Source organism: Candidatus Methylomirabilota bacterium (genome assembly GCA_035709005.1).
GTDB lineage: Bacteria > Methylomirabilota > Methylomirabilia > Rokubacteriales > CSP1-6 > 40CM-4-69-5.
Window position 1 is genome coordinate 1 of sequence record DASTFB010000071.1, and the last position, 111,732, is coordinate 111,732.

The 111,732-nt window shown below is 70.0% G+C and carries 118 protein-coding genes and 1 riboswitch (1 of these 119 only partly in view); of the genes, 77 read left to right on the plus strand and 41 right to left on the minus strand.

Translation table 11 applies throughout. The features are described from left to right. The 16 genes from VFR64_11010 to VFR64_11085 form a co-directional block, all read right to left on the minus strand. A partial coding sequence (locus tag VFR64_11010; protein HET9490269.1) for a cytochrome b N-terminal domain-containing protein occupies positions 1-1,344 on the minus strand: 1,344 nt, incomplete at its 3' end. Between the two features lie 2 nt (positions 1,345-1,346). Further along, positions 1,347-2,213 (minus strand): SCO family protein, encoded by an 867-nt coding sequence (locus VFR64_11015; protein HET9490270.1) that lies wholly within the window; start codon positions 2,211-2,213, stop codon positions 1,347-1,349. After that, a complete protein-coding gene (gene cyoE / locus VFR64_11020; GenBank protein HET9490271.1) occupies positions 2,210-3,076 on the minus strand; it encodes a heme o synthase in 867 nt (288 codons plus the stop codon). The genes VFR64_11015 and cyoE overlap by 4 nt, the downstream gene beginning before the upstream one ends. After that, the gene (locus VFR64_11025; protein ID HET9490272.1) at positions 3,073-4,503 is read right to left on the minus strand and encodes a cbb3-type cytochrome c oxidase subunit I; all 1,431 of its coding nucleotides are present in this window, start codon (positions 4,501-4,503) and stop codon (positions 3,073-3,075) included. The genes cyoE and VFR64_11025 overlap by 4 nt, the downstream gene beginning before the upstream one ends. Then, the gene (locus VFR64_11030; GenBank protein ID HET9490273.1) at positions 4,503-6,170 is read right to left on the minus strand and encodes a cbb3-type cytochrome c oxidase subunit I; all 1,668 of its coding nucleotides are present in this window, start codon (positions 6,168-6,170) and stop codon (positions 4,503-4,505) included. The genes VFR64_11025 and VFR64_11030 overlap by 1 nt, the downstream gene beginning before the upstream one ends. A 10-nt stretch (positions 6,171-6,180) precedes the next feature. Next, a complete protein-coding gene (locus VFR64_11035) occupies positions 6,181-6,705 on the minus strand; it encodes a cytochrome C oxidase subunit II (protein HET9490274.1) in 525 nt (174 codons plus the stop codon). A 10-nt stretch (positions 6,706-6,715) separates the two neighbouring features. After that, positions 6,716-6,874 carry a hypothetical protein gene (locus VFR64_11040; protein HET9490275.1) on the minus strand — a complete coding sequence of 53 codons (159 nt, stop codon included), beginning with the start codon at positions 6,872-6,874 and terminating at the stop codon, positions 6,716-6,718. A gap of 124 nt (positions 6,875-6,998) precedes the next feature. Further along, positions 6,999-7,646, minus strand: coding sequence for a LuxR C-terminal-related transcriptional regulator (locus tag VFR64_11045; GenBank protein ID HET9490276.1), 648 nt, complete (start codon positions 7,644-7,646; stop codon positions 6,999-7,001). A 190-nt stretch (positions 7,647-7,836) separates the two neighbouring features. Further along, complete coding sequence (locus tag VFR64_11050) at positions 7,837-9,510, minus strand: multiheme c-type cytochrome (protein ID HET9490277.1); 1,674 nt, start codon at positions 9,508-9,510, stop codon at positions 7,837-7,839. 94 nt (positions 9,511-9,604) lie between these two features. Next, positions 9,605-10,003 carry a response regulator gene (locus VFR64_11055; GenBank protein HET9490278.1) on the minus strand — a complete coding sequence of 133 codons (399 nt, stop codon included), beginning with the start codon at positions 10,001-10,003 and terminating at the stop codon, positions 9,605-9,607. Next, entirely contained in the window at positions 10,000-11,124 is a 1,125-nt protein-coding gene (locus VFR64_11060) for an adenylyl-sulfate kinase (GenBank protein HET9490279.1), read from the minus strand. Before VFR64_11060 ends, VFR64_11055 begins: the two co-directional genes overlap by 4 nt. Before the next feature lie 104 nt (positions 11,125-11,228). After that, positions 11,229-11,678: a universal stress protein gene (locus tag VFR64_11065; protein ID HET9490280.1), complete on the minus strand. Its 450-nt coding sequence runs from the start codon at positions 11,676-11,678 to the stop codon at positions 11,229-11,231. Between the two features lie 24 nt (positions 11,679-11,702). Continuing rightward, positions 11,703-12,524 (minus strand): biotin--[acetyl-CoA-carboxylase] ligase, encoded by an 822-nt coding sequence (locus VFR64_11070; GenBank protein ID HET9490281.1) that lies wholly within the window; start codon positions 12,522-12,524, stop codon positions 11,703-11,705. Continuing rightward, the gene (locus tag VFR64_11075) at positions 12,521-12,997 is read right to left on the minus strand and encodes a universal stress protein (protein ID HET9490282.1); all 477 of its coding nucleotides are present in this window, start codon (positions 12,995-12,997) and stop codon (positions 12,521-12,523) included. The genes VFR64_11070 and VFR64_11075 overlap by 4 nt, the downstream gene beginning before the upstream one ends. After that, on the minus strand, positions 12,990-13,475 hold the full coding sequence (locus tag VFR64_11080) for a universal stress protein (protein HET9490283.1): 486 nt from the start codon (positions 13,473-13,475) through the stop codon (positions 12,990-12,992). The genes VFR64_11075 and VFR64_11080 overlap by 8 nt, the downstream gene beginning before the upstream one ends. A 181-nt stretch (positions 13,476-13,656) precedes the next feature. After that, the gene (locus VFR64_11085) at positions 13,657-15,057 is read right to left on the minus strand and encodes a sigma-54 dependent transcriptional regulator (GenBank protein ID HET9490284.1); all 1,401 of its coding nucleotides are present in this window, start codon (positions 15,055-15,057) and stop codon (positions 13,657-13,659) included. A 332-nt stretch (positions 15,058-15,389) separates the two neighbouring features. Between VFR64_11085 and VFR64_11090 the strand changes: the two genes are divergently transcribed. The 7 genes from VFR64_11090 to VFR64_11120 are packed head-to-tail and all read left to right on the plus strand — an operon-like array spanning position 15,390 to position 19,807. Continuing rightward, positions 15,390-15,827 carry a universal stress protein gene (locus VFR64_11090; protein HET9490285.1) on the plus strand — a complete coding sequence of 146 codons (438 nt, stop codon included), beginning with the start codon at positions 15,390-15,392 and terminating at the stop codon, positions 15,825-15,827. Further along, entirely contained in the window at positions 15,824-16,366 is a 543-nt protein-coding gene (locus VFR64_11095; GenBank protein HET9490286.1) for a universal stress protein, read from the plus strand. Before VFR64_11090 ends, VFR64_11095 begins: the two co-directional genes overlap by 4 nt. Beyond that, positions 16,363-17,775 carry an MBL fold metallo-hydrolase gene (locus tag VFR64_11100; GenBank protein HET9490287.1) on the plus strand — a complete coding sequence of 471 codons (1,413 nt, stop codon included), beginning with the start codon at positions 16,363-16,365 and terminating at the stop codon, positions 17,773-17,775. The genes VFR64_11095 and VFR64_11100 overlap by 4 nt, the downstream gene beginning before the upstream one ends. Continuing rightward, positions 17,768-18,265 carry a YeeE/YedE thiosulfate transporter family protein gene (locus tag VFR64_11105; GenBank protein HET9490288.1) on the plus strand — a complete coding sequence of 166 codons (498 nt, stop codon included), beginning with the start codon at positions 17,768-17,770 and terminating at the stop codon, positions 18,263-18,265. Before VFR64_11100 ends, VFR64_11105 begins: the two co-directional genes overlap by 8 nt. Positions 18,266-18,268: 3 nt before the next feature. Then, entirely contained in the window at positions 18,269-18,715 is a 447-nt protein-coding gene (locus VFR64_11110) for a DUF6691 family protein (protein HET9490289.1), read from the plus strand. A 38-nt stretch (positions 18,716-18,753) separates the two neighbouring features. Beyond that, complete coding sequence (locus tag VFR64_11115; protein HET9490290.1) at positions 18,754-19,155, plus strand: DUF2267 domain-containing protein; 402 nt, start codon at positions 18,754-18,756, stop codon at positions 19,153-19,155. Between the two features lie 7 nt (positions 19,156-19,162). Next, positions 19,163-19,807 carry a CBS and ACT domain-containing protein gene (locus VFR64_11120; protein ID HET9490291.1) on the plus strand — a complete coding sequence of 215 codons (645 nt, stop codon included), beginning with the start codon at positions 19,163-19,165 and terminating at the stop codon, positions 19,805-19,807. Between the two features lie 19 nt (positions 19,808-19,826). On the opposite strand, the gene VFR64_11125 is transcribed toward VFR64_11120, so the two are convergent. Further along, a complete protein-coding gene (locus VFR64_11125) occupies positions 19,827-20,414 on the minus strand; it encodes a GNAT family N-acetyltransferase (GenBank protein HET9490292.1) in 588 nt (195 codons plus the stop codon). Between the two features lie 74 nt (positions 20,415-20,488). Here VFR64_11125 and VFR64_11130 point away from each other — a divergent pair, with 74 nt between their 5' ends. Genes VFR64_11130 through VFR64_11140 form a run of 3 tightly spaced genes read left to right on the plus strand, consistent with a single transcriptional unit; the run spans position 20,489 to position 23,855 of the window. Further along, positions 20,489-20,812 (plus strand): cytochrome c, encoded by a 324-nt coding sequence (locus VFR64_11130; protein HET9490293.1) that lies wholly within the window; start codon positions 20,489-20,491, stop codon positions 20,810-20,812. After that, positions 20,809-22,974 carry an acetate--CoA ligase family protein gene (locus VFR64_11135; GenBank protein ID HET9490294.1) on the plus strand — a complete coding sequence of 722 codons (2,166 nt, stop codon included), beginning with the start codon at positions 20,809-20,811 and terminating at the stop codon, positions 22,972-22,974. The genes VFR64_11130 and VFR64_11135 overlap by 4 nt, the downstream gene beginning before the upstream one ends. Then, on the plus strand, positions 22,974-23,855 hold the full coding sequence (locus VFR64_11140; GenBank protein HET9490295.1) for a universal stress protein: 882 nt from the start codon (positions 22,974-22,976) through the stop codon (positions 23,853-23,855). Before VFR64_11135 ends, VFR64_11140 begins: the two co-directional genes overlap by 1 nt. A 4-nt stretch (positions 23,856-23,859) precedes the next feature. On the opposite strand, the gene VFR64_11145 is transcribed toward VFR64_11140, so the two are convergent. Both VFR64_11145 and VFR64_11150 read right to left on the minus strand, forming a co-directional pair. Then, a complete protein-coding gene (locus VFR64_11145; protein HET9490296.1) occupies positions 23,860-24,444 on the minus strand; it encodes an ABC transporter substrate-binding protein in 585 nt (194 codons plus the stop codon). A gap of 270 nt (positions 24,445-24,714) precedes the next feature. Then, the gene (locus VFR64_11150; GenBank protein ID HET9490297.1) at positions 24,715-25,149 is read right to left on the minus strand and encodes a hypothetical protein; all 435 of its coding nucleotides are present in this window, start codon (positions 25,147-25,149) and stop codon (positions 24,715-24,717) included. 216 nt (positions 25,150-25,365) lie between these two features. On the opposite strand from VFR64_11150, the gene VFR64_11155 reads away from it, so the two are divergent. Then, complete coding sequence (locus VFR64_11155) at positions 25,366-25,797, plus strand: septal ring lytic transglycosylase RlpA family protein (GenBank protein HET9490298.1); 432 nt, start codon at positions 25,366-25,368, stop codon at positions 25,795-25,797. A gap of 104 nt (positions 25,798-25,901) precedes the next feature. Beyond that, a complete protein-coding gene (locus tag VFR64_11160; GenBank protein ID HET9490299.1) occupies positions 25,902-27,272 on the plus strand; it encodes an IS1380 family transposase in 1,371 nt (456 codons plus the stop codon). 214 nt (positions 27,273-27,486) lie between these two features. On the opposite strand, the gene VFR64_11165 is transcribed toward VFR64_11160, so the two are convergent. After that, positions 27,487-27,861 carry a response regulator gene (locus VFR64_11165; protein ID HET9490300.1) on the minus strand — a complete coding sequence of 125 codons (375 nt, stop codon included), beginning with the start codon at positions 27,859-27,861 and terminating at the stop codon, positions 27,487-27,489. A gap of 171 nt (positions 27,862-28,032) precedes the next feature. On the opposite strand from VFR64_11165, the gene VFR64_11170 reads away from it, so the two are divergent. The 4 genes from VFR64_11170 to VFR64_11185 all read left to right on the plus strand — a co-directional run bounded on the left by VFR64_11170 (position 28,033) and on the right by VFR64_11185 (position 30,526). Beyond that, positions 28,033-28,479, plus strand: a complete 447-nt coding sequence (locus VFR64_11170; GenBank protein HET9490301.1) for a RidA family protein — start codon at positions 28,033-28,035, stop codon at positions 28,477-28,479. A 170-nt stretch (positions 28,480-28,649) separates the two neighbouring features. Continuing rightward, positions 28,650-29,045 carry a hypothetical protein gene (locus VFR64_11175; GenBank protein ID HET9490302.1) on the plus strand — a complete coding sequence of 132 codons (396 nt, stop codon included), beginning with the start codon at positions 28,650-28,652 and terminating at the stop codon, positions 29,043-29,045. 16 nt (positions 29,046-29,061) lie between these two features. Next, entirely contained in the window at positions 29,062-29,631 is a 570-nt protein-coding gene (locus VFR64_11180) for a PHP domain-containing protein (GenBank protein HET9490303.1), read from the plus strand. Positions 29,632-29,695: 64 nt separating this feature from the next. Then, positions 29,696-30,526: an MqnA/MqnD/SBP family protein gene (locus tag VFR64_11185; protein HET9490304.1), complete on the plus strand. Its 831-nt coding sequence runs from the start codon at positions 29,696-29,698 to the stop codon at positions 30,524-30,526. A gap of 18 nt (positions 30,527-30,544) precedes the next feature. Here the strand turns inward: VFR64_11185 and mqnC are convergent, their stop codons facing one another. The 5 genes from mqnC to VFR64_11210 all read right to left on the minus strand — a co-directional run bounded on the left by mqnC (position 30,545) and on the right by VFR64_11210 (position 36,030). Next, positions 30,545-31,627, minus strand: a complete 1,083-nt coding sequence (gene mqnC / locus VFR64_11190) for a cyclic dehypoxanthinyl futalosine synthase (protein ID HET9490305.1) — start codon at positions 31,625-31,627, stop codon at positions 30,545-30,547. A gap of 78 nt (positions 31,628-31,705) precedes the next feature. Beyond that, positions 31,706-32,785 carry an aminofutalosine synthase MqnE gene (mqnE, locus tag VFR64_11195; protein HET9490306.1) on the minus strand — a complete coding sequence of 360 codons (1,080 nt, stop codon included), beginning with the start codon at positions 32,783-32,785 and terminating at the stop codon, positions 31,706-31,708. 104 nt (positions 32,786-32,889) lie between these two features. Beyond that, on the minus strand, positions 32,890-34,209 hold the full coding sequence (locus tag VFR64_11200) for a TRAP transporter large permease subunit (protein ID HET9490307.1): 1,320 nt from the start codon (positions 34,207-34,209) through the stop codon (positions 32,890-32,892). Continuing rightward, a complete protein-coding gene (locus tag VFR64_11205) occupies positions 34,206-34,757 on the minus strand; it encodes a TRAP transporter small permease subunit (protein ID HET9490308.1) in 552 nt (183 codons plus the stop codon). The genes VFR64_11200 and VFR64_11205 overlap by 4 nt, the downstream gene beginning before the upstream one ends. A gap of 97 nt (positions 34,758-34,854) precedes the next feature. Further along, positions 34,855-36,030, minus strand: a complete 1,176-nt coding sequence (locus tag VFR64_11210) for a TRAP transporter substrate-binding protein (protein HET9490309.1) — start codon at positions 36,028-36,030, stop codon at positions 34,855-34,857. Between the two features lie 145 nt (positions 36,031-36,175). Between VFR64_11210 and VFR64_11215 the strand changes: the two genes are divergently transcribed. From VFR64_11215 to VFR64_11270, 12 genes are all read left to right on the plus strand, one after another. Then, positions 36,176-36,634, plus strand: a complete 459-nt coding sequence (locus VFR64_11215) for a MaoC/PaaZ C-terminal domain-containing protein (protein HET9490310.1) — start codon at positions 36,176-36,178, stop codon at positions 36,632-36,634. An 11-nt stretch (positions 36,635-36,645) separates the two neighbouring features. After that, positions 36,646-37,059, plus strand: coding sequence for a hypothetical protein (locus tag VFR64_11220; GenBank protein ID HET9490311.1), 414 nt, complete (start codon positions 36,646-36,648; stop codon positions 37,057-37,059). 54 nt (positions 37,060-37,113) lie between these two features. Beyond that, complete coding sequence (gene ilvD, locus VFR64_11225) at positions 37,114-38,787, plus strand: dihydroxy-acid dehydratase (protein ID HET9490312.1); 1,674 nt, start codon at positions 37,114-37,116, stop codon at positions 38,785-38,787. Positions 38,788-38,890: 103 nt separating this feature from the next. Beyond that, positions 38,891-39,541: a class I SAM-dependent methyltransferase gene (locus VFR64_11230; protein ID HET9490313.1), complete on the plus strand. Its 651-nt coding sequence runs from the start codon at positions 38,891-38,893 to the stop codon at positions 39,539-39,541. After that, the gene (queG, locus tag VFR64_11235; protein ID HET9490314.1) at positions 39,538-40,563 is read left to right on the plus strand and encodes a tRNA epoxyqueuosine(34) reductase QueG; all 1,026 of its coding nucleotides are present in this window, start codon (positions 39,538-39,540) and stop codon (positions 40,561-40,563) included. The genes VFR64_11230 and queG overlap by 4 nt, the downstream gene beginning before the upstream one ends. 15 nt (positions 40,564-40,578) lie before the next feature. Further along, complete coding sequence (locus tag VFR64_11240) at positions 40,579-40,965, plus strand: VOC family protein (protein HET9490315.1); 387 nt, start codon at positions 40,579-40,581, stop codon at positions 40,963-40,965. A 52-nt stretch (positions 40,966-41,017) separates the two neighbouring features. Next, positions 41,018-41,566, plus strand: coding sequence for a peptide deformylase (gene def / locus VFR64_11245; protein ID HET9490316.1), 549 nt, complete (start codon positions 41,018-41,020; stop codon positions 41,564-41,566). Between the two features lie 130 nt (positions 41,567-41,696). Beyond that, positions 41,697-42,050: a hypothetical protein gene (locus VFR64_11250; GenBank protein ID HET9490317.1), complete on the plus strand. Its 354-nt coding sequence runs from the start codon at positions 41,697-41,699 to the stop codon at positions 42,048-42,050. Beyond that, positions 42,047-42,706, plus strand: coding sequence for a ferritin-like domain-containing protein (locus VFR64_11255; GenBank protein ID HET9490318.1), 660 nt, complete (start codon positions 42,047-42,049; stop codon positions 42,704-42,706). The genes VFR64_11250 and VFR64_11255 overlap by 4 nt, the downstream gene beginning before the upstream one ends. Next, on the plus strand, positions 42,706-43,524 hold the full coding sequence (locus VFR64_11260; protein HET9490319.1) for a transglutaminase-like domain-containing protein: 819 nt from the start codon (positions 42,706-42,708) through the stop codon (positions 43,522-43,524). Before VFR64_11255 ends, VFR64_11260 begins: the two co-directional genes overlap by 1 nt. Positions 43,525-43,626: 102 nt before the next feature. Continuing rightward, positions 43,627-44,916, plus strand: a complete 1,290-nt coding sequence (locus VFR64_11265; GenBank protein HET9490320.1) for a tetratricopeptide repeat protein — start codon at positions 43,627-43,629, stop codon at positions 44,914-44,916. Between the two features lie 49 nt (positions 44,917-44,965). Next, entirely contained in the window at positions 44,966-45,505 is a 540-nt protein-coding gene (locus VFR64_11270; protein ID HET9490321.1) for a hypothetical protein, read from the plus strand. Here the strand turns inward: VFR64_11270 and mutT are convergent. Further along, positions 45,499-45,891: an 8-oxo-dGTP diphosphatase MutT gene (gene mutT, locus VFR64_11275; GenBank protein HET9490322.1), complete on the minus strand. Its 393-nt coding sequence runs from the start codon at positions 45,889-45,891 to the stop codon at positions 45,499-45,501. The genes VFR64_11270 and mutT overlap by 7 nt on opposite strands. A 2-nt stretch (positions 45,892-45,893) precedes the next feature. Next, on the minus strand, positions 45,894-46,568 hold the full coding sequence (locus VFR64_11280; protein HET9490323.1) for an A/G-specific adenine glycosylase: 675 nt from the start codon (positions 46,566-46,568) through the stop codon (positions 45,894-45,896). A 37-nt stretch (positions 46,569-46,605) separates the two neighbouring features. On the opposite strand from VFR64_11280, the gene VFR64_11285 reads away from it, so the two are divergent. The 6 genes from VFR64_11285 to VFR64_11310 all read left to right on the plus strand — a co-directional run bounded on the left by VFR64_11285 (position 46,606) and on the right by VFR64_11310 (position 52,850). Further along, the gene (locus tag VFR64_11285) at positions 46,606-47,679 is read left to right on the plus strand and encodes an aminomethyltransferase family protein (GenBank protein ID HET9490324.1); all 1,074 of its coding nucleotides are present in this window, start codon (positions 46,606-46,608) and stop codon (positions 47,677-47,679) included. 13 nt (positions 47,680-47,692) lie between these two features. Further along, positions 47,693-49,699, plus strand: a complete 2,007-nt coding sequence (locus tag VFR64_11290) for a thioredoxin domain-containing protein (GenBank protein HET9490325.1) — start codon at positions 47,693-47,695, stop codon at positions 49,697-49,699. Positions 49,700-49,792: 93 nt separating this feature from the next. Beyond that, a complete protein-coding gene (locus VFR64_11295) occupies positions 49,793-50,083 on the plus strand; it encodes a hypothetical protein (protein ID HET9490326.1) in 291 nt (96 codons plus the stop codon). Next, complete coding sequence (locus tag VFR64_11300; protein ID HET9490327.1) at positions 50,080-51,513, plus strand: SEC-C metal-binding domain-containing protein; 1,434 nt, start codon at positions 50,080-50,082, stop codon at positions 51,511-51,513. The genes VFR64_11295 and VFR64_11300 overlap by 4 nt, the downstream gene beginning before the upstream one ends. Positions 51,514-51,591: 78 nt before the next feature. After that, a complete protein-coding gene (locus VFR64_11305; protein ID HET9490328.1) occupies positions 51,592-52,137 on the plus strand; it encodes a hypothetical protein in 546 nt (181 codons plus the stop codon). After that, the gene (locus tag VFR64_11310) at positions 52,134-52,850 is read left to right on the plus strand and encodes a UPF0158 family protein (protein ID HET9490329.1); all 717 of its coding nucleotides are present in this window, start codon (positions 52,134-52,136) and stop codon (positions 52,848-52,850) included. Before VFR64_11305 ends, VFR64_11310 begins: the two co-directional genes overlap by 4 nt. Positions 52,851-52,931: 81 nt before the next feature. Here VFR64_11310 and VFR64_11315 read toward each other — a convergent pair whose 3' ends face one another. Continuing rightward, the gene (locus VFR64_11315; protein ID HET9490330.1) at positions 52,932-53,081 is read right to left on the minus strand and encodes a hypothetical protein; all 150 of its coding nucleotides are present in this window, start codon (positions 53,079-53,081) and stop codon (positions 52,932-52,934) included. 191 nt (positions 53,082-53,272) lie between these two features. Further along, positions 53,273-53,373: riboswitch (TPP riboswitch) on the plus strand. Positions 53,374-53,489: 116 nt separating this feature from the next. Here VFR64_11315 and thiS point away from each other — a divergent pair. The 12 genes from thiS to VFR64_11375 all read left to right on the plus strand — a co-directional run bounded on the left by thiS (position 53,490) and on the right by VFR64_11375 (position 67,639). After that, positions 53,490-53,690 carry a sulfur carrier protein ThiS gene (gene thiS, locus VFR64_11320; GenBank protein HET9490331.1) on the plus strand — a complete coding sequence of 67 codons (201 nt, stop codon included), beginning with the start codon at positions 53,490-53,492 and terminating at the stop codon, positions 53,688-53,690. 3 nt (positions 53,691-53,693) lie between these two features. Then, a complete protein-coding gene (locus VFR64_11325) occupies positions 53,694-54,476 on the plus strand; it encodes a thiazole synthase (protein HET9490332.1) in 783 nt (260 codons plus the stop codon). Beyond that, a complete protein-coding gene (gene thiE, locus VFR64_11330) occupies positions 54,464-55,090 on the plus strand; it encodes a thiamine phosphate synthase (protein HET9490333.1) in 627 nt (208 codons plus the stop codon). The genes VFR64_11325 and thiE overlap by 13 nt, the downstream gene beginning before the upstream one ends. A 124-nt stretch (positions 55,091-55,214) precedes the next feature. Next, complete coding sequence (thiO, locus tag VFR64_11335) at positions 55,215-56,327, plus strand: glycine oxidase ThiO (GenBank protein HET9490334.1); 1,113 nt, start codon at positions 55,215-55,217, stop codon at positions 56,325-56,327. Continuing rightward, on the plus strand, positions 56,324-57,652 hold the full coding sequence (locus tag VFR64_11340) for an amidohydrolase (protein ID HET9490335.1): 1,329 nt from the start codon (positions 56,324-56,326) through the stop codon (positions 57,650-57,652). Before thiO ends, VFR64_11340 begins: the two co-directional genes overlap by 4 nt. 5 nt (positions 57,653-57,657) lie before the next feature. Next, positions 57,658-58,461: a cobalamin-binding protein gene (locus VFR64_11345; protein ID HET9490336.1), complete on the plus strand. Its 804-nt coding sequence runs from the start codon at positions 57,658-57,660 to the stop codon at positions 58,459-58,461. Positions 58,462-58,568: 107 nt separating this feature from the next. Then, positions 58,569-60,014, plus strand: a complete 1,446-nt coding sequence (gene tldD, locus VFR64_11350) for a metalloprotease TldD (GenBank protein HET9490337.1) — start codon at positions 58,569-58,571, stop codon at positions 60,012-60,014. Next, positions 60,011-61,357, plus strand: coding sequence for a TldD/PmbA family protein (locus VFR64_11355; protein HET9490338.1), 1,347 nt, complete (start codon positions 60,011-60,013; stop codon positions 61,355-61,357). Before tldD ends, VFR64_11355 begins: the two co-directional genes overlap by 4 nt. 8 nt (positions 61,358-61,365) lie before the next feature. Beyond that, positions 61,366-62,151, plus strand: a complete 786-nt coding sequence (locus VFR64_11360) for a TatD family hydrolase (GenBank protein HET9490339.1) — start codon at positions 61,366-61,368, stop codon at positions 62,149-62,151. A gap of 223 nt (positions 62,152-62,374) precedes the next feature. Further along, entirely contained in the window at positions 62,375-63,649 is a 1,275-nt protein-coding gene (locus VFR64_11365) for an HlyD family secretion protein (GenBank protein HET9490340.1), read from the plus strand. Between the two features lie 115 nt (positions 63,650-63,764). Next, complete coding sequence (locus tag VFR64_11370) at positions 63,765-65,306, plus strand: ATP-binding protein (GenBank protein ID HET9490341.1); 1,542 nt, start codon at positions 63,765-63,767, stop codon at positions 65,304-65,306. Further along, positions 65,303-67,639 carry a response regulator gene (locus tag VFR64_11375; GenBank protein ID HET9490342.1) on the plus strand — a complete coding sequence of 779 codons (2,337 nt, stop codon included), beginning with the start codon at positions 65,303-65,305 and terminating at the stop codon, positions 67,637-67,639. Before VFR64_11370 ends, VFR64_11375 begins: the two co-directional genes overlap by 4 nt. A 164-nt stretch (positions 67,640-67,803) precedes the next feature. Here the strand turns inward: VFR64_11375 and VFR64_11380 are convergent, their stop codons facing one another. Further along, positions 67,804-68,589: an undecaprenyl-diphosphate phosphatase gene (locus VFR64_11380; GenBank protein HET9490343.1), complete on the minus strand. Its 786-nt coding sequence runs from the start codon at positions 68,587-68,589 to the stop codon at positions 67,804-67,806. An 89-nt stretch (positions 68,590-68,678) separates the two neighbouring features. Between VFR64_11380 and VFR64_11385 the strand changes: the two genes are divergently transcribed. After that, complete coding sequence (locus tag VFR64_11385; protein ID HET9490344.1) at positions 68,679-69,407, plus strand: molybdopterin-binding protein; 729 nt, start codon at positions 68,679-68,681, stop codon at positions 69,405-69,407. On the opposite strand, the gene VFR64_11390 is transcribed toward VFR64_11385, so the two are convergent. Then, positions 69,400-69,702 (minus strand): nuclear transport factor 2 family protein, encoded by a 303-nt coding sequence (locus VFR64_11390; protein HET9490345.1) that lies wholly within the window; start codon positions 69,700-69,702, stop codon positions 69,400-69,402. The two genes, VFR64_11385 and VFR64_11390, sit on opposite strands and share 8 nt — an antisense overlap. Positions 69,703-69,814: 112 nt before the next feature. Further along, positions 69,815-70,174 (minus strand): Rieske (2Fe-2S) protein, encoded by a 360-nt coding sequence (locus VFR64_11395; protein ID HET9490346.1) that lies wholly within the window; start codon positions 70,172-70,174, stop codon positions 69,815-69,817. 16 nt (positions 70,175-70,190) lie between these two features. Between VFR64_11395 and VFR64_11400 the strand changes: the two genes are divergently transcribed. From VFR64_11400 to VFR64_11410, 3 genes are read left to right on the plus strand one after another with little or no spacing between them, the layout of a single operon-like run. Beyond that, on the plus strand, positions 70,191-71,126 hold the full coding sequence (locus tag VFR64_11400) for an ABC transporter ATP-binding protein (protein ID HET9490347.1): 936 nt from the start codon (positions 70,191-70,193) through the stop codon (positions 71,124-71,126). Further along, on the plus strand, positions 71,110-71,904 hold the full coding sequence (locus tag VFR64_11405) for an ABC transporter permease (protein ID HET9490348.1): 795 nt from the start codon (positions 71,110-71,112) through the stop codon (positions 71,902-71,904). Before VFR64_11400 ends, VFR64_11405 begins: the two co-directional genes overlap by 17 nt. Positions 71,905-71,916: 12 nt before the next feature. Continuing rightward, on the plus strand, positions 71,917-72,663 hold the full coding sequence (locus tag VFR64_11410) for a hypothetical protein (GenBank protein HET9490349.1): 747 nt from the start codon (positions 71,917-71,919) through the stop codon (positions 72,661-72,663). A gap of 1 nt (position 72,664) precedes the next feature. Here the strand turns inward: VFR64_11410 and VFR64_11415 are convergent, their stop codons facing one another. The 8 genes from VFR64_11415 to glp form a co-directional block, all read right to left on the minus strand. Next, a complete protein-coding gene (locus VFR64_11415; GenBank protein ID HET9490350.1) occupies positions 72,665-74,845 on the minus strand; it encodes a glycogen debranching N-terminal domain-containing protein in 2,181 nt (726 codons plus the stop codon). Continuing rightward, positions 74,842-76,008, minus strand: coding sequence for a glycosyltransferase family 4 protein (locus tag VFR64_11420; protein ID HET9490351.1), 1,167 nt, complete (start codon positions 76,006-76,008; stop codon positions 74,842-74,844). Before VFR64_11420 ends, VFR64_11415 begins: the two co-directional genes overlap by 4 nt. Before the next feature lie 55 nt (positions 76,009-76,063). Next, entirely contained in the window at positions 76,064-76,990 is a 927-nt protein-coding gene (locus tag VFR64_11425) for a transketolase C-terminal domain-containing protein (protein HET9490352.1), read from the minus strand. A gap of 2 nt (positions 76,991-76,992) precedes the next feature. Further along, entirely contained in the window at positions 76,993-77,910 is a 918-nt protein-coding gene (locus VFR64_11430; GenBank protein ID HET9490353.1) for a transketolase, read from the minus strand. Beyond that, the gene (locus tag VFR64_11435; GenBank protein ID HET9490354.1) at positions 77,910-79,469 is read right to left on the minus strand and encodes a metallopeptidase TldD-related protein; all 1,560 of its coding nucleotides are present in this window, start codon (positions 79,467-79,469) and stop codon (positions 77,910-77,912) included. The genes VFR64_11430 and VFR64_11435 overlap by 1 nt, the downstream gene beginning before the upstream one ends. Positions 79,470-79,600: 131 nt before the next feature. Beyond that, positions 79,601-79,870 carry a rhodanese-like domain-containing protein gene (locus VFR64_11440; GenBank protein ID HET9490355.1) on the minus strand — a complete coding sequence of 90 codons (270 nt, stop codon included), beginning with the start codon at positions 79,868-79,870 and terminating at the stop codon, positions 79,601-79,603. Between the two features lies 1 nt (position 79,871). Next, the gene (locus VFR64_11445; protein ID HET9490356.1) at positions 79,872-81,440 is read right to left on the minus strand and encodes a TldD/PmbA family protein; all 1,569 of its coding nucleotides are present in this window, start codon (positions 81,438-81,440) and stop codon (positions 79,872-79,874) included. Continuing rightward, positions 81,437-82,642 (minus strand): gephyrin-like molybdotransferase Glp, encoded by a 1,206-nt coding sequence (gene glp / locus VFR64_11450; GenBank protein HET9490357.1) that lies wholly within the window; start codon positions 82,640-82,642, stop codon positions 81,437-81,439. The genes VFR64_11445 and glp overlap by 4 nt, the downstream gene beginning before the upstream one ends. An 18-nt stretch (positions 82,643-82,660) precedes the next feature. On the opposite strand from glp, the gene VFR64_11455 reads away from it, so the two are divergent. Together VFR64_11455 and VFR64_11460 are read left to right on the plus strand one after the other, a co-directional pair. Then, positions 82,661-83,152, plus strand: a complete 492-nt coding sequence (locus tag VFR64_11455) for an RDD family protein (protein ID HET9490358.1) — start codon at positions 82,661-82,663, stop codon at positions 83,150-83,152. A gap of 112 nt (positions 83,153-83,264) precedes the next feature. Further along, complete coding sequence (locus VFR64_11460; protein HET9490359.1) at positions 83,265-83,603, plus strand: RNA-binding protein; 339 nt, start codon at positions 83,265-83,267, stop codon at positions 83,601-83,603. Between the two features lie 30 nt (positions 83,604-83,633). Here the strand turns inward: VFR64_11460 and VFR64_11465 are convergent, their stop codons facing one another. Continuing rightward, complete coding sequence (locus tag VFR64_11465) at positions 83,634-85,811, minus strand: DNA polymerase domain-containing protein (protein ID HET9490360.1); 2,178 nt, start codon at positions 85,809-85,811, stop codon at positions 83,634-83,636. Between the two features lie 177 nt (positions 85,812-85,988). Here VFR64_11465 and VFR64_11470 point away from each other — a divergent pair, with 177 nt between their 5' ends. The 7 genes from VFR64_11470 to VFR64_11500 all read left to right on the plus strand — a co-directional run bounded on the left by VFR64_11470 (position 85,989) and on the right by VFR64_11500 (position 92,288). Then, complete coding sequence (locus VFR64_11470; GenBank protein HET9490361.1) at positions 85,989-86,843, plus strand: dienelactone hydrolase family protein; 855 nt, start codon at positions 85,989-85,991, stop codon at positions 86,841-86,843. 87 nt (positions 86,844-86,930) lie between these two features. Beyond that, positions 86,931-87,710 (plus strand): SDR family oxidoreductase, encoded by a 780-nt coding sequence (locus tag VFR64_11475; protein ID HET9490362.1) that lies wholly within the window; start codon positions 86,931-86,933, stop codon positions 87,708-87,710. A gap of 10 nt (positions 87,711-87,720) precedes the next feature. Further along, positions 87,721-88,521: a YihY/virulence factor BrkB family protein gene (locus tag VFR64_11480; protein ID HET9490363.1), complete on the plus strand. Its 801-nt coding sequence runs from the start codon at positions 87,721-87,723 to the stop codon at positions 88,519-88,521. Positions 88,522-88,584: 63 nt separating this feature from the next. Next, positions 88,585-89,496: an SDR family NAD(P)-dependent oxidoreductase gene (locus VFR64_11485; GenBank protein HET9490364.1), complete on the plus strand. Its 912-nt coding sequence runs from the start codon at positions 88,585-88,587 to the stop codon at positions 89,494-89,496. Between the two features lie 162 nt (positions 89,497-89,658). Beyond that, positions 89,659-90,510, plus strand: coding sequence for a hypothetical protein (locus VFR64_11490; GenBank protein ID HET9490365.1), 852 nt, complete (start codon positions 89,659-89,661; stop codon positions 90,508-90,510). A 91-nt stretch (positions 90,511-90,601) separates the two neighbouring features. After that, positions 90,602-91,867 (plus strand): alkaline phosphatase D family protein, encoded by a 1,266-nt coding sequence (locus VFR64_11495; protein HET9490366.1) that lies wholly within the window; start codon positions 90,602-90,604, stop codon positions 91,865-91,867. A gap of 10 nt (positions 91,868-91,877) precedes the next feature. Then, complete coding sequence (locus tag VFR64_11500) at positions 91,878-92,288, plus strand: heme-binding protein (GenBank protein HET9490367.1); 411 nt, start codon at positions 91,878-91,880, stop codon at positions 92,286-92,288. On the opposite strand, the gene VFR64_11505 is transcribed toward VFR64_11500, so the two are convergent. Beyond that, positions 92,278-94,179: a hypothetical protein gene (locus VFR64_11505; protein ID HET9490368.1), complete on the minus strand. Its 1,902-nt coding sequence runs from the start codon at positions 94,177-94,179 to the stop codon at positions 92,278-92,280. The genes VFR64_11500 and VFR64_11505 overlap by 11 nt on opposite strands. Positions 94,180-94,296: 117 nt before the next feature. On the opposite strand from VFR64_11505, the gene thrC reads away from it, so the two are divergent. The 18 genes from thrC to VFR64_11595 form a co-directional block, all read left to right on the plus strand. Then, positions 94,297-95,544, plus strand: a complete 1,248-nt coding sequence (thrC, locus tag VFR64_11510) for a threonine synthase (protein HET9490369.1) — start codon at positions 94,297-94,299, stop codon at positions 95,542-95,544. 11 nt (positions 95,545-95,555) lie between these two features. Further along, the gene (locus tag VFR64_11515) at positions 95,556-95,834 is read left to right on the plus strand and encodes a ubiquitin-like small modifier protein 1 (protein HET9490370.1); all 279 of its coding nucleotides are present in this window, start codon (positions 95,556-95,558) and stop codon (positions 95,832-95,834) included. Positions 95,835-95,846: 12 nt separating this feature from the next. Further along, on the plus strand, positions 95,847-96,089 hold the full coding sequence (locus tag VFR64_11520; protein ID HET9490371.1) for an NIL domain-containing protein: 243 nt from the start codon (positions 95,847-95,849) through the stop codon (positions 96,087-96,089). Between the two features lie 16 nt (positions 96,090-96,105). After that, the gene (locus tag VFR64_11525) at positions 96,106-97,440 is read left to right on the plus strand and encodes a DUF4147 domain-containing protein (protein ID HET9490372.1); all 1,335 of its coding nucleotides are present in this window, start codon (positions 96,106-96,108) and stop codon (positions 97,438-97,440) included. A gap of 147 nt (positions 97,441-97,587) precedes the next feature. After that, positions 97,588-98,625 carry a 23S rRNA (adenine(2503)-C(2))-methyltransferase RlmN gene (gene rlmN, locus VFR64_11530; protein HET9490373.1) on the plus strand — a complete coding sequence of 346 codons (1,038 nt, stop codon included), beginning with the start codon at positions 97,588-97,590 and terminating at the stop codon, positions 98,623-98,625. Beyond that, positions 98,622-99,959, plus strand: a complete 1,338-nt coding sequence (mtaB, locus tag VFR64_11535; protein HET9490374.1) for a tRNA (N(6)-L-threonylcarbamoyladenosine(37)-C(2))-methylthiotransferase MtaB — start codon at positions 98,622-98,624, stop codon at positions 99,957-99,959. The genes rlmN and mtaB overlap by 4 nt, the downstream gene beginning before the upstream one ends. Then, complete coding sequence (gene mtnP / locus VFR64_11540; GenBank protein ID HET9490375.1) at positions 99,956-100,867, plus strand: S-methyl-5'-thioadenosine phosphorylase; 912 nt, start codon at positions 99,956-99,958, stop codon at positions 100,865-100,867. The genes mtaB and mtnP overlap by 4 nt, the downstream gene beginning before the upstream one ends. Further along, positions 100,860-101,771, plus strand: a complete 912-nt coding sequence (locus tag VFR64_11545) for a PfkB family carbohydrate kinase (protein HET9490376.1) — start codon at positions 100,860-100,862, stop codon at positions 101,769-101,771. Before mtnP ends, VFR64_11545 begins: the two co-directional genes overlap by 8 nt. A gap of 6 nt (positions 101,772-101,777) precedes the next feature. Beyond that, complete coding sequence (gene larE, locus VFR64_11550; GenBank protein HET9490377.1) at positions 101,778-102,725, plus strand: ATP-dependent sacrificial sulfur transferase LarE; 948 nt, start codon at positions 101,778-101,780, stop codon at positions 102,723-102,725. Continuing rightward, positions 102,718-103,473 (plus strand): nickel pincer cofactor biosynthesis protein LarB, encoded by a 756-nt coding sequence (gene larB / locus VFR64_11555; protein HET9490378.1) that lies wholly within the window; start codon positions 102,718-102,720, stop codon positions 103,471-103,473. The genes larE and larB overlap by 8 nt, the downstream gene beginning before the upstream one ends. Positions 103,474-103,601: 128 nt before the next feature. Further along, the gene (gene larC / locus VFR64_11560) at positions 103,602-104,777 is read left to right on the plus strand and encodes a nickel pincer cofactor biosynthesis protein LarC (protein ID HET9490379.1); all 1,176 of its coding nucleotides are present in this window, start codon (positions 103,602-103,604) and stop codon (positions 104,775-104,777) included. Between the two features lie 127 nt (positions 104,778-104,904). Next, positions 104,905-105,366 (plus strand): (2Fe-2S)-binding protein, encoded by a 462-nt coding sequence (locus tag VFR64_11565; GenBank protein HET9490380.1) that lies wholly within the window; start codon positions 104,905-104,907, stop codon positions 105,364-105,366. 9 nt (positions 105,367-105,375) lie between these two features. Next, entirely contained in the window at positions 105,376-107,736 is a 2,361-nt protein-coding gene (locus tag VFR64_11570) for a molybdopterin cofactor-binding domain-containing protein (protein ID HET9490381.1), read from the plus strand. Positions 107,737-107,745: 9 nt separating this feature from the next. Continuing rightward, positions 107,746-108,615 carry a xanthine dehydrogenase family protein subunit M gene (locus tag VFR64_11575; GenBank protein ID HET9490382.1) on the plus strand — a complete coding sequence of 290 codons (870 nt, stop codon included), beginning with the start codon at positions 107,746-107,748 and terminating at the stop codon, positions 108,613-108,615. A 57-nt stretch (positions 108,616-108,672) separates the two neighbouring features. Next, positions 108,673-109,248: a nucleotidyltransferase family protein gene (locus tag VFR64_11580; protein ID HET9490383.1), complete on the plus strand. Its 576-nt coding sequence runs from the start codon at positions 108,673-108,675 to the stop codon at positions 109,246-109,248. 39 nt (positions 109,249-109,287) lie between these two features. Further along, positions 109,288-110,151, plus strand: coding sequence for a MoxR family ATPase (locus VFR64_11585; GenBank protein HET9490384.1), 864 nt, complete (start codon positions 109,288-109,290; stop codon positions 110,149-110,151). A gap of 4 nt (positions 110,152-110,155) precedes the next feature. Next, positions 110,156-111,298, plus strand: a complete 1,143-nt coding sequence (locus tag VFR64_11590) for a VWA domain-containing protein (protein HET9490385.1) — start codon at positions 110,156-110,158, stop codon at positions 111,296-111,298. Between the two features lie 97 nt (positions 111,299-111,395). Then, positions 111,396-111,732, plus strand: the 5' portion of a protein-coding gene (locus VFR64_11595) for an XdhC/CoxI family protein (GenBank protein HET9490386.1). It continues 719 nt past the right edge of the window; only the first 337 of its 1,056 coding nucleotides appear in the window; the start codon lies at positions 111,396-111,398; its stop codon lies beyond the right edge, outside the window.

Here is a 111,732-nt window from a genome sequence, read left to right on the forward strand (position 1 = left end):
AATCATGTCCGGGTGCAAGAGCCCGACGCAGGGCAAGCCCAGCGCGGTCGCCCCGGGGACCGGCAAGCCCCCGTCGGCCTGCATCCGCGGCGCCAGGTGGGGCATGAGCCGGCAGGCGAAGACCAGGACGGGTTTCTGGACGGCGTCGGCGCGCGTCTTGACCAGGCGACCCGTGACCGCGCCGGTGAGCACCCGCACGGATTCGCCGCCGAGGAGGATCCCGCCCGTGTCACAGGCGCCGACACAGATCCCGCACCCCACGCAGCGCCCCGGGTCGACGACGGCCTGGGTCTTGTACCGCACGCCGTCACGGCGGGGGACCATCATGATCGCGTCGTACGGGCAGTCCTTGTAGCAGCGGGTGCACCCGGTGCAGGCCGACGTCTCCACGCGAGCCACGGCCCGGCGGCGGCCGCCCAGGAGCCAGGGGAGCGAGAAGGCGAGGACTCCGGCGCCGGTCACGATCGCCCACCCGGCGCGCGCATCCATGCGGGTGAGCGGGAAGTAGGCGAAGTAGAACCAGTCCACGGGAATCGTGCCGGGCAGGAGCGCGGGGTCGGCCGGTGGTCCGGAGAGCGCGGGGCGCAGAAGGCTCGCCAGGAGCAGCGCTACGCCGGTCACGGCCAACACGACCCGCGGGGGGAGGAAGCGCGCGCGGCTCAGCCGCATCACGTGCAACCAGAAGAAGGCGCCGATCAGGAGCGGTACCGTGATGTGCAGGAACAGGACGATGAAGAACAAGAAGCTCTGGATCCGGTCGTTACTGAGGAACGTCTGGACGATGGGCTCGGCGAAGAACGGCAGCACGTCGAGAAAGCGGGCCGTCGTCATCGACAGCACGAGCGCCTGCACGTCCCACACGAGCCAGTAGCCCGTGGCGCCGGTGAACCACACGAGCGCCATCAACGCCAGCCCGGTGACCCACCCGATCCAGCGGGCGCCGCCGAACCGGTCGTTGAGCAGCATCTTGAGCCCGTGCAGCGCGGCGGCGAGGAGGGCGGCGTCCGAGCTGTAGCGGTGGAGCGAGCGTATCAGCGCACCGATGCCCAGCGGCTGGGCGACGATGGCTTCCACCGAGGCGTGAGCCGCGCCGGTGCCGACCCGGTAGAAGACGAAGAGGTAGATCCCCGTGACGGTCGCCACGGCCAGCGAGAACACGGCGATCGTCCCCGTGTGGTAGAGCGGATTGAGCGGCGCCGAGACGATCCGGTCCACCGTGGCTTCGAGGTGCTGGTAGAGGCTGCCGGCCTGGAACAGCGCCCGGCGCGGCCAGGGCTCGGGCGGCCGGGGCGCCAGCATCGAGGGGGCTCTGGGGAGTACCGGCACCTGGCCGGGCTGAAACACGATCAGCTCCGCTCGGCGACCAGGCGTTCGAGGGCCTGCGCCAGCTCGGCGGGCGGGTAGCTCAGGCCGCGGTACGTGAAGGCCACACGACCGGCGCGGTCGATGAGGACGACGACGTTCTCGTGTGCGATGCTCCCACCGGCCAGTCGCTCGGCGCCGACGCGGTGAGCGGCGAGGAGGCGGTCGATGGCGGTCCGATCGCCAGTGAGCAGGCGCCAGGCGTCCCCCAGCGCCCACCGGGCGGCGGTGTCGGCGAGCGCGGAGACGGTGTCGCGCTCGGGGTCCAGCGTGACGGCGGTGAACAGAGCGCGCCCGGCAACCCGGGCCTCGACCGCCTTCAGCCTCGCGATGAGGGCCGGGCACGAGGCGTGGCAGTCCGCGTACACGAACGTCAGCGCCACGGGCCGGCCCAGCGGGGCACCAAGCTCGAAGCGCTCGCCCCGGTGATCGGTCAGCACGGCCCGGGGCGCGGGCCGGCCCTCCCTGACGGGAACCCGACCCGCCGCCGCCACTCCGCCCGCCACGCCGCCGCCGAGCAGGAGGGCCACGACTGCGATCAGGAAGCCGAGCGCGGCCACACTGCTCACCGCGCGGCCGCCCGGGCGGCGCGCGAAGGCGCGGAGCTCCTCGCTGTAGAAGGCGGCGACGACGAGGGCGAACAGCGGAGGCTCCAGCGTTGTCAACAGTATTGCGTCCATCCGGTAGGCGCGCGTGCTCGCATTCCAGCCGAAGCAGGTGGTCAGCACCGTGTGGGCCCAGCCACCCATGTCCGGGCCGATGAGAAGGAAGACGATGACGCCGGTGCCCCACGCCAGCGCGGCCAGCGCGAGGACGGGCGCGAACAGGGGATGGCGCAACCAGCGGGTCACGCCAACCGCCACCAGGTGTCGGCGACGACACCCGCGAAGAGCAGCACCAGCCAGAGATTGGCCGCGTGAAAGGCGTGCAGCGCGAGCCGCCGGTCGGCGGGCGACTTCAACAGTTGGACGTTACGTCCGAGGAGGTAGACGCTGCCCAGCGCCGTCGGCACGACATACGCGGCGCCGGCGAGGCCGAGCACGGGCGGCAGGGCGGCGAGCCCGACGAGGCCGAGCGTGTTGACGAGAATCGACCGGGCCGTCCGCGCTTCCCCTTTGACCGCCGGCAGCATCGGGATTCGAGCTCCCGCGTACTCGTTCTTGTACGCGATGGCCAGACTCCAGAAGTGCGACGGGCTCCAGAAGAACAGGACGCCGGCGAAAATCACCGGGGGCAGGCAGAGCTCGGGCCGGGCCAGGGAGCCGCCGCCCAGGACGGCGAAGCTGCCAGCCAGCCCGCCGATGACGACGTTGAGCCAGGACCGGCGCTTCAACCAGACGGTGTAGATCACGACGTAGGTGAAGGCGCCCAGGAAGACGTGCAGGGCGACCAGCGGATGCAGGGCCCACGCCGCGGCAGCCACGGCCATCACGACCAGCCCCAGGCCGAGCGCCACCACGTGCCAGGGGTGAGCGATCCGCCCCGAGGGCAATGGCCGCCGGGCGGTGCGGCGCATCAGGGCATCGATATCGCGGTCCAGGTAGTGGTTCAGGGCCCCGGCGCCGGCGGCGGCGGCGACGGTGATCACGAAGAGCAGCCCGAGAGCACCGGGCGCCGGCGTGCCGGGGACCGTGCCCAGATAGCCCAGCACCGCGGCCATCCCGATGAAGACGCCGATCCGAAGCTTCAGCGACTCGACGTAAGCGGCGATCATCGCGTGCCGGCCCGGGCCGGGACAGGCGGCCTGCGGAGTAGCGGCAAGCCGATGTTGAGGACGAAGGCGAGGCCCCCCAGGATGGCCAGCGCGGAGCCTAGCCCCATGAGGTTCATGGCGACGAGGGCCTGGGCGTCGGCCCAGGAAAACCCCACGCTCTTGCGGGGAGCGCCGCGCGCGCCCGCCCAGTGCAGACCGATCATGATCCCGAGCAGGCCGAGGCCGTAGAGGTAGGGCTGCAGCTTCGTGAGCCATGGCTTCCACGGTTGCCGGCCCGTCAGCGCGAGCAGGGCCGGCGCGAGCCCCATGTAGGCGAGGGTCACGGCGCCCACCATCCCGTGGTAGTGGGCGGGCACGCGCGTGTCCTGGCTGAACCCGATCACGCCCATCACGCCCCCCACGGCGAAGAGCGCGAAACAGAGCAGGGTACCCGAGAAAAGCGGGCTGGCCCACGGCAGCGGCCGGGGCGCGCGGGCCATCGCCACTGCGACGGCGAGGGCCAGGGGAAGCGTGGGCCCGCCCAGGCCGGAGAACGTCACCCACGTGACCACGCGATTGGTGAGTAGCGCCTCCGGAGACCAGACGAGGTACGCGCCGGCGACGGCGAGGATGAAGGGCGCGTAGGCCCACAGGGCCCCGCGGGCGCGGGCCGGCCCCTGCGGAGCGCCCAGGGCGATCGACGTCGCGATGCCCCAGGCCGCGATCATCCCGGCCGTGTGCGTGAACTGGAAGAGGTGGCCGGCGCCCCAGAACAGCGCGCGGAGCTGGAGCATCCGGGGCTGGGCAAAGTCGAGCCGGATCCAGGTAACCCCGAGCATCACCGTGGCAACGATCACGGCGATCGCGGCGATGGCCAGCGCCGTGGCCTCCAGCGGCTCGACGGTGGCGGCGCGACGGCGCCCGCGCCGCCAGGCGGCGAGATACGCGCCTGCCTGGAGCGCGGCGCCGGCGAAGGCCGCCCACAGCCCGGTCCAGAAGAGAGGGTGGTCGATCACGGGGATGTAATCGTTCAGATAAGGGGCGCCCATCGCCATGGCCGCGGGCACGGCGATGAGCGCCGCCCCGCCGGCCGCGGCGCCCCAGCCCGCCCACGACAGCGCGCCCGACAGCTCGTAGTTGGAGCGCCAGGCGGCGTAGACCCACAGCACGCCGGCGAAGGCGACGAACCAGATGGTGAGCGCGAAGGTCACGTGCGCGACCAGGGCCAGGTGGAACAGGCCCGCCGACGAGCCGAGCAGCTGCACGGCCGGAGTGCGCGCGAAGGCGACGAGGATGGCGAAGATCCCTGCCGCCACCAGGGAGCCCAGGGCCAGGCTGAGCCAGGCCGTGAGGAGCCGTCGCGTAGCGGCCGGAACGGCGCGCGGCAGTTGGCCAGCCGCCGAGCGCGAGGGCTTCTCGAGCTCGATCGCCGCGAGCCGGGGCGCCATCACTGCACCATCCAGATGGCAGCCAGCCACTTCCAGTTGAGGAAGTAGTAGATGACGAACGCGGCCAGGAAGACGAGGACGAGCACCATCGTGCCCGACATGGGCGTGTGGCGCATGGAAGAGGGGATCGCGGCCAGGGGCACCTGCCCGGCCTGGTCGGGGATGCGGCGGCCGAAGAAGACAGAGGCCACGGTGAGGCCGACGTAGAGAGCCCCGCCCAGCGCGGCCAGGAGCCCACCCAGCCCCATGATCCCGAGGAAGACAAAGGCGGCGGCCTCGACGGGTGGCTGGAACATCGCGCCGGTGAACTGCACGTCCCAGTGGCGCCGGGGCACGGCGTACGATCCGGCCGTCGTCATGCCCGCGGAGAAGACGGCCACCCCGAGCCCGAAGGCGTAGACCTGGAACGTGGCCAGCCGCGGAGCCACGATGCGCCGGCGCCAGATCAGCGGCACGACGTAGTAGGTGAGGCCCATGAAGGCCAGCGTGGTGCCGGCGACGACGGTGGCGTGGAAGTGGCCGGGAATGCGCAGCGTGTTGTGGGAGATGATGTTGACCTGCTCGGCCCCGAAGGTCACGCCGGTGATGCCGCCCATGAAGCCGAAGAGCACCAGCGACAGCATCAGGGCCGCAAACCCAGGGTTCCCCCATGGTGCCTTGGCCAGCCACTCGAAGAGTCCCTTCGACAGGCCGTGCCGCCGCTGGGCCACCTCGACGGACGCCGGGACCGTCATCCCGTGGATCATGCTGGCGAGGACGGCGAGGTACATGCCATAGGAGGTGTTCCAGATCTTCCACGCCGGCGACACTTGCGGATCGACGAGCAGATGGTGGGCCGAGGCCAGGTTGATGAAGAGGATGTAGAGCACGAAGGCCCAGCGGCTGACCTTCTCGTTGACGGGCGTGGCGCCCACCGTGAGGGTGGCCAGGAGGTACCAGACCGACACCATCGCCGCAACGTTGATCTGCTGCGAGGGATGGCCGAGTCCCCACCAGAGGAGGCGGTACATGCCCGCGTCGAGGTTCTGGACGATACCGAGCGACCACAGCCAGGTGGGGATGTAGATGATCGCGCCGTGGGCCAGCGTGACCACGGCGATGATGGCTGCCGTGAGGGCCCCGAACGTCACCAGCGGGATCGAGCCCTGATAGGTCCGCTCGGCCCGAGCCACCACCAGGGTGGCGAAGAAGTTCAGCACGCCGACGAGGGCGCCGACGGCGAACAGGATCCAGCCCAGGTAGAAGTAGTGCACGGCTTGCATCGGCACGTAGGAGGTGAACATGACGTCGGCACCGCCCCGCAGCACGGCCACGTCGATGAGCAGCGAGCCCGCCACCATCAGCCCGAACCCCACCCAGCCCACCCGCGGCCAGGCCACGCGGCTGCCCAGCACGATGGGCGCGGCGAAGTAGAGGATGGCGATCTCGAAGAAGATGATCCAGAAGATCAGCATGTTGATGCCGTGGAAGGTGAGGGCGCGGTAATACATCGTCGGATCGAGCAGGTGAACGGCCGGCCACCGCGTGAGCAGGACCAGCAGCGCGGCGATCCCGCCGAAGAGGATGGCCAGCACGCCGGCCACGGCGTGGACCTTGATGAGGCGCTCGGCGGTCAGGTGGACCCGGAAGCCGGTGTGGGCACAGGTGCGGAAGGCCGACGCGTCCATGCTGGTCCTCCTACTCCACGATGATCTTGCCGACCATGGTGTGGTGCCCGATGCCACAGAACTCGTTGCAGACGGCGTAGACGTCGCCCGCTTCGGTCGGCGTCACCGTCAGCACGTATTCGTAACCGGGCAGGACCATGAAGTTCAGGTTGAGCGGGAAGAGGGAAAAGCCGTGCACGAGATCCGTCGATGACAGGTGCAGCCGGTAGGTCTCGCCCTTCTTGAACTTGAGCACGGGGTACCAGGCCCACATCCGGCCCAGCATGTACACGTCCTCGCCGGGCGGCGCGGCCACGACGGGCACGCCGCTGTCCTCGCCCACCTTGTGCTTCGCCACGAAGGCCTCGACCTTGTCCTGGAAGCCGGCGGCGGTGATGCGGTAGGTCTCGAACGACGGGTTCTGCTTTCCGGTGAGGTGCCACAGCGGCATCATCGCGAAGAGCACGAGACACCAGACGAGCGCGATGCCGATCCACACTTTCTCGGAGGGATCGACTTTCTTCCACCACACACCCTGCAGCGTCTGGAGACTCATGGCGCGCTCCTCAGCGGGCCAGCGGGATGCTGGCGATCTCGAGCAGTCCCCAGATGGTGTAGAAGACGATGGGAACGGCCAGGCCGATCACGAGCAGGATGAACGGATTGTCGAAGACGGCCTGCATGAGCGGCGGGCGCGACTGCGGCTCTCGATCCTCAGTGGCCATGACTCCCTCCTTCACCACGCTGCCAGCGTAACGAGAACCGCGGCGGCGGCTTATGACACAGGTCATAGGCCGTGCGGGATTCGGCGGGGGGCGCGGCCGGGAGGTGGCGGTGGGGGCGGTCGGGTCAGAGCAGGCGGTGGCGGTTCGCATACGCGACCGCCTCCAGCCGGCTGTGGAGACCGAGCTTGGCCAGGATGTGCTGCACGTGGTTCTTCACGGTGGCCCGGCTCACGTGCAGCCGCTCGGCGATGTCGGCGGTTCGCACGCCGCGGGCGAGGAGCTGCAATATTTCGACCTCCCGCCGGGTCAGCGTCTCGGCCGCCGGGTCCTGGGGCTCGGCCGCCGCGGTCAGGCGCTCGTGAACCAGGCGGACCAGCTCTCGGGTTGCCGTTACGTCGCGAAACAAGTGTACGCTGACGGCCCCCGAGCCCGGACCGGGCGCGGTCAGCACGCTGATGTTGAGCCAGACCGGGCGGCCAGCCTTCGTCGTCGTACGCATGTCGAAGGCCTGCACCGACTCGCCGAGGCCCAGCAGCGTCGTGACCTGACAGCCCGGGTAGCAGACGCGGTTGGCGTGCTCGTCGTAGCCGCGCAAGACCTCACAACAGGCTCGTCCGATGACCTCTCGAGCTGGATAGCCGAGGATCTTCTCGGCCGCCCGGTTCCAGAGACGGAGGCGGCCGTCGGCGCCGACGACGAAGGCGCCGTCGCCCGCCCGCTCCAGGGCTCGGGCGAGCCAGGTGTCCCCGCTGGCAGGTATCGGCCCGGGCATCGCCGACCAGCTGGTGCAAGGCGGGGACCATTCCGGGCTGCCGGTAATCGGCGCTCCAGGCTGGCTTTTTCCCGCGCGGCAGGATGGACGCCTGGGGCGCCGCTACCACGGCGCTGCGACACGGCCGCCCCAGGCAGGCCGCGCGGCGGACGGTCGAGCGGGGATGGAGGGTGCGCGAGAGCGGAGGCGGTCAGGCCGGACGCCGGCGGTGCCAGAGCCGCCAGACGCCGTAGACGGCACCCAGCACGGCCAGCACCATCAGCGGGCCGGTGAAGATCATGAAGAGCGTTTGCTTGCGCACCGTTTCCGCCGAGCGGAGCCGTTCGGCCTCGTCGCGGATCGAGGCGAGGTGGCCCAGCACGTCGGCGTAGCCGTACCACCACGCGTAGTCCGGGCTCATGTGGAAGGCGCCCTTGTAGCTCTTGAGCGCCGAGAAGAAGAACATGTCGAAGTAGTCGCGCTCGATGGGCGTGACGTCGTAGTAGAGGCTGGCCGGCGAGTGGAAGGCCAGCCCGCCTGGCAGCTCGACGGCAGTGAAGCGCGGTCCGGACAGGAGCCCGGCCGACACCTGGGCGTGACTGGGCCGGATGAGGCCGTCGCGATAGAGCCCGCTCAGGATGTCGCGGGCCTCGACGACGAGGGCGTCACCGGCCAGCTTGTGGGCGTCCGCCGACTCCAGATACCCACGGGCCTTGTCCTCGGAGTGGCAGGTGAGGCACACCTTGATCATCTCGTTCCGCTTGGCCAAATTCTCGGGTTCGATCGTGATGTCCTTGAGCTCCCCCAGGGCCGCCTGCGTCCCCATGCCCCAGATGATCTTCCGCGTCATGTTGTGGCTGACCGTGCGAGTCCCGTCGTCGCCGACGTAGAGCATGTGGCAGTAGGCGCAGGTCGGCGCGTCCCAGCGGGCCTGCGTCATCGAGGTGTTCCAGTTCCAGTCCTTGCCGCGGGCCACGTAGATCGACCCGTGCTTCGACGACATGTAGGCCTCGTAGTTCGGGTGGTCGGGGCCCATGTGACAGGTGTAGCAGGCCTCCGGCTTGCGGGCTTCTTCCAGGTGGAAGGCGTGCCGGGTGTGGCAGGCGATACAGCCGTTGCGGATGGTCAGGCTCGAGGTGTCGACGTACTTCTTCTCCTCCTCGCTCCAGTACTTGGCGTCGGTGGCGCCGGCCTGAGCGTGGCAGGGATCGCACCCCATCTCCATGACCTTACGCGGCATGTGCTTGTAGTGCGGCACGCCGATGTTGCGTTCCCAGTTGATGCCCAGGTCGCCGGGCCCCGGCCCGTAGGAGTGGCCGGCGTCGAGCACGTGCTCCTTGTAGATCTGCTGGTGACAGGCCCCGCACGTCGTCTCCGGCACCCGGCCTTTGGTCGCCATGATCTCGTCGTGGTCGGTGCCGTGGCAGCCGGCGCAGGTCATCTGCGCCTGCGGGAACGTCACGCGGCGATTCTGCACGCCAGGGCGTCCCATCGCGCTCGTCTCGAACTGCCGGACGATCTCCGGGTTGGTCTTGCGATGGCATTCGGCGCAGGTCTTCTGGTCCAGGACGCCGCGCGGGACGTCCGCGCGGATCTTGGCCGGCGGCGGCGGCACGGCCTGCAGGTACGCGTGAATGTCGCGCACCTCGGCGTCGCTGACCACCTGGGCGGGAAAGGGCGGCATGATCCCCCGCGGCTTCCGGACCTGCTGGATGAAGACGTCGACGCTGAGTTTGCTATTGGCCAGGGTGGGACCGACTCCTCCGCGTCCGCTGGCGCCGTGGCAGCCGAGGCAGCCCCGGCGGATATAAAGATCGGCTCCGGGCTCGGCTGGAGTCTGGGCGAGCGCAGCAGCCGGCCACGCAGCCACCCAGACGACGAACACAAGGAAGACCCTCAGCAGTCTCCTCCGGCGCTGCTTTGAGCCACCTTATCGCACGGGCGGGGGTTTGTCGGCAAGCCCGTTGGGACGGGACGCTCTACTGGCGATGGTTGCCGCGTCCGAGCACGCTCTCCACGGTGGCGATCAGCTGGGAGATGGAGAACGGCTTGGCCAGATAGGCGGCGGCTCCCGCAGCGAGGGCGTCGCGGCGGCCGGCCTTCGACGCGTAGCCGGTGACGACGATGGCCGGCACAGACAGCCGGCTGTCACGGGCTGCCCGGACCAGATCCAGACCGTCGCCGTCGGGCAGCCGGACATCGGCGACCACCAGTCCCACCGACGCCGCCTCCAGCGCCGCCAGCCCGGCCGCGCGGGTCCCCGCCGTGATGACGGCATAGCCGATGCGGTGCAGAATCCGCTCGTAGGTGCCGAGCAGGTCCGCTTCGTCGTCGACGACGAGAACGGCGGGCGCCGTGGCCGGGTTGTCGGCGGTCACAGCTTCGGCCGGGAGGCGGCGCGATCCAGGCGCCGAGCCAGCGCGACGACCTCGGCCACGGCGGTCCAGACCGCCTGCTCATCGGTGTGTAGCGTCAGCTCGGCCTCGGGCGTCGGCTCGTAGACCAGGACGACCTCGGGGGCCGTCCGGACCCGGCCCTGCGCGTGCCGGCTCGACGCGGACAGCGCTGGACACCAGCGCGCCACCCGCTCGCGCGCCATGCAGACGTCCGGGGGACAGAGCAACTGGATTTCCGCGAAGTGATGGATCAACTCCCGGGCGAGCCGGCGCCACTCGCGACGCGGGGCCGTGGCGTCGATGATGACGGGGATGCCGCGGTCGGTGAGGAGCCTGGCGGCCAGGGCCAGCGCGCGGTGGACGATATCTTCCTCCCACGGCAGGCCGGTGCGATCGCCCAGCAGGACCTCATGGACCGACACCGGTTCCAGGACGGCGACGGGAACGTCCAGCGCCGACACCCTTTCGGCCGCGGCGGAGGCCAGCGTCGTCTTGCCGCTGCCGGGCAGCCCTGTGATCCAGATCGCCCACGCCGCCTGGGAATAGCGGCGGCGCGCGGTGATCTCGGGCCCGGTGAGGTTGAGCACGACGGGGACGATCCTGCCGACGGCCGTCGCCACGTCGTCCCGGGCGGTATCGACTACCACCTCGGGGTGGAACGTCGGCTCGTAGGGGACGTCGACGGTGGTCCCGGTGCTTCCGGGTCGTCCTGCGGCTGGGTGGATGTGAGGGGGCACGGCGGCGACCACGGGTCGAGTGCCACGGGCGCGACACACGTCCACCGGGCAGCGCAGCTGCACCTCGGCGAAGTACGGGATGGTCGCCCGGGCCAGGTCCCGCCACGCCCGCCGGTGGGCCGTGGCATCGATGATGACGCCGACACCGGCATTCGTCAGCACCGTGGCCATATACACGAGCGCCCGGTGGACGAGGTCGCGTTCCAGGTCGGTATGAGCCGGGGCCGGCGTCAGGATGGTCTGGACCTCGTCCAGCTCGAGCACCGCCACCGGGCGGCTCCGGGTGGCCAGATGGGCCGCCAGGGCTCGGGCCACGACCGACTTGCCGCTGCCCGGCACGCCGGTGATCCAGATCGCCCAGCTCACGGCCGCGTCACCCGCGGTGGGCCGGTGACGACATCAGCTGCCCGGCTTGGGAGCCGGAACCGACGACGCGGGGCACCATCCGGCCCATGCACTCCTGAACCTCCTCAGCGCCCACGGACGGTGAGGACCGGACAGGATGCAGTCGCCACCACCCGTCCGGCCACGCTGCCCAGGAAGAACTTGGCGAGGGCGCCGCGACCGTGCGTGCCCATCACGATCATGTCGGCGCGCCGGCTCTTGGCGGCGCGCACGATGCGCTCCGCGGGCATGCCTTCCAGGATGAGGCCGGTGGCCCGCACCCCGGCCTGCCGGGCCTTGGCCACCAGCTTGGTCATCTCCTTGTCGGCGTAGGCGCGCTGACGCCGTGTCACGTCGTCCAGCACCTGGGGCGAGACATAGCCGTCGCCGATCATCGGCACGAACGGCACCATGACGTGAAGGATCGTCAGTTGCCCCCGGGCGCTCTTGGCCAGCGCAACCGCCCGCTCGAAAGCCGCTCGCGAAGCGCGCGAAAAATCCGAAGGGTGCAGGATACGGCGGATCGGCTTCACCATGGCTCCTCCTGTGGCGAGTGCGGGTCAATCACTGATGTGGACCTCTTCGCCCGTCAGGGCGTGTTGGTGGCCCATGGTGTCCTCGATCCACAGCCGGCCGTGATCGTCGATACCGAGCACCCGGCCTTCCCAGGCGGCCTCGGGGCCCTGGACCTGGACGCGCCGACCGCCGAGTATCTCGCGGCGCCGCCACGCGGTCAGGATGGCCTCGGACCCCTGCTCGTCCCACTCGGATACCCAGCGCTCGAGGGCATTGAGATAGGCCGCGGCGAAGGCATTACGGTCGATCGCATGCCCCGTGGCCGCGGCCAGGGTGGTGGCGGAGTCGCCCGCCGGGCCCAGCGCGGCGCGCAGGACGGACAGCTCGACGTTGAGGTTGACGCCGACGCCGAAGATCACGTACTCGACCGCGTCGCGGTCCGTCACGCATTCCAGCAGGGTCGCGCCCACCTTCTTGTCGGCGATGAGCACGTCGTTGGGCCACTTGATACTGGGAGTGGCGCCGAACTGCTTGATGGCGTCGTAGAGGGCCAGGCCGGCGATGAGGGAGTAAGCGCCGAGGTCGCCCGCCCTCAGCTCCGGCCGCACCAGGACGGAGGCATAGAGGTTCACCCCGCTCGGCGAGAACCACACGTTCCCGTGGCGGCCCCGACCGGCCGTCTGGCCTTCCGCCAGCACCACCGTACCGGCGCACGCCCCGCCCTGGGCCAGGTTCCTGAGCCTGGCGTTGGTGGAGTCGACTTCCCCGAACAGATAGATGTGGCGCCCCACGGTCGTCGTGGTGCGGCTTCGCCGGATGTCGGCGATGCTGAGCCGGTCGGCGGCGAGGGCAACGGCCCGGCTCACCGATTCGCCTCCTGCGCCGCCTGTGAGCGCACCTGGCTCTCCGTGAGCCGCATGAGGAAGACGGGGATCTGGGCGTGCCGGAGCACCGACTCGGCCACCGACCCGAAGAGCAGCCGACCCAGTCCGCTGCGCCCATGAGTGGTCATCGCGATGAGGTCCGCGTCCACGGCCTGGGCGCAGGCGACGATCTCGGTGACGGGATTGCCGTGGCGCACCTCCAGGCGGGTGCGAACGCCCTTGGCGGCGAGGTCGCCCACGATGGGCTTCAGGTACGCCCGGGCCTCCGCCAGGCGCCCCTCGACGTCCTCGATCTCGACGTAGCGCGAGCTCTCGATCACCTGCGGGGGAACGGGCTCGACGACCCGGAGAAGGACCACTTCCATGTCCAGCGGCCCGGCGATCCGGGTGATGAACGGCAGGATCGCCGCCGACAGGTCGGAGCCGTCGAGCGGTACCAGCGCGCGCTTATACATGGCTCACCTCCCTCATGGCGGCATCGCTAGCCGGCATGTGCAGGGGGGCGGCGGCGTCGCGGATCAGCAGGATCGGCGTACGGGTGCCCCGCAACACCGCTTCGGCCACCGACCCGAAGACCAGCCGCCTGAGACCGCTGCGGCCGTGGGTGGTCATGACGATCATGTCGGCCTTGGCGACCTGGGCGGTCTCGATGATGAACGATGCGGCCGGCCCGTAGCACACCGACGTCTTCACCTCGGCGACGCCCGATCCGGCCAGGCGCGCGCGCACGGCATCGAGATACTCCTCGGCCTCGCGCACCACCTGCACCTGGGCCTCGATCGGGTCGCCGCCCAGGAACGCGAGAGCCTCGGCTGCGCGCAGGAGCAGTAGGGTCGAGTTCGGCGTGCCCGCCAGCAAGTCGACCGCGACGGGCAGGGCTGACTCGGCGAGCGAGGAGCCATCCAGTGGAACCAGGATTCGTTCGGGCTTCATGCCACCTCCCCGGTGCACGTCGGCACCTGCTGCCTGGATGAGCAACGGGGCTGCCATCGCCAAAGGGTCGTAAATTCACGATGTTCGCATTTATCGTCGACGGGCCGACTGGGGTGGTCACGTCCCTGTGGGGCGGCCGCGCCCCGCGCCCTGGGCGCGGTGGCGCTCGAAGATGGGCGGGCTAGCGGATGCCGTGCTTGCTGGCGAGGCGGTGAAAGGTCTTGCGATCGATGCCGGCCGCCTTGGCGGCCGACGAGACGTTGCCGCCATGACGGTCCAGGAGGTCGCGCAGGTAGGCGCCTTCCAGCGTGTGCAGCCATTCCTCCCGCGCCTCCTGCAGCGTACGGCCGGTCGCGGCGCCGGGGGCGACCGCTGGCATGGCTGAGGGCATCGGCATGCCCGCCTCGACGTGGCCGCTCTCCAGCACGTAGCCGGGCAAGTCGCGACGGCGGACGATGGGCTCGTCGGCCAGCGCGCACGCGCGCTCGATGACGTTCTGCAGCTCGCGCACGTTACCGGGCCACGCGTAGGTCTCCAGCGCCGCCTGGGCGTCATCGGCCATGCCGGTGACACGCCCCTGACCGTAGCGCTTGAGGAAGGCGTGAGCCAGCAGGCGGATGTCGCCAGCCCGCTGGCGGAGGGGCGGCAGCTCGATGGCGATCACATTGACGCGGTAGTAGAGCTCCTCCCGGAACTGGCCGGCGGCCACGGCCTCCCGGAGATTGCGGTTGGTGGCTGAGACCACGCGCACGTCGACGTCGATCTGGGCGGTGCCGCCCACCCGCCGGATCTGGCGCTCCTGGACGGCCCGCAGGAGCTTGGACTGGAGCGGCAGCGGCAGGTCGCCGATCTCGTCCAGGAAGAGCGTGCCCCGGCTGGCAGTCTCCATGAGCCCCGGCTTGCTGCGGATGGCCCCGGTGAAGGCGCCCTTCTCGTGGCCGAACAACTCCGACTCCAGCAAGTTCTCGGGCAGCGAAGCGCAATCGACGGGGACGAAGGCCTGCGCCGCGCGCGGGCTGTTGGCGTGGATGGCCCGGGCGATCAGCTCCTTGCCGGTTCCCGACTCGCCGAGGATCAGGATGTTAGCCTCGGAGCGGGCCGCCTTCTTCACGAGCTCGAAGACCTGGGCCATGGCCGGGCTGCGGCCGATGATGTTCTCCAGCCCGAACGCCTCCTGGAGCTGCTCACGCAGGTTGCGATTCTCCACCTGCAGCCGCCGCTGCCGCAGGGCCCGCTCCACGGAGACCTGGAGCTGATCGACCGAGAAGTTCTTCGGCAGGTAATCGAAGGCGCCTTCCTTGATGGCCGCCACCGCGGACTCGATGGTAGCGAACGCCGTGATCACGATGACCGGGAGGGTCGAGTCGATCTCCCGAGCGCGGCGGAGGAGGTCCATGCCGTCCATGCCAGGCATCTTGAGGTCGGTCAACAGCAGATCGGGCCGCTCGGATTCCAGGAGCCCGACCGCCCGCTTGGTATCGGTCGCGGAGAGGCACCGGTAACCGGCGCGCCGCAGGATGCGCGTGCAGTTCTCGACCATGTCGGGTTCGTCATCGACGATCAGAACACGCTCGCCGTTCATGCTCGATTCCCCCGGGGGCTGCTGAGCTCGGGTCCCCGATAGTGTAATCAAAACTCCGCCACGCGCTCGTTGCGATGCTGAGCAGGCTATGAGCGTCCTCCCATCGCCTCGGCGCGTGCTCGGCGTCGGGAGAGTGTCGCTTGCCGGCGGCCGTTCAGGGCGACGGCGATCCTCGGGATGTCCCGTTCGCGCCTCAGGTGAGGCGGCCCGGTCGGCTCCCGCGGCGTCCGATTGGGTCACCTGCGCCCCAGCGATCGAGAGCGACGTGTCGTGCAATGACGCGAATTCGTGGGCCTGAGGTCGTGGCACCCGGCTTGCTGACTTTCACACCCGTGCCGAAACGCATCCTCGTCCCGCTGGATCTGAGCCCCGAAGCCGAGAGCGTGCTCCCCGTGGTGGCGGACGCCGCCCGCGGCTCAGGCGCCACGGTGCGATTCGTCCACGTCGCTCCGGTTCCCGAGAGCGTCGAGGGCGTCGACGGTCGCGTCATCGCGTTCGCCGACCAGGAGACGGCGCGCCTGGAGGCCGAGGGGACCGACTATCTGCGCACGGCGGCCCGCCTGGCCGGCATCGCCGCTGACGCCGTCGTCCGGTTCGGGGAGCCCGCCAGGGAGATCGTGCGGGAGGCGGAGACGTTCGGCGCCGATCTCATCGTCCTGGCGACGCGGCACGGCGGGCCCCTGAGCCGGCTCATCCTGGGCAGCACCTCCGAGCAGATCTGTCGCCGGACCCATGTGCCGGTCCTGGTATATCGGCCGGGGGGGCAGTGAAACAGATCCTCTTCGCGACGGATTTTTCGCCCGGGTCGGAGCAGGCCGCTCGTACGGCGCGCGACTACGCGCGGCAGTTCGGAGGGAGGCTTCACCTGCTGCATGTCGTCTGGCCCGGCGCCGACCCGACGCCTCAGCCCCGGCTGCAGGCGCTGGCGGCGGAACTGGGAGCCGACGTGCCCGTGGTGACCGCGATCGAGTCCGGCATCCCCGTCGCCGACCGCATCGTCGACTACGCCGAGCGCCACGCGATCGACCTGATCGTCGTGGGGACGCACGGGCGCACGGGTTTCAGCCGGGCCCTGATCGGGAGCGTGGCCGAGCGCGTGGTGCGCACCGCGTCCTGCCCGGTGCTGACCGTGCCGTCGCGCTCCCGGCGTGAACCGGCCGAGGCCCAGGCTGCGGCTGCGGAGGCCGTCAGCCCGCAGCACTGTGCCGTGTGCGCCCGGCCGTCCGAGGACCTGATCTGCGAGCCATGCCGAGCCCGCATCCGCGGCGAGGCGCTCGAGCACAAACAGCGGGAGGAGCGGGGGCGATGATCCTCGAGCAGTACTATCTCGGCTGTCTGGCGCACGCGTCCTACCTGATCGCCGACGTAGGGACGAAGACGGCGGCGGTGGTCGATCCGCAGCGCGACGTGGATCAGTACGTGAACGACGCGGCGGCGCGGGGACTGCGCATCCGCCACGTGTTTCTGACGCACTTTCACGCCGACTTTCTGGCCGGGCACCTGGAGCTTCGCGACCGGGTCGGCGCCCGGATCTATCTGGGAGCCCGGGCCCAGGCCGAGTACCCGTTCACTCCGGTCAAGGACGGCGACAGCCTCGAGTTCGGCTCCGTCCGCCTGGAATTCCTGGAAACGCCCGGACACACGCCCGAGGGCGTGTCCATCGTGGTGTACGACCTGGCCAAGGACCGCCAGACTCCCCACGCCGTCCTGACCGGCGACACGCTCTTCATCGGGGACGTCGGCCGGCCCGACCTCATGGCCTCGATGGGTGTGACGGCCGAGGAGCTCGCGAGCATGCTGTACGACTCCCTGCGGAACAAATTGCTCGCGCTCCCGGACACCACGCTGATCTACCCGGCCCACGGGGCGGGGTCGATGTGCGGCAAGAACCTGAGCACCGAGCGGGTGTCGACCATCGGCGTCCAGCGACAGTACAATTACGCCCTCCGCCCGATGAGCCGGGAAGAGTTCATCCGTCTCGTCACCGCGGATCAACCGGAAGCTCCGCAGTATTTTTCGTACGACGCGATTCTCAACCGGAAAGAGCGGCCGACGCTGCAGCGCAGTCTCGAGCGCGCACTGGTGCCGATCAGCCTGGACGAGGTGTTGCGGCGACAGGCCATGGGAAGCCAGATCGTGGACGCCCGCGATCCGGCGGATTTCGCCGGGGCCCATCTGGCCGGGGCCCTGAACATCGGCCTCGGCGGCCGGTATGCCAGCTGGGCGGGGACACTCCTCGACCGGGAGCGCCCCATCGTGATCATCGCGGAGCCCGGACGCGAGCTGGAGGCGGCCCTCCGCCTGGGGCGGATCGGCTTCGATCACGTCGCCGGGTACCTCGAGGGCGGGATGCAGGCCCTCGACGGGCGCCCGGATCTGCTACGTCGAACGGAGCGGGTCACCGCCCTCACGCTGGCCGAGCAGCTGGTGTCCGCCGATCCCCCGGCGGTGGTGGACGTTCGCACCGACGCCGAGTGGCAGGCCAAGCGCATCGCCGGGAGCCGCAACGTCCCTCTGAACCATCTGCGAGCCCGCGCAAGCGAGCTGCCACGAGACCACGCGGTCGTGGTCTATTGTCAAACGGGGTACCGGTCGTCGATCGCCGCGAGTATCCTCGAACAGGAGGGGTTGGCGCGGGTGGTGGACCTGGTCGGCGGATTCACCGCCTGGGACCAGCAGGCGATCTCGACCGAGAAAAGGAGCCCTGCCCATGTATGACGCGATCTTCGTCGCGCCGTGGCCCTGGTGGGTCGCGGGCCCGGCCATCGGCCTCGTGGTGATCCTGCTCGCCTGGACCACCGGCAAGCCCCTGGGCGTGTCCACCGGCTACGGGGCCGTCTGCGCGCTCACGTCGCGGCTGCCCTTCTTCCAGCAGGCCGAGTACGCGGCGCGCTGGCGGATCGCCTTCATCCTGGGCCTGCCCATCGGTGGGCTGCTAGCCGCGGCGCTGGCCGGCGGCTTCGCCCCGACGCTGGGCTTCGGCGCCCTCGACGAGCTGACCCGCGGCTCCCTGGCCCTCAAGGCAGGCGTGCTCTTCGTGGGCGGCCTCCTCATCGGCGCCGGCGCGCGCTGGGCCGGAGGCTGCCCCAGCGGGCACAGCATCGTGGGCATCGCCCAGGGCGCCGTGTCCAGCCTCGTCGCCACCGTGGCGTTCGTGATGAGTGGCGTGGTGGTCTATAACCTGCTGGTCGCACTTCTGGGGGACTGAGCGATGCCGGGCCCCGTGTTCGCCCTCTTCGGTGTCCTCTTCGGATTCGTCCTGTCGCGGGCGCGCGTGACCGACTACGACGTGATCGCCGGAATGTTCCGCCTCGCCGAGTTCCACCTGTACGGCGTCATCGGCTCGGCCATCGCCACGGCGGCCCTGGGCTTCTGGCTGTTGCGTCGCGGCGGCAACCGGACTATCGGGGGCGCCCCCCTTGAGCTGCGCCGCAAGCCATGGCAACGCGGGGCGGTCTGGGGCGGTCTCGTGCTCGGTGCCGGCTGGGCCCTCAGCGGGGCCTGTCCCGGCACGTCGCTCGTGCAGATCGGCGAAGGCAAGATCGTCGCGCTCTTCACCGTCGCCGGCATTTTGCTCGGCACCTACGTGTACGGATGGGTCCGGTCGACGCTGAGAGAGCCGCCGGTGGTCCGACGGGCGCCACTGACGGCGCGGTAGGTGACAGGACGACGCGCAGATGAAGGAGGCGTGAGCTTATGCGTACGGCGACGTTCTATCGGGCCGTCATGGCGGCCAGCGCCGACCGCCGTCCGGCCGAGGTCAAGCGTGTGACGGCGGCGGTCTTCCACGCCCTCAGAGACCGGCTAACCCCGGAGGAGGCCGACCAGCTGGTCGCCCAGCTGCCGCGTGAGCTGCAGGAGGTGTGGCGGGTGGGGGAGCGAGCCGGGAGGAAGCCCGAGAAGCTGCATCGCCCGGCGTTCTATCAGCGGGTGATGAAAGAGGCCCAGCTGGGCTCGATCCGACAAGCGCGGTGGATGACCCTGGCCGTGCTCGGGGCGCTCAAGGAGTCGCTGTCTCCCGGCGAGGCTGAAGACGTTCTCGCCCAGCTCCCCAAGGACCTGAAGGAGCTATGGATCGAGGCCCAGGTCCCGGCGTGAGGCGCTGATGCTCATCAGGGACGTCATGCAGCCCAGGCTCGTCACGGTGACGCCGCAGGCCACGCTGGCCGAGGCCATGCGCCTGGTCGGTGAGCGGGGCATCCGCCACCTCCCCGTGGTCGCCGGGGACGAGCTCGTCGGGATCGTGTCGGACCGCGACCTCAAGCGGGCCATGGCGTCGCCGGCCACCAGCCTGGTGCGGAACGAGCTCGCGTACCTGCTGGCCAGGGTGACAGTGGACGAGATCATGACGCGGGCGGTGATCACGATCAGCCCCAGCTTCGCGGTGGAGGACGCCGCCCGGCTCATGGTCACCGAGAAGATCAGTGCGTTGCCGGTCACGGAGTCGGGGCGCCTCATCGGCATCGTCACCGAGACCGACATTCTGGAGCTCTTCGTACGGGCGCTGGGCGCCAGCGAGCCGTCCAGCCGCGTGGACGTGATGCTGGCGGACGAGCGGTCTGGGCTAGGCGGGATCGTGGACGCCGTGGAGAAGGCGGGGGCCGCGATCTCGAGCATCGTGACCCTGCGTGACCCTAGCGGGCGTCGAGAGGCGATCCTACGCGTCGCCACCATCGATCCCGGCCGCGTGGTCGGCGCGCTGACCGCGGCCGGGCATTCCGTCCGCGACGGTTACCGCCGTCCGAGCTGACCCCGTGAGGCGAGCACGTTCACGGGGTGCCCGTCCGCGGGCGGCCGGCGGCATCCTGTGCCGGAGGCGTGAACACGATCTCGACCACGCCCTGTTCGAGCCGGCTCTGCTCGACGTCGGCGAAACGCCGGATGAGGTCGAGCATGCGCGGGTTGTCGGCCAGCACGTAGGCGACGAAGCGCCGGATCCCTCGGGCGCCGGCCGCCTGGAGCACGGCCTTGAACAGGATGGTTCCCAGTCCTCGATTCTGCCAGCCATCCTGCACGACGAACGCCACCTCGGCGGTATCCTCACGGTCGGTCGGCTCGTAGCGGCCTACGGCCACCAGCTCGGGGCCATGCGGCCCGTCGTGCTCGGCGACGAGCGCCAGGCGACGGCGGTAATCCACGGTGGCCAGGAGCTTCGCCCAGTCGGGCGGCAGGCGCCGCATCACCGTGAAGAAGCGCTGGTACGCCGTGTGCCGGCTGAGGCGGTCGTAGAGCTCGATGAGGCGCGATTGGTCATCGCCGCGGATCGGCCGGAGGCCGACCGGCGTGCCGTCGCGGAGCGTGACGAGACGCTCGAGCTCGCGTGGATAGCCGGCGAGACCCGCCGTGGTCGGAACCATGGCGCGCCCGATTGTCGCAGGGTTTCCGACCCCGCGCCAACCCGAAGGAGGTCGACGACGATGGAGGCGAGCCGGTGACGTGGCGGGCCGGCGCGGCCGCGCTCTGGTTCGTGCTGCTGGCAGCGTCGCGGCCAGCGGCTCAGGACCAGCCGGCGGTCGTGGCCGAAGGCGAGCGGCTGTTCCGCGTCCAGGGCTGCTACGGCTGCCACACCGTGGGCCGGTTCGGCACGCCGATCGGGCCCGATCTCTCCCGCGTCGGCGTCAAATACTCGAAAGACTACCTGGCGCGCTGGCTCACCGATCCCGAAGCCCAGCGTCCCCACGCTCATATGCCGAAGCTCGAGCTCGATCCGGCGGAGGTCGAGGCCCTCGCCGCCTACCTGGCGACGCGACGGTGACGGATCGGGCCCCAGGCAAGGGCTCTCTGGCTGCGTTCTTCGAGCCGCGGAGCGTCGCCGTCGTCGGGGCGTCTCGAAACCCGGCCAAGGTCGGCGGCAGCGTTCTGGCGAATCTGGTGTCGGGACGGTTCGACGGACGCATCATCCCCGTCAACGCGCGGTCCGAGACGGTGCAGGGCCTGCGCGCCGTGCCCTCCATCCTGGACGCCGAGGAGCCGGTCGATCTGGCCGTCATCACGGTGCCGGGCCCCCAGGTGTTGCCGGTCCTGAAGGAGTGCGCGCGGAAGGGCGTCGCCGGGGCCATCGTCATCTCGGCCGGGTTCCGGGAGACGGCCGGGGAGGGGCAAGCGCGAGAAGCGGAGCTGCGCGCCTGGCTTCGGGATCAGCCGATGCGTATCCTCGGCCCGAACTCGCTCGGGTGGATCCGGCCGGCTCGCCGGCTCAACGCGACCTTCGCGCCGGGCATGCCGCCGGCCGGGCGCATCGGCTTCATCTCGCATTCCGGTGCGCTCGCCGTGGCCATCCTCGACTGGTCCCGCGGACGCCGGATGGGATTCTCGCTCTTCGCCAGTCTCGGCAACCAGGCTGACCTGACCGAGACCGACGTGTTGCGCGAAGCCGCCTCGGATGGCGAGACGGGGGTCATCGCCGCGTACCTGGAGGGCGTCGCCGACGGCCGGGCGTTTTTCGAGGCCCTGCGCGAGGCGGCGACGGTGAAGCCGGTGGTGGTGCTCAAGGCCGGTCGGTCGGCCGAGGGGGCGCGCGCCGTGTCGTCCCACACCGGCGCCCTGGCCGGTTCCGACCGGGCCTTCGAGGCGGCGGTGAGGCAGGCGGGTGCCCTGCGGGTGACGCGCATCGAAGAGCTCTTCGACGTGGCCCGGGCGTTGGAGAGCCAACCGCTGCCGCGCGGGCGTCGCCTGCTCATCATGACCAACGGGGGCGGCCTCGGCATCGTGGCCGCGGACGCCGCCCGCGACGTCCGCCTCACCATACCGACGCTGGGGGAAGAGACGCGGCGACGGTTGCGAGCGGTGTTGCCTGCGACGGCCGGGCTGACCAACCCGGTCGATCTGATCGGCGACGCCGACGCCGCCCGCTTCAGCGACGCCCTGCACGCCGTGGGGTCGGCCGATGTCGCCGACACGGCGCTCGTGCTCCTCACGGCCCAGGCCGGAACCGACTCCAGCCAGGTGGCCCGGGCCATCATCGGGGCGACGCGAGGGTGGACGATTCCCGTGGTGGCGGCGTTCGTGGGAGGCGGCAGGGTCGCGCCCGGTGCGGCCGCCCTCGAAGAGGCCGGCATTCCCTGCTACCCGTTTCCCGAGCGGGCAGTCACCGCGCTGGCGGGAATGGCAACGGTGGCCGAGGGCCGGCTGCTCCGTCGCGCCGCCGCGCCCCGGCTGGCTCCGGACCGGGGCGCCGAAGCCCGGCAGGCGCTCCGTCGCGCCGCGGCAGGTGGCCTCGGCCTCCTCGAGCTCACGCCTCTTCTCGAGGGCTACGGTCTTCGTGTCGCGGCCGGGCGAATGGCGACGACCCCGCAGCAGGCGGCGGGGGTGGCGCAGGCCATCGGCTTTCCCGTGGCCGTCAAGATCGTGTCGCCGGATATCGTCCACAAGACCGACGCCGGCGGGATCAGCCTCGATCTCGATTCCGCCGAGAGCGTCGTGCAGGCGACGAGCGCCATGCTGGCCCGCGTCGCCCAGCGCCGGCCCGAGGCCCGCGTGAGCGGCGTTCTGGTCCAGCCCATGGTGCCGGTGGGGCAGGAGCTCCTCGTGGGCGCGGTCCGGGACCCGCAGTTCGGCCCCGTCGTCGTGGTCGGCTTCGGCGGGGTCTACGTGGAAGTGCTGGGCGACACCGCCGCCCGGCTGGCACCGGTGACAGTGGACGAGGCTCGTGGGATGCTTGGCGAGCTCAAGATGGCGCCTGTGCTTGCCGGCGCTCGCGGAAGAGCGCCGGTCGATCTCCCCATGCTCGCGGACGCGATCAGCCGCTTTTCCATGCTGGCGGCGGAGACGCCGGAGCTGTCGGAGGTCGAGATCAACCCGCTCGTGGTTGACGCTCGCGGAGCGGTCGTCGTCGACGCCCGGGCCACGCTGGTCGCCACAACCAGCCCGGCGACGCTGCCCGGCGGCCCCCCGGCGGCGGTGGCGAGGAGAGACTGATGGCGCGAGCGAAGGAATTTCGCGTCGTGGTGGCGACGGACGGGTCGGCGGGCGGACGGGCCGCGGTGGCCGTGGCCGCCACGTTTCCCTGGCCCGCCCGGGCTCGGGTGCTGGGGGTGGTGGCGCGGTCGCGTCCGCCCCTGGCCGCCGAGTGGCCCGGACCGCTGTGGGCCGCGGTCGATGAAAGCCTCGATCGTGTGGCGGTGGCCGCCCGCCGGGTGCTGCGGGGCCGGTGGCCGACCGCCGAGGTCGTCGTGCTCGACAAGCCGCCGGTGGAAGCGATCCTGGCCGAAGCCCGCGGTGCCGCCGTCATCGTGGTCGGCTCCCGCGGCCACGGAGCGCTGGGCCGGCTGGTGCTGGGCAGCGTCTCGCGGGACGTCGTGCGCAAGGCCGCCTGCTCCACGCTCGTCGTCAAGGGACAGCCGGAAGTCGTGCGCCGCATGGTCGTGGGCATCGATGGTTCGGCCAACGCGCGGAGAGCGGTCGACTTCGTGGCCAGGCTGCCGGCGCCCCGCGGCGGTCAGGTGATGCTCGTGCGCGCGTTGGAACCCCTGCGCATCGGCTCCCTCGGACTGATGCCGGCGGGTGTGCGAAGTGTCCTGGCCGGCCAGCTGGCGGCCGACCGCGAGGCCCAGACGCGGACGGCCCGCCGGGAGCTCGCGGCCGCCAGCGCCGTGCTCAAGCGAGCGGGCTGGAGCGTCCGCAGCGCGATTCGATGGGGAATTCCGATCGACGAGTTGCTGGCGGCCTGCCGCACCGGCGATGCCCACGTCCTCGTGGTGGGGGCCCGGGGCACCGGCGGCGTCGCCCGTATGCTGCTGGGCAGCGCCGCCGAGGGCGCGCTCTCTCGTTCGCGCATTCCCGTGCTGATCGTGCGCTAGGCGCTCACCAGGCGTGGCGGGCGGGCTCGGGCCCGTCCGCCGTGGGGGCCAGGGCCGTGTCCGGCCCGATGAAGGCGAGGCTGTCCCAGTGGGGCATCTCGCGCACGACCGCCGCATAGGACGAGGTCCGGATCTTCTGGTCGAACTCCTGACGGCCCGCCGCGATGAAGCTCTGGCCATCGAGCACGACGTCGAAGATTCTCCAGCGGCCGTCCTGCAGGCGAAGCCGGAACTCGATGGCGGCGGTCATGCGCAGAGTGCCGATCTTCCATTTGACCGTGGCGTGATTGCCGTCGATCACGTCGGTCGAACGCAGGACGCTGACCCACCGACTGTGACGCACGTGCGGGACGTACAGGCGCTCGAGCAGATCGGTGAAGTGGCGAACGAACTCCGCGCGTTCAGCGGGCGTCCGGGCCGCCCAGTGGCACCACAGCACGCCTCGCGCCATGTGCTCGACGTCGAAGACGCCGGTGGAGAGATTGCGAAGCTCGTAGCGGACAACTCCGGGTATCGTGCTCGACGAACCGGAGACGGACTCGGCGGTGATCAGCAACGCGTTGACGCGATTGAGCGCCGTGCGAACCACTTCACCGGGCGCCTGCGGTGCGGCGATGAGCGCGGAGCTGACCGCTCGCCATGCCCCTCGTGCTTTCGTGCGCAGGTTGGTCATCATGCTCGGACCCGGGTGCCAGCAACGTGCCAAGGATGGCGGGGCGAGGAGAACTAATACCTTGTGGTGGGCGCGCCCGTACGACGCTGTCCCGGCGCTGACACCTGGGCTGCCACGGTGACATCCCTGACGGCGGCTGATTATTGTCCAGTCTCGCGGGACGCGCCGCCGCCGTCGCCGGCGTCCTCAGTGCGGCAGCACAGGCACCGAGGAGGTGAACACCAGGTACGCGCGGGCCACCAGGCCCAGGAAATAGAGAGAATCGGGAAGCCAGGCCTCGCGGATCGCGTAGGTGCCGACCACGAGCACGCCCATGACGACCGGCAGCGAGATGAATTCCGGCAAGCGCAGCTGATAGAGGAATCCGCCGACGACTTTGATCATGAAGGTCAGCAGCAATGCCGCCACGATGAGGACCACCGGCGTGACGATGACGAAGGAGATCAGAACGATGAGCGCCTCGGCGCCACCGCCCTCGTCGTCGAAGGCGGCCCGCACCCCGGGCTGGCCGGCCAGCCACCAGATCTGATCCCGCACCGTCTGGCTGGTGTGGGCCCACCAGCCGGCGACCATGACGAGGACGAGCACGGACAGCAGCCAGAGCTTGCCACGCCTGCGCATGACGACTCCCTGAGCAAAGCCGATACCATGCGCGGACCCGCGGGGATAACTCATTGCCAGCAAAGGCCTCGTGGATCGCGCGGTCGCGCGATGCGGCCGAATGGACTCAGCCCAGTTGGGCACGGTGTGACGTAAATCGTCACCGGCGGCCCGCGGGCGAGCAGGATCGCGCCGCGATTTCTTGCGGCGGCGGCGAAGCCTTTCGAGAATGGCGACATGCCGACAGCGCGAATGCTGGCGCGACGCCGCCTCGGGCCGCTGTGCCTGGTGGCCGCGCTCGCTGCGTGCGCCACGCCGGTGCGCACGCGTCCCGTCCCCGTTGCCGTCGGCAACGAGGAGTCCGGGCTGGCGTCCTGGTATGGCCATCCCTTCCACGGCCGGCGGACGGCGAGCGGGGAGGTCTACGACATGCGTCGCATGACCGCCGCGCACCGCACCATGCCGTTCGGGACCTGGGTGCGCGTGACCAACCTCGACACGGGGCGATCGGTCGACGTCCGCATCAACGACCGGGGGCCGTTCAAGAGGGGACGCATCATCGATGTGTCCTACGCGGCCGCGCGCGTCCTGGGGGCGGTAAGTCGGGGAGTCATTCCCGTGCGCGTGCGGGTGATCGCGCTTTCCGACGAACGGGTGGGGGAGCGCTAGCCTGGAAAATTCGCGAAAGATGAAAGAGAAGAGCCACCGAGCCCCTCGAAGGTGCTATAGAAGCGGTGTTCAGGCGTTTCTATGCACAAGTGCGAGGAGGCTCGATGGCCACACCCTGTATAGCGCAAGTCACCTTCCAGGGCGAGGGATTCGTAAGGCCGGTCGTCGCCCGCTTCGACACGCCTCACGCCAGTTCCGATGGCGGCGCCATCCTGCTCAAGAGCGTCGATACCCACCTGGGCCTGACCAAGCGGTTGGCTGGCTGTCTGGTCGACGAGCGCCAGCCCGGCAAGATCCGGCATCAGACTATCGAGCTGATTCGCCAGCGCGTGTTCGGGCTGGCCTGTGGCTACGCCGACTGCAACGACGCCGCCCGGCGGGCCGACGACGCCATCCACAAACTGCTGGTCGAGCGCGATCCCCTCGCCGGGCTCGCGCTGGCCTCGCAGCCGACGCTGTCGCGGTTCGAGAACGCCGTCGGGTGGCCGGAATTGCGCGACATGGCGCACGCGCTGGCCGACACCGTGATCGCGCAGCAGCAGCGGCGGCTCAAGGGGCGCGCCGCCCGGATCACGATCGACCTCGATCCCACCGACGACCCGACCCACGGCCAGCAGGAGTTCACCTTCTTCAATGGCCACTACGACACCTGGTGCTACCTGCCCGTGGTGGCCACCGTGACCTTCAACGAGGAGGCCGAGCAGTTCGCGGTGGCGGCGGTGCTGCGGCCGGGCAATGCGCCCGCCGGGCGTGGCGCCCGCGGGATCTTGCGCCGCTTGCTGGCCAAGTTGCGGACGGCCTTTCCGACGGCCACGTTCCGGGTGCGCTTGGACGGCGGCTTTGCCAGCCCCAAACTGTTCGCGTTCCTGGAGCGCGAGCAGGTCGAGTACGTCGTGGCGATGGCCAGCAATCCTCGGCTCGCGACGCGCGCCCGCCGGCTGATGGGCAAGGCCCGCGTGCGCTCGCGCCAGACGGGCCAGACCGCCCATCTGTACGGCGAGACGCGGTACGCCGCGGAGAAATGGACCCACAAGCGGCGCGTGATTATCAAGGCCGAGGTCGTCCGCCATCCGGGCCGCGCCCCCAAGAACAACCCGCGCTTCGTCGTTACCAACCTCGCCGACCCCCCTCAGGCGGTTTACGAGTTCTACTGCGGACGGGGCGACGTGGAGAACCGGCTCAAGGAGCTGCATCACGGGCTGGAGATGGACCGAACCAGTTGCTCGCGCTTTCTGGCCAACCAGTTCCGCGTGCTGCTCACGCTGGCCGCCTACATCTTGCTCCAGGACCTGCGCCGTCGGGCGGCCACGACCACCTGTGCCGACGCCCAGGTCACCACGCTGCGCGAGCGGCTGATCAAACTGGCGGTGTGGGTCGAGCGTTCGGTGCGGCGGATCGTGCTGCACCTGCCCACGACGTTTCCCTGGCTCTCGACGTGGCGCCAGATCGCCCGCGCCGTCGGCGCGACCTTGTAGCGAGCGCCCGCCAGTACCCGACACGCCCGACCCCGACCGGTGCCTCTCCGGCCACCTCTCTGCAGCGTCTCGCACAAGGCCGCGCGGTGGCACTGCGCTTCGCGGTGGCCGAATCGTCGCTCCGAAATCATCTCTCGGCCCCAGAAGCTGGTCACTACGGCCGCTCTTGGGCCCGGCGAACATCATTGCGGTGCACCTTCATGCATAGGTCAGGCTAGGGCTGGCCGAGCAGCGTGTCGATCTGCGCCAGTAGCTCTCGCGTCTCGAACGGCTTGAGGTGCAGGCCTCGCACGCCCAGGTGCTTCGCGGTGTGCGGGTTGATGACGTTGGCCAGCCCGGAGACCACGATCACCGGAATTTCGGCGGCCGCCGGCTTCTTGCGGAGATTGAAGAGGAACTGGATGCCGTCGAGCTCCTTGGGCGGCATGACGACGTCGAGCACGATGAGGGCCGGGTGCAGCCGGTCCACGACGTCGAGCGCCTGAGATGCCCGCGGTACCCCGGTCACCTCGTAACCGTGGCTCTCGATCGCGAGCACCAGCAGCTCGAGAAGTGTGGGCTCATCCTCGATGACCAGGACGTGTGGCATCACAGAGGCCAGGCAAGCAACAGGCTTGCCGGGCCAGCGTCGGTAGACAAAACGCGCAGTTATGGCCCTCGAGGGTCGAGGGCGAAAGGGAGCTTCTCCCACTCTGGCGCGCCAGATTGGCTGGAGTATCCTACCCGCCGCCGGCCACTCCGGCGAAGGGGGTCACGAGTCATGGCGGTCACACGGAGCTACATCGATCTCGCCAGGGACCGATCACGCGGCATCGACGCCTTGCGGGGGAGCAGCGTGCCGGCGGTCTTCTCGGACGCCGTGCGGGTGGAGCTGCCCGGCTGCTCGCTGATCTTCATTTCCGGCAAGGTGGCCACCGACGCGGAGGGCCGCGTGGTCGGCCGGACCATGAAGGAGCAGACACGTCAGGTTCTCGACAACATCAAGGCCGTGCTGGAGCAGGAGGGCGGTAGCTTCGACGACGTGGTGCGTGTTCGCGTCTACGTGACGCAGCTCGACCAGCAGTCCCTGCGCGACATCCACGAGGTCCGCGCCGGCTATTTCCGTGAGGGGCGTTACCCGGCCAGCACCCTGGTACGCGTCGATCAGCTCGTGCGCGACGGCGCCCTCATCGAGATCGACGCCGACGCCGTGCTGGCGAGCCGCTGACCTGCTCGGGCGTCCCGCCTGGGGTCCGGCCAGGACATATTCGGGCAAGACTGCCCGCACCGGGGTTACCCTATAGCCGTAACACTATGAAAATCCAGCGCAGCGCTCTGGCATGGATGTTGCGGTCCCCAAAGGGCCGGGAGGGACGTTCTCCCGGAAAGAGGATCGCGATGCGCTGGGGGATTGCCGCCGTGGTGGTGGGCTTCGGTGTGATGGCTCTGCCGGGCTTGGCGTCCGCGCAAGGGGTCGAGATCAAGGCGCCGGCGCCCACGCAGCGGGCCCCCGAGCCGATCGTGATCCCGCCGGGCGATCACGGTGAGGTGACCCGTCCCAGCGATGCCGATTACTACCCGAATCCCCCGAAAGTCCGGCACGAGCCGGCCTTCATCGGGCCGCTGTCGGTGAAGAGCCCCGAGACCTCGCGCCGGGCCGGCCTGGCCGGTTGGACCGCCCCCAGCGCGCCGGTGGGGCCCGCGCAGATCAGCCGCGAGGTCAGCGGCTGGTTCGCCTTCGGCTTGGCGTTCGAGCTGGGCGGTCCCCCTGGCGAGACCGAGGAGCGTCCCTGAGGATGACGCGCCCCTGATGCCGCTCCTCAAGGGCAATCTGCACGCCCATACCACCTTCTCGGACGGTCTGCTGTCGCCGCACCACCTGGTAGAGGAATACGAGCGGCTGGGCTACGACTTTCTCGCCATCACCGACCACGACGACCTGATCGGTGCAGCGTACTGGCAGGCGCTCGAGCGGCTGGCGCCCGGGCTGCTGCTCTTTCACGGCGTGGAGCTCAGCTACACCGCCTTCCCGCAGCACGTGGGGAAGGTTCTGGGCGATCGCGAGACGCTCTACGTGCTGAATCATCCGGCGCGCTACAAGCTATCGCTGGAGGAGACGCTCCGGCGGATGGAGGTCATCCGGGCCGACGGCCTGCACCTCGAGGCCATCGAGGTCACCGACACCGGGCTCTATCGGCCCGTCTACCACACGGATGAGATCCCGCTGGTCAAGCTCGCCACCGACGACGCTCATAAGCCCGTGCACTTCGGACGGGCCTGGATCGAAGTCGAAGCCATTCGAGAGCGCGACGCGATCATCCGGGCCATCCGGGCTGGCGACTTCCAGCTGGGCTTCCGGCAGGCCGAGCTCCCGAGCTAGCCCGAGCGCGCGCCGGCCGGGGCGCCTGTGATAGCCTTGGCCCGCCAACAGGCGGGAGCCACGGATGCGGACGATCCAGATCGGTCACAGCCCGGACGCCGATGACGCCTTCATGTTCTATGGCCTCACCGCCGGGAAGGTGGCGATCCCCGGCGTTCAGATCGAGCACGTGCTGGCGGACATCGAGTCGCTGAACCGGCGCGCTCGCTCCTCCGAGCTGGAGGTCACCGCGATCTCCGCCGCCGCCTACACCCTCGTCGCCGATCGCTACCGACTCATGGAGGCCGGCGCCTCCATGGGCAAAGGGTACGGGCCGATCCTGGTCGCGCGCGAACCGGTCGCGCGCGAACGCCTCGCCGACCGCGTCGTGGCCATTCCCGGCAGCCACACCACGGCTTCCTTGCTGCTCCGACTCTACCTGCCCGAGGAGCCGCCTCTCATCGAAGTGGCCTTCGACAAGATCCCCGACGCCGTGCTGGAAGGGCAGGCCGACCTCGGGCTGCTCATCCACGAGGGGCAGATCACCCATGAGACGATGGGGCTGGTGAAGGTCATGGACTTCGGCGAGGCCTGGCAGCGGGACACCGGGCTGCCGTTGCCGCTGGGCGTGAACGTGATGCGACGCGATCTCGGGGAGGCGCTGCACCAGGCCATCTCGCGTGGGCTGCGCGAATCCATCGCCTGGGCACACGCCAACGTCGACGAGGCGCTGGCCTACGCCATGCGTTACGCGCGCGGCATCGACAAGGAGACCTGCAGGCGCTTCGTGCTGATGTACGTCAACGACTACACGGTCACGCTGGGCGCCGAGGGCCGGGCCGCCCTGGAGCGGCTGTACGTGATGGCGCATCAACGGGGCTTGATCCCCGCCGTGCCCCCGCTGGATCCCGTCTAGCCACCTCGACCAGCCTGCCTACCAGGCCCGGACGACGTCGTAGGTCGTGGTGCGCTGGACGGGGGTGAATCCGGCCTCCCGGATCAGCGTGGTGATCTCCTCGACGGTGATCGTGTTCACGTAGTCGGCGGCCTTGTGGACGTTCTCCTCGAACAGCGTGCCCCCCCAGTCGTCGGCGCCGAAATGCAGCGCGATCTGGCCCGTCCGCTTGCCCTCGGAGAACCACGAGGCCTGGATGTGGTCGACGTTGTCCAGGTAGAGCCGGGACACGGCCAGCATCCTCAGGTAGGCGTTGGGGCCCTGGTACTGCTTGATCCACTTCTCCAGCAGCGTGTTCCCCGGCTTGAACGACCACGGTACGAAGGCGGTGAAGCCTCGGTGCCGATCTTGAAGATCGCGAATGGCGTCGAGGTGATCCAGGATGTCGTCCGGCTCCTCGACGTGGCCGTACATCATGGTGGCCGTGGACCTGAAGCCGCGCCGGTGCGCTTGTCGGTGCACGTCGAGCCAGGCGCCCGGACCGCCCTTCTTGGGCGCGATGCGGCGGCGGACCCGTTCGGAGAGCACCTCGGCGCCGCCGCCCGGAATCGTCCGCTGGCCCGCGGCCCACAGCCGATCCAGGACGTCCTCGATCGAGAGCCCGGCGACCTGGGCCATGGTCTGGATCTCGGAGGCGGTGAAGAAGTGCGGGGTGATGTCGGGAAAGCGGCGCCGGGTTTCTCGCACGAGGGTCAGGTAGTACTCGAGCGTCAGGGCCGGGTTGTGCCCTCCCTGCAGCAGCACCGTGGTGGCGCCCCGGGCCGCCGCCGCCTCGATCTTGCCGAGCACCTCGTCCACCGACAGCGTGTAGGCCTCGGGATCGCCGGGCTTCCGGTAGAATGCGCAGAACTGGCAGTCGGTGACGCACACGTTGGTGTAGTTGGGGTTGGAGTCGATCACGAAGGTGACGGCCCGCTCGGGCAGGCGGGCCCGCCGGACCTCGTCGGCCAGCTCCCCGGCCTCGAGTAGCGGCGCCCGGGTGAGCAGCCAGCGGCCCTCCTCCCGATCCAGACGCTTTCCCTGGAGCGCCTTGTCGCGAATCCGTTCGGGCGTCGGCTCCACGCGTCGTCTCCGTTCAGCGTGCCGGCGTCCGGGCCCCGGCGTGATCCCGCGCGGCCTGGTGGTCGGGGAACGTGCGGCTCAATTCCAGATCTGGACGACGTTGTAGAGCGCGTCGCGCTCGACCGCGGTCTTGCCGGCGTCGTGGATCATCCGCAGCAGGTGCTCGCGGGCCAGTCCGGCCGGGGTCTGGGCCCCGGCCATGTGCTGGATACGCTCGTCTTCCAGCGTGCCGTTGACATCGTCGGCCCCGAAATGCAGCGCGACCGACGTGGTGTCTTCGCCGAGGACGACCCAGTAGGCCTCGACGTGCGGGAAGTTGTCCAGCAGCAGCCGGGCGGCGGCGATGGTGCGCAGGCTGTCCGTGGGCGGCGTCTGCCGCGGCCGCAGCCGGGTCGTCCCGACCTGGTAGGCGAGGGGAACGAAGGTGAGGAAGCCGCCCGAGGCGTCCTGCTGCTCGCGGAGCCGGAGCAGATGGTCCACGCGCTCGGCCATCGTCTCCACGTGGCCGTAGAGCATAGTGGCGTTGGTGGGGATGCCCAGCGCGTGGGCGATGCCGTGGATCTCGCACCACCGGTCGGCGTCGGCCTTGCCGGTGTAGCGAAGCGCGCGGGCCAGGCGTGGTGAGAAGATCTCGGCGCCGCCGCCAGGCATGGACATGAGCCCTGCCGCCTTGAGCCGAGTCAGCGTCTCCTTGGGCTCGAGCTTCCAGCGCCGCCAGAAGTAGTCGATCTCGGCGGCCGTGAAGGCCTTGATCTGCACGCCGGGATGGGCCGCGTGGATGCCGCCGATCATGCGCTCGTAGTACTCGAAGGGCCAGTCCGGGTGATGGCCGCCCACGATGTGCACCTCGCGGACTCCTTCGCGGACCATGGCCACCATGTCCTCGATGGTGTGCTCGTAGGCGCCGGCCGCGCCTTTCTTGCGGGCGAAGTCACAGAAGGCGCAGGACAGCACGCACACGTTGGTCGGGGTGATGTGGCGGTTGATGACGAAGTAAACGCGATCGCCCTCGCGCTGGGCTTTGGCCCAATCGGCGAGGCGCCCCACCCCGAGCAGGTCGTCCGTCTCGAACAGCGTCAGGCCGTCCTCACGGCCCAGACGCTCGCCGCGGCTGAGCTTCTCCCACAGCGGCTGCAGGCGCGGATCCGCGAAGCGCACGCCACGCTCCTCCTCTCGAGCGGTCGGTCGCTGTGACTCTAGCGAGCGGGCTCCCCGAGTGTCAAGGAATGCCCCGGTGAACGTCGGCGCGGCGGCTGCCGGCGTCAATCGCCGAACAACCACTGGGGAAACCAGAGCGCGATCTGGGGGAACAGGATGACGAGCGCCAGGGCGATGAGCTGGATGACCATGAAGTCGGCCATGCCCCGATAGATCAGGCGCAGGTCCCACTGGGGCACGACTTGCTTGAGGTAGTAGGCCGACATCGCCACCGGGGGCGACAGGTACGCGGTCTGTAGATTCACGGCGAGCAGCGCGCCGAACCAGACGGGGTCGTACTTCAGCCCCTGGATCACCGGGTAGAAGATGGGCAGGAAGACCAGGATGATGGCCGGCCACTCGAAGGGCCAGCCCAGGACGAAGATCAGCCCCATGACGATGAGGAGCATGGCGAACGGCGGGACGGGCATGCCGATCAGGGTTTTGGTGATGACGCCGGCCGAGCCGAGGCGGGCGAACACCGCGCCGAAGACATTGGAGGCGACGGCCAGCAGCAGGACCATGCTCGACGTGGCGAGCGTGTTGAAGGCCGCGGTCCTGAGCCCGGGCAGGGTGAGGCGGCGGTAGAGCGCGGCCAGGATGAGGGCGCCGGTGGCGCCGACCGAGGCCGCCTCGGTCGGGGTGGCCAGGCCGCCGAGGATGCTGCCCAGGGTGGCCGCGATGAGCAGGGCCAGCGGCAGGGTGCCGATGACCACCTCGCGGATAATCTCGACGGTCGAGACTCGCTCGTTCAAAGGCACGGGCGGCCCCACGCGCGTGTCCGTGTAACTGCGGACGAGACAGTAAGCGATGTACAACGAGGCCAGCAGGAGCCCCGGCCCGAGAGCGGCGGCATAGAGCTTGGCCACGGAGACGCCCATGACGGGCCCCATGACGATCAGCATGACGCTGGGCGGGACGAGGATGCCCAGAGTGCCGCCGGCGGCGATGGCGCCGGCCGACAGCCGCGGGCTGTAGCCGCTCTTCATCATGACCGGCGCCGCCATGATCCCGAGCACGGTCACTGCGGCTCCCACGATGCCGGTGGCCATGGCGAACACCGTCGCGGTAAGGATCACGCCCAGGTAAAGCGAACCGCGGAGCGGGGCGAAGGCCAGGCGGAAGGCCCGGAACAGGCGCTCCATCAGGCCGGCTTGCTCGGTGACGTAGCCCATGAAGATGAAGAGCGGGACGGCGGCCAGCACCTCCTCCTTCATGAGCCCGATGGTCTGGAAGTAGCTGAGGTCGAACACCCGGGCGCCCAGGCCGATCCAGCCGAAGGTCAAGGCCAGGAACAGCAGCGTGAAGGCGATGGGGAAGCCGATGAAGATCACGAGGATCATCACGGCCAGCATGACCAGGCCGAGGATCTCGTGGCCGGTCAAACCTGGATGGCCTCGGTCTTGACCAGGACCCGGCCGGTCAGAGCGGCGTAGAGGCTCTTGAGGAATTCCGAGACCCCCTGGATCATCAGGAGCAGTGCCGCCAGCGGCACGGAGGCTTTGAATGGCCACAGGATGGGCCGCCACGCCGTCTGCTCCGAAAGCTCGCCGATCTCCCACGAATAGATGGCGTCGTCGATGCTGGAGGCGAAGTACATCACCATCGCCGGGAAGAAGAAGACCAGATAGGCGGTGGCGTCGATGACGCCTTTCTTGCGAGTCGAGTACTTCTCGTAGAAGAAATCGGTGCGGACGTGCGCGCCCTTGACCAGGGCGTAGGCGGCCCCGAGCATGAAGTGGCTGCCGTACAGCATGTAGGAGAGGTCGTAGGCCCAGAGGGTGGGGGCGTTGAACCCGTACCGGGCGACGACTTCGTAGGCGAGCCCGAAGGCCAGGGGCAGGATCATCCACGCGAAGAGCTTGCCACTCCACTCGCTGAAGGCGTCGATGGTCCGGATGACCCGGACGAATCCGGGGGGCCCCTGTCTCATGGGCCGGGCGGCCTCCTGACGACTCCTGGCTCGAGCCGAGAAAAGCGAGGGGCTAGCGGCCGGCTAGCCCCTCGCACGCGATGGCGCCCGCCCGTTGCTACTTCTTGCCGACCGGCTTGGCCGCCGGCGCGGCGGCCTTCTTGACCGGCCAGTAGTGATTGGCGGCAAAGTCGTAGGGCGGGAACAGGAACCGCTTGGCGGGGACGACCACTCCCGCGTACTGGCGCTGAGATTCCAGGACCTTCTTGAAGAACGGGTCTTTTTCCGCCTCCCGCGCCGCGATCCTGTCCCAGGTCTTGAGGAACTCGACCAGGATGTCGGGGGGAGTCTTCAACACCTGTACCTTGTGCTTTTCCACGAATTCCTTGAGGGCGTCGGCGTTCTGCCGTTGCCACTTCGCGTACCAGAGGATGAGGGCCTCTGTCGTCGCCGACTTGATGATCTCCTGGTGTTGCGGCGACAGGCTCTTCCAGATGTCGCCGTTGATCAGGATCTCGCCCACCGTCACCGGCTCGTGCATTCCGGGGGTGTAGTGGTATTTCCAGATGTTGTGGAACCCCAGGCGGAGATCCTCGATGCCGCCCACCCACTCCGCGCAGTCGATGACGCCCCGCTCGGCCGCGGGCAGGATCTCGCCTCCGGGCAGGTTCACCACGCGCATGCCCATCTCCGTGTAGATCTCGGCCGAGATGCCGGTCTGGCGGCACTTCATGCCCTTGAAGTCGGCAAAGTTCTTGATGGGCCGCTTGAACCAGCCGAGTGCCTGGGGGCCGGTGGGAAACGCCGGCAGCGGGATCACGTTGAGCTTGAGCACGTCCCGATAGAACTGCTGGTACAGCTCCAGGCCGCCCCCCTGGTACATCCAGCCGAGGTAGTCGACGACGTCCATCCCGAAGTTGCCGCCGGGGCCGCCGGTGAACAGCACCGCCGTCTTGTTCTTGCCGACCCAGTAGTACGCCACCGTGTGGGCCCCGTCGATGACCTTCTTGCTGGTGGCGTCGAGGACCTCGAAGGCGGGGACGACCGTTCCCGCGGGCATGGGCTCGATCTTGAGCTGCCCGTTGGAGAGCTTCGCCACCCGCTCGGCGAAGAACTGGAGGTGCTCGTAGATCGTCAGCGAGGCCGGCCAGCTGGCCTGGATCTTCAGCACGGTGGGAGCCTGGGCGGTAGCCGGCGGGGGCGCCGGTCCGTCGGCGACCAGGCCGGCGATCGCCGCCAGGACCGTCAAGACTACGAAAACCGCCGGGCGGGGAATCGACAGGCGTTGCCTCATGGGAGCACCTCCACGGAGTGTCGGAGCGATCATGCGCCGAGTCGGCAGGCTCGCCGCCGACGCGGCGGAGTGTAGGCGACCGCTCGAAGCAAAGTCAAGGCGGCCGGGCGATCCGGCTCGCTGCGCTGTGGTATCCTACGCCGGCATGGCGGCGGCCCGCAGGTACTTCGACGACATCGCGGTCGGCGAGGCGTACGAGTCGCCGGGACGGACCGTCACCGAGACCGACATCGTTCTCTTCGCCGGGCTGTCGGGCGATTACAACATCCTCCACACCGATGCCGAATTCATGAAGCAATCCATCTTCGGTGAGCGCATCGCCCACGGGCTGCTGGGGCTGGCCATCCAGGCCGGGCTCTTCACCCGCGCCACCCCCGCCTACGCCACGCTGGCCTTCGTGGGATTGCGCTGGAAGTTCAAGAACCCCATCAAGATCGGCGACACGATTCGTGTCGTCGCCAGAGTCGTCGCCAAGAAGGAGACGTCCAAGCCCGACCGGGGCCTCGTCACGCTGGAGCGCAGGGTCCTGAATCAGCGGGGCGAGGTGGTGCAAGAGGGCGAGACGGACCTCATGGTCGAACGCCGGTCCTCGCCCAAGTCCTGACGGCCCGCCCGATGACGGGGCCGGCCCGCTGGTACTTCGAGGACGTGAAGGTGCACGACATCCAGGAGACTCCGGCCATGACCCTCACCGAGGCTCACGTGGCGCTCTACGCCGGCGTCGCTCAAGAACCCGTCACCGATCCGCACACGGTGCCGGCCTTCCTCCCCTTGTGCCTGACGACCGGGCTGGGCTGGCGCTTGACCCAGCCGCCCCTGGCGGTGCTCGCGTTCCTCAGCGTCGAGTGGGAAATCGTCGCGCCGCTGCAGGTGGGCGACACCATCCACAGCCGAGCGAAGACGGCCCTCAAGCGCTCGATGCGCGAGGGCGGCGTGGTGGTGGAAGACCGCGAGGTGATCAATCAGCGCGGAGAGGTCGTCCAGAAAGGGCGCTTCACGTTCCTGGTAGCCAAGCGGCCCGCGACCTGACGCGCGCCGTGCTAGACTGACCGCCGCCAACACCGCCGAGGGAGGCCCGTCGTGATGACCTTCGATCCGCGCCACAACAGCCGCACGCTCCTGGACGGCGCTGACCGCGCCGCCGCCCGCTCGTACTTCAAGGCCATCGGCTTCACCGACGAGGACCTGACCCGGCCGCTGGTGGGCGTGGCCCACTGCTGGATCGAGATCACGCCGTGCAACTGGAACCACCGGAAGCTCGCCGAGAAGGTGAAGGAAGGGATCCGGGCGGCGGGCGGGACTCCCATCGAGTTCAACACCATCTCCGTCACCGACGGCATCTCGATGGGGACCGAGGGCATGAAGGCGTCGCTCATCAGCCGCGACATCATCGCCGACTCCGTCGAGCTGGTCGTGCGCGGCCACCTCCTGGACGCGTTCGTGGGGATTTCGGGCTGCGACAAGACCATCCCCGCCATGGTGATGGCGATGGCCCGCCTGAACCTGCCCAGCGTGATGCTGTACGGAGGATCGATCCTCTACGGCGAGTACAAGGGCAAGCGGCTGACGGTGCAGGACGTGTTCGAGGCGATCGGGGCCCACAACGCGGGCCGCATCGATGCCCGCGAGCTGCGCGAGATCGAAAGCCGGGCCTGCCCGGGCGCCGGGGCCTGCGGCGGACAGTTCACCGCGAACACCATGGCCACCGCCTTCGAGATGCTCGGCGTGTCGCCCATGGGCTTCAACGACGTGCCCGCCGTGGATCCGCAGAAGGACGAGGTCGCCTTCCAGACGGGGCGGCTGGTCATGGATCTGCTCCGGCAGGGGCCGCTGCCCAGGCAGATCATCACCCGCAAGGCCCTGCACAACGCCATCGCCGGCGTCATGGCGACCGGCGGCTCCACCAACGCCGTGCTCCACCTGTTGGCCATCGCCCGCGAGGCCGGCGTCAAGCTCACGATCGACGAGTTCGATCAGGTGTCCCGCAAGACCCCGCTGCTGGCCGACATGAAGCCCTGGGGCGCCTACACGGCGCCCGAGATGCACGCGGCGGGCGGCATGGCGGTGGTGGCCAAGCGGCTGCTGGAGGCCGGCCTCCTGCACGACAAGGAGATGACTGTCACCGGCAAGACTATCGGCGACGAAGCGCGGGCGGCGCGCGAGACGCCCGGCCAGAAGGTGATCCACCCCTTGCGCGATCCACTCAAGGGCTACGGCGGCCTGGCCATCCTGCGCGGTAACCTGGCCCCGGCGGGCTGCGTGGCCAAGGTCTCGGGTCAGACACGCGAGCTGCACCGCGGTCCGGCCCGGGTCTTCGATCGCGAAGAGGATGCGTTCGCGGCAGTGAAGGCCGGAAAGATCAAGGCCAACGACGTGGTGGTCATCCGCTATGAGGGACCCCGCGGCGGGCCGGGGATGCGGGAGATGCTGCACGTCACCGGGGCCATCCAGGGGGCCGGGCTCGGGCAGACGGTGGCCTTGATGACGGACGGCCGCTTCTCCGGTGCCACTCACGGCTTCATGATCGGCCACGTCGCCCCCGAAGCCGCCGAAGGCGGGCCCATCGCCGCCCTCCGCAATGGCGACATCGTCGTGATCGACATCAAGAAGCGTCGTCTGGACGTGGAGCTGTCCGCGGCCGAGCTCAAGCGCCGGCTCAAGACGGTCAAGCCGCCCAAGCCACGGTATCGGTGGGGCGTGATGGCCAAGTACGCCCGGCTGGTCTCCAGCGCCTCGGAGGGCGCAGTCACCGGATAGTCGTCGGAGGGGGCCTCGAACGGCCCCCTCCGAGGCCTCCCCCAGGAAGGATTGCGCGGGCGAAGCCCGCGCCCGGACGCGGTAGCATAGCCGGGTGGGGCCGATGCTTGCCGCTGAAGGAATCAGCCCAATCTTTCTGGGGCTGCTGGACGTCGAGCCGGTGGCGAGGATGAACGTGCTCGACGTGGGCACGGGGCAGGGGCGGCTGGCCCTGGCGCTGGCGCCCCGGTGCCGGCGGGTGATCGGCATCGATCGCGATGCCGGCCTCATCGACGAGGCGCGGCGCCGCGCTCGTGCCGCCGGTCTGGGCAATGCTGAATTCCTCGTGGCCGACGCCGACCAGGTGGAGTTCACGGCGATCGCTGCCGATCGACTCGACCTCGTCACCGCCCATCTCTTCCTGTCCGACCCGCTGGTGGAGAAGGCCAGCCGGGCGCTGAGCGCGGGCGGCGTGCTGGCCGTGGTGGGCTTTCACACGGACCAGTGGCGCGAGACGGGGCGCCCCTCCCGCTTCGCCTACGATGAAGAACGGGTGCGCCGGCTGCTGACCGCCTGGGGCTTCGCGGTGGAGCATCTGGAGGTCGAGCGCGAGGTGCGGACGTTCGACTCGCTGGAGTCGGCGCTGGCCGCCGTCGTGGCGTTCGAGGACCGCTGGCGGGCCGACGGCCGCTGGTTCCGCTACATCGGCTACCTGGAAGACGGCGGACGCCAGTTGACCCGCGCCTGGCTCATTGTGAAGGCCCGACGGCGATGAACCTGGTTGGCGCGGTCCGGACCCGGGCCATCAAGGAGCGGGCCCTGGACCTCGGTTTTCAGCGGGCCGCGGTGGGACCGGCGACGCCACCGCCGCACGCGGACGCCTTCGAGCGCTGGCTGGACGCGGGCTACGCGGGCGGCATGACGTACCTCGAACGGACCCGGGCCGAGCGCGTCGACCCCGAACGCCTGCTTCCCGGGGCGCGTTCCGTCGTCGCGGTCGCTCTCAACTACGCCCCGGCCGGCGACGCGCCCGGGGACTGGCAGCCGGTGGCCCGCTATGCGCGGGGGCGCGACTACCACGACGTCATGCGGCCGAAGCTCAGCTCGCTCGCCGCCTTCATCGACACGGCGGGTCCTGGCGTGCGGAGCCGGGCTGCCGTCGACACCAGCGCCGTGCTCGAGCGCGATCTGGCGGCGCGCGCGGGCCTGGGCTGGATCGGCAAGAACACGAATCTGCTGTCGCCCGAGCTCGGCTCCTATTTCTTCATCGGCATCGTCCTGACCACGGCCGACCTGGAGCCGGATGGGCCGCAGCCCGACCGCTGCGGCAGTTGCGCCGCCTGCCTGGAGGCTTGTCCCACCCAGGCCTTCGTGGGGCCCTACCTCCTGGATGCGCGACGGTGCATCTCCTACCTCACCATCGAGCACCGCGGCCAGATCCCGACCGCTCTCGCCGAGCGTTTGAGCGACTGGGTCTTCGGTTGCGATGTCTGTCAGGAGGTCTGCCCCTGGAACCGCAAAGCGCCGGCCAGTTCCGAGCGGGCCTTCGCTCCCGCCGCGCCACTGGGTCCGCTGGCCGATTTGCTCGACCTCGACGAGAAGCGCTTCCGCAGCCGCTTCCGGCGCAGCGCCCTCTGGCGCGCAAAGCGCGGCGGGCTGGTGCGCAACGTGGCCCTGACGCTGGGCAGCCGGCGCGACACCGGGACGGCGTCGGCGCTGGAGCGTCTGGCCAGCGACGCCGACGCCATCGTGAGCGGCGCCGCCGCCTGGGCGCTCCGTCGCATCCGCGACGCGTGATCGCCGGGGCGCGGTATGTCCGGCCCCCTTCGCCTCCAGCACCTCGATCATTTCGGCGTCGATGTCGCCGATCTCGAGAGAGCGGAGCGGTTCTATACCGAGATCCTGGGCATGACCGTGCAGATGCGGCTGCCCGACCAGGTGCTCCTGCGCTATGCCGACGGGGCCTGCGCCCTGTTCCTCAAGCCGGACCGCCGGCCGGGCGGCCGCGAGCTGATCGAGCATCCCCTCGGCGAGTCGCATCATGCCTTTCGGGTGGCGCCGACCGACCTGGCCCGCGCCCGCGTGCTCTTCGGGGAGCGCGGGGTGCCCCATCACGCGCCCATCGACTGGGGCGACCACGACTGCCTCTATTTCCTGGATCCCGACGGCAACCTGCTGGAGCTCGTCGCCTACCGGTAACGGTCGACCCGCCCGTGACCTGGCCGGCCTGCGTGCTACAATTTCTTGCGTCATGGCCGTTCTCAAGGTCGCCCGCTTGGGTCACCCCGTGCTCCGACGGCGTGCCGAGCCCGTCTCCCTCGAGGCGCTACGCTCGCCCGAGGTCCAACGCTTCATCGACGACATGATCGAGACCATGCGGGAATACGACGGGGCCGGGCTGGCCGCCCCCCAGGTCCATACGCTCAAGCAGATCGCCGTGATCGAGGTGCAGGCCAACCCTCGCTACCCCCAGGCGCCCCACATCCCGCTCACGGTGATCGTCAATCCGGTGGTTACCCCGCTCACCGACGAGACCGAGGAAGACTGGGAAGGCTGCCTGAGCGTGCCGGACATGCGGGGCGTGGTGCCGCGGTACACGGCCGTGCGCCTGGAGTGCCTCGATCGGTCGGGTCAGCCGATGGACGTCGTCGCCAAGGACTTCTTCGCTCGCGTCATCCAGCACGAGACCGACCACCTCAACGGCATCGTTTATCTCGACCGGATGCGCGATCTGGCCACCCTGAGCCACATCGCCGAGTGGCAGAAGCACTGGCTTGGAATCCGAGAACAAGCCGATTAGTGACATGGGGGGCCCCGAGATGGCCCCCCATACCCCCCCGCGCTCGGCGCGCCCCGGCCAAGCCGGGGCGCCCCTCGAGATGACGTTGGCGGACACGGGGGGCCCCGAGATGGCCCCCCATGCCCCCCCGATGGCGGGCCCCGGGGCCGTGCTCGCGGTCGTGAAGGACCTGTTCTTCGTCGCCCGGATCCGGGAGACGGCACGCCTGGTCGGGGTGCCGCTCACCTTCGCCCGCACGGTCGAGGAGGTGGGGGAGGCCCTGTCGGGGCGTCCGCGGTTCGCCCTGCTGGATCTCACGGCGGGGTTCGACTACGACCGGATGTTCTCGACCCTGGCGGGTAGCGCGGTGCCCGTGCTGGCCTTCACCACCCACGCTCTGGCTCGCCAGACGCAACCCTGGCACGCTCGCTGCGCCCGCGTGGTGACCAAGGAGACGCTGACGGCGCAGCTTCCCAGCCTGCTTCGCGAGGGGGTGGCGGCATGACGGCCGAGGAGTTCGTGGCGAGGCTCGACGCCCAGAACCGGGCGCTGCTGGAGCGGCTGGCGCCCGATGACACGCTCAAGCCCGAGGTCGAGGGCGAGCTCACCGTGGCGAACCTGCTCAAGGTCGCCCTCAAGAACGAGCTGGAGGCGACCGAGATCGCCGCGCGCTGGCTCGTCGCCACCGAGGACGTCGACGTGAAGCTGGCTCTGGCCCGCCAGGTCGGCGACGAGGCCAAGCACTACCGGATGATCGCCGACCGGCTTCGCGCCCTCGGCGTCGACCTCGCCGGCTTCGATCCGCTGGCCAAGGGATGGGGCCCGCTGTTCTCGTACCTGGACACGCTCCAGACGACGGTCGAACGGGTCGCGGCCGGCCAGTTCACTCGCGAAGCGATCGCCGTCGTCAAGAACCGCCAGTTCATCGAGTTCTGCGAGCGGGCCGGGGACCGAGAGACGGCCGGCCTGTACCGCGAGGTCATCGAGCCCGACGAGGGCTACCACCACGAGCTCGGGCGCCGGCTGCTGAGCCGCTTGGCCGTCACTGCCCAGGCTCAGACCGCGGCGGCGCGCGCGGCGCGGCGGACGCTCGAGTTGGCCGAGGAGCTGCAGCACAAGGTCCTGCTCAGCGCGGGAATCCACCACGCGCCGGGCTGCTGATGCCAGAGCGGCTATTCGCTGACCTGGTCCGGCTCCCCCACCAGGCTCTGGACCTCGGGCTGGGCGCCCTGCTCATCGCGCAGATCGAGCATCCCGGCCTGTCACTCGCCCACTCGCTCATACGCCTGGACGAGCTGGCGGCGGCGTCGGGCGCGGCCCGCGTCGGCGATCCACTGAAGGCGCTGCATCGGCTCCGGGAGTTCCTCTTCGAGGAGGAGGGCTTCACAGGGAACGTCGACGACTACTACGACCCTCGCAACAGCTGTCTCAACGACGTCCTGGAGCGGCGGATGGGTATTCCCATCACGCTGTCCGTGGTGCTGATGGAGGTGGGCCGACGGGTTGGCCTCAACATCGTGGGAGTGGGGTTGCCCGGCCATTTCGTCGTCCGCGCCGAGGTGGGCTCGGAGCCGGTATTGCTGGATCCCTTCGACGGCGGAGCGCTCCTCACTCCCGAGCGGGCCGCCGACCTGGTGGCGCGGGCCGTCGGACGGCGCATCCCGCTGACCGACGCGCATTTCGCCCCGGCCAGCAAGCGGCAGATCCTCAGCCGGATGCTGATGAACCTGCGCGGCATCTACTGCCGTCGCGAGGCATGGGACAAGGCGCTGGCGGTCTTCGATCGGCTCCTGGCTGCGGACGAGCGCTCGGTCGTCCACCGGCGCGATCGCGGGACGGTCCTGCTGAAGCTGGGCCAGCCGCACCAGGCGGCGGCCGACTGGGGACACTATCTGCGCGAGTGCCCGAACGCCGAGGACGCCGAACTCGTCCGCCGCGACCTCCGGCGACTTCGGACCCGTCTGGCGGCGCTGAATTGAATCGGAGGGGGCCTCGGCCGCCCCCTCCGAGGCCTCCCCCAGGAAACTGCTGCGCCGGCAAAGCCGGCGCTCGGATCGCGTGACCGAGGGTAGACTGGCGGGGTGAGGTTTCGGGCGCGGTGGGCGGTGGCGTGGGTCGTGATCGCCGTGCTCGTCGTGTCCGGCTGCGCGTCGCGGCAGGTGGCCCCCATCGGCGCCGGCGGACAACCGTTCCGTCCCGAGGCCGACGAGCGCGCGCTCTGGAGCCGGGCCGAGAAAGAAGAGCAGGCCCTGCTCAAGCGCGCCGAAATGTACGACGACCCCCTGCTCGAGGAGTACCTGAGCAGCATCGCCGATAGGCTCGTGCCCGACGAGGTTCGCGCTGCCGGCGGCCCGGGGATCAAGGTCGGTGTCATCCGCGATCCGACGCTCAACGCGTTCGCGATGCCCAACGGGAAAGTCTACGTCCACACGGGCCTGCTCAGCCGTCTGGAGAACGAAGCCCAGTTGGCGACGATCCTCGGCCACGAACTGACCCACGTCACTCACCGTCACGCGCTCCGGTTCGCCCGGGACGCGCGCACCAAGCAGACGCTCTACACGGTGGGGGCCATCGCCGCCAGCATCGGCGTGGCCGTGGCCGCGGGCTCGGCGATGCAATCGGGCGATCACGTCGGCACGGCCGTCCTGAGCCAGACCGCCAATGCCGTGCTGGGGCTCGGGCTGGCGCTGGCCACCGTGGCTGCCATCCAGGGCTACGGTCGCGACCTCGAGCGCGAGGCCGACCGCGCGGGCCTGGAGCAGCTCGTCCGTGCCGGCTACGACCCCAACGAAGCTCCCAGGGTCTTCGCCCTGCTGCTCGCCGAGGCAGGTGATCGGGGTCCCGTGGAGACATTCTTCTTCGGCAGCCACCCCCGGCTACAGGAGCGGATCGAGACGACCACGGCCCTGGTGAACGCGAAGCACGCGGGGGCAGCGGGCCAGGCCGAGCGGATCCGGCAGACGGCGGCGTTCGAGCTCAGGACGCGCACCGTCGTGCGCGAAAACGCGTACGAGGACATCCGGATGGGGCGCTTCGCGCTCGCCCAACGCCAGCTGGACCGGGTCCTGGCGGTGACGCCTCGTGATCCGATCGCCCACATCTATTATGGCGACCTCCACCGTCTGCGCTCCCAGCGGGCCCGGAGCCTGGACGACAAGAAGCTCGAGGCGCGGCAGTCCCTGGCGCGCTACGAGCAGGCGGCCGCTCTCGACCCCGCCTTGCCGGATCCCTGGCGGCAGCTCGGCTTCCTGTACTACCAGGAGAAGGACCAGGAACGGGCCAGGCGCGCGTTCGAGCAGTACCTCGCTCTCAAGCCCGACGCCGCCGACGCCGGCCGCATCAAGGAGTACCTGCTCGAACTGGACCGCTGATCTGAGCAAGACAGGCGCCGCAGCGGCACGCATCGTCGGGCTGGTGGTCATGCTGTTCCTGGGCTGGCAGGTCGCGGCACGCGGCCTGAGCTACCAGGCCCCCGGCCTGCTCCTCGGCATTCTGGATGGTGCCAACTTCATCTTTCACGAGGCCGGGCACATGTTGTTCGTCTTCTTCGGACCGGTGCTGCAGGCGCTCGGCGGCTCGCTGACGCAGATCGCGATCCCACTGGCCTGCACGCTGTCGTTCTGGCGGCGGCGCCGACACGCGGCCGCGGCGGCCACGCTGTTCTGGGCGGGTGAGAGTCTGACCCACGTGGCGATCTACATCGCCGACGCCCGCGCCATGGTCCTGCCGCTTCACGGCGGGCCAGCGGTCATCCACGACTGGCGCTACCTGCTCGCCCGCGCGGGTCTCGTCGACGCGGCACCGGGCCTGGGCCAGGCCGTGGGGGGCCTGGGGCTGCTGGTGATCCTCGCGGCCCTTGGCGTCCTGGCCGTCGATCTCCTCCGGATTCTCGGCGCGCCCGACCCTGCGGAGCCGGACCCGCGGAGCCCGACGCCCGAGGCCGGGCCGACCGGTCAGTGACCGCGCAGGCGCTCGATGAGGGTGCGGTCCGCGGGCGGGAACCGGTAGGCCGGCAGGGCGTCGGCGTCGACCCATTCCATCCGCTGGGCCTCCCGGGCAACGATGGCCCCGGACTCCAGCCGGCAGTCGTGGAAGTGGATCACCACGGTGCGGTCGGGATACTCCCACCGCACGGTGTCGACGAGAGGGCCGACGCTGAAGGTCGCCGACAGCTCCTCCGTCAGTTCACGGCGCAGACACGTGGCCGGCGTCTCGCCCTGCTCGAGCTTGCCGCCGGGGAACTCCCACAAGCCGGCAAGGTGTGACCCGCGCCGCCGCTGCGTGATGAGGTAGCGTCCCCGGGCGTCCCGAATCAGGGCGGCGGCGACCTCGATCTCCAGCGGCATCGTCAGCGGAGGGCGGCGCCGTGTAGGGGATAGCTCACGCAAAGCCCCCGGAGGGGACATGTTCGGCACGCTGGTTTCCTGGCCGTACAGTGGGTTGCGCCGAAGTCCATAAGGGCCTGGTTGAAATCGTACCCGCGCCCGTTCGGCACCAGCCTGGCCGCCAGGTCCCAGTACGGCCCGTCTCCCCGCAGGTGCCGGGCTCGTCGACGTCCGACGAACACCCGGCCCAGAACCCGGCGCACGTTGGTGTCCAGCACCGCGGTGTCGGCATCATATGCGAAGGCTCGGATGGCACCGGCGGTGTAGCGCCCGATACCCGGCAGGGTGCGAAGCCGCTCATCGCTGTCGGGAAGACGCCCACCGTACCGGGCAAGCGTTTCCCTGGCAATCTGTCGGAGCCGGATCGGCCGAGCGTTGTACCCCAGCGGATACCAGAGGCGACGCACCTCGTCGACGCGGGCCCCGGCCAGAGCCCGCATCGTGGGGTAGCGGCGCAGGAACTCGTGGTACTTGGGAATGACGCGGTCCACCTGCGTCTGCTGCAGCATGATCTCGGAGACGAGGACGCGGTAGGGGTTACGGGTGCGTCGCCACGGCAGGTCGCGTCCGTGCCGGGCGTACCATGCGAGCAGCCGGCGCCGGAAGGCGCGCACGGTGGCGGCAGGCAGTTTCAGCACGGCGCGCAGTCTAGCACGACGGCGTAGAATGGAGCCGATGACGGCGCATCGCTTGCCGCTCCACGATCAGCATGCGGCGGCCGGGGCGCGGTTCGCCGAGCCCTGCGGGCTCGAGCTGCCGCTGGACTACGGCGATGCGGCCGGGGAATACGCGGCGGTGCGCACCGCGGCCGGTCTGATGGATGCGAGCGATGTCGGCGTGGTCGAGGCGACCGGCCGCGACCGCGCCGCCTTCCTGCAGGGCATGCTGAGCAACGACGTCAAGGCGCTGATGCCCGGCCACGGCTGCCGGGCCGCGTTTCTCGACGTCCACGGCAAGATCCGGACATTGCTCCTGGTGTGGGTCCTGGAGGATCGCATCCTGCTCGTGACGCCTCACGGCATGGCGGCCAAGACGGTTCAGGACCTCGATCAGTTTCTGTTCTCGGAGAAGGTCGCCCTCCGCGACGCCACGGGCGAATCGACGCTGCTGCTGCTGGCCGGCCCGGACGCCCCCGCGCTGGCCGGGCGCGTGACCGGCACGGCTGTCCCCGAAGCCCCCTGGGCGCACGCCACGGCAACGGCGCAGGGCAGCGACGTCCGGCTGGTACGCGGGACGGGGGAGACCGGAGAGCCGGAGGTGTGGATCGTCGCTGCCGCGGACGCCGGGGCGGCCCTGTGGCCGGCGCTGCAGCGAGCCGGCGCCCGGCCGGTGGGCCTCACCGCGCGGGAATCGCTGCGCATCGAGACGGGCATCCCGCGCGTCGGCCACGACGTCGACCAGTCGGTTCTGCTGCCCGAGATCGACCTTCACGATCTCGTCTCCTACACGAAGGGCTGTTACCTGGGCCAGGAGGTCATCGTGAGGATCCGCGATCGCGGGCACGTGAACCGGCATCTGCGCGGTTTGCAGATCGAGGGCCGGGCGGTTCCCTCTCCGGGAGCTGCCATCGTCGCGGCCGGCCAGGAGGTTGGCCGGGTGACCAGCGCGACGTGGTCCTTCGGATTCGGGCGCCCCCTCGCCCTCGGCTTGATCCGGCGGCGGTACGCCGAAGCGGGCAGCCCGGTCACCGTCCACACGCCGACCGGCGAGCTCGCGGCCAAGGTGTCCGCGCTGCCCTTCACGCGCTGAGGCCATACCCGACGTGACGAACCGGCTGGCGAACGAGACGAGCCCCTACCTGTTCCAGCACGCCCACAATCCGGTGGACTGGTATCCCTGGGGTGAGGAGGCGTTCACCAAGGCCCGCGCCGAAGACAAACCGGTGCTGCTCTCCGTGGGCTACTCGGCCTGCCACTGGTGTCACGTCATGGAGCGGGAGTCCTTCGAGGACCGCGACATCGCCCGACTCATGAACGAGCACTTCGTCAACGTCAAGGTGGATCGGGAGGAGCGGCCCGACGTGGACCAGATCTACATGCAGGCCGTGCAGGCGATGACCGGGCACGGCGGCTGGCCCATGACGGTGTTTCTCACCCCCGACGGCGTACCTTTCTACGGGGGCACGTATTTCCCGCCGGTTCCCCGCCACGGCATGCCGGCCTTTCCCCAGCTCCTCGAGGCGCTCGCCGAGGCCTGGCGCACCCGGCGGGGCGAGGTGCTGGAGTCGTCGGGCCGGCTCGCCGCCGAGCTGAACCGCACCGAGCGCCTGCGCAACGCCGCCCAGCTCTTGACCGACGAGGTGCTCTTCAGCGCGTTCGCCGGTGTGTCGGCGCAGTTCGACGAGCGGCAGGGCGGCCTGGGCGGGGCGCCGAAGTTCCCGCAGCCCATGCTCTGGGAGTTCGTGCTGCGCTTCTGGAAGCGGACCGGCAACCCCACGGCCGGCGCGATGACGCGGACCACGCTCACCCGGATGGCCCGCGGCGGGATCTACGACCAGCTCGGGGGCGGCTTCCACCGCTACTCGGTGGACGCGCAGTGGCTGGTGCCCCACTTCGAGAAGATGCTCTACGACAACGCACAGCTCGCCTCGCTCTACCTCGCCGCCTGGCAGGCCTTCAGTGACGACGAGTACCGGCGGGTGGCCGAGGAGACGCTGGACTACATCCTGCGCGAGATGACGGACCCGCTGGGCGGCTTCTACTCCTCGCAGGACGCGGACTCGGAGGGCGAGGAAGGCAAGTTCTTCGTCTGGACGGGCGACGAGATCGAGAGCGCGCTGGGCCCGGACAGCGAGGCGGCTCTGCGGTACTGGGGGGTCGACCGCGGCTCGAACTTCGAGGGCCGCAACGTTCTGTGGGTTCCCGGTGCGCCCGACCCCGCGGCCATCGCCGGCGCGCGGCAACGCCTCCGGGAGGTCCGGGAGCGGCGGGTGCGTCCGGCACGCGACGACAAAGTGCTGGTGGCGTGGAACGGTCTCGCCTGCCGGGCGTTCGCCGAGGCCGGGCTCGCGCTGCGGCGGCCCGACTACGTGGCGGCAGCCGTCCGCAACGCGGAGTTCGTGCTCGGCGCCATGCAGGCCGACGGCCGGCTGCTCCGCACCTGGAAGAGCGGCGAGGCCAGGCTCAAAGGCTACCTCGAGGACTACGCGATGATGGCGGCGGCGCTCCTGGAGGTGTACCAGGCGACGCTCGATGGCCACTGGCTCGACGAGGCCCGCCAGCTCGCGGACCAGATGCTGGCGCTGTTCTGGGACGAGGCCGTGGCCGGCTTCTACGACACCGGCAGCGACCACGAGCGCCTCATCGTGCGCCCGCGCAACCTCTTCGACAACGCCGTGCCCTGCGGCAGCTCGGTCGCCATCGAGACCCTGCTGCGGTTGCGCGTGCTCACGGGCGAGACCGCGTACGAGAAGAAGGCGTTGGCGGCCCTGCGACCAATGGCCGATCTGCTGTCGCGCCATCCCGCAGGCTTCGGGCGCTTCCTGTGCGCGCTGGATTTCAACCTGGGCCCTGTCGTGGAGGTCGCGCTGGTCGACGGCCCCCGCGGCGGCCTGGAGCCGCTGCTCGCCGAGGTCTATTCGCGCTACCTGCCCAACCGGGTCGTCGCCGGCGTCCGGGACGGTGACGGCGCGCCCTCGGCCACCATCCCTCTGCTCGAGGGCCGCGTCGCGGTGGACGGCCGGGCCACGGCGTACGTCTGCCGCAACTATGTCTGCGATCTGCCGGTGACGGAGCCGGCGGCGCTCGGCCGCCAGCTCGACGGCGTCTGATCCCGCCGCGATCACACGAGCGTCTGGCGGAGGCGTGGAACTGTAAGCGCCCTTGACGGGGAGGGCGCGGCCCGGCCAGAATGCTGCAATCCGATGGGCGGCGCCGTGCGCGTGTCGAGGCCCCCGCGGGTGAGCGCGTCCCTGGCGCTCGCGCGTTACCGCGTCAGCTGCGAGGCCGTCGAGCCCCGCGACCTGCCCGCCTACCCGGGCTCGACCCTGCACCTGATCTTCGAGACCGCGCCCCCTCCGGGGGCGGAGGCGTTGAGCACCCACGAGGAGATCCCGCGGCCATTCGTCATCGCCCCGCCGCCTCTGGGCTCGAGCGACTATCTCCCGGGTAGCGTCGTGAGCTTCGGGCTTGGCGGCGACCGGATCGAGCCATGAGCGCGCTCGGCCGGAACGACCCCTGTTCGTGCGGGAGCGGCAAGAAATACAAGAAGTGCTGTTTGGCGAAAGACGCCCCGGCGCCGGGCGCGTTCACGGCGGCGGAGCGCAAGAGCGCGCTGGAGGGACTGTTCCGCTTCTCGCGACGCGCGGAGCTCGACGAGACGCACGCAGTGGGTAGCGCGGCCTTCTGGGTCGACTGGATGGTGGACCGCACGGAGGACGAGCTTCGTGAGGCGATGCGGCTGGGCGAGAGCGAGACCGCCTACCTCGAATGGTTCGTGTTTGACTTCCGCCTTGCCAGCGGCCGGACGCTCGCCGAGGAGTTCCTCGCGCGCGAGCGGCGCAGCCTGCGCTCGGGCGAGGCGCGCTATCTGGAGCGCATGCGTCTGTCCCACCTGCGGCCGTACGAGATCGCGCGGGTGAGGCCGGAGGAGGGGCTCGACTTGACCGACCTGTGGACGGGAGAGCGCCTCCGCGTGCAGGAGCGCCTCGGCACGCGCCAGCTCATCCAGTGGGATCTCCTCGGCGCCCGCGTGATGCTGGGGCCGGCCGGCGTCCCCGTGCTCGACGGCCTGCCCTATCTCTACCCGGCGCTGGCCAAGGAGGACATCCTCAAGCGCCTCCGGCGGGCTCAGCGGGACTTCAAGCGCAAGGTTCCAGGCGGTGACCTCACCACCTTCTTCAAGAGGCACGGCATGCTCTTCCATCATCTGTGGCTGGACCACGTCGCGCTCCTCCCGGTGCCCCGGGTGGTGACCGCCGAAGGCGACGAGGTCGTGCTGGCGCGGGTGGTGTTCGACGTGAAGGACCAGGGTGCGGTTGCGGCGGCCCTTGCTCGCCACCCCGATCTGCGCCAGCAGGACGACGGCAGCTACGTGTGGCTGGAGGCCGAGCAAGCGGCCGACCGGCCGCCCACCAGGCGCGCGGCCAAGGGAATCCAGGTGACCTCAATGCGCCTCGGGGGCGGTGAAGAGCCCCGCCGGAGCCTGGGGACCGTCGTGCCCAAGGGCCGGCGCCTCGTCTTCGAGACGACCTCACGCCCGTGGGCCGAGCGGGGGCGGGCGATGATCGCAGCGCTCGCGGGCAGCGCCGTCGCGTATCGCGCCACCAGGTACCAGGACGTCGGCCAGGCGGCGGGGGGTTCCCCGAGCCCGGCTGCCAGGCCGTCGGAGATCCCGCCGGAAGTGGAGGCCAAGCTCCTGGGCCAGTTCTACGAGCAGCACTACCGGGGATGGCTCGATGAGCGGCTGCCGGCGCTTGGCGGGCGCACCCCGCGCCAGGCCAGCGTCCTCAAGTCCGGGCGGGGGAAGGTGATTTCGCTCCTCAAGGCCATGGAGAACATGGCCGAGCGGCAGCGGCGCGACGGCCGCCCCGCCTACGACTTCGGCTGGATGTGGGCCGCGCTGGGGCTCGAGCGGCCAGGGTAGCGCCATCCCAGGCTCGTGTCCGGTCGCGCCACGTGTGACCTTGGCTGTCACAGATCGATGGCGTAAGCGACTGGCGCCTTGAGCGAGGAGCTGGAGGTCTTGAAGATCGTGGCGGGGCGACTGGCCCGGGCGGGTATCTCCTACATGGTGACGGGGTCGATCGCGATGAGCCACTATGCCGTGCCACGCATGACGCGCGACGTCGACCTCGTCGTGGATCTGTCCACGGCCGACGTCGATCGTATGTGTGACCTGTTCGAGGACGACTTCTATATCGACAGGGACGCGGTGGGCCAGGCCGTCGAGACCAAGGCGGTGTTCAACATGATCCACACGGCGCTGGTCGTGAAGGTGGACGTCGTCGTGCGGAGGGAGACCGAATATCGTCGGACGGAGTTCACCCGGCGCCGGCGCGTCGCCATCGAAGGGCAGGAGCTGTTGGTAGTCGCGCCCGAAGACCTGATCCTGTCCAAGCTCGAGTGGGCGCGCGAGAGCCGATCCGCGATTCAACTCGCCGACGTCCGCAATCTCGTCGAGTCGGTGATGAATCTGGATCGCGCGTACCTCGCCGAATGGATGAGGCGGCTCGGGCTGGACGCTCTGTACCGGGAGGCGATGCAATGACGGATACGCCGGCCGGCGTGGAAGCGCGGTACCGGCGGATGCTGCTCGCCCGTTCGGGGGAGGACCGGCTCCGGATGGGATTCTCGATGTATTCGACCGCCCGCGCTTTCGTCGTGGCGTCGCTCCTCGAGAGAGAGCCGCAGGCGTCGCCGGAGCGGATCCGCGAGGCGGTCTTCCTCCGCTTCTACGGTCGCGATTTCGACGACGCCACCCGCGAGAAGATCCTGGCGAGGCTGGCGGGCGAACGGCCGACGCGAAGGCGCGTGCCGATCGACTGGGGCGACCTGGAGATGGCGCTGACGTGGCGATCGGATGAGTATGACTACTACCTCGATCTCCGCACCGGCAAGGTGTTGGCACACGCCATCTGGGGCGACGGGGAGACCGCCGACCTCTCGGAAGAGCAGGTGGACGAAGGGCTGGCGGAGGGGCGGCTCGTGGAGGTGGAGCGGCTGCCGTCTTCGGCGGAGTACGGCTGGATGGTCGAGTTCGCCGCGTCGGTGCAGAACCCGCACCTGCGCGAGCTTCTCGACGTCGCGCTGCGCGGTCGTGGCGCCTTCCGCCGGTTCAAGGACGCGCTGGCCGGCTATCCGCGTGAGCACGAGCGGTGGTTCGCGTTCCACGACGCGCGCGTGCGAGGGGCGATGCTCGAATGGCTCGCCGACCGGGACATCGAGGCGACGACTGTGCCGCCAGGGTCCAACGGGTGTTGAGCGATGGCGATTGATAGTGAGGCTACCGGGTGTTCTTCCAACACCTGACCCGGCGGACCGCATGTCCGTCGCCGGATCGTTTCACAGCCCGGGAAAATCCTCCGCCAGCTGGAGCAGCGTGGCCCGGTCGGGCGGGGTGTGGCGCTCGGCCGTTGCCGTGAGCCAGTCGGCCCTCCAGCCCCTGCACGCCGGCCAGCGCGGCGCTCCAGCTCGCTTCCAGCGTCGCCGCACCAGCCGATTCTCGGGCTCGACGGCGCCGTACTGGCGCCGCGCCCGCTCCGCGTCGTAGGTGGCGGTCCCGCCAGGCGAGATTCGCCCTGCGATCGCGGGGATGATACGCGAACTCCGCGACCCGGTCCGACACTGAACGGAGACGGAGCGGGCACGCGGGCGCGACGCATGCCCCGGTGGTATACTCCATTCGTCGCCGTGGGGGGAGGATTCCTGAGAACCGGGTGCGGCCCGGGACCCCTCGAACCTGATCTGGATCATGCCAGCGTAGGGAACACGGCGAGACCGTTGAGAGCACGGCCGCACCCGGTTCCGGGGAGCGGCCGTTGTGCTTTCCAGGGCCGAGCCGCGGGCGGGAGGTGCCGGCGCGGAGGCGCCGCGACAGCGCAAGAAGACGCCGAAACAACGATGAAGATCACGGTGAACGGGAAGGTCCTAGAGGTCGACGACGGCGTCAGCATCGAGGCGTTGCTGGCGCGGCTGGGCGTCCGCCGCGAATACACCGCCGTCGCGGTGAATCGCGAGGTGACGCCGAAGAGCCACTACGCGGGCACCCGGCTCCGCGACGGCGACCGCGTGGAGATCGTCAGGCCGATGGGTGGGGGATAGCACATGCACGACACGCCGCTCGTTATCGGAGGCAAGGAGTTCAGCTCGCGCCTGATCGTCGGAACCGGAAAGTACGGATCCCTGGACGTCATGCGCCAGGCCCACGAGGAGTCCGGCGCCCAGATCGTCACCGTCGCCATCCGGCGGGTGAGCCTGCCCGGCAGCGGCGAGTCGATCCTCGACCACGTCGACACCACGCGGTTCACGCTGCTGCCCAACACGGCGGGCTGCTACACGGCCGACGAGGCCATCCGCACGGCCTACCTCGCCCGCGAGGCCGGGCTGGGAGAGATGGTCAAGCTGGAGGTCATCGGCGATTCCCGGACGCTATTCCCCGACGTGCTGGGCCTGCTGGAGGCGACCAAGGTCCTGGCGCGCGAGGGCTTCGTCGTCATGCCCTACACGAACGACGACCCCGTCGTGGCCAAGAGGCTCGAGGACGCCGGCGCGGCCGTCGTCATGCCCCTGGGCGCGCCCATCGGCTCGGGGCTCGGCATCCGCAACCCGTACAACGTCAAGATCATCCTGGAATCGGTGACGGTGCCGGTCATCGTGGACGCTGGTGTCGGGACCGCCTCCGACGCCGCCATCGCCATGGAGCTCGGCTGCGACGGCGTCCTCATGAACACGGCCATCGCCGGCGCCCGCGACCCCGTGGCCATGGCTCGGGCCATGCGACTGGCGGTGGAGGCCGGACGGCTCGCCTACAAGGCCGGCCGCATCGGCAAGAAGCTCTACGCCACGGCCTCCTCGCCGCTGGAGGGTGTGCCGGATTGGACCAGCTGAGCCTGTGCCTGGTCACCGATCGCGCCCAGACCAGCGGCCGGGACCTCGTCGACGTCGTCCGTGAGTGCCTGGCCGCGGGCCTGCCCGCGCTGCAGCTGAGGGAGAAAGACCTGGGAGCTGCCGAGTTGGCCCGGCTGGGCCGGGCCCTTCGCGTGGCGACGACCGAGCACGGCGCGGCGCTGATCATCAACGATCGCGTCGACGTGGCGCTCGCCGTCGGCGCCGACGGCGTGCAGCGCACCTCCACGTCACTGGCCGTGGCCGATATCGTGACCATCGCCGACAAGCGCCTGCGGGTCGGCGCCTCCGTCCACGGCCTCGAGGAGGCCATGGAGGCCGCCGAGGCCGGGGCGGACTGGATCGTGTTCGGTCCCGTCTACGACACTCCGTCCAAGCGCGCCTACGGGCCGGCCCAGGGCCTGCAGGCATTGGAGCGGGTGAGCCGGGGCGTCAGAGTTCCGGTGATCGCCATCGGCGGCATCACGCCCGAGCGCGTGGGCGAGGTGCGTCGGGCCGGTGCTCGCGGCGTCGCCGCGATCTCGGCCATTCTGGCCGCCCCGTCGCCGGCCCGCGCCACTCGGCACTTTCTCGAGGCCCTCGATATGGCCAAGTGATGGCGACGCCTGACGTGATGGAACAGGATCCGACTCCAATAGATCCACGAGAGTCACGCAGCCACACGCACCCAGGGCAGGCCACCCACGGCCCGACCCGGGCTCGCGGCCCCCGCTACAACAGATGAAGCTCATCGTCGTCGGCGGCGGAGTGATCGGCTGCGCCACGGCCTGGGAGCTGGCCAGGGCCGGCTGCGCGGTGACCCTCGTGGAGCGAGCCCTGCCCGGCGCCGAGGCATCCGGGGCCGCCGCGGGCATGGTGGCCCCGCTCGGCGAGTCGGCGCCGGCACCGTTCCGCGACCTCTCCATCGCGAGCTGGCGGCTCTTCCCCGAGGTCGCCCGTGCGCTCCATGAGAGTACCGGCATGGACGTGGAGCACATGACGCGGGGGACGATCTACCCGCTCTACTCCGCCCACGACGTGCGGGAGGCGCAGGCCCGCGCCGCCCAGGCGATCGGATCCGAGCTGGGCGTGGAAGCCTGGGACCGTACCGAGCTCCAGGCCCGCGAGCCGGCGCTCTCGGCCAAGGTGAACGGGGCGATGTTCGTGCGCGGCGATCACTGGGTCAACAACCAGCGGCTGGTCGTCGCCTACGCGCAGGCAGCGGCCGGCGCGGGCGTCGTCGTCCGCACCGGATGCGCCGTGTCTCAAGTCGTGATCGAGGGGGCTCGCGCCCGTGGCGTGATCGTCGAGGGCGAACGCCTGGATGCCGACGGGGTGCTCCTGGCCGCCGGAGCGTGGACGGCGGGCCTGACCGCGTCCTTCGGCCAGCGCTTGCCCGTGGAGCCGCGCCGCGGGCAGATGGTCGCCCTGGCCGCTGTGCCGCCGGTGGTACACCACTGTATCCACGCCGATGCCGTGTATCTGGTGCCCCGGCCGTCCGGCGAACTGCTCATCGGGGCGACGGTCGAGCGCGTGGGCTTTCGGCGGGCGGTGACGGCGGAGGGTATGGCTGGACTGCTCGGCGCGGCGATCGAGCTGGTGCCGGCGCTGGCCGCGCTGCCGATCGCCCGGACGTGGTGCGGATTCAGGCCGTGGGCCCCCGACAGCTTGCCCGTTCTGGGGCCGTGGCCTGATGTCGAGGGTTTGTGGGTGGCGACCGCCCACTTCCGCAACGGCATCCTCCTCGCCCCGATCACGGCCCGGATGATGACCGAGTGGATCGTGAAGGGGCGGCCGTCCATGTCCCTCGAGGCGTTTCTCCCCGACCGACTTCTGAGAGGCCGCCAGCAATGACGAAAGACGAGCTCAAGCAGCGGGTGTGGGAGGCCATCGACCGGCGAAGCGAAGACATCATCGGGCTCGGCGAGCGCATCCGGCGCCACCCCGAGCTGGGCTTCAAGGAATTCACGACCGCCCGGCTAGTGGAGGACACGCTGGCCAAGCTCGGTCTGTCCGCCCGGCCGGGGCTGGCCATCACGGGCGTTCGCGCCGATCTCGCAGGGCGGGGCGGCGCCGGTCCGACGCTGGCCCTTCTCGCCGAGCTGGACGCCCTCGTCGTGGCAGGCCATCCCGAGGCCGATCCCCGGACGGGAGCGGCCCACGCCTGCGGTCACAACGCGCAGATCGCGGGGCTGCTCGGCTGCGCCATGGGACTGACCGACCCGCAGGTCAGCGAGCACTTGGCCGGCCGGGTCGTCTTCTTCGCGGTCCCCGCCGAGGAGTACGGCGACATCGAGTGGCGAGTAAGCCAGGCGCGGGAGGGCAAGCTGGAGTTCCTGGGCGGCAAGCCCGAGCTCCTTCGCCTCGGTCACTTCGATGACGTCGACCTCGCCATGATGATCCACACGACCTCCCGCGCCGAGGACGGCAAGGCCGGCGTCCCCGCCTCCAACAACGGCTGCATCGTGAAGACGGTCCGCTATCTGGGACGGGCCGCCCACGCCGGCGGCGCGCCCCACCGGGGGATCAATGCCCTCTACGCGGCCCAGATCGGTCTGATGGCCATCAACGCCATCCGTGAGACGTTCCGTGACGAAGACACCATCCGGGTGCATCCCATCATCACCCATGGCGGCTCGCAGGTGAACGTCATCCCCAGTGAGGTGCGGATCGAGACCTACGTGCGCGGGCGTAGCGTGGAGGCCATCGGCGACGCCAACGTGAAGGTCGATCGCGCCTTGCGAGCGGGCGCCCTGGCTCTGGGCGCCCGAGTGGAGATCGAGACGCTGCCCGGCTACATGCCCATGCGCTGCGATCCTGTGATGGCGCACCAGTTTCGCGTCGACGCCGTGCGCCTGGTCGGTGAAGGGCACTACCGGGAGATCGGCCACCGTACCGGCTCCACCGACATGGGCGACCTCAGCCAGGTCATGCCGGTGCTGCATCCCTACATCGGTGGCGCGCGCGGCACCGGCCACGGCCCGGACTTCGAGATCGTCGACAAGCCGCTCGCCTACGTGACGCCGGCCAAGGCCCTGGCGGCCATGGCCATCGACATGCTGGCGCAGGGCGCTGCCGGCGCCCGCGCGGTGCTCGGCCAGGCGAAGCCCCCGATGACGCGCGAGCAGTACCTGGCCTTCCAGCGCGGGACCGCGACCCGGGAGCTCTTCGAGGGCTGAGCCCGGTGTACGGCAAGAGCGCCAGCGACTTCCCCCAGCGCGTGGTCTGTCTGACCGCGGAGACTGCCGAGATCGCGTTCCTCGTCGGAGCCGGCGACCGGGTCGTCGGCGTGCCGGGGACGGCTCGACGCCCGGAGGCCGCACGGGAGCGGGCCCGGATCGGCGGCTTCACCAGCTTCCGGCTCGACCGGATCCTCGAGCTCGAGCCCGATCTGGTCCTGGCCTTCTCCGATTTACAAGCGGACGTGGTGGGCGAGCTGGTGACGGCCGGCGTCACCGTCCTGTGTACGAACCAGCGGTCGGTCGACGAGGTGCTGCGGACCATCCTGTTGATCGGCGGTGTGCTGGGCTGCGAGCCGGCCGCGCGCGAGATCGTCCAGGACATCCGCGACGAGATGAAGCAGATCCGGGAGTACTCCGCGGTGTGGCCGGACCACCCTCGCGTGTACTTCGAGGAGTGGCCGGAGCCGCTCATCACCGGCATCCGGTGGGTCTCGGAGCTGATCGAGATCGCCGGGGGCCGTGACATCTTCGCCGAGCTTCGCGCCGAGGGCCGCGCCTCGGGACGCATCGTGCCGCCCGCGGAAGTCGTGCGGCGCGATCCCGAGATCATCCTGGCGTCCTGGTGCGGCAAGCCCGTGGAGCGCGCGACCATCGCGAGCCGCCCGGGCTGGCAATCGATCTCGGCCGTCAAGCAGGGCCAGATCCACGAGCTGTCGGGCAACGATATCCTGGCTCCGGGACCGTCGTTGATGGTGGGGCTGCGGCGCATTCACGAGATCGTCCAGGCCTTCCAGGCGTCCGGCTAGAAGCGTAAGCTTGGAGCAGGGTTCCGGAGCACCCTGAAAAATGTTGGGGGGCCGGCCGCGTCGGGCTAGGATTGGCCCTCCGTGACCGATCCCCGAGGAGTCGATCGATGACCGACCTCTCGCGCGCTCACCCCGAGCGCTTCTTCGCCGATCGCTTTGCCCTTACCCCGGGGTTGATGGAACGCCTGATCGGCTCGGCTCTGGTCGGCCGGGTGGACGATGCCGACGTGTACCTCGAGTATCGCGTGAGCGAGGAGTTGGTCCTCGAGGAGAACGTGGTGCGGAAGGCTGCCCGCCACGTCAGCCAAGGGGCGGGAATACGAGCCCAGGCGGGCGTCCGGACCGGCTACGCCCACACCGACGACATCTCGATGCGCAACCTGGAGGAGGCGGCGCGCCAGGCCCGCGCCATCGCCGCCGAGTCTCACTCTTCCGGGGTGGTGGCCGTCGCCGGCGGGAGGCCACACGATCTGTACGCGTTGGCCGAGTCGCCCGTGGCCACCCGGCTCGAGCGCAAGCTGGAGCTCCTGCGATCGATCGATGGGGCGGCGCGCGCGGCCGACCCGCGGGTGCGCCAGGTCATCGTCACCCTGGCCAGCGAGGACGTGGTCATGTTAGTCGTCACCGCCGCCGGCTGGAGCGTGGGCGACGTCCGGCCGCTCACCCGGCTCAATGTCACCGTGATCGCCGAAGAAGGCGCCAGGCGCGAGGTCGGCACCTACGGCGGTGGCGGTCGCGTGACCTTCGACTTCTACCTCGAGGACGAGCGCTGGCGGCGCTTCGCGATAGAAGCGGCGCGCCAGGCCACGCTCAAGCTCACCGCCGTGGAGACGCCGGCCGGGACGATGACCGTGGTCCTCGCCCCCGGCTGGCCGGGGATCCTGCTGCACGAGGCGGTCGGCCACGGGCTCGAGGGAGATTTCAACCGCAAAGGCGTCTCGGCGTTCGCCGGGCGGCTGGGTCAGAAGGTGGCCTCGGAGCTGGTGACGGTCGTCGACGACGGCACGCTGCCCAACCGGCGAGGATCGTTGAACGTCGACGACGAGGGCACGCCGACTTCGCGGACCCTGCTGATCGAGAACGGCGTGCTGCGAGGCTACATGCAGGACAAGCTCAATGCCCGGTTGATGGGAATGCGACCCACCGGCAACGGCCGGCGCGAGTCCTACGCGCATCCGCCGCTGCCCCGCATGACGAACACCTTCATGCTGGCCGGCGAGGACTCCGCCGAGGACATCATCGGCTCGGTGGCGCACGGCCTCTACGCCGTGTCCTTCGGCGGCGGGCAGGTCGACATCACGAGCGGCAAGTTCGTCTTCTCGGCCAGCGAGGCGTACCTCATCGAGAGCGGCCGAGTCACCGCTCCCGTCAAGGGAGCCACGCTGATCGGCAACGGTCCGGATGCCCTGACCCGGGTGAGCCGGGTCGGGGCCGACTTGCGCCTGGACGAGGGGATCGGCACCTGCGGCAAGGACGGGCAATCTGTCCCCGTGGGTGTCGGCTTGCCCACGATCCGGATCGACGGCATGACGGTGGGTGGCACACAGGTATGAGCACGGCGGCCACCGACGTGCTCCGCGCCCTGCTCGAGCGCGCCACGGCTCGCGGCGCCACCGCGGCCGACGCGCTGCTCGTCGAGGACCGGCACTTCAGCGCCACCGTGCGCCTGGGCGAGGTGGACACCGTGGCGCACGCCCGGGACCAGCGCCTGTCCCTGCGCGTCTTCTCCGGTCGGGCGTCGGCGGCGGCCTCTACGTCCGATCTCTCGGCGGCGGCGCTGGAACAGGTCGTCGACGAGGCGACGAGGCTCGCCAGGGTCACCGCCGAAGACCCCTGCGCCGGCCTGCCCGATCCCGGCGAGCTCGCCGGTGCGCCGCCCGATCTGGACCTGCACGACCGGGACGGACACGACTCGGGGCCGGAAGCGAAGATCGAGATCGCCCGGCGGGCCGAGGCTGCCGCCCTCGGGCTCGACACCCGGCTGACGAACTCCGACGGGGCCGAATGCTGGGACCGCCAGGCGCGCTACGCCTACGCGACGTCCGCCGGCTTCGCGGCCACGTATCTGACCTCCGGCTTCGGACTGAGCGTCGCCCCGATCGCCTCCAGCAACGGCGAGATGCAGCGCGACGGCTGGTACTCGATGGCCCGGAAGCGAGCCCGGTTGGACGCGCCGGAGGCGGTGGGACGAGTGGCCGCCGAGCGGGCGCTGCGACGTCTGGGCGCCCGCAAGGCCCGGACGGCCGAGGTGCCGGTGGTCTTCGATACGGAGACCGCGGCCAGCCTGGTCCGCAGCGTCGCCGCCGCCGCCGCCGGGCCCAGCCTCTATCGCCGCGCGTCGTTCTTGTGCGATCGTCTCGGCTCGCGGATCGCCGCCCCCGTGGTGACGATCGTCGATGACGGGACGATCCTCGGCGCGCTCGGCTCGCGGCCGTTCGACGGCGAAGGGCTGCCCACCCGGCGCACCGTCATCGTCCGAGACGGGGTGCTGGAATCGTATCTGCTGGACAGCTACAGCGCGCGCAAGCTGGGACTGAGCTCCACGCACCACGCCGGACGCGACGGCAGCGGGATGACGGTGGTCCCCACCAACCTCATGCTGCTGCCGGGCCCGGCCGCACCCGAGGAACTGATCGCGTCGGTGCCCAATGGCCTCTACGTCACCGAGCTCATCGGCTTCGGGGTGAACGGGGTCACCGGCGACTATTCGCGGGGGGCGGCGGGACTGTGGATCGAGAACGGCCGGCTGGCCTATCCGGTCGAGGAGATCACGATCGCCGGCAACCTGCTCGAGATGCTGATGGCGATCGACGGTGTCGGGAACGATCTCGTGCTGCGCGACCGCACGGCGTCGCCGACGGTGAAGATCGCTCGCATGGTGGTCGCCGGGAACTGAGCACGGCGATGATCATCGACAGCCACTGCCATCTTCACGACACGGCCTTCGCCGACGTGCGGGAGACGCTGAAGAAGGCCCTGGTGCAGGACGTCTGGGGTGTCGTGGCGGTGGGCTGCGATCCCGATAGCAACCGGCGAACGCTGGCCGTCGCGGCGGCCCTGCCCAAAGGGGTCTGGCCGGCGCTGGGTTTCCATCCCGACCGGCCGGACCTCACCGACGCCGACCTGGACGTGCTGGAAGACCAGCTGCGAGACCACCATTCGCAGATCGTGGCGCTCGGCGAGGTGGGGTTGCCCTGGTATTGCCTGCCCAGCGCGGCTGACCCGCTGGCCGCGATGGAGCAGGGACGTCGGCGCCTCGACCGATTGCTCGAGCTCGCGGTCAGATATGACCTCCCCGTCGTCCTGCACGCGCCCCACGGGGCAGCGGCGCCGGCGCTCGAGGCGCTCAGGCGCCACGGCATCGAGCGGGCCGTCTTCCACTGGCACAAGGCGACGCCCGATGTGACGAAGGCCATCGTGGACGCCGGCTACTTCGTGTCGGCGGGGCCCGAGGTCGTCTATCGGGATCGGGACCGCGAGCTGGTGGCCGCCGTGCCCCTGGAGGCTCTGCTCGTGGAGAGCGACGCGCCCTGGCAATACCAGGGCGAGTTCGAAGGCCTGCCCTCGGGTCCCTGGTTCGCCGGCCGGGTGGCCGAAGAAGTGGCCAAGATCAAGCAACTACCGGTGGACGATGTCGTGTTCCGGCTGTCCAGCAACACCTGCGAGCTGTTCCACCTGCCCTGGAGTTGATCCTTCCTCGGCGGCTCAGACGGTGAACGGCGACAACCGTCGTTCCGCGGCCTCCGGACAATAGTCGTAGCGCTCCGGCTCGGCGGCGAGCCAGGGGCGGATCTCGGGCAAGAGGGCATCGAACGCTGAAGGGAGTGAGACGCGCCGCCGCCGGGACGGCGTCGGAGTGTCGCGGGGTGTCAGCGGGATGACAACTTTGTAAGGCTGTGCTAGGACTGATGGGATGCGCCGCCGGTCCCTCATTGTCGTTTCAGTTCTCTTGATTCTCGCCGGCCTCAGCTGGGCCGGATGGGCCTGGCACCGTTCCCGATGGACCGTCTTCACCGACGACGCTTACGTCGAGGGCACGGTATCTCCGGTCAGCGCGAAGGTTCCCGGGCAGGTCAACGAGGTTCTCGTGGAGGAGCATCAGTCGGTGTCGGCCGGGCAGGTCCTGGTCCGGCTCGACGATCGCGACTGGCGGGCCAAGGTCATGCAGGCCCGGGCGGCGGTGGCCATCGCCGAGCGGCGGTTCCAGGCCGCTAGCGCCCGGGTCGGACACGTACGCGAGATGGTCGCCAGCCAGCGCACGCAAGCGCGCGCTGCCACCATGCGGGCCGAGGCGGCTCGCGAGTCCGCCACCCGGATGGTGGAGGCCAGCCGCGCCATCGTCGAGGCGCGGCGCGCCGCCCTGGCCTCCGCCGTGGCCGAACGTGACCGGGCCCGGGCATTTCGTGACCGTGCCGTGCAGGACCTGGGCCGGGCCCGCGAGCTGTTCGCCCGAGAGCTGGTGGCCCGGCAGTTCGTCGATCACGCCGAAGCGGAGGCCCGGGGCGCCGAGGCCCAGCTCACAGCCGCCGACGAGCGCGTGGCCCAGGGGCAGCGGGATCTGGAGACGGCGCAGGCCGACTCGCGGATGCGCGAGGCAGGCTTCGAGCCGCAGCAGCTGGGCCTGCAGACGGCGCAGGCGCGTATCGTCGATGCCCGCGCCCAGCAGCAGCAGGCTGATGCCTTGGTGCAGGAGGTGCGCGTGCGCGAGGCCGAGCGCGATCTGGCCCAGGCGCAACTCAAGGAAGCGGAGGCGGACCTGGCCCTGTCCCTCTTGAACCTGGAGCACACGGCGATCGTCGCCCCGCTCAGCGGCGTCGTGGCGCGCAAGGCGGTCGAAGTCGGTCAGGTCGTTCAGGTCGGGCAACCGCTGCTGGCGGTGGTGGCGCTGCACGACGTCTGGGTGGTGGCGAACTTCAAAGAAACCCAGCTCCGGCGCATTCGTCCCGGCATGACGGCCGACGTCGTCGTCGATACGTTCCCGGATCGGATGTACCGGGGCACCGTGGACTCGATCAGCGCGGGAACTGGCTCGCGCTTCTCCATCCTGCCCCCTGAGAACGCCAGCGGTAACTGGGTGAAGGTCGTGCAGCGCGTGCCCGTCAAAATCCTCTTGTCGCCGTCCGAGACGACCAACCCGCACACCTTGCGCGCCGGCATGTCGGTCGGCGTCACCGTTCGCCTCCGCTGAGCGTCGCGCGGGTGTAACAACTACACCGCTTCGGCAAAAATCTTCTCAGGGCTCGGGAGAATTCGATTTCTGGCGCTGTCCAGCCTGGCCGGACGGTGCTAGCATCGTGCGTCGCATGCCGCCCTCGACGCTCGAGTTTTTCTATCGCCTCGCCAATATCCTGCTTGGCGTCGCCATGCTGATAGCGGCGGCATTCGTCGTCGCGGAGATCCGGCGCCGTCCGACGATGCGACGTGAGCCGCTGGGTCTGGTGCTGTGCCTCGTCCTGCTCACCGTGGCCATGCGCGGCACGATGCGCGCCGTGTTCGAGGACGTCATCGCCGTGCAGACGGAAGTGGCCTGGACCCTCACCGTGGTGGACTGGCTGGCCGCGCTAGCGGCCGTCGCGTTGCTGGCCCTGCGCGGGCGCTATGGCGTGTTTATCGAGAGCGCGACGGTCGTGCGCGAGTACGAGACCGAATACGCCGCCAAGGCCCAGGAAGCCCGCTCGCTGGCTCAAGTCAACGAGGAACTGCGGCGGCTGGACGAGCTGAAGTCGGAGTTCCTGGCCATGGTGAGCCACGAGCTGCGCACGCCGCTCACCGCCATCGTCGGCTACAGCCGGCTGCTCCTGCGCCAGGCCCACGGCAGCTTGAATCCGCGGCAGATGGAGCACCAGGAGGCGATCTTCCGCGGCGCCCAGCGACTGACCGACCTCATCAACGACCTGCTCGACGTGTCCCGGCTGGAGGCCGCCCGCGTGGAGCTTCACCCGCGCCCCACCGACGCCCGGCAGATCGTCGATCAGGTCCTGAGTGTCGTGCGCGTGGCCGCCCAGGCCAAGCGGATCCGTCTCGTCAACGACGTCGACGCCATGCTCCCGAGCGTCCAGGCCGATCCGACGCGCCTCCATCAGATCCTGGTGAACCTGACGGGCAACGCCGTCAAGTTCACCCCGTCCGGGGGACTGGTGCGCGTGCACGGCGGCGTCCAGAGCGGGCAGGTGTGGATCGCGGTGGAGGATACGGGCGTGGGCATCGCCGCCACCGAGCTGGCTCGCATCTGGGACCCGTTCTACCAGGTCGAATCGCCGCTACGGCGGCGCCACGGGGGCTCCGGTCTGGGCCTGGCCATCGTGCGACGGCTGGTCGAGTTGCACGGCGGCATGGTTCGCGCCGAAAGCGAAGGCGAGAATCGGGGAAGCCGCTTCAGCTTCACCTTGCCCATCGCCGAAGCGGTGCCTGCCGAGAGCCGGGCCGAGACGCCGCCGACTCTGGAACCGGTCCTGGCCGGTCGCGACGTGCTCATCGTCGAGGACGACGAACCGAGCCAGGCCCTGATGCGCTCGGTCATCGAGGACGCGCTGGGGGGCCGGGCGCGGGTCTGCGCCGACGGAGGAGAAGCGGAGGCCGAGGCTCTGGCGCGGCCGCCCGCGCTCATTCTGCTCGATCTGATGCTGCCCCAGGTCTCGGGCTGGGAGGTAGCGCGCCGCCTGCGCCAGCATCCGGTGACGCGCAGCCTGCCCATCATCGCAGTGTCGGCGCTGGCCCGGCCTCAGGAACGCGAGGCCGCTCTGCATGCCGGCTGCGACGCTTATCTCAGCAAGCCGTTCACACCCGACGATCTGGCCCGACTCGTCACCACGACCCTGCTCGGAGAGAGCGTCGTCGCCGGATGAGCGATCAGTCGCCCCGCCTCCTGGTCGTGGAGGACAATCACGACACCGCCGCCCTCCTGCGCGACCTGCTGGAGGCCGAAGGCTATCAGGTGGAATGCGCCGGAACCGGCGAGGCGGCATTGGAGAAGCTCGACGAGTCCCCGGACGTCGACCTGATGGTGCTGGACCTGATGCTGCCGGGGATGAGTGGCTACGAAGTCATCGAGCGGCTGCGCGCGGAGAGCCGCTTCGCCCGGATCCCGGTTCTCGTGCTCAGCGCGCTGAGCAGCACGTCGGCCCGGGTCCGCGGCCTGCGCGACGGGGCCGACGACTACATGACGAAGCCGTTCCTGCCCGAGGAGCTGGTGGCACGGGCGCGCACGCTGGTGACCAGCCGGCTGCTCGAGCGACGGACGCGGGAGATCGAGGCCCTGGACCAGATCGCCCAGGCCAGCCTGGCCGCGGCCGACGTCGATACGCTGCTGCGCCGGATCGTGGAGATCGCCGCCGGGGTCGTGGAGGCCGATGGGGCCACCGTGCTGCTGGCCGACCCGGTCCGGGGAGAGTTGCGAGCCCGGGCCGCCGTCGGGATGGAGGACGATCTCGACGCGCTGTCCCTGCCCCTGGGGGCCGGGATCAGCGGCCTGGCCCTGCAGCGGCGGCTGCCGCTCGTCGTCCCCGACCGCTCGGGCCCGCGAACGCAGGAAGCTGCCACGCCGCGGCGCAGCTTCCGCTCGCTCATGGCCGTGCCGCTGATCGTGGGAGGCGCGCCCATCGGCGTGATCGAGGTGGTGCGGCGGCGACGCTGGATCGATCCTCGGGGCGACCGTCTGCTGCGCATCGTGGCCGATCGCGCTGCCGTCGCCATCGAGCACGCGCGCCTGCAGGGCGAGGCCCGTGAGCTCGCCGACGTCGTGCGGCGGATCGGCGAAGGCGTGGTGGTGGCCGATCTCGATGATCGCATCACGTTCGCCAATCGCGCGTTTCTGGAGATGGTGGGACTCACCGCCGACGATCTGGGTGACCGGCGGTGGACCGAGTTCCTGGCCACCGGACAGGATCTGGGCGCGCTGCAAGTCCAGCTGCGACAGCCGACTTTCGAAGGCGAGCTCCTCGTGCTGGCGCGGGGGGACGAGCCGCGGCCGGTCCATCTCACCCTCTCCACGGTGGAGCGGGCCGGCGGCGGCCGGCACCGTATCGGGGTGTTCCGAGACCTCTCCCGCGAGCACGAGCTGCGCTTCCGGGTCATCCGGGAGCAGAAATTTCGAACCCTCGGCTCGCTGGCGGCCGGCGTCGCGCACAACATCAACAACCGGCTGACACCGGTGCTCGGCTGGACGGAGATGCTCCTGGAGCGTCTGGCCGCCGACGAGCGCATCGAGCCGGGTGACCTCACCCACGCCCTGCAGGTGGTTCACCAGGGGGCTTCCGACAGCGTGGGCACGGTGCGGCGCCTGCAGGAGTACGCCCGGCCGACCCGGGTGCGAGGCCCGGAGGCGGTGCAGCTCCGCGAGGTCGTGGAGCAGTTGCTGGCGCTGACCCGACCGCAGTGGGACAACGAGGCGGCCCGTCGCGGCGTCCGCTACGAGATCGACCTGCGGATCGAGCCGGCGCCGGCGATTCTGGCCGTGGCCAGCGAGATTCGGGAGGCCCTGCTGAATATTCTTGAGAACGCGTTCACGGCCATGCCCGATGGGGGGCGGCTGACTGTGGAGGTCCGCGGTCAGGACGACGCTGCCGTCGTGATCATCTCGGACACAGGTCGCGGGATGAATCCCGACGTCCAGCGGCTGGCTTTCGAGCCCTTCTTCACGACGCGGGCCAGTGAGGGAGGCAGCGGGCTCGGCCTGGCCCTGGCCCAGGAGATCGTCCAGCGCTACGGCGGGCGAATCACGGTCGAGAGCCGCGAGGGGCTCGGCACGACCTTCACGCTGACGTTCCCGGCCGTCTCCGTGGAGACGCCGCGGGACTCGGCCGTCGTGCCCGCGCTCGAGCCGCTGCGCATCCTGGCCGTGGACGACGAGCCGGAAGTGCTCGACCTGGTGCGGGCGATGCTGGTCCACGCTGGCCACAGCGTCTTCGGCGCGGCCTCAGGTCGCGAAGCCCTGGCGCTCTGCGTCCGCGAGCCCGTGGATCTGGTGATCACCGATCTGGGAATGCCGGGTATGACCGGGCTGGCGTTGGCGGCCGAGCTCAAGCGTCAGCGCGCGGTGCCGATCGTGCTCCTCACGGGTTGGGCCGACGAGCTCGCGGAGACGGTCCCTGCCGTAGAGGTCGTCCTGGCCAAGCCGTTCTCGCGCGAGCGCCTCTTCGGCGCGATCGCGCGGGCCGTTCCCGGGCGCGTGCGTCGTTAAGTTGGAGGGGGGCACGAGGCGCGCCCCCCTCCAAACCTCCCCCGTTCGCGCGTGGTGCTACGACGGTCGCTGTCTCACCCGACTGGGAACTTGGAGGGGGCAGAGGCTGCCCCCCTCCAAACCTCCCCCGGCTGCCCCTGCAAATCTCCCCGCTCGCGGGCGGGTCAGCCGAGGGTGAAAATCACGATGGCGACGGCGAGGATCACGCGGTAGACGACGAAGGGCCTGAGCGAGCGGCGCCTGAGGTATGTCACCAGGAACCACACCGCCGCCCACCCGCTCACGAACGCGGCGAGCACGGCGGCGGCGAGCGGGCCGGCCTCGCCGGGGGGCAGCCCCTGCTGGAAGAGGTCGAGCATCTTGAGCAGGCCGGCGGCGCCGGTGATGGGAATCCCGAGCAGGAAAGCGAAGCGGGCAGCCGTCGCCCGGTCGAGACCGCCCAGGAGTCCGGCCGTGATCGTGATGCCGGAGCGTGAGGTGCCGGGAATCAGGGCGAGGGCCTGAGCGCAACCGACCACCAGGGCCCGTCGTATGCCGACCTGCTCCAGCGGGTCGCCGCCGGCCGGTGGCGCTGCCGCCCGGCGGTCCGCGCCCTCCATCACCAGACCCCAGAAGGCGGTGGTGCTGGCGACGACGAGCGGGGAGCGCAGGTGGGCCTCGATGATCTGATCGAAGAGAAGCCCGGCCAGACCGGCGGGCACCGTGGCCAGGACGAGCGCCAGGCCCAGCCGCCGGGACAGGGCGCCGGACAGCAGCGCGCGGAGCTCCTCGCGGAAGTAGGCGAGCAGCGCGCCCAGCGAGCCGAGGTGGATCGCGGCGTCGAAGGCTAGCCCCTGATCCGGCCAGCCCAGCACTCTGGGCACGAGGATGAGGTGACCGGAGGAGGAGACGGGCAGGAACTCGGTCAGGCCCTGGACGACCCCGAGCACCACGGCCTGGGTGTAGTCCATGGGCGCGCCGTATTCTATCATCGCCGCGCGTCGGGGCCGCGTGCGGGCGCATCGACAGCCCCCGGACCCCGTCGTAGAATCCGGGCAGCATGGCGAAGACCGCCAGCCTCGTGCTCATCGGCAACGAAATCCTGTCCGGCAAGATCGCCGATGCCAATGCGCCCTACCTGTGTCGCGAGCTGCGCGAGCTCGGTGTGGACGTTCGGCGGATCAGCGTGATCCCGGACGAGGTCGACGTCATCGCCGCCGAGATCGCCGCGTGCGCGCGAGGCTGGGACATCGTGTTCACCTCGGGGGGCGTGGGGCCCACGCACGACGACGTGACCATGGAGGGAGTGGCTCGCGCGCTCGGCGTCCCTGTCGTGCGGCACCCCGAGCTCGTTGCGCTGCTCCGGCGATACTACGGCGATCGGCTGACCGAGACCCACTTGAAGATGGCCGAGGTCCCCGAGGGCGCCCAGCTGGTGGCGGACGAGGCGCTCCGCTTCCCCACCATCGTGGCCGGCAACGTCTACATCCTGCCCGGCGTGCCGGAGATCTTCCGGCAAAAGTTCCAGGCCATCCGGGAACGGTTTCGCGACCAGCCCTACCATCTCAAGAACGTGTTCGTGAGCATCGGCGAAGGCACCCTCGCCGACTACCTGAACGCGCTGCTCCGCGAGTTCCCGGCCTTGCTGCTCGGCTCCTACCCCGAGCTCGCCAACCCCGAATATCGGGTGAAGGTGACGCTGGAGTCGCGGGATGCCGGCTATCTCGCCCAGGCGCTGGGCGCGCTGCTGTCCCGGTTGCCAGCCACCGCGGTCGTGAAGGTCACGTGAATTCACCCTCGGCCGGAGCGCTGCTACCGAGCACGTGAGAGGCGTGGTGGTGGACCATCAGCCAGCCTGCTGAAGCGAGCTCGAAGATGTTGGTGGCCAGCACCGTGGTGACGGCGACCCGGCCCGCGACCCGGGAGAGGATGGCCTCGGTGCAGGTCACCCAGGCCAGGTCGCCCTGCAGCGTGGTCTCCTCGTTGGCGATGGTGAAGCGGATCTCCCCGGTGCCGTCGAAGATCGCCTCCCAGGACGCGCGGACGGCGGGCCAGCCGGACAGGAGGGGCCAGCCCGGATGCACGCACTTCAGTGATCACCGTGGGCCCAGACTTTGTCCATCTGGGCGAGGTCCAGCGCTTCGAAAGCCCGGTAGAAGCGCCGGTTGGCCTCCTCCACGGCGGCGCGCGGGCCGCTCATGGCGCCGGACAGGTGACGACGATAGCGTCGCGGTCCCGTCGCAACGGCAGCGCGGTGAGCACGTCGCCCACGCAGGGCCCGGCCGTGCAGAGGCCGCTGGCCGGGTCGTAGATGGCGCCGTGGGTGGAGCAGACGAGCGACCGCCTGTCCTCGCTGAGAAACTCGTTGGGCCAGAGGTCGAGCGGCGTCCCGCGATGGGGACAGCGATTGAGGTAGGCGAAGTAGTCGCCGTCGTGAGCGACGACGAAGCCCTCCACCGTTCGCCCGCCGCACCGGAGGCTGAACTTGGCCGTGCGACCGGGCGGCAGGTCGGTCACCCTGCAGCGCCACTCGGACGTGGCGGCCATGCGCCGCATGTTACCATTCAACCCCGTGCTTGCGATCGACGCCCGTCAGGTAGTGAAGAAATTTCAGTCCGGTCTGTTCCGTCGGCGAGAAGTCACGGCCCTGCGTGGTGTGTCGCTGAGCGTGCCCCGCGGCGCGATCTTCGGGCTCCTGGGGCCCAACGGCGCCGGCAAGACGACGCTGCTCTCCATCATGGCCACGCTGCTCACCCCCGATTCCGGGACGGTCACCGTGCTGGGCCACGACGTCGTGCGTGACGCCGGTCGGATCCGGCGCCGCCTCAACATGGCCAGCGGACGACCATCGTTCCTGTGGAGTCTCCGGGTGGGGGAGATCATCGCCTTCTACGGGCGCCTCTACGGGCTGTCCGGAGCTCGCCTGCGCCGCCGCGTGGAGGTGTTGCTGGACGTGTGCGAGCTGACGTCGTACCGGTCGGCCCAGTACAACGAGCTCAGCACCGGTCTCAAACAGCGTCTGGCCCTGGCCAAGGCCCTCGTCAACGAGCCGGAGCTGCTCTTCCTCGATGAGCCTACGCTGGGCCTCGATCCCGACATCTCCGTGCGGGTACGCGAGCACATCGCCTCCTTACGCCGCGAGCGGGGAATCACGATCATGTTGACCACCCACTACATGCGCGAGGCCGAGCGGCTGTGCGACGAGATCGCCTTCATCAAGGCCGGGCTGATCCTGGCCCGGGGGACCGCCGAGGAGCTCAAGCGTCAGATCCGGATCGGCGACGTCATCGCCTTCAAGCTCGATCCGCCGTCCGTCGGGTGGCTGGCCGACGCGCCCGGGGTGCTCCGCTCGGTGGAGGTCGACGGCTGGACCGAGTGCGCGGTGGACGACGCCGAGAAGCGCCTGCCCGAGCTGCTGCGGGCGCTGCACGCGGAGGGCGCCGTGATCCGCAACGTCCGGGTGCGCGAGCCCGAGCTGGAGGAGGTGTTCGTTGAGCTGGCGCGCTGAAGCGGTGGCGGTATGGGCCTTCGTCGTGCGCAATTTCGTCATGGGCACGCGCAATATCTTCTTCTTCTTCGAGCTGCTGTTCTGGCCCACCGTGGGCGTGCTGTCCATCGGGCTCATGTCCCGCTTTCTCGACCTCCGCGACGAGGCGACGGCATTCATCCTGATCGGGACCCTGGCCCTGTCGGTGGTGCAGGTCTGCGAGCTGGAGGTGGCGTACGTGGTGCTCTTCGACGTGTGGTCGAAGTCGATCAAGCACCAGTTCCTCGCGCCGATCGGCATCCGTCATCTCACCCTGGGCGCCTGGGTGGTGGGGGTCCTGCGCGGGGTGGTGATCTTCGCCGTGCTGGGCGGCCTGGGGTGGTGGGCCTTCGACTTCAACCCGCTGGTCGCGGGAGTGCTCCCGCTGCTGACGTTCCTGATCGGCTGTTTGCTCACCGCCTGGATCGTAGGGGTGGCCGTCTGCGCCCTGATCACGATCTTCGGAAACCGGGCCGAGGCCTTCGCCTGGGCCAGCGTGAACTTCGTCCTCGTGCTGGCCGGTATCTACTATCCGATATCGGTGCTGCCGGGGCCGGCGGCCGCGGTGGCGGCGGCCATCCCGCTCACCCACTTCCTCGACGCCTACCGCTCCCACTTCGGCTTCGCGTCGGAGTTTCGAGCTCCCGTGGCCACAGGCCTGGCGCTCTCGTTGCTCTACGCCACCGTGGCGCATCTCTTGTTCCTGGGCGCGGTGCGGCGGGCCCGGCGCACGGGCTTGCTGCTCAAGATGTCCGAGTGAAGGGGATCGGCGATGACGCTCGATCCGATCGGCTCGGCCGTCGCCCTGGGCTTCATCCTGGGGTTGCAGCACGCCACTGACGCCGACCATCTCGTCGCCGTCGCCACCATCGTCAGTCGTGAGCGCCGCTTCGCCGGCGGCGCGCTCATCGGCGCGCTCTGGGGAGTGGGCCACGCGGTGACCGTGATCATTGCCGGGACCATCCTGATCGCGCTCGACGTTCGGTTGTCGTCCCGGTTCTCCGGCGTCGTCGGGCTGGCCGTGGCCGCGATGATCGTGGCGCTGGGCGTGCTGCGCCTGCGCGAGGCCTTGCGGGGAGCCGGGACGGCGCCGCCCGAGCACCTGCTGGCCGACCACGACCACGGGGCGCGCGAGGCCTTCCACAGCCACGCCCACGCCCACGGGCCTCGCTCGCACGCGCATCCCCACGTCCATCCTTCGCGCCGTCTGCTCGGCGCGCTGGAGGACGGCCGGTCGTGGGCCGGAGTTCGGGCCGCGCTGATCGGGGCCGTGCACGGCCTGGCGGGCACCGCCGCGGTGTCTCTCCTGGTCCTGTCCACGATCCCGTCCGCGTTCGGCGCGGCCCTCTACCTCGTAGCCTTCGCGCTCGGGACGTTGATGGGCATGACGGCCCTCACGGCGGTCCTGGCCTGGCCGGTGAGCCTCGCGCTGCGGCTGCGGAGGGCCCACCGGATGCTGAGCTTCGGCTCGGGAGTCGCCGCTATCGTCTTCGGCGTGTACTACGCCTGGGCGGGCTAGCTCAGCGGCGCACGATGAGCTCGACGTCGCCCTCCCGGCCGACGAGCTCGACGGCGGCGCCGTCGCGGCCCTGGGAGACGCGGAGGCTCACGCGGGAGGCCGCCAGCTGAATCCCGCCGACCTCGATCCACCTCAGCCACGTCGGCAAGCACGGGCGGTCGAGCATGAGCCGATTCTCCCGGGCCTGGGGCGTCAACCCCAGCATGCCCGCGACGAGGTGGAACACGACGCCGGCTGACCACGCCTGCGGCGAGCAAGCCACCGGATAGCGGATCGGCCCCTGGCCGGGACGTTGCGCGAATCCGCAGAACAGCTCGGGCATCCGCAAGCCATCGAAGTTGAGCACGGCCTGGAACAAGCCGGTGGCCAGGGCCAGGAGCGGCTCCTGCAGGCCGTACCGGCGCATGCCCAGCGCGGCGATGGCCGTGTCGTGGGGCCAGACCGAGCCGTTGTGGTAGCTCATCGGATTGTACAGACGCTCGCGGGAGGACAGCGTTCGTACCCCCCACCCGGTGAGCATGTGAGGGGCCATGAGCTGTTCGGCGACGGCCCGGGCCCGGGTCTCGCTGGCGATGCCCGCCCACAGCGCGTGGCCCGGGTTGGAGGAGAGCACACGGCACGGGCGATGCTCGCCGTCCAGGGCCAGCGCGTAGAAACGCTGGTCCTCCATCCAGAAGTCGTTCTCGAATCGCTCGCGCAGCCGACCGGCCCGCGTGCGGAGGCCGGGCGCCAACGCGCCGCGCCCGATCGACTCGGCCACGTCGGCGACGGCGAGCAGGGCGGCGTAGCGGTAGGCCTGAGCCTCGACCAGGGCGATGGGACCCTTCGCGAGCTCTCCGGTGGCGTGCATGATGGAGTCGTGCGAATCCTTCCACCCCTGGTTGTCGAGTCCCACCGGCGAGCGGCGGCGATACCACAGATATCCGTCGTCGGACGGCGCGCCCGAGCGCTCGAGCCAGGCCAGGGCCCGCTCGGCCGCCGGCCACAACTCGCGCGCCAGGTCGAGGTCGGCCGTCCAGCGCACGTACTCGCCGAGCAGGATCAGGAAGAGCGGGGTGGCGTCCACCGTCCCGTAGTACGGCACGAAGGGAATTTCCCGGCAGGCGGCCAGCTCGCCGCGGCGGTACTCGTGGAGGATCTTGCCGGGCTCCTGGTCGGTGAAGGCATCGTCCGTTCTCGCCTGGTAGTGGGCCAGATACCGGAGCGTCCCGCGGGCCACTGCGGGCAGGAACGGCAGCGTCTGCAGCGCCACGAAGAGGCTGTCGCGCCCGAACGGCGCGACGTACCACGGGATGCCGGCGTAGGGCATCATGCCGTCGGCGGTATCGGTCACCAGCAGCCGCAGATCGCCCCAGGAACGCTCTATCCAACGGTTGAAGAGCTCGTGATCGGCCTGGAGCGCGACTGTCTGACGCCGGAACTCGCCGATGGCCTGACGGCGCCGCTCGCTGGCGTGGGTCGGGCTGAGCACCGGGCGGGGGATCGCCTCGGTGCGCGCCGTCACCGTGACCGTGATGTCCAGGCGGGCCGACGCCGGTAGCTCCAGCAGGTACTCGGCGCTCTCCTCGCCCAGGCGGGCGGGAGGCGGATCGAAGGTCAGGCGGGTCGTCCGGATCACGCCGTCCACTCCGCGATAGGGCAGCTCCACCGTATCACGCTGGCAGTCGGGCGACAGCTCCACGCCGCGCCGTGCCCGCCGGAAGCCGCGGACCTCGAACACGTCGGCGAAGTCGGCGCCGAACTCCCAGACCATGAGCAGCTGCACGGGCTCGGGTGCGAAGCTTTCCAGCATCAGCCTCTGGGAGAGCTGCTGGCCATACAGGGTGAGTGTCCGGCTCAGTCGCAGGGTGTGGCGGGGCAGGACGACGCGGCCGTCCTCCAGCAGGTCGGGATTCGTCAGCTCGATCACGCCCTCCAGGGTCTCCTCCGAGACACCGGCGCTGAGCAGGAGCGACTGTTGGTGGCCCAGCCGGAGCTCGAGCCGTCGCAGGAAACGGGTATCGTCCACGTAGAACCCGAACTCGCTCCCGGGCAGGAAGGGGATGTTGCCCCGCCGGTCGGCGACCAGGAACGCGTCGTCGTGCTTGAGCACGATCTTGGGGAGATCGGCGGCGACGCTGGAGGCGAGGATGTAGTAGCGATCGCCAACGAGGAGGTCGTCGCGCGGAGTGTCGATCGTCACGCCGCCCGGGAGACCGCCGTCAGCCGGCGGTAGAGCGCCTCGTAGCCGTCGGCCATGCGGGCGACCGAGAAGCGCTCCTCGAACTGCCGCCGGCAGGCCGCCCGATCGATCGAATCGGCTCGCTTCACGGCCTCCACCATCTCGTCCACGCTGTCCACGATGAAGCCGGACAGTCCGGGCACGACGATCTCGGGCACGGAGCCGCAGGGGCGGGCGATGACCGGCGTGCCGCACGCCATGGCCTCGATCATGGCCAGACCGAAGGGCTCGGGCCAATCGACGGGCAACAGCAGGGCCAGGGCGTCGCCGAGGAAAGCGTTCTTGGCCTCGTCGTCGATCTCCCCGATGAAATCGACGAGGGGATCGTCGAGGAGCGGAGCGATCTCCCGCTCGAAGTAGGCGCGGTCCGCGGGATCCACCTTGGCCGCGATCTTGAGAGGCAGCCCGGTACGCTGCGCCACCGCGATGGCCAGGTCCGGCCGTTTCTCGGGGGACAAACGGCCCAGAAATGCCAGGTACCGGCCGCCCCGTGGCGAGAAGGCATACAGGTCGAGCGGCAGACCGTGATGGACGGTGCTGGCCCAGTTCACCGGCACTCCCCGCAGGGGCAGACGCTGGGCGTCGCTGATCGTCACCACCGGCACGTCGGAGAAGCGGCGGAACACCGGCAGCAGCGCCGCCAAGTCCAGACGCCCGTGGAGCGTATGGAGCGTCGGGGTCGCCACCAGGCGCCCGAAGGGGAAGGCCAGGTAGTCGACGTGGCAGTGGATGACGTCGAACTCGGCCGCCCGTTCGAACACCTCGGCTAGCTCGATGACGTGAGGCGCCAGCGGATCCGGCGTCGGGCCATCGAGACGGAGCGCCCGGGGCACGACGCCGATGAGCTCGGCCGCCGTGCGCGAGTCGGCGCTGGCGAAGAGGGTCACCTTGTGCCCGCGACGGACCAGCTCGTCGGTCAGATGGGCGACGACGCGCTCGGTCCCGCCGTACAGCGCCGGCGGGACACGCTCGTACAGGGGAGAGACCTGAGCGATCCGCAGTCGCTCTCTCGCATCCGCCGGCGGGCGGCCCGTACCCCGAGCGGGAGTGAGCGGCACGGTGGGATCGGCTTCGCCCCCGTTTCCGCTCGTGACCCGCAAGGACACATCGGTGAGGCGCTGCATGCTCTGTGCCGTCGAGCCGGGGTTCGCCGAGGCCGCCTGCCGCACTGCGGGAACGCTAACGGTTGAGGAACTTTCTGACGCTGCCCGCGATGCCGGCGGCGTCGAGGCCGTGCTTGGCGTAGAGTCGCTGCGGGTCGCCGGACTCCCCGAATCCTCGCACGCCGAGGCGCAGGAGCGGCGTGAGCAGTGCCTCGCCCAGAAGCTCGGCGACGGCGCCCCCGAGGCCGCCGGCGATCGCGTGGTCCTCGACGGTGACCACGTGTCCCGTGCGGCCCGCCGAGGTCAGCAGCAGCTCCTCGTCCACCGGCTTGATGGTGGAGGCGTTGACGACCTCGGCCGAGATGCCCTCGGCGGCGAGCAGCGTCGCGGCCTGCACGCAGTTGACGAGCGGTCCCCCGGAGCCGACGATGGTGACATCGTGCCCGGGCCTGAGCACGGGCCAGCGTCCCAGCGCGAAGCGATAGTCGGGCGGGCAGACCGGCTCGACGCTCTGGCGGGTGAGCCGCAGGTAGAGCGGGCCCTCGTGCTCCACGGCGTAGGCGACGGCCTGCTTGGTCTCCAGCTCGTCGGCCGGCTGCACGATGGGAATGTTCGGCAGTGCCCGCAGGCAGGCCACATCCTCGAGCCCCATCTGGCTGTAGCCGTCCTCGCCGATGGCGATCCCGGCATGCGTGCCGACGAGCTTGACGTTGGCGTTGGTGTAGGCGACCGACATCCGGATCGTTTCGAAGCGGCCCACCAGGAAACAGGCGAAGGAGCACACGAAGGGGATCCAGCCGGCCAGGGCCAAGCCCGCCCCGATCCCGATCATGTTCTGCTCGGCGATGCCGAGATTGAAGGCCCGTCCCGGATGCTTCTTGGCGAATCCGACGGTCATCGTGGACTTCGACAGGTCGGCGTCCAGGGTGACGATACGCGGACGGCGCTCCGCGAGCTCGAGCAGGGCTTCCCCGAATGCCGCGCGCGTGGCCTTGGCCGGCACCGTCACCTCCGCTCGAGGGCCCGGAGCTCGTCGACGAGGCTCCGGGCGCCGGCGTCCCGGGCGAGGTGCTCGGCCCAGGCCGCCTCGGGCACGCCCAGGATCTCGCGGATGGCCGCGATGGCCTCGGCCGGCTTGGGAGCCTTGCCGTGCCACTCGGGGTTGTTCTCCATGAACGACACGCCCTTGCCTTTGACGGTGTGGGCCACGATGAAGCAGGGCTTGTCGCGAGTAGCCTCGGCCTGGTCGAGGGCCCTGTCGATCTCGGCCATCTTGTGCCCGTCGATCTCCAGCACCGGCCAGCCGAAGGCCTGCCACTTCGCGGCCAGCGGCTCCAGGTCTAGGATCCTGGCCACGAAATCGTCGAGCTGGATCTTGTTGTAGTCCACGATGACGGTCAGGTTCTCGAGGCCGAACTCCGGCTGACCGAGCTGCGGCGCGGCCAGGGCGGCCTCCCACACCTGGCCTTCCTGGATCTCGCCGTCGCCCAGGATGCAGTACACGCGTGCCGACGACCGGGCCAGGCGCAACCCCAGCGCCATGCCGACGGCGATGGAGAGTCCCTGGCCCAGCGAGCCGGTCGCCGCCTCGATGCCCGGTAAAAGCGTGCGGTCGGGATGACCCTGCAGCGGGCTCCCCAGCTTGCGTAGCGTCACCAGGCGCTCCTCGGGAAAATAGCCTGCCCGCGCCATCGCCGCGTAGAGCGCGGGTACGGCGTGCCCCTTGGACAGCACCAGGCGATCGCGATCGGCCCAGGTCGGGCGGTGGGGATCGTGGCGCATGCGCGCGAACAGCAGAATGGTGATGAGATCGATCACCGACAACGAGCCCCCGGGGTGCCCGGAGCCCGCGTGCGTCAGCATGCGGATGATCTGGACCCGGCAGTCGCGGGCGATCGTCTCCAGGCGGGCGATATCGGCCATCAGGTCAGCTCCTCCATGAAGCCCGCGATCTCCTCGACCCGGACACCACGCACGGCCACTTCGGGCGCGTAGACGACCTCGTCGGCGGCCCACACGATCGTCCCCTTCACGTCCTTGGTGATGCCGACGATGTTGTTCAGCACGTTCGCGATGTTGTCGTTGATCCGCACGGTGTTGGGCCGGAGCGGCGCCTCGATGCGGCCGTCGCGGATGATATACGAATCGCCCACGACGGTGCAGGTGAAATCGCCGGCCGACAGCCCGTTGATCGGGTAGGTGTACCAGATGCGACCGATGTACAGCCCGTCGTTCACGTGCTGGAGCAAGTCGGCCGAGCTCATCGGCTCGCTGCCCTCGAGGATCACGTTCGAGGCGGCGATGGACGGCTGGCTGTCGAACTGACGGCCCCCGCCGTCCCCGAATCGGAAGCCGTTGCGGGGCACCAGCGCCGCCTCGGCCGGCGCGCCGCTGGCGCCCAGTTTTGACGCCAGGCCGGCATCGCGGAGAAGCCGCCGGGTCTCGTACCAGTTGGACAGACACCCGACGAGGAGGCCGTCACGGATCAGGTCGGTGCGGCCGGTCGGCAGACCTTCGCAGGTGATCCCTTTGGAGCCCATGAGCCCGGGCCGGGCCCCGTCGTCGTAGATCGTGAGCGACGGCGAGGCGACCCGGCGGCCCAGCTTGCCCAGAAACGGCGTGCTAGAGGAATAGAACGCGCTCGCGCTGCAGGCCGGGACGACGAGGTTGTTCAGAAGATCCGTGACCGGCTGGCGGCCGAGGATCATCGTGTACGTCCCGGAGCGGACGCGATGGCCGCCCACCGCGGCGGTGGCGTTCTGGGCGGCTTCCACCCCCGCTTCGTCGGTGAAGTGATCGAGCCGCGTCCCCGTGGACCAGCCCGACCCCTTGGCCTGCCGGGCCTCCACCATCCCGGTCACGAACGCGGTGAGGAGCGTCGACTCGTCGGTCTGCGTCTCGGGCATCGCGGTGGAGGCGATGGCCATGCGTTCCTGCAGGATCGTCACATCGCCTCCCAGGATCAGGCCGAGCGCTCGCAGTCCCGCTTCGCTGGTGGCCAGGTCGGCCAGGCGCGAGGAGGCGAGAAACGTCCTGAGCGCGCCGTGGATGACGCTCCAGCCGGCCTCGACCAGCCGCGCGTCGTCCAGGCCCATGAGGCGCGGGTCGTGATAGTCGCGGAGGCTGCGTCTCTCCGGGCGCGGCCGTGGCAGCGAGACGAACTCGGGATCGCGGATGGCGGCGGCGCGAGCCTTCGCGAAGGCCCGCTCTACGCCGCGCTGCGAGAGGTCGGCCGGCTCGGCACCGAACCCCAGCCACGGGCCGTCCGGCCCATCGAAGACCACCTGCAGGCCCAGGCCCCACGCCTGCGAGGACTTGGGCTCCTCCACGCCGTTGCAGGGGATATGGGAGGTGTAGCAGAGACGCGTGAGGAGCGCGGTGTTGGCAGCCGCGAACGCCTCGACCTCGCGGACGCCTGGCTGGGCGTGCGCGAATGCCAGCGCGGCGCCGACGGCTCGGGCGAGGTCACTGGTCTCGATCACCGCCGCTGACCTTCGGTCGGGTAACCCTTCTGGGCCCAGCCCGGCAAGCCTTCGTCGAGAACCTTGTGGTTGCGCCAGCCGCGCGCATACACGATGTCGCTGGCCCCCCGGGCCAGCGCGTGGGGGCAGGTTCAATAGAAGACGACCAGCTGAGTCCGGGGGACCTCGCGGAGCCGCCCGGGCAGGGCGCGCAGCGGAATCGAGCGCGCGCCCTTGATGTGCAGCTGCTCATACTCGGGCGGCGTGCGCACGTCGACGATGGTCACGGCGGTGCCGCCGTCCACCAGCCGCTTCAACGCGTCCACCCCGATGAAGGCCACCGGGTAGTTGGGTGGGGCCGCCGGCGCGGCGGAGCCCAGGAGCAGGACGGCTATGACCACGAACGTCAGTAGGGCCCGCACCTCAGCCCCCGACGACGCGGGCCCGGCTGCGGATCGTGGGCCCGCCGTTGCCGAGCTTCTTGGTCTGCATCGGCTGGCCCTTGCCGCAATTGGGGATCGGATAGAGCAGGAAGTCCGAGCCCACCGCGTCCACGTTCATGAGGTAATCGCGGGTGTCGGCGGCGATGCCGCCATCGCGGTAGAGCCGGCCGAGCTGGCCGTTGCGGATCTCGTAGACCGTGCGGGCCGAGATCCGGAAATTCTCCCGACTCTCCGCGATCGAGGGCGTGCGGTGCCCGGCCAGGTAGAACCCCCGGTCCACTTCGGCCACGATGTCTCGGGGATCGCGGTCGCCGCCGGCGAAGACCGTGTTCGACATACGGACGAGGGGCACCAGGGCGGCGTCGGTGGCCTTGTAGTGACCGTTGGGCGCCCCTCCGAAGACCGCCGCCGTCTGCCGGCTGTTCATGAAGCCCGTGAAAATGCCGCGATCGATGTGCACGACGCGGCGGGCCGGCGTCCCCTCGTGATCGTAGCGGTAGTGACCGTAGCCGGGCAGTCCGGGATCGGAATACGCGGTCACCAGCGGTGAGGCCACCGGCTTGCCGAGCTGGTGCTCGTCCAGACTGCGCAGCAGCCAGGAGCGGCCGGCGTAGGCCGTCTCCATCTTGAGGGCCCGATCGAGCTCGACCGGGTGCCCGACGATCTCGTGGGAGACCAGGGTGTTGTAGTGAGGATCCGTGACGACGACCACCTCACGATCGGAGGTCGGCAGGACCGGCGCCTCGGCCAGCGCCGCGGCCTCGCGGGCCAGAGCCAGCACGAAGTCGCGGAGCGGCGGAAAGCGCATCATCGGCTCACCCACCCCGCCGGCCACGATCTCCCAGCCGCGCTGGTGCCCCATCACGTCGTAGAGGTCCTGGTTGACCGTACCGCTGCCGGCCACTACGGCGCACCCGCCTTGCGTCAGCGCGAACGCTTGATCGATCAGGGCGCCTTCCGTCGAGGCGAACAGCTCGCGGGAGAGCTGCGTGAGCACGCCCACGTAATTGTGGTGGATGCGGGCGTCGAGGGCCGCGACCTCCCGCGATAGCTCGGTGGCGAGGCGGACCATGTCGGCCAGGGGGACCGTTCGGGGGTCGACCTGATAGACCGCGGGCACGGTGTCCACGCACACGTCGGTCGCATGCAGCCGCGTGTTGGCCAGCGCCTCACCGAGGGCGCCGAACTTGCCCCGGGCATCCGCCTTCATCTCGGCGTTGAGGGTGGCGCGGCGCCAGGCCTGGCGAATCGCCTCGCGAATGATCTGGTCCAGGCGAGGCAGATCGCTGGCGCCCAGGCTCAGGCCGACGTAGCCGGCGGCGACCGCGCGGTCGCCGGCGAGGACGCGGACCCCCAGGGACAGCGCGTAGTCGTCGCCGGAGAAGCGGCTGGCCCCGTTCTCGGCGGCCGCCCCCTTGGCCTCCACGGCTTCCAGGCGCAGGTCGGCGTACGTGAGATGGGGAAGGCGACCGGCGGTGTCGCGGAGGACGTCACGGATCATCGGCTTGAGGCCCTCGATGACCTCGACCGAGACGCGCGTCACCGTCACGCCTCGCCTCCCAGGGGTTCCACGAGCACCTCCTCACCGGCGGCCACGTCGCCGCGTTCCTCCTCCAGCACGATGAGACAGTTGCCGGCGACCATCGAGCTCAGGATGCCCGATCCCTGCGGGCCGGTGGTTCGAACGCGCCACTCTCCGGCCTCGAAGCGGAGGATCCCGCGCTTGAACTCGCGACGACCCTGCTTCTTGCGCATGGGCTCCTGGGCGCGCGCCGACCACAACTCGGGCAGGATGCGGCGCCGACCGGCCAGGGCATAGAGGACGGGTCGCGCGAAGAGCAGGAAGGCCAGCATGGACGCCACCGGGTTTCCCGGCAGGCCGAAGAAGTGCGCCTGACCGATTCGGCCCACGGCCAGCGGGCGGCCCGGCTGCATGGCGACCTGCCAGAAGTCGATGCCGCCGATCTCGGCCAGGACCTCCTTGACGAGATCGTAGACGCCCACCGAGACCCCGCCCGAGGTGACGACGACGTGGGCGCTGGCGGCCGCCTGCCGCAGGCGCGCCTGCAGCTCGTCGCGGTGGTCGGGCACGATGCCGAGGTCGGTGACGACGGCCCCGCACTGCTCGGCCAGCGCCCGCAGCGTGAAGCGGTTGGCATCGTAGATCTGGCCCGGCTTGCGGGGGGTTCCCGGCTCGGCGACCTCGTCGCCGGTCGACAGCAGCGCCACGCGCGGACGCTGGGCCACCAGCACCTGGCTCAGCCCCAACGAGGCGAGCAGTCCGAGCTCCTGCGGGCGAAGGACGCTTCCCGACTCGATCACCACGCTGCCCGTCTGCACGTCCTCGCCACGGAACCGAACATTGGCCGCCTTGGCGATGGGCGGCACGCGGACGCGGTCGCCGACGCGCTCGACGTTCTCCTGCGGATAGACGGTGTCGGCGCCCGCGGGCATCGGCGCCCCCGTCATGATGCGGATGGCCTGGCCGGACCGCAGGGAGCCGGTGAACACGTCGCCGGCCTGCAGATCGCCCACGACGGTCAGCTCGCGGGTTCCGCTGGTCGGGAGGTCGGCGCTGGACACCGCGTACCCGTCGACGGCGGAGTTGTCGGTGGGCGGGACGTCGAAGGTGGCCCGCACGGCTTCCCACAGGACGCGACCGCGGGCGTCGGTGAGAGGCAGGAGCTCGGGAGCCGTGCGTTCTCTGACTCGGGCGAGGATGCGAGTTTGCCCATCCCCCACCGAAATCATGCCGTTATTATACACGTCGTGAACGGGCTGCCTTCCGGCCCCGCCCCGCCCGCCGGGTTCTGGATCCGCGCCGTCGCCCTCGTGATCGACATGCTGGTCTGGTCGCTGGTCCGACTCTCGCTGGATATCGTGGCGACCGGCCTCGGCGCCCAGGACGTCGACGACTCGCCCTTCTTCCAATCGACGCTCGGTTTCTTCAGCCTGTTCTTCACGGCGCTCTACACCACCGTGCTGCACGCCCTCGATGGGCAGACGCTGGGCAAGCTCGCCGTCGGTGTCCGGGTTGTCGGCGTGGACGGCGAGCGGCTGCCGTTCGGCGCGGCGCTGCTGCGCTGGTTCGCCCTGTTCCTCTCGCTGCTGCCGTTGGGGTTCGGCTTCATCATGGCCGGGCTTCGGCGCGACAAGCGCGCGCTGCACGATCTCATCGCTGGCAGCCGTGTCGAGCGCACCGGGACGCGCCGCCCCCGTGGCCCCGCCCCGGTGGAGGAGTCCACCGCCAGCACCCCCTGACCGACCTTGACAGGCGTTGCCTCCTGTCACTATCTTTGGGGCCACGGGATAGGGAGCAGGGTGTAGGTGCACCCTTAGCGCGCCGCTGTTCTAGGGCAGGAGGTTTCGGGGCATGCCCGCAAAGCTGTTCGTCGGCAACCTCTCCTTTCAGGCCACTGAAGAGGACCTCCGCGAGCTGTTCGCCCAGGCCGGAACCGTCGAAACCGTCCGTATCATCACGGATCAGTTCACCGGGCGGCCCCGGGGGTTTGGCTTCGTGGAGATGGCCACGAAGGAGGAAGCCACCAAAGCCATCGAGATGCTGAATGGCCGGCTCTTCCGTGACCGCAACCTCGTCGTCGACGAAGCCCGTCCCCAGCCTCAGCGGGGTCCCGGGGGGGGTGGCGGAGACCGCGGGGCGCGCGGTCCGCGGCCCGGAGGCGGCGGTCCTGGAGGCGGCTGGCGCCGCTGACCGGCAGGCCCCGGCCGTCGCGGGGCCGATTCAGAAGAGCGTGAGCTGCGCGGAGGGCTCCGGTTCCTCCGGGCCTGGCGGCCGGAGCCCCTCGTGGTCGATGAACGCGCGGAAGCGCTCCCAGATCTCCTGGAGTTTGGCCTGGTAAAACTCGGTATTTTCATCGGGGCGCGCCGGGTCCCAGGCGCTCAGCAATCGCGCGCACTCGTTGACGGCGACGCTTGCCCCGCGTCCGGCCACGTAGTACGACACCTGATCGCCGGGCTGCCAGGCCCGGCCCGAGCGCTCCGCCAGCTCGTAGGCCGCCGAGGGGCTGCGGGCGCCGGCCTGCAGGCGCTGCCGATAGACCTCCAGCGTCTCTCCCAGGGTCTCCGTCCGGGCGAAGAGCCGGGCGGGCACGCGCCGGGCTGCGAAATCGGCCATCCAGCGGTCCACCTCGGCCTTCACCTCCATCCGTCTCCCGGTGAGCAGCAGTCGCACGACCTGCTCGATCAGCTGCCGCTGAAAGGGCTCCAGGACGCGTGAACGGAAGGCCGAGCCGCGGAGGCTCACCCGGCCCTGCTCGTCGAGGAGCGCGTAGGTCTTGAGCTTGTAGCTCAACATCGCCCGGAACCGTCCGTCCAGCTCCACCTGGATCCCGGGCGGCAGCCCTTCGGTGATGCGATCGACGAGGCGATCGTCATCCGCGGGGCAGTGGGTTGCGGGTGGCACGAAGTACACGCCGTCGGTGTCGGCCTCCAGCACGGTGGCGCCCAGGACACCGAGTCCATCGATGAGCGCGCTCACGACAGCGCGGCCCTCGGTCGTGACCCGGTCGGCTGCGGCGTAGTCGTTGAAGTGGCCGCCGCCGAACGCCAGGTAGCCGTAGAAGGCGTTGATCAGCAGCTTGAAGGCCTGCTGCAGAGCGCTGAGGTGCGCGCGCTCGTGCTCGGGCGCCTCGCGGCTCAGACGCTTGGCCGCCACCCGGAACGTCCGCAGGCGTCCCAGCAGCTCCAGGAAGACTCCGAGCTCGTCGCCGGCGGGCGCGATGTTCCGGGCCAGCATGAGCGACGGGTAGAGCGAGGTGACATCCACGTGGAGCACCGGGCGGGCGACGCCCTGCTGGAACAGGGCGACCAGCGCTCCGCTCACCAGGGCGCCGGGCCGGGGCAGGGGAATCGCGTGCCGCCGATGCAGGTACTCGCGCAGCATGAGGGCGTCGATCTTGGCCGCCGGCCCGCGCAGCGTCGTCGACTGCAAGTCGAAGGGCACGACCTGAGCCTGCGCGAAGTACGGGGGGGCGAGAAGACTAGACACGCCAAGCGTCTCGATGGCGTCGTCGAGCGCGTAGGCCATGAGGCGGTCGGGATGCTGGTGGAACTCGCGAGAGATCGTCGCGGGGTCGACGTAGGTTCGATCCGGCGCGGCCACGCCCAGGTGACGGGCGATGTCCTTCAACCCGAACGAGGGCAGATCCCGTGTCGCGACGTCGTGTAGATGGGCCAGGATCCAGGTGTCCACGATGTGGCGTCCGGCCGCCTGGTAGCGCCGGTAGCCGAGGGCGCGCTCGGCGATCTGCAGGCGCGCGGGGCGGCCGGCCAGCGCACTGCCGTCGCGGCCCCAGGCCAGCGTCAACCCCCAGCGTCGGGCCCGCATCTCCAGATATTCGAGGTCGAAGCGGAAGATGTTGTGGCCCTCGATCACGTCGGGATCGCGCGCCCGGATCATCCGTCCGCATTCCTCCAGGAGATCGCGCTCCTCCATCCGATCGCCCCGGATGACGTGACGGAAGCCGCTGGTATCGGCGAGCGCGACGGCGATCACGCGATCCGTCGGCCGAAACGGGCTCGGAAAGTCGAAGCCGTCGCCGGTGAGCACCTCGATGTCGAGGGCCAGGCGCCGGAGGTCGGCGAAGCCGAGCCCGCCGAAGAACGTCCGCCCGCTCAGCAGCAGGTACTGATGCACGGGGTCGGGAAGAAAGCGATACGGCGCCGTCGGCGCGTTCGGAGCCAGCCCGGTCCGCTCGCGGCATACCTCCCGTGCGGCCAGGGCGTCGCTCCAGGTTCGCAGGCGCGCCAGCCACCGCAGACTTCCCGCCCCGGCCAGCCGTTCCACGCCGACCAGTCCGGCGGCGTCACGGACGAGATCCGGCTCGGCGATCAGCAGGAAGGGGGTGAAGGGCTCGGCTTCGGTGGTGAGGGCACCGTTCACGCGGCGCCAGACGCACATGGTGACACCGTCGGGATCGAGGCGACAGGCGACGATACCCCCGGTCGGATCCCACCCGAACAGGAGCGGCGTGCGTTCGAGCGTCAGCAGCGCGCGCCGTCCAGGATCGCGGCCCGCGCGCGAACGGCCTCGCTCACGTCACGCATTCTACCCGGGAGCCGTTGTATCCTCAACGCCATGCGGCGAGCCGCGGCGTGTGCGCTGGCGGTGCTCTCGCTGGCCGGCTGCGCCGCCCGGCCCGTTCATTTTCCCAACGCCACCCCGGCCGCGCCGCGCCAGGTCCCCGCCTGGCTGTGGCGCCCGGCCGGAGACGGTCCGTTCCCGGCGATGGTGCTGTTGCATGGCTGCCACGGCGTGTCGGCGTCCACGCAGGCGTGGGGCCGCTGGTTCCGCGACCGGGGCTACGTCGCGCTCGTGGTGGACAGTTGGGCGCCGCGAGGCATCGCCGACGGGTGCCTGCCGACCTCCCCCGACCTGCCAAGCTCCGAACGGTTCGACGACGCGATCGGCGCCGTGCGCTGGTTACAGGCGCGGCCCGACGTGGCCCGCGAGCGGATCGGCGTGGTGGGCTGGTCCAACGGCGGCGTGTTCGCCATGGCCCTCGTCAACGGGCCCAGCCTCGAGCGGGCCCGGCGCCGAGGAGTGGCCGTGCCCGAGCCCGGAGTCGCGGCGGCGGTGGCGTTCTATCCCGGGGGCTGCTATTCGCTGGTGCACGAGGTGGCCGTGCGGCCGCTGCTCGTCCTGCTGGGCGGCGCCGACGACTGGACGGTGCCCGGCCCGTGTCGGGAGATGGTCGATTCGATGAAGCGGCGTGGCGCCGACGTCTCCATCGTCCTCTACCCGGGCGCGGTCCACTACTTCGACGTCGAGGGCCAGGCGCGGGCCTACCTGGCGGAGGTCGCGAACCGCAACAAACCCGGCGAGTGTTGTGGGGCCACCGTCGGCTACGACGCCGTCGCCGACGCCGACGCCCATCGCCGTGTCGCCGAGTTCTTCGGCTATCATTTGATACGCGCAGGAGCGGGACGCTGATCGGGTGGGGGACGTGACGCCGCGGGTGTTTCCGGCGGGGCACGGGGGCGAAGCCCGGGGGCCCGTGCCCTGTTCAAAAGCCGCACTATGGATCTAGGACTCAAGGACAAGATCGCGCTGGTGACGGCGGCGAGCAAGGGGATGGGGCGCGCCTGCGCCCTGGGCTTCGCCGCCGAAGGGGCGAAGGTCATGATGTGCGCCCGGAACGAAGCCGAGCTACAGGCGGCCGCCGCGGACATCCGAACGCGGACCGGCGCCCAGGTGCAGGCGATGGTGGCCGACGTCACCAGGGCGGCGGACGTGAAGTCGCTGGCCGCCCACACCCGCGAGCGTTACGGCGGCGTCGACGTGCTGGTCGCCAACTGCGGTGGCCCCCCTCGAGGCGGGCTCACGGAGATGACGGACGAGCAGTGGTACGGCGCCTTCGATGTTTCGGTGCTTTCGGTCGTCCGGCTGATCCGCGAGGTCCTGCCCTCGATGCGCGAGCGGCAGTGGGGGCGCATCCTCACCATCCAGTCGGTCTCGGTCAAACAGCCGGTGGAGGGCTTGTTGCTGTCCAACGCCGTACGGCCCGGCGTGGCCGGGCTCGTCAAGAGCCTGGCGCCGGAGCTCGGCAAGGACAACATCACGATCAACGTGGTGTGTCCCGGCCGAATCATGACCGAGCGCTTTCTGAGTGGGGCGAAGCAAGCGGGGCTCCCCACCGACGCCTACGTGGCCCGGTCCAGCACCGAGATCCCCCTCCGGCGAATCGGCACGTCGGAGGAGTTCGCCAACGTGGTGGTCTTCCTGGCTTCCGAGCGGGCGTCGTACGTGACGGGCGTGGCCATCCAGGTCGACGGCGGACTCGTGCGCGGGCTCTTCTGACAGGCCGGCCGTGCTTGGCGGCCTGCGGGGCGCCCTCTCCCGGTTCTTTGCTCACGACGGGTTCTTTCTGGCGGCCGGCCTGGCGTTCTTCTTTCTGATCTGTCTGATTCCCCTCGTTCTCCTGGGTGTGTCGCTCGTCGGGTTCGTGCTGTCCACGGAACAGGCCGCCGAGGAGGTGGTGGGACAGCTGGCGCGGAACTTTCCCGTCTACAAGATCGAGATCACCCGGGTGCTGACGCGGATCGCCCAGACGCGCAACGTGTCCGGGCTGGTGGGGACGGCGATCCTGGTGCTGTTCTCCACCTCGCTCTTCGCCGCGACGCGGCTCGTTCTGCATCGGCTGCTCGGGGTGCGGGGTGGACGCGGCCTGGTGAGCAATCTCCTGGTGGACGCGGTCATGGTGCTGCTCCTCAGTGTGCTGCTGTTCGCCACCACGGTCGCGACGTGGCTCGCCCAGTGGTTCTACGAGCTGGTGCTCGAGCCCCGGGAGCTGCCGTTGGTCTGGGTGCAGACCCTGGGTATCGCCCTCAGCGTGGCCGTGTCGACGGCGATGTTCTATTTCGGTTACCGCTACGTGCCTGCGCGCCGGGTGCGCGCGGGGCCCGCCCTGGCCGGGGCGTTCTTCGCCGCGCTGTTGTGGGAGATCGCCAAGCAGCTCTTCCGCATCTATATCTTGCGAATCGGCCTCTACGCGCAGATCTACGGGGCGCTCACCGTGCTGGTGGCGTTCGTGATGTTCGTCTACTACTCGGCCGTCGTGTTCGTGTTCGGAGCGGCCTACGTGGCCGTCCTGGATGCCCGCAAGCGCTGAAACCGTCGTGGAATCCTGTGCTATTGTCTGCGGCGTTTCTCCAGCACAGGCCGGGGGGCGGACATGATCCTCAAGGACAAGGTGGCGGTGGTGACGGGAGCCGGCCGCGGCATCGGGCGAGAGATCGCCTTGCACCTGGCCCGGCTGGGCGCCCAGGTGGTGGTCAACGACTACGGCGGATCGGAAACGGGCCAGGGGGACTCGGGAAGCCCGGCTGACGAGGTAGTGGGCGCCATCAAGGCCGCCGGGGGACGGGCCGCCGCGAGCTACGACTCCGTGGCCACCATGGCCGGCGGCCAACGCATCGTCCAGACCGCCATCGACGCCTTCGGGCACGTCGACATCGTGGTCAACAACGCCGGTATCCTCCGCGATCGCATGGTCTTCAACATGAGCGAGGAGGAGTGGGACGCCGTCATCGACACGCACCTCAAGGGCACGTTCGCCGTGACCCGGGCGGCGGCGCCGTTCATGCGCGAGCGGCGGTCGGGCCGCTTCATCAACATGACCTCCACGTCGGGACTGGTGGGCAACGTCGGGCAGGCCAACTACGCCGCCGCCAAGATGGGGATCGTGGGCCTCACCAAGGTCGTGGCGCTCGACATGGCCCGTTACAACGTCACCGCCAACTGCATCTCGCCCTTCGCCTGGACGCGCATGATCGGAACGATCCCCACCGAGACGGAGGCGCAGCGCGCCCGCGTGGAGAAGATCAAGAAGCTCTCGCCGGCGCACATCGCGCCGGTCGTCGCCTTCCTGGCCTCCGACCACGCCAAGGACGTCACCGGCCAGGTGCTGGGAGTGCGTGGCAAGGAGATCATGCTGTTCGGCCCCATGCGCCCGGTGATGCGCATCCACCACGCCGAAGGCTGGACGGTGGAGCGCCTGGCCGAGATGTTTTCCGGCACCCTCCAGCACCACCTGGCGCCTCTGGACACGTCCGCGCAGTACTTCAACTACGACCCGCTTGTCTAGGCAAGCCAGCGCCGGGCTAAGTCGCCCGCACTAGTTATTGCCGGGGACCGGGCGACCGCGGCATCGGGTGTCGCCGTGCGTGCACATGTGCAATTCTCACAAGGGAGAGGAAATTTACTTCCACTTCTCGGCACTCCATGCAACAATCCACCGACGTAAGAAATGCAGTTTCTGACGCGCCGCCTACAGTATCTCGCGCTGATCACGCTCGTTGCCGTGTCCGGCTGCGGCAGCGGGCGCCTGGTGGTGCCGGTGTCGATCGAGACGGGAACGCTGGCCCTACCCAGTGATGCGCGCGAGCTCATCGATCCCGAGCGCGCCGTGCGCGGCATCGCCGCCATCCTCCGCCACGATCTCGAGCTTCCGGTGCCCGAACAGGTCACGGTGTACGTCTACGGCTCACGAAAGGTCTTCGAGCGAGGCCTCATCCAGGATGCCCACGTCTCTCCTCTGCGGGCGGCCGAGCTCAGCGACTTCGCCATCGGGGTGGGCAAGCGGCGTCAGCTGCTGCTCAATGACGAGGGCGCGGACCGCCAAGGCCGCGAGTGGCTACGCCTGATCGCGCACGAGATGGCCCACGTCTGCCAGATCGAGCTGGCCGAAGGCGAGGGGCGCGCCGACCAGTGGCTGGCCGAGGGCATGGCCGAATGGGTCGCCTTCGCCGTGCTGGAGCGGTTGGGGCTCGATGCGATGAGCAAGCGCCGCGTCGCCGCCCGGCTGGGCGTGCGCAGCCACGCCGCGCTGGCCGCCGCCCGCCTGGATCTGGAGACGCTCGGCTCCCCTCGCGGCTTCACCCTGCGCCACCGCCGTGAGGGCTCGCTGCCGACATACCAGTTGGCGTACTTGATGGCCGACTATCTGATCCAGCGCGAGGGGTTCAACCGGGTGACCGCCTACTTCCGCGCGTTCAGCCGGAACCAGGACCGCCGGGCGAACTTCGAGCAGGCGTTCGGGCAGCGGCTGGAGGAATTCGAGAGCGAGGTTCTCGCCCACCTCCGCTCCGTTGTGCACTGATCGGCATCGCCGGTTCCCCGTCCGCCTCGTCGCCTCCGTCCTGATCCTGGGCCTCGGCGCACCCGTCGCCGCGGCCGCCGAGCCCCTGCTGGTGGCAGTCGGTGACGTGACCTCGTCGACGGCGGTGCTGTGGGCGCGCGGCGTGGCCGACGGTGGGGTCACCGCCGCGTACGGCCCCGCGGGCGTGGGACCGGCGAGCACCGTCGAGCTCGACGTGAGGCGGGCCGGGGACTGGACGGCGAAGACGCGCCTGTCGGGCCTGCGTCCGGCCACGCGCTACCGCTATCGTGTCCGCGCCGGTGCCGCCGAGGTCGGCGGCGAGTTCGTCACGGCGCCGCCGGACGATTCGCCCATACCGGTCCGGTTCGTGTGGAGCGGCGATCTCGGTGGCGGTGGGGTCTGTCGGCCGCGCGAAGGCAGCCACCCGATCTTCGACGCCATGGCGAGGCGCCGCCCGGACTTCTTCCTGTTCGTGGGGGATACGATCTACGCGGACCATCTGTGCCGGGGGCCGGCCGTCGCGCGGGGCGCCAACTTCCGGGCGACGACGCTGGCCGGGTTTCGGGCCAAGCACCGCTATTACCGGGGTGATCCCGGCATGGTCAGATTGTTGAGGCGAACCTCGGTATCGGCCATCTGGGACGACCACGAGGTGCGTAATGACTTCGATCACAGCGACCCGCTCATGCCGGCGGGGCGCCAGGCCTTCCTGGACTACTGGCCGATCCTGCCGCCTGCCGGCGAGCCCACGCGGCTTCATCGCGCGCTGCGGTGGGGTGGGCTACTGGAAGTGTTCGTCCTCGACACTCGCCAGTACCGCAGCGCCAACCGTGAGCCGGACGGTCCGGGCAAGACCATGCTGGGTGACGCCCAGCGGCGGTGGCTCATCGACCAGGTGAGCGCCTCGTCGGCTGTCTGGAAGGTCGTCGTCAGCAGCGTGTCGCTGTCGGTGCCGACCGGCCGCACCCACCGCGACTCCTGGTCCAACGCCAGCGTGCGGGGCGTTCCCGAAGCCGATTCGACCGGGTTCGCCGTGGAGCGCGACGCCATCATACACACCTTCCGCCAGCGCGGTGTGCGCAACCTGGTTGTCCTCACCGCCGACCTTCACCACGCCGAGGTCATCAGGCACCGCCCGGCGCCGGAGTTCAGGTTCCACGAGTTCATCGCCGGGCCACTGGCCGCCTCGCAGGGACGCCCACGGCCGCTGGATGCCGCGCTGAATCCGCACTCGTTGTTCGGCCGGGGCCGCGTCAACAACTTCGGGGAGATCGCCATCGAGCCGGGCGTCCTCACCGTTCGAATCGTCGATGAGACCGGCCGAGAGCTGTTCACACACAGGATCCACGCGGATTGAGGAGCCGACCATGATCGAGCTGACGCTGGAGATGGCAGAGCGAGCGGTTCGGGCGGCTCAGGCCAAGGCCCAGGCCCTGGGCACGCCGATGACGGTCACCGTCGTCGACGAGGCCGGACGTCTCGTTCTGAGCGCGCGCGGCGATGGCACCGGGTTCTTCACACCGGAGACGTCGCGGGCGAAAGCCGTGGCGGCGGCGGCCTTTCGGCGCCCGACCGCCGAGATGGCTGCGCAGGGGGCCAAGGGCTGGGGTTTCTGGCAGGCCATGCCCGTCATCGTGCAGGGGCAGCTTTTGCCCACGCTCGGGGGAGCGCCGATCGCGAGGAACGGGCGGGTGATCGGTGGCATCGGCTGCGGCGGCGGTACCGGCGAGCAGGATCAGGAGTGCGCGGAGGCCGGCGCCCGGGTGCTCAGCGCCTGACGAGACGGCGTGGGACCAGCCCCGTGGACCATGCCGCCAAGCCAGCGACACTGAGGGCGACACCGGTGAGCTCGGCCCAGCCGGCGCCATAGAGGAGCGTCACCGGGCCGCTGCCCGGCGCCAGCCGAACCTCGAGGTCCCAGAGCGGTCCGCGCCGCGTTTGCAGGGCGACTCCGTCTCGTTCGGCGCGCCAGAGTGGATAGTAACTGGTGCGGGCGGACACCCACTCCTCGGCTCGTCCCTGGGGCCTGATCTCCCAGCGGCCGGGACCCACCCCGATCGGTACATCGATGGCCCGGCGCTGCCACAGCAGAAACGGCCCGACCTGCTCTCGTCGTATCAGCCCGGCGTCCAGGCCGGCCAGGCGTGGGATGTCCTCGTCGAGGCCGACTACCACGCTGACGCCGAGGCGGTCGCCGTACGCCTCGATAGCCGGCGCATCCAGCGCGTCCAGCGGCCGCCCGAACAGCGTTCGCCCATCCAGTTGCTCGGCCAGCGCGGTGATCGGCCGGCGCCCGGGGTCGCCCCGATAGACGAGGGCCGCGATCGGAGAAGGGTGAGTGAAGGTGCCGTGCACGATGCCGCGCTCCGTGTGAAGCGGAGTGAGCGCGGTGACATGAGTGTGAGGCCGCCACCAGTCGGATCCGTAAACCAGGGGCACGGCGGAGCGCAGGAACAGCACCCGCCCTGGGGGAGCCTCGCGCAGCGCCGCCCACAACCCGTTCAGGCGGAGGCCCTGCTCGACGGCGTGCAGCGACGGCCACTGGCCGGGCTGCGGCCAGAGCGTCAGTGCCGCGCCGGGCAGGGACAGAACGCCGGCGAGGGCGACGGCGCCGAGGCCGAGCAGCGCGGGCGGCGCGCGGCGGCTGGCGGCCAGGCGCTCGAGGAGCCGTGCCGTCGACGAGCCGGCGGCGAGGACGACCCCGAGCCAAGCGCCATCGGCGATCCGATCGGCCGGCAGCCAGCGCAGCCCCGCCGCGTCGACCACGACGGACTGGACGATCACGACGGCCATCATGACCCACGGCCAGCGGCTCACCATCGCCCCGAGCGGCGAGCGGGCGAGCCAGGGCGCCACCGCCGCGAGCAGCAGGAGGACAGCCAGGAGCGGCGTCGACATGAGGGTGTCGAGCGGCGCCAGTCGTCCCCAGGCCAGGGCCCGCGCGTACGAGAGACGGGCGAGCAGGGGAAACGCCCAGAACCCGCTGAGCAGCGCGGCCACGGCCAGCACGAGGGCGGCTGTCCCCAGTCGCCGAAGCCGGGGCGCCGCGCCGACGAGCGCGCTGAGAACGAGCAGGACGACCGCCGTCGGCGCATGAGCGGGGTGCACGAGCACGATGGCGGCGATCAGCGGCGCCGACGCCGGATTGATGCGGTCCCCCCGGGACCAACCAGCCAGGGCCAGCGCGAGGAGTGGGAGCAGCGCCCAGCCCAGACGGGCCGGCAGCATGCCGATGTGGATGCCGCCTTCGACGCCGGACAGCACGCCCGCCGACAGCGTGAGGGCCACGAAGGCGCCGGGCAGAGCGAGCCAGGCATTGCCGGCGAGCCGCGCGAGAAGGAGTAGCGAGGTCACGCCGGGCGCCAGGTACGCGATCCAGAGGAGGACGCGGTAGGCGCCGGTGACGGTGAGGAGGCCGAAGGAGGCGTGGTGCAGGACGGCGCCGACGTAGAAGTAGCCCGGTGGGTAGAACTGGAGCTCGGGGTAGCCCGCCCACCAGTCGGGGTTCCACCGCCAGGGCGCCAGGCCGCGGGTGATCACGTGCCACAACCGGTAGAGCTGGCCGGGATGATCGTCGAACGCCGGAACCTCGAGGCCGAAGGCGGTCGCGGCGAACGCCACGCCGTACGCGACGAGGAGCAGGGGCGCGGCCAGGCGGGCGACGACCACGGAGGGGGATGATACTGCATTGACTTCCTGCGCGGTTCGTTGTTAAGTGTTCGAAATGTCTTGCTGTCGGTGCAGTACAACGCGGGGCTCAATTCCCCTACCGATGGAGACGCGCTCATGCAGAAGTTGAAAGGTCTGCGCTGCCGCGAGTGCGGACGCGGCTATGCCTCGGCACCGCTTCACGTCTGCGAGTTCTGCTTCGGTCCTCTCGAGGTCGACTACCGCTACGAGGCGCTCAAAGGCGTCGTCACCCGCGATTCCATCGCCGCCGGTCCGCCCAGCATGTGGCGGTACCGCGATCTGCTCCCGATCGAGGGGCCGGAAGCGGTCGGTCACCACGTCGGATTCACGCCGCTGGTCCGTGCCCGCAACCTGGCCGATGAGCTGGGCTGTCGAGAGATCTGGGTGAAGAACGACTCGGTCTGTCACCCCACCTGGTCCTTCAAGGACCGTGTGGTGGCGGTCGCCGTCACCAAGGCCGCCGAGTTCGGCTTCGACACCGTGGCCTGCGCCTCCACGGGGAACCTGGCCAACTCGGTGGCCGCCCACGCCGCCGAGGCGCGGCTCAAGTCCTACATCTTCATCCCCGCCGATCTCGAGCAGGGCAAGATCCTGGCCACGCTGGTCTACCAGCCCACGCTGGTCGCCGTGGAGGGGACCTACGACGAGGTGAACCGGCTCTGCTCGGAGATCGCCGACAAGTACCGGTGGGCCTTCGTCAACGTGAACTTCCGCCCATACTACTCGGAGGGCTCGAAGTCGTTCGGGTTCGAGATCCTCGAGCAGCTGGGCTGGCGCGCGCCCGAGCACATCGTGGTGCCCTGCGCCGGCGGCTCGTTGATCACGAAGATCGCCAAGGCCATCAAGGAGCTGAAGACGCTGGGCCTCGTGGACGGCCCGGTGCACACCCGGATGCACGCGGCCCAGGCGGCGGGCTGCGGTCCTATCGTCACCATGATCAAGAACGACACGGACGTGCTCAAGCCGGTACGTCCCAATACGATCGCCAAGTCGCTGGCCATCGGCAACCCGGCGGACGGGTTCTACGCGTATCGGACGGTGAAGGACTCCGGTGGCTACGGCGAGCATGTCAGCGACGAGGAGATCGTCGAAGGTATGCTGTTGCTGGCCCGGACGGAGGGCATCTTCACCGAGACGGCCGGTGGCGTCACGGTAGCCGCCACCCGCAAGCTGATCGAGACGGGCGTGATCCGCCCCGACCAGTCGATCGTGGTGTGCATCACCGGCAATGGCCTCAAGACGCCGGATCCGCTCTACGATCGCCTGCAGACCGACGTGAAGATCCGGCCGACGCTCTCGGCGTTCGACCGGGCGTTGGCCGAGCTCAAGTCCTCGGACACCTAGGAGGAACGCGGATGCCCGTGCTGGTACGGATTCCCACACCGCTGAGGTCGATCACGAAGGGCAGCGCCGAGGTCCGGGCCGAGGGTGCAACCGTGGCTCAGGTGGTCGACGATCTCGAGCGGCAGTTTCCCGGTCTGCGCGAGCGCCTGGTGGACGAGCACGGAGAGCTGAGACGCTTCGTGAACATCTACGTGAACGAAGAGGACGTGCGGTTCGTCCAGGGCAAGACGACGGTCCTGAAGGACGGTGACACCGTCTCCATCGTCCCCGCCATCGCCGGAGGGCGCTGAGCCGTTGCGCTGATGGCCCGGACGCGCGTACGCCTCACCTTTCCGGCCAGCCTCGTCCAGGAGCCGATCCTGTATCGCCTGGTGAAGAACTTCGACATCCTGATCAACATCCGGCGGGCCGAAGTGAAGGTCGATCACGGGTGGGTAGCCCTGGAGATGGAAGCTGATCAGGAGACGCTGGACCGGGGCGTGGCCTGGCTCAGGCAGCGCGGCGTGCAGGTCGATCCCATCGAGCGGGACGTCATCGTTCCCTGAGCCGGACGCTCACCTCGTGACCGGCCGCCGGGCGGCCGGCGCCATCTGGGAGGCCGGCCTGGCCGCCGGTGCCGTCGAGCCGTTGATCGGTCGCGCGCTGCAGCGACAGGGCTCGCGACTGAGCCTGGCAGATCGCTCGTGGAATCTCGACGCGGTCGATCGGGTGATCGTCCTCGGCGCTGGCAAGGCGGGGGCGGCCATGGCTCGCGGCGTCGAAGCCGTTCTGGGCGATCGGATCGCCGAGGGCTTCGTCGTGGTCAAGGACGGCTACACCTCGGCCACCCACCGCGTCCAGCTGGTCGAGGCGGGCCATCCCGTCCCCGACGCGCGAGGTCAGGCCGCGGCGGCGCGGCTGCTGGCTCTTGCCGACAGTGCGGAAGGGACGGATCTCGTCGTCTTAGTCGTGTCGGGCGGGGCCTCCGCTCTGACGCCGGCCCCGCCGCCGGGTGTCAGCCTGGCGGAAAAACAGATGGTAACCAGGCTGCTGCTGGCATCGGGTGCCACGATCAACGAGTTGAACGCGGTCCGCAAGCACCTGTCGTCGTTCAAAGGAGGGCAGCTGGCTCGGGCCGCGCAGCCGGCCTTTGTGCTGGCCTTGATCCTGTCCGACGTCATCAACGACCCGCTCGACGTGATCGCCTCGGGGCCGACAGCGCCCGATCCCACCACGTTCGCGGACGCGCTCGACGTGCTGGCCAGACGCGGGGTGCTGGCCGAGGCGCCGCGCTCGGTGCGGTCGCGCCTGGAGGCCGGACGGCGTGGCGAGGTCGAGGAGACCCCCAAGCCCGGGGATCCCCTCTTCGAGCGAGTCTGCAATCGGATCGTCGGCAACAACGCGATCGTCGTGGAGGCCGCCGCTGCCCGGGCGCGCGCCCTCGGCTACCAGCCGCACGTGCTGACCCGCGAGCTACAGGGCGAGGCGCGGGACGTCGCGGCCGATCTCGTGGGGCGGGCCCGCCGCCTCCCCCCGGCAAGCTGCCTGATCGCGGGTGGAGAGACGACGGTGACCGTACGCGGGCGCGGGCGCGGAGGCCGGTGCCAGGAGTTCGCCCTGGCCGCGGCGCTGAGCGTGCGCCCGGAAGACGACCTGGTCGTGCTGGCGGCCGGCACCGATGGCACCGACGGCCCCACCGACGCCGCGGGCGCCGTGATCGACCCTGGCACCGTGCTGCGCGGCCGCGACGCCGGCCTCGACGCTGCGCGCGCCCTCGACGACAACGACTCGTACACCTACCTTCGCGCCACCGGCGACCTGGTGATGACCGGGCCGACCAACACCAACCTGCTCGACCTGTATCTTGTCCTCCACGCCTCGTGCCTATCCGATAGGCGAATCGCTCCAAGTGGCTGAAAAGCGGTGCGCAGGGTGGAAGAATCACAGGGTTATCCACTGCCGGAGCACATTCACTGTGGATGACTGGCTGTAGGATCCACCATCGGGTAGCCGCTGCCGGCCGGCGCGCTGCAGCAAGCGACTTCCGATGATATTCTGCCTGCGATGTCGCGCACGAACCTGATCGGCATGAGCCCGTTCGAGCTGGAGGATCTGGCTGTCGAGCTGGGCGCCTCCCGGTACCGTGGTCGCCAGGTGGCGACCTGGCTCTACCGGAAAGGCGTCACCGACCTGGCCGCCATGACGGATCTGTCCCAGGACTTCCGCGCCCGTCTCGCCGAGCGCGCGGCGATTGCGCTGCCCGAAGTCGATCGCGTCACCTTCTCCCAGGACGGCAGCCGTAAGCTCGTGTTCCGGCTGGCCGATGACCGACGGGTTACCGCCGTCGTCATGCCGGACGACGACCGCATCACCCTGTGCCTGTCGACGCAGGTCGGCTGCGGCTATGGCTGCGCGTTCTGTCTCACCGGGACCATGGGGTTCGAGCGGAACTTGAGCGCGTCGGAGATCGTCGGGCAGCTGCTCGCCGCCAATGGCCAATTGGAGGCCGGGCAACGGGTGAGCCACCTGGTGTTCATGGGCATGGGCGAGCCGCTGGCCAATGTGCCGGACCTGGTGAAAGCGATCCGCATCATGACGGACGCCAAACTGGGGCTCGGCTATTCGCCCCGTCGCATCACCGTGTCCACGGTGGGTCTGGTCCCAGGCATGGACCGGCTCGGTCGCGAGAACCTCAAGGTAAACCTCGCTGTCTCGCTCCACTCCGCGCGCGACGAGGTGCGCTCCCGGCTCATGCCGATCAACCGGGCGTGGAACGTGGCGGCTTTGATGGACGCCGTCCGCCGCTATCCGCTGGCGCCGCGCCAGCGCGTGTTCTTCGAATACGTCCTGCTGGACGGCGTGAACGACGCTCCCGAGGACGCGCACGCCCTGGCTCGCCTGCTCCGCGGCGTCCGCGGCAAGGTGAACCTGATTCCGTTCAACGATTGGGACGGCAGCAGCTTTCGCCGTCCCCCGCTGGCGCGGATTCTCGCGTTTCAATCGACGCTGCTGGAGGCCGGCATCACCACCACGGTGCGCTGGAGCAAAGGCGAAGACGTGGGCGCGGCCTGCGGGCAGCTCTGCGAGCCGGTGCCGGCGTGACGGCGCCCACGGTGTCGTTCGCCACCCTCGGCTGTCGGCTCAACCAGGTGGACAGCCAGGAGATCCAGGCCGCGCTGGAGGCGCGAGGGTTCCGGACGGTCGCGGCCCACGAGCCGGCCGACGTCGTCGTCATCAACACCTGCACCGTCACCGCCAGGGCCGAGCTCTCGGATCGGCAGGCCATCCGCCGGGCAGTGCGCCGGGGGCCGGGCACGCGGGTCGTCGTCACGGGTTGCTGGGCCCAGGTCGATCCCGACGCCATAGCCCGGATCGGCGGCGTCGACCTGGTCGTCGGCAACGCCGACAAGCTCCGCTTGCCAGCACTCGTGGAGCGCCTGCTGGCCGACGACGCACCGGAGCGCCGGCCCTGGCGGCACGTCTCGGACGTCGGCGGGCAGCGCGGGCTGGCGCCGGCGCCACTGGCCCCGGGCAACCGCTCTCGCGCCTTCGTGAAGATCCAGGAGGGCTGCCAGCACCGCTGCGCGTTCTGCATCGTGCCGCGGGCGCGGGGCCCCAGTCGCAGCCGCGAGCCGCACGTCGTGATCGATCAGATCCGGCAGCTCGTCGAGGCGGGCCATGCCGAGGTGGTGCTGACCGGTGTCGACATGGGCCACTACGGCGCCGACCTGACTCCGACGACGACCCTGGCAGCCCTGCTTCGGGCCATCGTGGGTATTCCCGGGCTGCGCCGGGTGAGGCTGAGCTCGCTGTTGCCCGCCTACTTCACGCCCGAGCTGGTCGAGGTCGTTACCGGCTCGGACCGCGTGACTCCGCACCTGCACATCCCGCTGCAGAGCGGCAGTGACTCCGTGCTCCGCGCCATGCGACGGCCCTACACGGTCGCGATGTATCGGCGGCTGGTCGAGTCGCTGGCCGTCGCCATCCCCGGCCTGGGGCTCGGCAGCGATCTCATCGCCGGGTTCCCCGGCGAAACCGAGGACGACTTCGCCCGGACGATGCGCCTCGTGTCCGATTTACCCTTCACGTATCTGCACGTGTTCCCGTATTCCGACCGCCGGGGCACGGAGGCCGCCAGTCTGCAGGGCCACCTGGCGTCCGGGGTCGTTGCCGGCCGCAGCGCGGAGCTGCGGCAACTGGGCGCGGCCAAGAGCCTGGCCTTCCGTCGGAGCCTGGTGGGCAGGCGGCGGGAGGTGGTCGTGCTCGAGAGGCGCGAGCGGAGCCGGGGCGCGCTGGTGGGGCTCACCGGCAACTACGTCGAGGTGATCTTCGACGGGCCGGATGCCGTGACCCGCCGGCTCGTGGAGATCGAGGTCACCGCCGCCGCCGGGGAGCGGACGTTCGGGACGCTCGGCGCGGTCCCGGCATTCGTATGACCCGGCCGCTCGTCGGCGTCATCGGCGGCAGCGGCCTCTACGAGCTTCCCGGCCTGGAGGCGGTGCGCTGGCGCCGGCTGCGCACACCCTTCGGCGATCCCTCCGACGAGTACTGTTGCGGGCGCCTCGACGATCATCCCGTCGCATTCCTGGCCCGCCACGGACGGGGTCACCGGCTCATTCCCACCGAGCTGAACTTCCGCGCCAACATCTGGGGGCTCAAGGCCCTGGGCGTCGAGTGGGTGATCTCCGTGTCGGCCGTGGGCAGCATGCGGGAGGGCATCGAGCCCCTCGACCTGGTGATTCCCGATCAGTTCTTCGACGCCACCCGGCGCCGGGTGTCGTCGTTCTTCGGGGATGGCATCGTGGCCCACGTCGGCATGGCCGAACCCGTCTGCCCCGACCTGGCCACGGTTCTGGAGAAGGCCGCGCGGCAGGCCGGCGCCACCGTCCACCGGGGCGGCACCTACATCTGCATCGAGGGGCCCCAGTTCTCGACACGAGCGGAGTCCCGAATCTACCGGGCGTGGGGCGTGGACGTGATCGGCATGACGAACATGCCCGAGGCGAAGCTGGCCCGGGAGGCCGAGCTCTGCTACGCGACGCTGGCCCTGGCCACCGATTACGATGTCTGGCACGACACCCACGAGGCGGTGACGGTGGAGGCCGTGGTTCAGAACCTCCTGAAGAACGTCGCCACGGCCAAGGACGTCCTGCGCCGCGCGATCCCCATGGTGACGGCGCCGCGCACCTGTCCCTGTCCGAGCCTGCTCCGCGACGCCATCATCACCAACCCGAAGGCGGTTCCGCCGGCGGCCCGGCGCCGTGTCGCCCTGCTCATCGACAAGTACGTCGCGCCCGTCGCCGGGCCGAGACGGCGGCGGGGACCGAGGCGTCGTGATGGGTGAGCTGCTCGTCGTAGGATCGGTGGCGCTGGACACCGTGGAGACGCCGTTCGGTAAGGTCCAGGAAGTCCTGGGAGGCTCGGCCACGTACTTCTCGTACTCGGCCAGCTTCTTCGCGCGCGTGCGGCTGGTGGGCCCCATCGGGCAGGACTTCCCCGCGCAGCACGTGCGGCTGCTAGAGCAGCGGAACATCGACGTGGCCGGGCTGCAGGCGGCCCCGGGTCGGACCTTCCGCTGGGCTGGCCAGTACGGCTACGATCTCAACGACGCCACCACCCTGGACACCCAGCTCAACGTGCTGGCTGATTTCCGACCCGCCCTGGGGCCTGATCTCCGCCGGGTCCCGTTCCTGTTCCTGGCCAACATCGATCCCGAGCTCCAGCTCGACGTCCTGGGCCAGATGGCCGAGCGACCCCGCCTGGTCGCTCTGGACACGATGAACTTCTGGATCCAGGGCAAGCGCGAAGCGCTGCTCCGCGTCCTGGCCGAGGTCGACGCCGTGACGATCAACGACGCCGAAGCCCGGCAGCTCGCCCGCGAGCCCAACCTCATCAAGGCCGCCCGCACCATCGCCGCGATGGGCCCCAAGACCGTCGTGGTGAAGCGGGGGGAGTACGGCGCCCTCATGGTGTCCGACGGCGCCTTCTTCATCGTCCCCGCTTTCCCGCTGGAGTCGGTGTGGGATCCCACCGGCGCCGGCGACACGTTCGCCGGAGGGTTCATGGGATATCTCGCCGCCGAGGGACGGACCGACAGCGCCGCCATGCGCCGCGCGCTGGTGTACGGCTCGGTCATGGCCTCGTTCACCGTCGAGGACTTCTCCCTCAACCGGCTCGTGCGGCTGACGCCGGCCGAGATCGGCAGCCGCTACGCCGCCTTCCAGGACCTGATGCGGCTCGAGGCCTGAGACGCCGTGAGCCAGGTCAAGTACCAGCGGCTGCTCGAAGTGCTGCGCCCGCTGGAGAGCGTCGTGGTCGCGTTCTCGGGAGGCGTGGACTCGACCTTCCTGGCCCGGGCGGCCAAGGACGCGCTCGGCGATCGCGCGCTGCTCGTCACCGCGGACTCCGAGACCTACCCGTCCAGCGAGCTGGCCGAGGCCCGCCGGCTCGCCGAGCTCCTGGGACTGCGACATCTGGTCGTCCGAACGAACGAGCTCGGCAATCCCCAGTACGCCCGCAACGGCACGAACCGGTGCTTCTTCTGCAAGGAGGAGCTGTTCTCGATGCTGGCCCCGATCGCCGAGCGCGAGGGCTGCCGGTACCTGGTCTATGGCGCCAACGTGGACGACCTCGGCGATCACCGTCCGGGCATGGTGTCGGCGCGTCAGCGCGGCGTGCGAGCGCCGCTCATCGAGGCCGGGCTCGGCAAGGGCGAGATCCGGGAGATCTCTCGTCAGCTGGGATTGCCCACCTGGGACAAGCCCTCGTTCGCCTGTCTGAGCTCGCGCTTTCAGTACGGCGATCCGATCGACGTCGAGAAGCTGCGGCGGGTCGAAGCCGCCGAAGCCTTCGTCCGCTCACTCGGGTTTCGACAGTTCCGCGTCCGCCATCACGACCGGCTCGCGCGCCTGGAAGTACCGCTCGAGGACGTGCCACGGCTCTGGCAGGAGGGACGGCACGAGGCGATCATCGCCCGCTTCCGCGCGCTGGGTTACGCGTACGTCGCCGTCGATCTCGGCGGGTTCCAGTCCGGGAGTGGCAACAGGCTACTCTCCCCCGGAGGGGGGCTTCGCCCCCCTTCCGAATCCTCCCCGTCGGAGGGGGCCTCGACGGCCGAGGCCCCCTCCCAACCTCCCCATTCGCCCGGGGTGGCACACGGGAGCGCCGGCGGAGCCGGCGGTCGATCCACGCGCGATGGATAGAGAGGTGTTGAGGATGTTGCTGGAGGAGGTGAGGGGCGGGCGGCTCGGTGTCGACGAGGCGATGGAGCGGTTGCGTCGGCTACCGTTCGAGGATCTGGGATTCGCGAGGGTGGATCAGCATCGGGCGCTGCGCGCCGGAGGCCCGGAGGCGATCTTCTGCCCGGGAAAGAGCCCCGACCAGGTGGTGGGGATCGCGCGTCGCCTGGCCACCGAGCACGTGAACATCCTGGCCACACGGGCCGACGCGGCCACCGCAGCCGCGGTGGCCGCGGCCGGGCTGCCCAACGTCTACCACGCCCAGGCCCGCCTGCTGATCATCCGTCCCGCGCCCACCGAGAGCCTCGGCCTCGTTGCGGTGGCGGCGGCCGGCACCTCCGACATCCCGGTGGCGGAGGAAGCCGCCCTCGTGGCCGAGGCGCTCGGCAACCGGGTAGAGCGCGCCTGGGACTGCGGCGTGGCCGGCCTGCATCGCTTGATCGCGGTTTACGACACGCTGGCGCGGGCCAACGCGATCGTCGCCGTGGCCGGCATGGAGGGCGCCTTGCCCACCGTGATCGCCGGCCTGGTCGACCGTCCCGTGATCGCCGTGCCGACCAGCGTGGGCTACGGCGCCTCGCTGGGAGGGCTCGCCGCACTGCTGGCGATGCTCAACTCGTGCGGCCCCGGCGTGTCCGTCGTGAACATCGACAACGGCTATGGAGCTGCCCACCAGGCGAGCCAGATCAATCACTTGGCCTCCAAGTCATAACAGATGACTGCAACTCATCAACGGTACCAGAATCAGCGCCGACGGTGGTTCCGGCGGGGCACGGGCGGGCGAGAGCCCGGGCGCCCGTGCCCTGTTCAATCATCAGCCCGGGGCCCGTACCCTGTTCGATGAAGCTTGCCTACTTCGACTGTCCCAGCGGAGCGGCCGGCGACATGATCATGGGGGCGCTCGTGGACGCGGGCGCCCCCTTCGAGAGCCTGTGCACGGAGCTGGGCACGCTTCCCCTGGACGGCTGGCGGCTCGTGCGTCGCGAAGTGCGCAAGGGCGCCTTCCGGGCCCTGAAGGTCGACGTGGAGATCGACGTCGATCACCACCCCCACCGCTCGCTGGCCGACATCCTCGCCATCCTCGAGGGCAGCACGCTCGACCCCGCCATCAAGGACAGGGCCCGGCGGGTCTTCGCGCGGCTGGCCGAGGCCGAGGCCCGCGTGCACGGCACGACGGCCGAGGCGGTCCGCTTCCACGATGTCGGTGCCGTCGACGCCATCATCGATGTGACGGGCAGCGTGACGGGGCTCGCCCTGCTCGGCATCGAGGAGATCCACGTCTCGGCGCTGCCGCTGGGCGGTGGCGTGGTGATGGGCGCCCACGGTCAGATGCCGGTTCCCGCTCCAGGGACGGCCGAGCTGCTCCGGGGCTTCCCCCTTGTCGACACCGGCGTGGCCGCCGAGCTGGTGACGCCGACGGGTGCGGCCATCCTCACCACCCTGGCCAGCGGGGCCGGGCGCATGCCGGCCATGCGCATCCGCAGCATCGGGTATGGGGCGGGCACGCGGGATTTCGACCTGCCCAACGTCGTCCGCTGCTTCGTCGGCGAGGGCGAGGCGGCGGCCGCCGAAGAGACGATCGCCCAGATCGAGACGACGATCGACGACATGTCGCCCCAGCTCTACGAGCCCCTCATGGAGCGACTGCTCGAGGCCGGCGCCCTCGACGTCTTCCTCACGCCGGTCGTGATGAAGCGCAGCCGCCCCGGCGTGGTGGTCACGGTGCTCTGCTCCCCCGCCGAGGTCGACAAGTTGTGCCGTATCCTCTTCCAGGAGTCCAGCACCATCGGCGTTCGCTGGTCCCAATGGCGGCGGGCCCGGCTGGCCAGAGCCATGGTGACGCTGCCGACCGCCTACGGACCGATCGCCTTCAAGGTGTCGCGCCTGGGTGACCGGATCGTCACGGTGACCCCGGAGTTCGCTGACGTGGCGCGCATCGCCCGCGAGAAGGGACTGCCGGTGCGCGAGGTCCTCGACCAGGCCCGCGCCGACGCGCGCCGCCAGCTCCCGGCCTGAGCAGCAGCACGGCCCGGGATGCGTGTTGACAGGCCGGCAGGGCCGGCCTTACCCTCTGACGCGCCGAGACGCACCCCGCGCCAAACCGCCGACTTCCGGAGGACGAGTCGTGAAACTGCCAGTCAAGATGACCGTCAATAACCAGCAGTACAGTCACGAGGTGGAACCGAGGCTCCTGCTCGTCCACTACATCCGCGAGCAGCTCGGCCTCACCGGTACCCACGTGGGCTGCGACACCAGTCAGTGCGGCGCGTGCACGATCCTCATGAATGGTCTGGCCGTGAAGTCCTGCACGCTCTTCGCCGTCCAGGCCGACGGCGCCAACATCACGACCATCGAGGGCCTGGCCAAGAACGGTGATCTGCACCCGATCCAGCAGGGCTTCTGGGAGAAGCACGGACTGCAGTGCGGCTTCTGCACGCCCGGCATGATCCTGGCCGCCTACCAGCTCCTCGAGCGCTACCCGAAGCCCTCCGAAGAGGTGATCCGGCATCAGCTCGAGGGCAACCTGTGCCGCTGCACCGGCTACCACAACATCGTCAAGGCCATCCAGTGGGCCGCGGACCACATGGCGGCGGCCAAGAAATAGAGGTGGGCGATGGCCACGACCACGCAGGAGCGCCTGTTCGGGAAATCCCTCAAGCGCCGCGAGGACCCGCGGTTCATCACCGGCCGCGGCCAGTACGTGGACGACGTGAAGCTGCCGGGCACGGTCTACGCCGCGTTCGTGCGGAGCCCGCACGCCCACGCCCGGATCAGGAGCATCGATCCGGCTAAGGCCAGGAACGTGCCCGGGTTCGTCGCCGTCTACACCGGCCAGGAGGTCCAGGTCGGCAACCTGCCCTGCGGCTGGATGCTGCCCGACATCAGGGTGCCCCCGCGTCCGGTGCTGGCCCAGGGCAAGGTGCGGTACGTGGGCGAGCCCGTGGCCATCGTGGTCGCCGACAGCGTGTACGCGGCCCGGGACGCCGCCGACGCGGTGCAGGTGGAATACGAGCCGCTGGCCGGCGTGGCCAATCCCAAGAAAGCCCACGAGCGCGGGGCGCCGCAGCTGTTCGATGACGTAGCCCAGAATCAGTCCTTCTACTGGACGATCGGCGACAGGGCGGCCACCGAGGCTGCCGTGAAGGCTGCCGCCAAGGTGGTGGGACTGTCGCTCGTGAACCAGCGGCTGATTCCCAACGCCATCGAGCCGCGGGCGTGCCTGGCCTCCTACTCGCCGGCGATGGGCGACCTCACCCTGTGGGTCACCTCGCAGAACCCCCACGTCCACCGGCTGCTGATGGCGGCCTTCATCCTGGGAGTGCCCGAGACGAAGCTGCGCGTGATCTCCCCCGACGTGGGCGGCGGCTTCGGCTCCAAGATCTTCGTCTACAACGAGGAGGTGGCGGTGTCGTGGGCGTCCCGGGCGCTGGGCCGCCCCGTGAAGTGGACGGCCGAGCGGAGGGAGTCGTTCATGAACGACGCTCACGGCCGCGACCATGTCACCGAGGCCGAGATGGCCTTCGACCGCGACAACCGCATCGTCGGTCTCCGGGTGAAGACCCACGCCAACCTGGGCGCGTATCTGTCGACGTTCGCACCGTTGATCCCCTCGTACCTCTACGGTCCGCTGCTCTCCGGCGTGTACAAGATTCCCGCGATCTTTTGCGAAGTGTGGGGGATGCTCACCAGCACGGCGCCGGTGGATGCCTACCGCGGCGCCGGGCGGCCGGAGGCGACCTTCCTGCTGGAGCGGCTGATGGACCGCGCGGCGCGCGAGCTGAAGCTGGATCCGGCCGAGCTGCGGCGGCGGAATCTCATCCCCGCGTTCACCGAGGGCACGGCCTACCAGACGCCGGTGGCCTTCGCCTACGACAGCGGCAACTACGAGCCGGCCCTGAAGCGGGCGCTGGACCTGGCGCGTTACACGGAGTTCCGCAAGGAGCAGGAGCAGGCCCGCCAGCAAGGCCGGTACATCGGCGTCGGTGTCACGACGTACATCGAGGCGTGCGGACCGGCGCCCTCCGCGGTGGCCGGCTCGCTGGGCGCCGGCGCGGGGCTCTGGGAGTCGGGGCAGGTGAGGGTTCACCCCACCGGCGCCGTGACCGTCTTCACGGGCTCGCACTCCCACGGTCAGGGTCATGAAACGACCTTCGCCCAGCTGGTGGCCGACGACCTCGGGATTCCCATGGAGCAGGTGGATATCGTCCACGGCGACACCGCCCAGATCCCCTTCGGCATGGGGACCTACGGCAGCCGCTCGGCCTGCGTCGGCGGCAGCGCCCTGGTGATGTGCCTGGACAAGATCAAGGACAAGGGCCGCCGCATCGCCGCCCACCTGCTGGAGGCCAGCGAGCAGGACCTGGAGTTCCAGTCCGGCAAGTGGTCGGTGAAGGGCGCGCCCGACAAGGCCAAGGGCTGGGGTGAAGTCGCCCTCATGGCCTACCTCGCCCACAACATTCCCCAGGGCATGGAGCCCGGGCTGGAGGCGACTTCCTTCTACGACCCGTCGAACTTCACGTTTCCCTTCGGCGCCCATGTCGCCGCCGTGGAGGTCGATCCCGACACCGGGCAAGTCAAGCTGCTGCGGTACGTGGCCGTGGACGACGTCGGTCGGGTGATCAACCCGATGATCGTGGACGGCATGGTCCACGGCGGCATCACCCAGGGCGTGGGCCAAGCCCTGTGGGAGCACGGCGTCTACTCGGATGACGGGCAGCTGCTGGCCGGGACCATGATGGACTACGCGATGCCCAAGGCCGATCAGCTCCCCTTCTACGAGACGGAGCGCACGGTGACGCCGAGTCCGGTCAACCCCCTCGGCGTCAAGGGCGCCGGAGAGACCGGGACGATCGCCGCCACGCCGACGGTGGCCAATGCCGTCATGGACGCGCTCGCCCCGTTCGGCGTCACTCACATCGACCTGCCGCTCACGACCGAGCGCATCTGGAAGGCCGTCAAGGCCGCGAAGCAATAGGAGACGCCCATGTACCCTGCCGCCTTCGAGTACCACGCCCCCACGAACGTCAAGGACGTGCTCGGTCTCCTGGGCCGTTACAAGGACGACGCCAAGCTCCTGGCCGGCGGCCACAGCCTGGTCCCGATGATGAAACTGCGGCTGGCCCAGCCCAAGCACATCATCGACCTCAGGAAGGTGCCCGGCCTCAGCGGCCTCAAGGAGGAGGGCGGGGCCATCGTCCTCGGGGCCATGACGACGCACTGGCAGATGGAGTCGTCGGCGCTGCTCAAGTCCAAGTGCCCGATCCTGGCCGAGACGGCGTCGGTCATCGGCGATCCCGCGGTCCGGAATCTGGGGACCATCGGTGGCTCGATCGCCCACGCCGACCCCGCCGCCGACCAGCCGGCGACGCTGATCGCGCTCGGCACCGAGATGGTGTGTGAGGGGCCCAAGGGGCGCCGCACCGTGAAAGTCGACGACTGGTTCCAGGGACTGATGGCCACCGCTCTGGGAGAGGACGAGATCCTCGTCGAGCTCCGCGTCCCGGCCTGGCCCGCCGGCACTGGCGGCGCCTACCTGAAGTTCCCACACCCCGCCTCCCGGTTCGCCGTCGTCGGCGTGGCCGCTGTGGTGACGCTGGACAAGGAAGGCAAGTGCACGCGGGCCAGCGTGGGCGTCACCGGGGCCGGCACCAAGGCGGTGCGGGCCCGAGGTGTGGAGGCAGGACTCACGGGCAAGAAGCTCGACGCCGCCGCCATCGAGGCCGCGGCCCAAAAGGCCGCCGAGGGGGTCGACGTGCAGGCCGACCTGCAGGGCTCCGTGGAGTACAAATCGCATCTCTGCCGGGTGTTCGCCAAGCGGGCGGTCACCGAAGCCGTCAAGCGCGCACGCGGCTAACCGACGCGGCCGGGGGAGCGGGCAGCCCCCTCGGCCGCCGGTGTCGCGCCTTCCTCGATGATCGCAGGGATCGTGCTGGCGGCGGGATTCGCCCGCCGCATGGGGCGGCCCAAGCTTCTGCTGGAGTTTCGCGGGAAGCCGATCGTGCGCTGGGCGGCCGAGGGGTTGACCGGCCACGTCGAGGATCTCGTCGTCGTCAGCGGACTGGAGGAGGAGGGCGTGCGAGCCGCACTGGCCGGCCTCGCCGTGCGGTTCGCCCGCAATCCGCGTCCGCACGAGGGGCAGGGCTCATCGATCGCCGTCGGCGTCACGGCTCTCAAGCCGTGGACCCGGGCGGCGCTGATCGCGTTGGGAGACCAGCCGCGCGTGCCCGCCGACGTGATTCCCGCGCTGCTGGCGGCGTGGCGGAAGACGGACAAGGAAATCGTGGCGCCCGTTTATCGGGGCACCCAGGGGACGCCCGTGCTGTTCGGGGCCGAAGTGTTCGCGGAGCTGAGCCGCCTCACCGGCGACGCCGGGGCCCGGGCCGTCGTGGCCGCCAGGCCGGAACGTGTGGAGCTCGTGAGCTTCGACATCGCCATGCCCCCCGACGTCGACACGCCCGAGGATTACGCGAGGCTTCATGTACAATAGGCCGGCGTGCGTCCTGAGATAAAGAAGATCGCGGAGCTGATGGAGGCGGCCGACTACGTCACGGACGCCCCCGTCGCCACCTCCGTTCACCTCTCCCTCGCGCTGCGCAAGCCGCTGCTCATCGAGGGCCATGCCGGCGTGGGCAAGACCGAGGTCGCCAAGGTGATGGCCCGAATGCTGGGCACGAACCTCATCCGCTTGCAGTGCTACGAGGGTCTCGACGCCGCCACCGCGCTGTACGAGTGGAACTACCAGAAGCAGCTGCTCCACATCAAGCTCGGCGAGCAGCAGTCGAACGAGCGATCGATGCCCGAGAAGGAGCACGAGATCTTCTCGGAGCGGTTCCTTCTGCGTCGTCCGCTGCTGCAGGCCATCACCCAGAGCGACCGCCCGCCCGTCCTGCTGGTCGACGAGATCGATCGGGGTGACGAGGAGCTGGAAGCCTTCATGCTGGAGGTGTTCTCGGACTGGCAGGTCACGATCCCCGAGATCGGGACGCTGAAGGCCACCCATCCCCCGCACGTCATCCTCACCTCGAACCGCACCCGCGAGCTCTCGGATGCCCTGCGCCGCCGGTGCCTGTACCTCTGGATCGACTATCCCTCGTTCGACAAGGAGGTACGGATCATCGAGCGCAAGGTGCCGGGCATCAACGCGCGCCTGGCCCGCGAGATCGCCGGCTTCATGGAGGCGCTGCGCCGGATGCGGCTCAGCAAAGTGCCCGGCGTGGCCGAGACGCTGGACTGGGCCCAGGCCCTGGCCGCATTACACGCCGACCACCTCGACGAAACCCTCGTGAGCGAGACGCTCGGCGTGGTGCTCAAGGACACCGAGGACATCAAGCGCTTCCGCGCCGAGGTCGCCAAGGCCGGTCTGGCGCCCTTCCTGCCCGCTCAGAGCTAGCCGCGTGGTCGCGCCCCGCGACCTGGCCAGCGCCATGGTTCGCTTCGGCGCCCTCCTGCGCGCCCGTGGCCTCCCGGTGGCCCTGGGGCAGGTGACCGCCGGCGTGCAGGCGCTGGAGCACGTAGACCTGGCCGACCGTGCAGAGCTGCAGCTGGCGCTACGGACGGTCTTCGTCGGGCGTCCCGAGGAGATCCCCGCCTTCGACCGCTGCTTCGAGGCGTTCTGGCAGCTCCAGCCGGCAGGGGAGGAGGGGATTCCGGGGTTACTGGCCGTTGTCCCCGAAACAGGCCCGCCGGCGCTGTTACGGAGCGCGGATCAGAAGCGGGAAACGCTGGCCCTCGACACGTGGGGCGACGACTCCGAGCCCGACGCCGGCGAGCCGCTCGGAGTGCCCAGCCTGTCGGACCGTGAGGCGATGGTGGGCCAGGACTTTTCCACGTTCTCGTCCGACCAGCTCGAGGAGGTGTACCGATTGACGCTGCAGATCGCCCGCCGCCTGGCCCGGCGGCTGGGACGCCGCCGGCGCCCGGTGGCCCGGCGGGGCCGCGTGGATCTGCGGCGGACGCTACGGGCGAACCTCAGCCGCGGGGACTTCATCGAGCTCAAGTATCGCCGACGCAAGCCGCGGAAAGTCCGCCTGGTGCTCCTCTGCGACGTGTCGGGCTCGATGGACCTCTACAGTCGCTTCCTGCTGCAATTCCTCTTCGCGATGCAAAACGTGTTCGGCCGGGTCGAGACCTTCACCTTCTCGACACGCCTGACCCGGGTGACCGAGTATCTGCGTGGCCGCTCGTATCGCCAGGTGCTCCAGCGGCTTCGCGAGGTCCAGGACTGGTCGGCCGGCACGCGCATCGGGGAGTCCATCGCCCAGTTCAACCGGGAGTGGTCGCATCTGGTCGACCGCCACACGATCGTGATCGTCCTCTCCGACGGCTGGGACACGGGACAGCCCGAGCTCCTGGCGCACGAGCTGCTGCGCATCAAGCGGCGGGCCGGCCGCTTGATCTGGCTGAACCCGCTCCTGGGCAATGCCGCCTACGAGCCGTTGACCCGCGGAATGGCCGCCGCGCTTCCCCTGCTCGATCACTTCGCAGCGGCCCACAACCTGGCCGCCCTGCGCGATCTCACACGGCATCTGACGCTGTAGTTGCGTAGAGGCCGCGGCGCTTTGCCTCCCTCGTCATCCGCCAGGTCCCGCAGGCCCGTTTTCGTTTTGTCGAGCCGCGGCGTATCATTGGGAGGCCATGGCGGAACTCTTCGATCACATTGATCAATTGCGGCGGTCGCCCGAGCGGGTGGCCGTGGCCACCCTCATCAGCACGCGCGGCACGACGCCCCGCAAGGAAGGGGCGAAGATGCTGGTGGGCGAGGGCGGCGCCGTGCTCGGCTCGGTCACCATCGGAGGATGCGTCGACGCCCAGGTAATCGAGGAGTCGGCCCATGTGCTCGAGAACCGGCGACCGCGGCTGCTCGAGCTGAACCTGGGCGACGAAGAAGCCTGGGAGATCGGCCTCACCTGTGGCGGCACCATCGAGGTCCTCGTCGAGCCGCTGGCCCTGGACTTCTACGAGCGCCTGCGGG

Excerpts from the sequence above, each read along its gene's own strand:
- cyoE (HET9490271.1), bottom strand. The coding sequence starts at position 3,076 with ATGATCGCCGCTTACGTCGAGTCGCTGAAGCTTCGGATCGGCGTCTTC.
- VFR64_11025 (HET9490272.1), bottom strand. The coding sequence starts at position 4,503 with ATGGCGCCCCGGCTCGCGGCGATCGAGCTCGAGAAGCCCTCGCGCTCG.
- VFR64_11030 (HET9490273.1), bottom strand. The coding sequence starts at position 6,170 with ATGGACGCGTCGGCCTTCCGCACCTGTGCCCACACCGGCTTCCGGGTC.
- VFR64_11035 (HET9490274.1), bottom strand. The coding sequence starts at position 6,705 with ATGAGTCTCCAGACGCTGCAGGGTGTGTGGTGGAAGAAAGTCGATCCC.
- VFR64_11040 (HET9490275.1), bottom strand. The coding sequence starts at position 6,874 with ATGGCCACTGAGGATCGAGAGCCGCAGTCGCGCCCGCCGCTCATGCAG.
- VFR64_11045 (HET9490276.1), bottom strand. The coding sequence starts at position 7,646 with ATGCCCGGGCCGATACCTGCCAGCGGGGACACCTGGCTCGCCCGAGCC.
- VFR64_11065 (HET9490280.1), bottom strand. The coding sequence starts at position 11,678 with ATGGTGAAGCCGATCCGCCGTATCCTGCACCCTTCGGATTTTTCGCGC.
- VFR64_11075 (HET9490282.1), bottom strand. The coding sequence starts at position 12,997 with ATGTATAAGCGCGCGCTGGTACCGCTCGACGGCTCCGACCTGTCGGCG.
- VFR64_11080 (HET9490283.1), bottom strand. The coding sequence starts at position 13,475 with ATGAAGCCCGAACGAATCCTGGTTCCACTGGATGGCTCCTCGCTCGCC.
- VFR64_11085 (HET9490284.1), bottom strand. The coding sequence starts at position 15,057 with ATGAACGGCGAGCGTGTTCTGATCGTCGATGACGAACCCGACATGGTC.
- VFR64_11100 (HET9490287.1), top strand. The coding sequence starts at position 16,363 with ATGATCCTCGAGCAGTACTATCTCGGCTGTCTGGCGCACGCGTCCTAC.
- VFR64_11105 (HET9490288.1), top strand. The coding sequence starts at position 17,768 with ATGTATGACGCGATCTTCGTCGCGCCGTGGCCCTGGTGGGTCGCGGGC.
- VFR64_11110 (HET9490289.1), top strand. The coding sequence starts at position 18,269 with ATGCCGGGCCCCGTGTTCGCCCTCTTCGGTGTCCTCTTCGGATTCGTC.
- VFR64_11115 (HET9490290.1), top strand. The coding sequence starts at position 18,754 with ATGCGTACGGCGACGTTCTATCGGGCCGTCATGGCGGCCAGCGCCGAC.
- VFR64_11120 (HET9490291.1), top strand. The coding sequence starts at position 19,163 with ATGCTCATCAGGGACGTCATGCAGCCCAGGCTCGTCACGGTGACGCCG.
- VFR64_11125 (HET9490292.1), bottom strand. The coding sequence starts at position 20,414 with ATGGTTCCGACCACGGCGGGTCTCGCCGGCTATCCACGCGAGCTCGAG.
- VFR64_11140 (HET9490295.1), top strand. The coding sequence starts at position 22,974 with ATGGCGCGAGCGAAGGAATTTCGCGTCGTGGTGGCGACGGACGGGTCG.
- VFR64_11150 (HET9490297.1), bottom strand. The coding sequence starts at position 25,149 with ATGCGCAGGCGTGGCAAGCTCTGGCTGCTGTCCGTGCTCGTCCTCGTC.
- VFR64_11155 (HET9490298.1), top strand. The coding sequence starts at position 25,366 with ATGCCGACAGCGCGAATGCTGGCGCGACGCCGCCTCGGGCCGCTGTGC.
- VFR64_11160 (HET9490299.1), top strand. The coding sequence starts at position 25,902 with ATGGCCACACCCTGTATAGCGCAAGTCACCTTCCAGGGCGAGGGATTC.
- VFR64_11165 (HET9490300.1), bottom strand. The coding sequence starts at position 27,861 with ATGCCACACGTCCTGGTCATCGAGGATGAGCCCACACTTCTCGAGCTG.
- VFR64_11170 (HET9490301.1), top strand. The coding sequence starts at position 28,033 with ATGGCGGTCACACGGAGCTACATCGATCTCGCCAGGGACCGATCACGC.
- VFR64_11175 (HET9490302.1), top strand. The coding sequence starts at position 28,650 with ATGCGCTGGGGGATTGCCGCCGTGGTGGTGGGCTTCGGTGTGATGGCT.
- VFR64_11180 (HET9490303.1), top strand. The coding sequence starts at position 29,062 with ATGCCGCTCCTCAAGGGCAATCTGCACGCCCATACCACCTTCTCGGAC.
- VFR64_11185 (HET9490304.1), top strand. The coding sequence starts at position 29,696 with ATGCGGACGATCCAGATCGGTCACAGCCCGGACGCCGATGACGCCTTC.
- VFR64_11205 (HET9490308.1), bottom strand. The coding sequence starts at position 34,757 with ATGAGACAGGGGCCCCCCGGATTCGTCCGGGTCATCCGGACCATCGAC.
- VFR64_11210 (HET9490309.1), bottom strand. The coding sequence starts at position 36,030 with ATGAGGCAACGCCTGTCGATTCCCCGCCCGGCGGTTTTCGTAGTCTTG.
- VFR64_11215 (HET9490310.1), top strand. The coding sequence starts at position 36,176 with ATGGCGGCGGCCCGCAGGTACTTCGACGACATCGCGGTCGGCGAGGCG.
- VFR64_11220 (HET9490311.1), top strand. The coding sequence starts at position 36,646 with ATGACGGGGCCGGCCCGCTGGTACTTCGAGGACGTGAAGGTGCACGAC.
- ilvD (HET9490312.1), top strand. The coding sequence starts at position 37,114 with ATGACCTTCGATCCGCGCCACAACAGCCGCACGCTCCTGGACGGCGCT.
- VFR64_11230 (HET9490313.1), top strand. The coding sequence starts at position 38,891 with ATGCTTGCCGCTGAAGGAATCAGCCCAATCTTTCTGGGGCTGCTGGAC.
- queG (HET9490314.1), top strand. The coding sequence starts at position 39,538 with ATGAACCTGGTTGGCGCGGTCCGGACCCGGGCCATCAAGGAGCGGGCC.
- VFR64_11240 (HET9490315.1), top strand. The coding sequence starts at position 40,579 with ATGTCCGGCCCCCTTCGCCTCCAGCACCTCGATCATTTCGGCGTCGAT.
- def (HET9490316.1), top strand. The coding sequence starts at position 41,018 with ATGGCCGTTCTCAAGGTCGCCCGCTTGGGTCACCCCGTGCTCCGACGG.
- VFR64_11250 (HET9490317.1), top strand. The coding sequence starts at position 41,697 with ATGGCGGGCCCCGGGGCCGTGCTCGCGGTCGTGAAGGACCTGTTCTTC.
- VFR64_11255 (HET9490318.1), top strand. The coding sequence starts at position 42,047 with ATGACGGCCGAGGAGTTCGTGGCGAGGCTCGACGCCCAGAACCGGGCG.
- VFR64_11260 (HET9490319.1), top strand. The coding sequence starts at position 42,706 with ATGCCAGAGCGGCTATTCGCTGACCTGGTCCGGCTCCCCCACCAGGCT.
- VFR64_11270 (HET9490321.1), top strand. The coding sequence starts at position 44,966 with ATGCTGTTCCTGGGCTGGCAGGTCGCGGCACGCGGCCTGAGCTACCAG.
- mutT (HET9490322.1), bottom strand. The coding sequence starts at position 45,891 with ATGCCGCTGGAGATCGAGGTCGCCGCCGCCCTGATTCGGGACGCCCGG.
- VFR64_11285 (HET9490324.1), top strand. The coding sequence starts at position 46,606 with ATGACGGCGCATCGCTTGCCGCTCCACGATCAGCATGCGGCGGCCGGG.
- VFR64_11295 (HET9490326.1), top strand. The coding sequence starts at position 49,793 with ATGGGCGGCGCCGTGCGCGTGTCGAGGCCCCCGCGGGTGAGCGCGTCC.
- VFR64_11300 (HET9490327.1), top strand. The coding sequence starts at position 50,080 with ATGAGCGCGCTCGGCCGGAACGACCCCTGTTCGTGCGGGAGCGGCAAG.
- VFR64_11310 (HET9490329.1), top strand. The coding sequence starts at position 52,134 with ATGACGGATACGCCGGCCGGCGTGGAAGCGCGGTACCGGCGGATGCTG.
- thiS (HET9490331.1), top strand. The coding sequence starts at position 53,490 with ATGAAGATCACGGTGAACGGGAAGGTCCTAGAGGTCGACGACGGCGTC.
- VFR64_11325 (HET9490332.1), top strand. The coding sequence starts at position 53,694 with ATGCACGACACGCCGCTCGTTATCGGAGGCAAGGAGTTCAGCTCGCGC.
- thiO (HET9490334.1), top strand. The coding sequence starts at position 55,215 with ATGAAGCTCATCGTCGTCGGCGGCGGAGTGATCGGCTGCGCCACGGCC.
- VFR64_11340 (HET9490335.1), top strand. The coding sequence starts at position 56,324 with ATGACGAAAGACGAGCTCAAGCAGCGGGTGTGGGAGGCCATCGACCGG.
- tldD (HET9490337.1), top strand. The coding sequence starts at position 58,569 with ATGACCGACCTCTCGCGCGCTCACCCCGAGCGCTTCTTCGCCGATCGC.
- VFR64_11355 (HET9490338.1), top strand. The coding sequence starts at position 60,011 with ATGAGCACGGCGGCCACCGACGTGCTCCGCGCCCTGCTCGAGCGCGCC.
- VFR64_11360 (HET9490339.1), top strand. The coding sequence starts at position 61,366 with ATGATCATCGACAGCCACTGCCATCTTCACGACACGGCCTTCGCCGAC.
- VFR64_11365 (HET9490340.1), top strand. The coding sequence starts at position 62,375 with ATGCGCCGCCGGTCCCTCATTGTCGTTTCAGTTCTCTTGATTCTCGCC.
- VFR64_11370 (HET9490341.1), top strand. The coding sequence starts at position 63,765 with ATGCCGCCCTCGACGCTCGAGTTTTTCTATCGCCTCGCCAATATCCTG.
- VFR64_11375 (HET9490342.1), top strand. The coding sequence starts at position 65,303 with ATGAGCGATCAGTCGCCCCGCCTCCTGGTCGTGGAGGACAATCACGAC.
- VFR64_11380 (HET9490343.1), bottom strand. The coding sequence starts at position 68,589 with ATGGACTACACCCAGGCCGTGGTGCTCGGGGTCGTCCAGGGCCTGACC.
- VFR64_11385 (HET9490344.1), top strand. The coding sequence starts at position 68,679 with ATGGCGAAGACCGCCAGCCTCGTGCTCATCGGCAACGAAATCCTGTCC.
- VFR64_11395 (HET9490346.1), bottom strand. The coding sequence starts at position 70,174 with ATGCGGCGCATGGCCGCCACGTCCGAGTGGCGCTGCAGGGTGACCGAC.
- VFR64_11410 (HET9490349.1), top strand. The coding sequence starts at position 71,917 with ATGACGCTCGATCCGATCGGCTCGGCCGTCGCCCTGGGCTTCATCCTG.
- VFR64_11420 (HET9490351.1), bottom strand. The coding sequence starts at position 76,008 with ATGCAGCGCCTCACCGATGTGTCCTTGCGGGTCACGAGCGGAAACGGG.
- VFR64_11430 (HET9490353.1), bottom strand. The coding sequence starts at position 77,910 with ATGGCCGATATCGCCCGCCTGGAGACGATCGCCCGCGACTGCCGGGTC.
- glp (HET9490357.1), bottom strand. The coding sequence starts at position 82,642 with ATGATTTCGGTGGGGGATGGGCAAACTCGCATCCTCGCCCGAGTCAGA.
- VFR64_11460 (HET9490359.1), top strand. The coding sequence starts at position 83,265 with ATGCCCGCAAAGCTGTTCGTCGGCAACCTCTCCTTTCAGGCCACTGAA.
- VFR64_11465 (HET9490360.1), bottom strand. The coding sequence starts at position 85,811 with ATGTGCGTCTGGCGCCGCGTGAACGGTGCCCTCACCACCGAAGCCGAG.
- VFR64_11470 (HET9490361.1), top strand. The coding sequence starts at position 85,989 with ATGCGGCGAGCCGCGGCGTGTGCGCTGGCGGTGCTCTCGCTGGCCGGC.
- VFR64_11475 (HET9490362.1), top strand. The coding sequence starts at position 86,931 with ATGGATCTAGGACTCAAGGACAAGATCGCGCTGGTGACGGCGGCGAGC.
- VFR64_11485 (HET9490364.1), top strand. The coding sequence starts at position 88,585 with ATGATCCTCAAGGACAAGGTGGCGGTGGTGACGGGAGCCGGCCGCGGC.
- VFR64_11490 (HET9490365.1), top strand. The coding sequence starts at position 89,659 with ATGCAGTTTCTGACGCGCCGCCTACAGTATCTCGCGCTGATCACGCTC.
- VFR64_11500 (HET9490367.1), top strand. The coding sequence starts at position 91,878 with ATGATCGAGCTGACGCTGGAGATGGCAGAGCGAGCGGTTCGGGCGGCT.
- thrC (HET9490369.1), top strand. The coding sequence starts at position 94,297 with ATGCAGAAGTTGAAAGGTCTGCGCTGCCGCGAGTGCGGACGCGGCTAT.
- VFR64_11515 (HET9490370.1), top strand. The coding sequence starts at position 95,556 with ATGCCCGTGCTGGTACGGATTCCCACACCGCTGAGGTCGATCACGAAG.
- VFR64_11520 (HET9490371.1), top strand. The coding sequence starts at position 95,847 with ATGGCCCGGACGCGCGTACGCCTCACCTTTCCGGCCAGCCTCGTCCAG.
- rlmN (HET9490373.1), top strand. The coding sequence starts at position 97,588 with ATGTCGCGCACGAACCTGATCGGCATGAGCCCGTTCGAGCTGGAGGAT.
- mtnP (HET9490375.1), top strand. The coding sequence starts at position 99,956 with ATGACCCGGCCGCTCGTCGGCGTCATCGGCGGCAGCGGCCTCTACGAG.
- VFR64_11545 (HET9490376.1), top strand. The coding sequence starts at position 100,860 with ATGGGTGAGCTGCTCGTCGTAGGATCGGTGGCGCTGGACACCGTGGAG.
- larB (HET9490378.1), top strand. The coding sequence starts at position 102,718 with ATGGATAGAGAGGTGTTGAGGATGTTGCTGGAGGAGGTGAGGGGCGGG.
- larC (HET9490379.1), top strand. The coding sequence starts at position 103,602 with ATGAAGCTTGCCTACTTCGACTGTCCCAGCGGAGCGGCCGGCGACATG.
- VFR64_11565 (HET9490380.1), top strand. The coding sequence starts at position 104,905 with ATGACCGTCAATAACCAGCAGTACAGTCACGAGGTGGAACCGAGGCTC.
- VFR64_11570 (HET9490381.1), top strand. The coding sequence starts at position 105,376 with ATGGCCACGACCACGCAGGAGCGCCTGTTCGGGAAATCCCTCAAGCGC.
- VFR64_11575 (HET9490382.1), top strand. The coding sequence starts at position 107,746 with ATGTACCCTGCCGCCTTCGAGTACCACGCCCCCACGAACGTCAAGGAC.
- VFR64_11580 (HET9490383.1), top strand. The coding sequence starts at position 108,673 with ATGATCGCAGGGATCGTGCTGGCGGCGGGATTCGCCCGCCGCATGGGG.
- VFR64_11585 (HET9490384.1), top strand. The coding sequence starts at position 109,288 with ATGGAGGCGGCCGACTACGTCACGGACGCCCCCGTCGCCACCTCCGTT.